The organism is Hyphomonas sp. CY54-11-8 (assembly GCF_000682735.1).
Lineage (GTDB): Bacteria > Pseudomonadota > Alphaproteobacteria > Caulobacterales > Hyphomonadaceae > Hyphomonas.
Genome location: NZ_AWFD01000034.1, coordinates 1 through 114,458 on the forward strand (window position 1 = coordinate 1; position 114,458 = coordinate 114,458).

104 protein-coding genes, 3 tRNA genes and 1 pseudogene (1 of these 108 running past the window's edge) are annotated in these 114,458 nt (G+C 60.6%); 76 read left to right on the forward strand and 32 right to left on the reverse strand.

Annotation, left to right across the window (positions count from 1 at the left end; all coding sequences use genetic code 11):
• The 3 genes and pseudogenes from HY17_RS13890 to efp all read right to left on the reverse strand — a co-directional run.
• Positions 1-508, reverse strand: a pseudogene (locus tag HY17_RS13890) (DNA polymerase Y family protein); the annotation flags it as partial.
• Complete coding sequence (locus HY17_RS13895) at positions 399-1,139, reverse strand: ImuA family protein (protein WP_051600125.1); 741 nt, start codon at positions 1,137-1,139, stop codon at positions 399-401. The gene HY17_RS13895 and the pseudogene HY17_RS13890, both read right to left, overlap by 110 nt.
• A gap of 129 nt (positions 1,140-1,268) precedes the next feature.
• Positions 1,269-1,841 (reverse strand): elongation factor P, encoded by a 573-nt coding sequence (efp, locus tag HY17_RS13900; RefSeq protein ID WP_034767662.1) that lies wholly within the window; start codon positions 1,839-1,841, stop codon positions 1,269-1,271.
• A 149-nt stretch (positions 1,842-1,990) separates the two neighbouring features.
• On the opposite strand from efp, the gene epmA reads away from it, so the two are divergent.
• Complete coding sequence (epmA, locus tag HY17_RS13905; RefSeq protein ID WP_034767665.1) at positions 1,991-3,016, forward strand: EF-P lysine aminoacylase EpmA; 1,026 nt, start codon at positions 1,991-1,993, stop codon at positions 3,014-3,016.
• Complete coding sequence (locus HY17_RS13910) at positions 3,013-4,050, forward strand: lysine-2,3-aminomutase-like protein (RefSeq protein ID WP_034767666.1); 1,038 nt, start codon at positions 3,013-3,015, stop codon at positions 4,048-4,050. Before epmA ends, HY17_RS13910 begins: the two co-directional genes overlap by 4 nt.
• A 5-nt stretch (positions 4,051-4,055) precedes the next feature.
• Here HY17_RS13910 and HY17_RS13915 read toward each other — a convergent pair whose 3' ends face one another.
• From HY17_RS13915 to HY17_RS13930, 4 genes are read right to left on the reverse strand one after another with little or no spacing between them, the layout of a single operon-like run.
• Positions 4,056-5,195, reverse strand: coding sequence for an ABC transporter permease (locus HY17_RS13915; protein ID WP_081813167.1), 1,140 nt, complete (start codon positions 5,193-5,195; stop codon positions 4,056-4,058).
• Complete coding sequence (locus HY17_RS13920) at positions 5,192-6,124, reverse strand: ABC transporter ATP-binding protein (RefSeq protein ID WP_034767667.1); 933 nt, start codon at positions 6,122-6,124, stop codon at positions 5,192-5,194. Before HY17_RS13920 ends, HY17_RS13915 begins: the two co-directional genes overlap by 4 nt.
• The gene (locus HY17_RS13925) at positions 6,124-7,077 is read right to left on the reverse strand and encodes an HlyD family secretion protein (protein ID WP_051600126.1); all 954 of its coding nucleotides are present in this window, start codon (positions 7,075-7,077) and stop codon (positions 6,124-6,126) included. Before HY17_RS13925 ends, HY17_RS13920 begins: the two co-directional genes overlap by 1 nt.
• Positions 7,074-7,700 carry a TetR/AcrR family transcriptional regulator gene (locus HY17_RS13930; protein WP_034767668.1) on the reverse strand — a complete coding sequence of 209 codons (627 nt, stop codon included), beginning with the start codon at positions 7,698-7,700 and terminating at the stop codon, positions 7,074-7,076. The genes HY17_RS13925 and HY17_RS13930 overlap by 4 nt, the downstream gene beginning before the upstream one ends.
• A 228-nt stretch (positions 7,701-7,928) precedes the next feature.
• Between HY17_RS13930 and HY17_RS13935 the strand changes: the two genes are divergently transcribed.
• The 20 genes from HY17_RS13935 to HY17_RS14030 all read left to right on the forward strand — a co-directional run bounded on the left by HY17_RS13935 (position 7,929) and on the right by HY17_RS14030 (position 29,247).
• Positions 7,929-8,282 carry a helix-turn-helix domain-containing protein gene (locus HY17_RS13935; RefSeq protein ID WP_034767677.1) on the forward strand — a complete coding sequence of 118 codons (354 nt, stop codon included), beginning with the start codon at positions 7,929-7,931 and terminating at the stop codon, positions 8,280-8,282.
• Positions 8,283-8,553: 271 nt separating this feature from the next.
• Positions 8,554-11,346: a hypothetical protein gene (locus tag HY17_RS13940; RefSeq protein ID WP_034767681.1), complete on the forward strand. Its 2,793-nt coding sequence runs from the start codon at positions 8,554-8,556 to the stop codon at positions 11,344-11,346.
• A 122-nt stretch (positions 11,347-11,468) separates the two neighbouring features.
• Positions 11,469-14,072 carry a TonB-dependent receptor domain-containing protein gene (locus tag HY17_RS13945; protein ID WP_034767682.1) on the forward strand — a complete coding sequence of 868 codons (2,604 nt, stop codon included), beginning with the start codon at positions 11,469-11,471 and terminating at the stop codon, positions 14,070-14,072.
• A 455-nt stretch (positions 14,073-14,527) separates the two neighbouring features.
• The gene (locus HY17_RS13950) at positions 14,528-15,421 is read left to right on the forward strand and encodes a type II secretion system protein N (RefSeq protein WP_034767684.1); all 894 of its coding nucleotides are present in this window, start codon (positions 14,528-14,530) and stop codon (positions 15,419-15,421) included.
• 3 nt (positions 15,422-15,424) lie between these two features.
• Positions 15,425-17,377 carry a type II secretion system secretin GspD gene (gspD, locus tag HY17_RS13955; protein ID WP_034767687.1) on the forward strand — a complete coding sequence of 651 codons (1,953 nt, stop codon included), beginning with the start codon at positions 15,425-15,427 and terminating at the stop codon, positions 17,375-17,377.
• Positions 17,374-18,861: a GspE/PulE family protein gene (locus HY17_RS13960; RefSeq protein ID WP_034767690.1), complete on the forward strand. Its 1,488-nt coding sequence runs from the start codon at positions 17,374-17,376 to the stop codon at positions 18,859-18,861. Before gspD ends, HY17_RS13960 begins: the two co-directional genes overlap by 4 nt.
• Complete coding sequence (gene gspF / locus HY17_RS13965; protein WP_034767692.1) at positions 18,861-20,069, forward strand: type II secretion system inner membrane protein GspF; 1,209 nt, start codon at positions 18,861-18,863, stop codon at positions 20,067-20,069. The genes HY17_RS13960 and gspF overlap by 1 nt, the downstream gene beginning before the upstream one ends.
• Positions 20,070-20,080: 11 nt before the next feature.
• The gene (gene gspG / locus HY17_RS13970; RefSeq protein ID WP_034767694.1) at positions 20,081-20,527 is read left to right on the forward strand and encodes a type II secretion system major pseudopilin GspG; all 447 of its coding nucleotides are present in this window, start codon (positions 20,081-20,083) and stop codon (positions 20,525-20,527) included.
• Between the two features lie 8 nt (positions 20,528-20,535).
• Positions 20,536-20,988 carry a prepilin-type N-terminal cleavage/methylation domain-containing protein gene (locus HY17_RS13975; RefSeq protein ID WP_034767696.1) on the forward strand — a complete coding sequence of 151 codons (453 nt, stop codon included), beginning with the start codon at positions 20,536-20,538 and terminating at the stop codon, positions 20,986-20,988.
• Complete coding sequence (gene gspI, locus HY17_RS19580) at positions 20,985-21,347, forward strand: type II secretion system minor pseudopilin GspI (RefSeq protein WP_051600127.1); 363 nt, start codon at positions 20,985-20,987, stop codon at positions 21,345-21,347. The genes HY17_RS13975 and gspI overlap by 4 nt, the downstream gene beginning before the upstream one ends.
• Positions 21,344-21,910 (forward strand): type II secretion system minor pseudopilin GspJ, encoded by a 567-nt coding sequence (gene gspJ / locus HY17_RS13985; RefSeq protein ID WP_034767698.1) that lies wholly within the window; start codon positions 21,344-21,346, stop codon positions 21,908-21,910. The genes gspI and gspJ overlap by 4 nt, the downstream gene beginning before the upstream one ends.
• Complete coding sequence (gene gspK, locus HY17_RS19585; protein ID WP_051600128.1) at positions 21,910-22,887, forward strand: type II secretion system minor pseudopilin GspK; 978 nt, start codon at positions 21,910-21,912, stop codon at positions 22,885-22,887. The genes gspJ and gspK overlap by 1 nt, the downstream gene beginning before the upstream one ends.
• Positions 22,887-23,990 carry a type II secretion system protein GspL gene (gspL, locus tag HY17_RS13995; protein WP_034767699.1) on the forward strand — a complete coding sequence of 368 codons (1,104 nt, stop codon included), beginning with the start codon at positions 22,887-22,889 and terminating at the stop codon, positions 23,988-23,990. Before gspK ends, gspL begins: the two co-directional genes overlap by 1 nt.
• Positions 23,987-24,460 carry a type II secretion system protein GspM gene (gene gspM, locus HY17_RS14000; RefSeq protein WP_034767700.1) on the forward strand — a complete coding sequence of 158 codons (474 nt, stop codon included), beginning with the start codon at positions 23,987-23,989 and terminating at the stop codon, positions 24,458-24,460. Before gspL ends, gspM begins: the two co-directional genes overlap by 4 nt.
• Entirely contained in the window at positions 24,460-25,200 is a 741-nt protein-coding gene (gene gspN, locus HY17_RS14005; protein WP_034767701.1) for a type II secretion system protein N, read from the forward strand. The genes gspM and gspN overlap by 1 nt, the downstream gene beginning before the upstream one ends.
• A complete protein-coding gene (locus tag HY17_RS14010) occupies positions 25,193-25,660 on the forward strand; it encodes a hypothetical protein (RefSeq protein WP_034767704.1) in 468 nt (155 codons plus the stop codon). Before gspN ends, HY17_RS14010 begins: the two co-directional genes overlap by 8 nt.
• Before the next feature lie 96 nt (positions 25,661-25,756).
• Positions 25,757-26,581, forward strand: coding sequence for a CAP domain-containing protein (locus HY17_RS14015; RefSeq protein ID WP_034767705.1), 825 nt, complete (start codon positions 25,757-25,759; stop codon positions 26,579-26,581).
• 116 nt (positions 26,582-26,697) lie between these two features.
• Entirely contained in the window at positions 26,698-27,162 is a 465-nt protein-coding gene (locus HY17_RS14020; protein ID WP_081813183.1) for an A24 family peptidase, read from the forward strand.
• A gap of 46 nt (positions 27,163-27,208) precedes the next feature.
• Positions 27,209-27,868 carry a TetR/AcrR family transcriptional regulator gene (locus HY17_RS14025; protein WP_034767707.1) on the forward strand — a complete coding sequence of 220 codons (660 nt, stop codon included), beginning with the start codon at positions 27,209-27,211 and terminating at the stop codon, positions 27,866-27,868.
• A 128-nt stretch (positions 27,869-27,996) separates the two neighbouring features.
• Positions 27,997-29,247 (forward strand): hypothetical protein, encoded by a 1,251-nt coding sequence (locus HY17_RS14030; RefSeq protein ID WP_139068950.1) that lies wholly within the window; start codon positions 27,997-27,999, stop codon positions 29,245-29,247.
• Here HY17_RS14030 and HY17_RS14035 read toward each other — a convergent pair.
• From HY17_RS14035 to HY17_RS14065, 7 genes are all read right to left on the reverse strand, one after another.
• Positions 29,241-30,743, reverse strand: a complete 1,503-nt coding sequence (locus tag HY17_RS14035) for a trypsin-like serine protease (protein ID WP_034767711.1) — start codon at positions 30,741-30,743, stop codon at positions 29,241-29,243. The genes HY17_RS14030 and HY17_RS14035 overlap by 7 nt on opposite strands.
• 8 nt (positions 30,744-30,751) lie before the next feature.
• Complete coding sequence (locus HY17_RS19590) at positions 30,752-32,269, reverse strand: trypsin-like serine protease (RefSeq protein WP_081813169.1); 1,518 nt, start codon at positions 32,267-32,269, stop codon at positions 30,752-30,754.
• A 77-nt stretch (positions 32,270-32,346) separates the two neighbouring features.
• Positions 32,347-33,402 (reverse strand): 2-oxoacid:ferredoxin oxidoreductase subunit beta, encoded by a 1,056-nt coding sequence (locus HY17_RS14045; protein WP_034767714.1) that lies wholly within the window; start codon positions 33,400-33,402, stop codon positions 32,347-32,349.
• Positions 33,399-35,210: a 2-oxoacid:acceptor oxidoreductase subunit alpha gene (locus HY17_RS14050; RefSeq protein WP_034767716.1), complete on the reverse strand. Its 1,812-nt coding sequence runs from the start codon at positions 35,208-35,210 to the stop codon at positions 33,399-33,401. Before HY17_RS14050 ends, HY17_RS14045 begins: the two co-directional genes overlap by 4 nt.
• Positions 35,207-37,000: an FAD-dependent oxidoreductase gene (locus HY17_RS14055; RefSeq protein WP_034767718.1), complete on the reverse strand. Its 1,794-nt coding sequence runs from the start codon at positions 36,998-37,000 to the stop codon at positions 35,207-35,209. The genes HY17_RS14050 and HY17_RS14055 overlap by 4 nt, the downstream gene beginning before the upstream one ends.
• 117 nt (positions 37,001-37,117) lie before the next feature.
• On the reverse strand, positions 37,118-37,897 hold the full coding sequence (locus tag HY17_RS14060) for an enoyl-CoA hydratase/isomerase family protein (RefSeq protein WP_034767720.1): 780 nt from the start codon (positions 37,895-37,897) through the stop codon (positions 37,118-37,120).
• The gene (locus HY17_RS14065; protein ID WP_034767724.1) at positions 37,894-39,060 is read right to left on the reverse strand and encodes an acyl-CoA dehydrogenase family protein; all 1,167 of its coding nucleotides are present in this window, start codon (positions 39,058-39,060) and stop codon (positions 37,894-37,896) included. The genes HY17_RS14060 and HY17_RS14065 overlap by 4 nt, the downstream gene beginning before the upstream one ends.
• 219 nt (positions 39,061-39,279) lie before the next feature.
• Between HY17_RS14065 and HY17_RS14070 the strand changes: the two genes are divergently transcribed.
• Together HY17_RS14070 and HY17_RS14075 are read left to right on the forward strand one after the other, a co-directional pair.
• The gene (locus HY17_RS14070; protein ID WP_034767726.1) at positions 39,280-39,888 is read left to right on the forward strand and encodes a helix-turn-helix domain-containing protein; all 609 of its coding nucleotides are present in this window, start codon (positions 39,280-39,282) and stop codon (positions 39,886-39,888) included.
• A gap of 59 nt (positions 39,889-39,947) precedes the next feature.
• A complete protein-coding gene (locus tag HY17_RS14075) occupies positions 39,948-40,385 on the forward strand; it encodes a nuclear transport factor 2 family protein (RefSeq protein WP_034767728.1) in 438 nt (145 codons plus the stop codon).
• A gap of 24 nt (positions 40,386-40,409) precedes the next feature.
• Here the strand turns inward: HY17_RS14075 and ychF are convergent, their stop codons facing one another.
• Positions 40,410-41,507 carry a redox-regulated ATPase YchF gene (gene ychF, locus HY17_RS14080; protein ID WP_034767731.1) on the reverse strand — a complete coding sequence of 366 codons (1,098 nt, stop codon included), beginning with the start codon at positions 41,505-41,507 and terminating at the stop codon, positions 40,410-40,412.
• A 146-nt stretch (positions 41,508-41,653) separates the two neighbouring features.
• On the opposite strand from ychF, the gene HY17_RS14085 reads away from it, so the two are divergent.
• Complete coding sequence (locus HY17_RS14085) at positions 41,654-42,616, forward strand: hypothetical protein (protein ID WP_034767732.1); 963 nt, start codon at positions 41,654-41,656, stop codon at positions 42,614-42,616.
• Between the two features lie 3 nt (positions 42,617-42,619).
• Here the strand turns inward: HY17_RS14085 and HY17_RS14090 are convergent, their stop codons facing one another.
• The 3 genes from HY17_RS14090 to HY17_RS14100 all read right to left on the reverse strand — a co-directional run bounded on the left by HY17_RS14090 (position 42,620) and on the right by HY17_RS14100 (position 45,137).
• Complete coding sequence (locus HY17_RS14090; protein ID WP_034767734.1) at positions 42,620-43,408, reverse strand: thioesterase family protein; 789 nt, start codon at positions 43,406-43,408, stop codon at positions 42,620-42,622.
• A 144-nt stretch (positions 43,409-43,552) separates the two neighbouring features.
• Entirely contained in the window at positions 43,553-43,873 is a 321-nt protein-coding gene (locus HY17_RS14095; RefSeq protein WP_034767742.1) for a 2Fe-2S iron-sulfur cluster-binding protein, read from the reverse strand.
• 16 nt (positions 43,874-43,889) lie between these two features.
• Positions 43,890-45,137: an NAD(P)/FAD-dependent oxidoreductase gene (locus tag HY17_RS14100; RefSeq protein WP_034767744.1), complete on the reverse strand. Its 1,248-nt coding sequence runs from the start codon at positions 45,135-45,137 to the stop codon at positions 43,890-43,892.
• A gap of 137 nt (positions 45,138-45,274) precedes the next feature.
• Here HY17_RS14100 and tsaE point away from each other — a divergent pair, with 137 nt between their 5' ends.
• The 6 genes from tsaE to trxA are packed head-to-tail and all read left to right on the forward strand — an operon-like array spanning position 45,275 to position 54,472.
• A complete protein-coding gene (gene tsaE / locus HY17_RS14105; RefSeq protein WP_051600161.1) occupies positions 45,275-45,721 on the forward strand; it encodes a tRNA (adenosine(37)-N6)-threonylcarbamoyltransferase complex ATPase subunit type 1 TsaE in 447 nt (148 codons plus the stop codon).
• On the forward strand, positions 45,711-46,802 hold the full coding sequence (locus HY17_RS14110; RefSeq protein ID WP_034767746.1) for an aminoglycoside phosphotransferase family protein: 1,092 nt from the start codon (positions 45,711-45,713) through the stop codon (positions 46,800-46,802). Before tsaE ends, HY17_RS14110 begins: the two co-directional genes overlap by 11 nt.
• Positions 46,803-47,528 (forward strand): nucleotidyltransferase family protein, encoded by a 726-nt coding sequence (locus HY17_RS14115; RefSeq protein ID WP_034767748.1) that lies wholly within the window; start codon positions 46,803-46,805, stop codon positions 47,526-47,528.
• Positions 47,518-50,565 carry a double-strand break repair protein AddB gene (addB, locus tag HY17_RS14120; protein WP_034767754.1) on the forward strand — a complete coding sequence of 1,016 codons (3,048 nt, stop codon included), beginning with the start codon at positions 47,518-47,520 and terminating at the stop codon, positions 50,563-50,565. The genes HY17_RS14115 and addB overlap by 11 nt, the downstream gene beginning before the upstream one ends.
• The gene (gene addA, locus HY17_RS14125) at positions 50,558-54,094 is read left to right on the forward strand and encodes a double-strand break repair helicase AddA (RefSeq protein ID WP_034767756.1); all 3,537 of its coding nucleotides are present in this window, start codon (positions 50,558-50,560) and stop codon (positions 54,092-54,094) included. The genes addB and addA overlap by 8 nt, the downstream gene beginning before the upstream one ends.
• Positions 54,095-54,151: 57 nt before the next feature.
• Positions 54,152-54,472 carry a thioredoxin gene (gene trxA, locus HY17_RS14130; protein WP_034767758.1) on the forward strand — a complete coding sequence of 107 codons (321 nt, stop codon included), beginning with the start codon at positions 54,152-54,154 and terminating at the stop codon, positions 54,470-54,472.
• Positions 54,473-54,476: 4 nt separating this feature from the next.
• Here the strand turns inward: trxA and HY17_RS14135 are convergent, their stop codons facing one another.
• Entirely contained in the window at positions 54,477-55,430 is a 954-nt protein-coding gene (locus HY17_RS14135; protein ID WP_034768037.1) for an ABC transporter ATP-binding protein, read from the reverse strand.
• A 120-nt stretch (positions 55,431-55,550) separates the two neighbouring features.
• Here HY17_RS14135 and HY17_RS14140 point away from each other — a divergent pair, with 120 nt between their 5' ends.
• From HY17_RS14140 to HY17_RS14180, 9 genes are all read left to right on the forward strand, one after another.
• Entirely contained in the window at positions 55,551-55,754 is a 204-nt protein-coding gene (locus HY17_RS14140; RefSeq protein WP_034767760.1) for a zinc-finger domain-containing protein, read from the forward strand.
• Between the two features lie 28 nt (positions 55,755-55,782).
• The gene (locus HY17_RS14145; protein ID WP_034767763.1) at positions 55,783-56,967 is read left to right on the forward strand and encodes an FAD-dependent monooxygenase; all 1,185 of its coding nucleotides are present in this window, start codon (positions 55,783-55,785) and stop codon (positions 56,965-56,967) included.
• 77 nt (positions 56,968-57,044) lie between these two features.
• The gene (locus tag HY17_RS14150; protein WP_034767765.1) at positions 57,045-58,415 is read left to right on the forward strand and encodes an L-serine ammonia-lyase; all 1,371 of its coding nucleotides are present in this window, start codon (positions 57,045-57,047) and stop codon (positions 58,413-58,415) included.
• 47 nt (positions 58,416-58,462) lie between these two features.
• Positions 58,463-59,062, forward strand: coding sequence for an exopolysaccharide biosynthesis protein (locus HY17_RS14155; RefSeq protein ID WP_034767766.1), 600 nt, complete (start codon positions 58,463-58,465; stop codon positions 59,060-59,062).
• A gap of 68 nt (positions 59,063-59,130) precedes the next feature.
• Positions 59,131-60,048, forward strand: coding sequence for an oxygenase MpaB family protein (locus HY17_RS14160; protein WP_034767768.1), 918 nt, complete (start codon positions 59,131-59,133; stop codon positions 60,046-60,048).
• Positions 60,049-60,060: 12 nt separating this feature from the next.
• Positions 60,061-61,269, forward strand: coding sequence for an acyl-CoA dehydrogenase family protein (locus tag HY17_RS14165; protein ID WP_034767770.1), 1,209 nt, complete (start codon positions 60,061-60,063; stop codon positions 61,267-61,269).
• Between the two features lie 11 nt (positions 61,270-61,280).
• Entirely contained in the window at positions 61,281-62,069 is a 789-nt protein-coding gene (locus HY17_RS14170; RefSeq protein WP_034767772.1) for a glutathione S-transferase family protein, read from the forward strand.
• A gap of 41 nt (positions 62,070-62,110) precedes the next feature.
• Positions 62,111-63,088: a nitronate monooxygenase family protein gene (locus tag HY17_RS14175; protein WP_034767774.1), complete on the forward strand. Its 978-nt coding sequence runs from the start codon at positions 62,111-62,113 to the stop codon at positions 63,086-63,088.
• 14 nt (positions 63,089-63,102) lie between these two features.
• Positions 63,103-63,960, forward strand: a complete 858-nt coding sequence (locus HY17_RS14180; protein WP_034767776.1) for an enoyl-CoA hydratase-related protein — start codon at positions 63,103-63,105, stop codon at positions 63,958-63,960.
• Between the two features lie 122 nt (positions 63,961-64,082).
• Here the strand turns inward: HY17_RS14180 and HY17_RS14185 are convergent.
• Positions 64,083-64,158: transfer RNA gene (locus HY17_RS14185), tRNA-Asn, on the reverse strand.
• Positions 64,159-64,478: 320 nt separating this feature from the next.
• Positions 64,479-64,552 (reverse strand) — tRNA-Cys (locus tag HY17_RS14190).
• A gap of 149 nt (positions 64,553-64,701) precedes the next feature.
• Here HY17_RS14190 and HY17_RS14195 point away from each other — a divergent pair.
• The 10 genes from HY17_RS14195 to hisC all read left to right on the forward strand — a co-directional run bounded on the left by HY17_RS14195 (position 64,702) and on the right by hisC (position 75,801).
• A complete protein-coding gene (locus HY17_RS14195; RefSeq protein ID WP_034767778.1) occupies positions 64,702-65,355 on the forward strand; it encodes a protein-L-isoaspartate O-methyltransferase in 654 nt (217 codons plus the stop codon).
• A 116-nt stretch (positions 65,356-65,471) separates the two neighbouring features.
• Positions 65,472-66,749, forward strand: coding sequence for a TolC family outer membrane protein (locus tag HY17_RS14200; protein WP_051600131.1), 1,278 nt, complete (start codon positions 65,472-65,474; stop codon positions 66,747-66,749).
• A gap of 104 nt (positions 66,750-66,853) precedes the next feature.
• The gene (locus HY17_RS14205) at positions 66,854-67,537 is read left to right on the forward strand and encodes a PopZ family protein (RefSeq protein WP_051600132.1); all 684 of its coding nucleotides are present in this window, start codon (positions 66,854-66,856) and stop codon (positions 67,535-67,537) included.
• Between the two features lie 82 nt (positions 67,538-67,619).
• Positions 67,620-70,340 (forward strand): valine--tRNA ligase, encoded by a 2,721-nt coding sequence (locus tag HY17_RS14210; RefSeq protein ID WP_034767780.1) that lies wholly within the window; start codon positions 67,620-67,622, stop codon positions 70,338-70,340.
• A gap of 43 nt (positions 70,341-70,383) precedes the next feature.
• Entirely contained in the window at positions 70,384-71,388 is a 1,005-nt protein-coding gene (locus HY17_RS14215) for an isoaspartyl peptidase/L-asparaginase family protein (RefSeq protein ID WP_065382938.1), read from the forward strand.
• A 21-nt stretch (positions 71,389-71,409) separates the two neighbouring features.
• Positions 71,410-71,946, forward strand: coding sequence for a GNAT family N-acetyltransferase (locus HY17_RS14220; protein ID WP_034767782.1), 537 nt, complete (start codon positions 71,410-71,412; stop codon positions 71,944-71,946).
• Between the two features lie 62 nt (positions 71,947-72,008).
• Positions 72,009-73,022: a DUF3137 domain-containing protein gene (locus HY17_RS14225; RefSeq protein ID WP_034767785.1), complete on the forward strand. Its 1,014-nt coding sequence runs from the start codon at positions 72,009-72,011 to the stop codon at positions 73,020-73,022.
• Positions 73,023-73,120: 98 nt separating this feature from the next.
• Positions 73,121-73,501 carry a hypothetical protein gene (locus tag HY17_RS14230; protein WP_034767788.1) on the forward strand — a complete coding sequence of 127 codons (381 nt, stop codon included), beginning with the start codon at positions 73,121-73,123 and terminating at the stop codon, positions 73,499-73,501.
• A 132-nt stretch (positions 73,502-73,633) separates the two neighbouring features.
• A complete protein-coding gene (locus tag HY17_RS14235; RefSeq protein WP_034767790.1) occupies positions 73,634-74,659 on the forward strand; it encodes a LacI family DNA-binding transcriptional regulator in 1,026 nt (341 codons plus the stop codon).
• A 50-nt stretch (positions 74,660-74,709) separates the two neighbouring features.
• On the forward strand, positions 74,710-75,801 hold the full coding sequence (gene hisC, locus HY17_RS14240; RefSeq protein WP_051600134.1) for a histidinol-phosphate transaminase: 1,092 nt from the start codon (positions 74,710-74,712) through the stop codon (positions 75,799-75,801).
• Here the strand turns inward: hisC and panC are convergent.
• Positions 75,785-76,663, reverse strand: a complete 879-nt coding sequence (panC, locus tag HY17_RS14245; protein ID WP_034768050.1) for a pantoate--beta-alanine ligase — start codon at positions 76,661-76,663, stop codon at positions 75,785-75,787. The two genes, hisC and panC, sit on opposite strands and share 17 nt — an antisense overlap.
• Before the next feature lie 67 nt (positions 76,664-76,730).
• Here panC and HY17_RS14250 point away from each other — a divergent pair, with 67 nt between their 5' ends.
• From HY17_RS14250 to HY17_RS14260, 3 genes are all read left to right on the forward strand, one after another.
• Positions 76,731-77,186, forward strand: a complete 456-nt coding sequence (locus tag HY17_RS14250; protein WP_034767792.1) for a hypothetical protein — start codon at positions 76,731-76,733, stop codon at positions 77,184-77,186.
• 48 nt (positions 77,187-77,234) lie between these two features.
• Positions 77,235-78,119 carry a division plane positioning ATPase MipZ gene (locus HY17_RS14255; protein ID WP_051600135.1) on the forward strand — a complete coding sequence of 295 codons (885 nt, stop codon included), beginning with the start codon at positions 77,235-77,237 and terminating at the stop codon, positions 78,117-78,119.
• 99 nt (positions 78,120-78,218) lie between these two features.
• The gene (locus HY17_RS14260; protein WP_034767793.1) at positions 78,219-79,223 is read left to right on the forward strand and encodes an amidohydrolase; all 1,005 of its coding nucleotides are present in this window, start codon (positions 78,219-78,221) and stop codon (positions 79,221-79,223) included.
• Between the two features lie 287 nt (positions 79,224-79,510).
• Here the strand turns inward: HY17_RS14260 and HY17_RS14265 are convergent, their stop codons facing one another.
• The gene (locus HY17_RS14265) at positions 79,511-79,744 is read right to left on the reverse strand and encodes a hypothetical protein (RefSeq protein ID WP_034767794.1); all 234 of its coding nucleotides are present in this window, start codon (positions 79,742-79,744) and stop codon (positions 79,511-79,513) included.
• Between the two features lie 230 nt (positions 79,745-79,974).
• On the opposite strand from HY17_RS14265, the gene HY17_RS14270 reads away from it, so the two are divergent.
• The 3 genes from HY17_RS14270 to tgt all read left to right on the forward strand — a co-directional run bounded on the left by HY17_RS14270 (position 79,975) and on the right by tgt (position 83,536).
• The gene (locus HY17_RS14270; RefSeq protein WP_034767795.1) at positions 79,975-81,405 is read left to right on the forward strand and encodes an aldehyde dehydrogenase family protein; all 1,431 of its coding nucleotides are present in this window, start codon (positions 79,975-79,977) and stop codon (positions 81,403-81,405) included.
• A gap of 163 nt (positions 81,406-81,568) precedes the next feature.
• A complete protein-coding gene (locus HY17_RS14275; RefSeq protein WP_034767796.1) occupies positions 81,569-82,327 on the forward strand; it encodes a thioesterase family protein in 759 nt (252 codons plus the stop codon).
• A 57-nt stretch (positions 82,328-82,384) separates the two neighbouring features.
• Positions 82,385-83,536, forward strand: coding sequence for a tRNA guanosine(34) transglycosylase Tgt (gene tgt / locus HY17_RS14280; protein ID WP_034767797.1), 1,152 nt, complete (start codon positions 82,385-82,387; stop codon positions 83,534-83,536).
• Here tgt and HY17_RS14285 read toward each other — a convergent pair.
• On the reverse strand, positions 83,533-84,162 hold the full coding sequence (locus HY17_RS14285) for a hypothetical protein (RefSeq protein WP_034767798.1): 630 nt from the start codon (positions 84,160-84,162) through the stop codon (positions 83,533-83,535). The two genes, tgt and HY17_RS14285, sit on opposite strands and share 4 nt — an antisense overlap.
• 98 nt (positions 84,163-84,260) lie before the next feature.
• On the opposite strand from HY17_RS14285, the gene HY17_RS14290 reads away from it, so the two are divergent.
• Positions 84,261-84,336, forward strand: a tRNA-Lys gene (locus HY17_RS14290).
• A gap of 10 nt (positions 84,337-84,346) precedes the next feature.
• Here HY17_RS14290 and HY17_RS14295 read toward each other — a convergent pair.
• Positions 84,347-86,377: a S9 family peptidase gene (locus tag HY17_RS14295; protein ID WP_034767801.1), complete on the reverse strand. Its 2,031-nt coding sequence runs from the start codon at positions 86,375-86,377 to the stop codon at positions 84,347-84,349.
• Between the two features lie 127 nt (positions 86,378-86,504).
• On the opposite strand from HY17_RS14295, the gene folP reads away from it, so the two are divergent.
• From folP to folK, 3 genes are read left to right on the forward strand one after another with little or no spacing between them, the layout of a single operon-like run.
• Complete coding sequence (gene folP / locus HY17_RS14300; RefSeq protein ID WP_051600163.1) at positions 86,505-87,341, forward strand: dihydropteroate synthase; 837 nt, start codon at positions 86,505-86,507, stop codon at positions 87,339-87,341.
• Positions 87,338-87,703 carry a dihydroneopterin aldolase gene (gene folB / locus HY17_RS14305; RefSeq protein ID WP_034767803.1) on the forward strand — a complete coding sequence of 122 codons (366 nt, stop codon included), beginning with the start codon at positions 87,338-87,340 and terminating at the stop codon, positions 87,701-87,703. The genes folP and folB overlap by 4 nt, the downstream gene beginning before the upstream one ends.
• On the forward strand, positions 87,696-88,226 hold the full coding sequence (gene folK / locus HY17_RS14310) for a 2-amino-4-hydroxy-6-hydroxymethyldihydropteridine diphosphokinase (RefSeq protein WP_051600136.1): 531 nt from the start codon (positions 87,696-87,698) through the stop codon (positions 88,224-88,226). The genes folB and folK overlap by 8 nt, the downstream gene beginning before the upstream one ends.
• A 12-nt stretch (positions 88,227-88,238) precedes the next feature.
• Here the strand turns inward: folK and HY17_RS14315 are convergent, their stop codons facing one another.
• The 3 genes from HY17_RS14315 to HY17_RS14325 are packed head-to-tail and all read right to left on the reverse strand — an operon-like array spanning position 88,239 to position 91,153.
• The gene (locus HY17_RS14315) at positions 88,239-89,657 is read right to left on the reverse strand and encodes an NAD(P)(+) transhydrogenase (Re/Si-specific) subunit beta (protein ID WP_034767805.1); all 1,419 of its coding nucleotides are present in this window, start codon (positions 89,655-89,657) and stop codon (positions 88,239-88,241) included.
• Positions 89,658-89,660: 3 nt separating this feature from the next.
• Positions 89,661-90,029 (reverse strand): proton-translocating transhydrogenase family protein, encoded by a 369-nt coding sequence (locus HY17_RS14320; protein ID WP_369802204.1) that lies wholly within the window; start codon positions 90,027-90,029, stop codon positions 89,661-89,663.
• The gene (locus HY17_RS14325) at positions 90,023-91,153 is read right to left on the reverse strand and encodes a Re/Si-specific NAD(P)(+) transhydrogenase subunit alpha (protein WP_034767807.1); all 1,131 of its coding nucleotides are present in this window, start codon (positions 91,151-91,153) and stop codon (positions 90,023-90,025) included. The genes HY17_RS14320 and HY17_RS14325 overlap by 7 nt, the downstream gene beginning before the upstream one ends.
• 60 nt (positions 91,154-91,213) lie before the next feature.
• Between HY17_RS14325 and HY17_RS14330 the strand changes: the two genes are divergently transcribed.
• The 16 genes from HY17_RS14330 (at position 91,214) to katG (ending at position 110,064) form a co-directional block, all read left to right on the forward strand.
• On the forward strand, positions 91,214-91,981 hold the full coding sequence (locus HY17_RS14330) for an SDR family NAD(P)-dependent oxidoreductase (protein ID WP_081813172.1): 768 nt from the start codon (positions 91,214-91,216) through the stop codon (positions 91,979-91,981).
• Between the two features lie 87 nt (positions 91,982-92,068).
• On the forward strand, positions 92,069-92,341 hold the full coding sequence (locus HY17_RS14335; RefSeq protein WP_034767810.1) for a hypothetical protein: 273 nt from the start codon (positions 92,069-92,071) through the stop codon (positions 92,339-92,341).
• Between the two features lie 105 nt (positions 92,342-92,446).
• A complete protein-coding gene (gene galU, locus HY17_RS14340) occupies positions 92,447-93,319 on the forward strand; it encodes a UTP--glucose-1-phosphate uridylyltransferase GalU (protein WP_034767811.1) in 873 nt (290 codons plus the stop codon).
• A gap of 39 nt (positions 93,320-93,358) precedes the next feature.
• Positions 93,359-94,348 carry a threonine/serine dehydratase gene (locus tag HY17_RS14345; RefSeq protein ID WP_034767812.1) on the forward strand — a complete coding sequence of 330 codons (990 nt, stop codon included), beginning with the start codon at positions 93,359-93,361 and terminating at the stop codon, positions 94,346-94,348.
• Between the two features lie 246 nt (positions 94,349-94,594).
• Complete coding sequence (cpaB, locus tag HY17_RS14350; protein WP_081813173.1) at positions 94,595-95,482, forward strand: Flp pilus assembly protein CpaB; 888 nt, start codon at positions 94,595-94,597, stop codon at positions 95,480-95,482.
• Positions 95,482-96,774, forward strand: coding sequence for a type II and III secretion system protein family protein (locus HY17_RS14355; RefSeq protein WP_081813174.1), 1,293 nt, complete (start codon positions 95,482-95,484; stop codon positions 96,772-96,774). The genes cpaB and HY17_RS14355 overlap by 1 nt, the downstream gene beginning before the upstream one ends.
• 10 nt (positions 96,775-96,784) lie before the next feature.
• A complete protein-coding gene (locus HY17_RS14360; protein WP_065382936.1) occupies positions 96,785-97,063 on the forward strand; it encodes a hypothetical protein in 279 nt (92 codons plus the stop codon).
• A 1-nt stretch (position 97,064) separates the two neighbouring features.
• Positions 97,065-98,261 carry a MinD/ParA family protein gene (locus tag HY17_RS14365; RefSeq protein ID WP_034767815.1) on the forward strand — a complete coding sequence of 399 codons (1,197 nt, stop codon included), beginning with the start codon at positions 97,065-97,067 and terminating at the stop codon, positions 98,259-98,261.
• Positions 98,258-99,640, forward strand: coding sequence for a CpaF family protein (locus HY17_RS14370; RefSeq protein ID WP_034767818.1), 1,383 nt, complete (start codon positions 98,258-98,260; stop codon positions 99,638-99,640). Before HY17_RS14365 ends, HY17_RS14370 begins: the two co-directional genes overlap by 4 nt.
• 9 nt (positions 99,641-99,649) lie before the next feature.
• Complete coding sequence (locus HY17_RS14375; protein WP_233348822.1) at positions 99,650-100,633, forward strand: type II secretion system F family protein; 984 nt, start codon at positions 99,650-99,652, stop codon at positions 100,631-100,633.
• A gap of 8 nt (positions 100,634-100,641) precedes the next feature.
• The gene (locus HY17_RS14380) at positions 100,642-101,574 is read left to right on the forward strand and encodes a type II secretion system F family protein (RefSeq protein ID WP_034767819.1); all 933 of its coding nucleotides are present in this window, start codon (positions 100,642-100,644) and stop codon (positions 101,572-101,574) included.
• 45 nt (positions 101,575-101,619) lie between these two features.
• A complete protein-coding gene (locus HY17_RS14385) occupies positions 101,620-102,579 on the forward strand; it encodes an acetyl-CoA carboxylase carboxyltransferase subunit alpha (RefSeq protein ID WP_034767820.1) in 960 nt (319 codons plus the stop codon).
• 64 nt (positions 102,580-102,643) lie between these two features.
• Entirely contained in the window at positions 102,644-104,395 is a 1,752-nt protein-coding gene (locus HY17_RS14390) for an amidohydrolase (RefSeq protein WP_034767821.1), read from the forward strand.
• 2 nt (positions 104,396-104,397) lie between these two features.
• Complete coding sequence (gene thiL / locus HY17_RS14395) at positions 104,398-105,333, forward strand: thiamine-phosphate kinase (RefSeq protein WP_034767823.1); 936 nt, start codon at positions 104,398-104,400, stop codon at positions 105,331-105,333.
• Positions 105,334-105,477: 144 nt separating this feature from the next.
• Positions 105,478-107,631, forward strand: a complete 2,154-nt coding sequence (locus HY17_RS14400; protein ID WP_034767826.1) for a sodium-translocating pyrophosphatase — start codon at positions 105,478-105,480, stop codon at positions 107,629-107,631.
• 264 nt (positions 107,632-107,895) lie between these two features.
• Positions 107,896-110,064: a catalase/peroxidase HPI gene (katG, locus tag HY17_RS14405; RefSeq protein ID WP_034767828.1), complete on the forward strand. Its 2,169-nt coding sequence runs from the start codon at positions 107,896-107,898 to the stop codon at positions 110,062-110,064.
• Positions 110,065-110,115: 51 nt separating this feature from the next.
• On the opposite strand, the gene rsmA is transcribed toward katG, so the two are convergent.
• From rsmA to HY17_RS14425, 4 genes are all read right to left on the reverse strand, one after another.
• The gene (rsmA, locus tag HY17_RS14410) at positions 110,116-110,952 is read right to left on the reverse strand and encodes a 16S rRNA (adenine(1518)-N(6)/adenine(1519)-N(6))-dimethyltransferase RsmA (protein WP_034767830.1); all 837 of its coding nucleotides are present in this window, start codon (positions 110,950-110,952) and stop codon (positions 110,116-110,118) included.
• Positions 110,949-111,956, reverse strand: a complete 1,008-nt coding sequence (pdxA, locus tag HY17_RS14415) for a 4-hydroxythreonine-4-phosphate dehydrogenase PdxA (protein WP_081813175.1) — start codon at positions 111,954-111,956, stop codon at positions 110,949-110,951. Before pdxA ends, rsmA begins: the two co-directional genes overlap by 4 nt.
• 38 nt (positions 111,957-111,994) lie before the next feature.
• A complete protein-coding gene (locus tag HY17_RS14420) occupies positions 111,995-113,242 on the reverse strand; it encodes a peptidylprolyl isomerase (RefSeq protein WP_034767835.1) in 1,248 nt (415 codons plus the stop codon).
• Between the two features lie 152 nt (positions 113,243-113,394).
• Positions 113,395-114,458, reverse strand: the 3' end of a protein-coding gene (locus HY17_RS14425; RefSeq protein ID WP_034767838.1) for an LPS-assembly protein LptD. The gene runs 1,126 nt beyond the window's last position; the window shows 1,064 of its 2,190 coding nt (coding positions 1,127-2,190); its start codon lies beyond the right edge, outside the window; its stop codon occupies positions 113,395-113,397.

The following is a 114,458-nucleotide window of genomic DNA, read 5'->3' on the forward strand; positions in this document are numbered from 1 at the left end:
CCTCCGCCACGGCCCGCGCCAGCGCCCAGGCCGCGCCGGGCGTGCCCGCAAAGGCGAGGCGGTGGCCATAGCCAGCCTGCGACACCCGCGCCGACAGGGCCGCGGCCATTCCGGCCTCCCCGCCGAAAAGATGGTCGCAGCCCGTCGTCTCCAGCAGCAGGCCGTCCTTTCCATCTGTGGTCACAAGAGGCGAGAAACGCACCATCCAGTCCGCAAGGGCCAGCAGGGCAGCGGCATCGCTCTCCCGGTCGATCTGCTCCGTCAGCAGGCCCGGCAGCGCGCCGCGGGCATCCTTGAGGCTCAGCCCGGCATGGATACCAGCCGCCATGGCAGGGGGATTCGCCGCCGCGACGGCCAGCCCGTAAGTGGATTTCTCATAGAGAACAAAGGGTTGCGGCTCAGCCGGCCCGGCGCTGGTGTCCGTGTCTTGTGACGAAGGACGGCGCCGGGCGCGGCGCAGCCGATCCAGCGGCCAGTCCGGAAACCATATGGAGAGATAGCGTCTCATCGTTCCACTCAAGATCAAAAGCCTGCCCCACGGCGGCAGGGGTGCTGCGGCAGCGTTCCAGGACGGCGCGGTAACGCGGCTGGCCGGGCGCGCGGGGGTCATGGCGGTTTATCGCTGAAAGCTGTGTGCCGACCCGCCAGCGGGTGGTGGCAGCCGTCGCGCCACTGCAGCTGTGCGGCAAGAGGAGCGTGACCGGCACGCCATGCTTCTCGGATGCCAGCGCGAGGCGGCGCGTGGCCGTAAAATCCGCCTCTTCCAGCTCGACCACGACATGCCGGACCGCGCCGGACATGATGCCTTCTTCCGCACTCCAGAGGGCCTCAGCGGATTTGCGGGCGACGATGCAGAGCCGCGGTTCCCGGCCGCCGGTCATCTGCTGCAGTGACGCGGCTGGGATGTGTCCGGCATCCCGGGAAACGCTCGTCTGGCAGATCCACAGGCAGGCGCCTTTCTGCGTCGGGTGCAGCATGCCAAGGACGAAGCCGGTCGCAGCGGCCCAGTGGCCATAAGCCGTCTCTGCAACCTCATGCACGCCCTGAACGCCTAGCCCGTAAGGGAAGGCGTCTGGCTGCGCCGGGGCAGCTGTGACAGGCCGGATCAGGCCTCTGGCTTTGAGGGTCGCAATGTCCATTTGTTCTTATTTTGTTCTTTTCTTGTGTGCGAGTCAATTCGGCTCACGCGCGGGCGGAAACCGGGATGCAAACGAAAAGTGCCGGCACAGGGGCCGGCACTTGCTTGATCTGAATGGAGCGCTGGTGGCTTAGTCCTTGGCGCGTTCCAGATAGGTGTTGTCTTCGGTGTTGACGATGATGCGCGTGCCAACGTCGATGTGCGGCGGCACCATCACGCGGACGCCATTGTCCAGAATAGCCGGCTTGTAGCTGCTCGATGCCGTCTGGCCTTTCACAACCGGTTCGGTTTCCGCGATCGTTGCCGTGATGCGGGCCGGCAAGGTCGCTGAGACTGGCTCGCCATTGAACATCTGCAGGTTCACTTCCATGTTTTCCTGCAGGAAAGCGGCGTTGTCGCCCAGCATCGTGCCGGAAACGTAGACTTGCTCAAACGTCTCCGGGTGCATGAACACGTGGTTGTCACCGTCCTGGTAGAGGTAGGTGTAGCCGATATCTTCGACGAAAGCCTTTTCCAATTTGTCGGTCGTCTTGTAGGTGTTGACGATCTTGATGCCGTCCGAGATGCGGCGCATTTCGATCGTGGTGGTCGGCGTACCTTTGCCTGGACGGAAGGATTCAGCCTTGAGGACGGAATAGAGCTGTCCGTCGGTATACTCGATGATGTTGCCCCGGCGGATGTTTGCTGCGATTTCGACGGCCATGATGTGTTCCCGAATTGCCCGGACCTGTGCCGGTGCTATAGAGCGCACCGTTTCAGCGCGCTTGATCGGGCTCCGCCATACCGGCACTTGCGTGTTTCGCCAAGCGCCGGTTCACATATTTTGACGTTTGCGGACATTGGGCAGGGCAGATGACTGACGGGAAATGGTGGCATCCGGCGCGGCACAGAGACCGCCGTCCCTTCCTGTTGAAACGCGGGCAGGTGCGCCGCGCGCTGGCCGACTGGTTCGCCCAGGAGGGCTTTCTGGAGGTCGAATGTGCGGCCCTGCAGGTCTCACCTGGGAATGAGACCCATCTCCACGCCTTTGAAACGGCTTTCAGGACGGACGATGGACGGGTCAGCCCGCTTTACCTGCACACGTCGCCGGAGTTTTCCTGCAAGAAGCTCCTCGCAGCGGGTGAAGAGAAAATCGTCGATTTTTCAAGGGTTTTCCGGAACCGGGAGCAGGGGGCGCTGCACTCACCCGAGTTCACGATGATCGAGTGGTACCGTACTGGCGCGCGCTTGACAGACGTGATGTGGGATGCGGTCATGCTCTGCCGGATAGCCCTAGCGGCAATAGGGCACGAGGCGCTGACCTGGCGGGGGCGGACCTGCGATCCGGGCATGACTCCGGAGTACCTTACGCTGACTGAAGCGTTCCAACGGTATGCTAGAATGGACTTAAACGGACTACTGGATGACCGGGACGGATTTCTGTGTGCCGCCCGCGATGCCGGTGTGGGCGTGCCAGACGACGCCTCATGGTCTGATATATTCTCCGCCGTGCTCGTCACCCTGATCGAGCCTGCGCTCGGCGACGAGCGCCTGACCGTGCTCCATCGCTACCCGATCTGCGAGGCGGCGCTGGCCCGTGCCTGTCCGGATGACCCGCGCTTCGCAGAGCGGTTCGAGCTATATGCCTGCGGCGTGGAACTCGCTAACGGGTTCAATGAACTGACCAATGCTGAAGAGCAGCGCGCGCGCTTCGAAGCGGACATGGATCTCAAGCAGGACCTTTATGGCGAGCGCTACCCGATAGACGAGGACTTCCTCGAGGCGCTGGACTGGATGTCGAATGCCTGCGGCGTAGCGCTCGGGTTCGACCGTCTGGTGATGCTCGCCTCCGGCGCGCGCTCGATACAGGATGTCCAGTGGACGCCGGTGGAGACATGAGCCGGCCGCTCAACACCCCTGAGGCAATTAGAGACGCCGGGCTGCTCTCTGAAGAGGCGGCGGCTGCGCTGGCGCCCGTGGCGGACCGGTACGCGATTGCCGTGACGCCTTTCCTTGTCGACCGCATCGATCGGTCCGATCCGAACGACCCGATTGCCCGCATGTTTGTGCCGCGAACGGAGGAACTCGTCCGCACCCCGGAAGAACTGGCCGACCCGATTGGCGATGCGGCGCATACACCGGTACCCGGTATTGTACACCGGTATCCGGACCGTGTGCTATTGAAGCCGGTCGCGGTGTGCCCGGTCTACTGCCGCTTCTGCTTCCGCCGTGAAATGGTGGGGCCGGGTGTTGGCGAGACGCTAAGCCCCTCTGAGTCGGGTGCCGCGCTCGACTATATCCGTACACAGCCAGGTGTGCGGGAAGTGATCCTGACGGGCGGAGACCCGTTCATGTTGTCCCCGGCGCGGGCGAAGGCTCTGACGCAAGCGATTGCTGCCATTCCTCACGTCGAAGTCATCCGCTGGCATACGCGCATGCCGGTTGCAGATCCGGCGCGCGTCACGCCCGAATTTATCGAGGCGCTTAAGGCAAGCAACAAGGCGGTTTATGTTTCGATCCATATCAATCATGTGAAAGAACTGTCGCCGGAAACGAAGGCTGCGGCTGCGCGCCTCGCCGAGGCAGGTTTCCCGCTCGTCTCCCAGTCCGTTCTGCTGCGCGGCGTGAATGACCATGTAGAGACGCTGGCTGAATTGATGCAGGCACTCGTGGCCGCGCGCATCCAGCCATACTATCTGCACCATCCGGACCTCGCACCGGGCACCGGCCATTTCCGGGTCAGCGTTGAGGAGGGGCGGGCGATTTACTCGGCGTTGAGAGACCGCGTCTCCGGGCTCGCCTTGCCGCACTATGTGATCGACATTCCGGGTGGCGTGTCTAAGGCCAATGCGGCGCCATCCGATGTGGTGGACACGCCGGATGGCCAGGCCTTGCGCGGCCGGGACGGGAAGCTTCATCCGTACAAGGGATAAGCTGGCTAATCGAGTGTCCGGCGGTATCGCAGCATGGCGACACTCACAGCCACAGCCGTAAACAGACACAAGGCGAGGATCGGGCTTTGCAGTTGGGCAAGGCTCGTGTCCTTCAGCATGACGCCCCGCACGATGCGCAGGAAATGCGTCAGCGGCAGGACTTCGCCGATAGTCTGGGCCCATTCGGGCATGCCGCGAAAGGGGAACATGAAGCCGGACAAAAGGATCGATGGTAGAAAGAAGAAGAAGGTCAGCTGCATGGCCTGCATCTGTGTGCGGGCGATGGTTGAGAAAGTAAAACCCAGCGCGAGGTTCGCCAGCACGAAGACCGATACGCCCAGGAACAGGATCCACATGCTGCCGATGAACGGAACGTCGAACAGGACCTGCGCCGCCAGCAGGATGAGGACGGTCTGCCCAGCGCCGACGGCGACATAGGGCAGGATCTTGCCGAGCATGACTTCGATCGGCTTCACCGGCATGGCGAGCAGGTTCTCGATTGTCCCTTGTTCTGACTCCCGCGTCATGGCGATGGCCGTCATCATCACCAACGTCATGGTCAGGATCACGCCCAGCAGGCCGGGCACGATATTGTAGCTGGTCTTTGCCTCTGGATTGTACATCTGGTGGACAACGAGGTCGAAAGGTGGCGGTCCGCCAGTCAGATTGGCCAGCGGGCCTTTCAGATCGTGCCGCAGCGCATCGGTGAGGATTGTCTGGGCAAACGCCACGGCGCCGGAGGCGGCGGACGGATCTGTGGCGTCGGCTTCGATCAGGATTTGTGGGTGTTCGCCCCGTACAAGTTTGCGGGTGAAACCCGCTGGTACCGAGACCACGAAGGCGACTTCGCCGCGGGCGAGCAGGTCGCCCGTTTTGCGCGGGTCGTCCGTCTGCATGACGAAGTCATAATAGTCCGACGTCCTGAGTGAATGGACCATGGTGCGCACGATTGGCGTCTGTTCTTCCACCAGAAGGGCAGCGGGCAGGTGTTTGGGATTCATGTTGATGGCGTAGCCGAACAGGATCAGCTGTATGATTGGTATACCAAACATAACCGCGAAGGTCAGGCGGTCGCGCCGGATCTGCACCGTCTCTTTCATGAACACGGCCCAGATGCGGCCGAAGGAGCGGAGCAGGCCGTTCATGCGTGCACCCGCTTGTCTTCACCCGCTTCAGCGCTGAGCGCGATGAAGGCATCTTCCAAGCTGGTGCGGACTTCGCTCCAGCTGACATCCTGTGCCTGATGCTTGTCCAGAGCGACCTGGATGGCGGCGCGGTCTTTCCCGCTGACATGAAGGGCAGACCCGAAATAGGCGACGTGTTCGACGCCGGGCTCGTCCTTGATGGCATCCGCCAGGCGCCGGACCCCTTCGCCTTCACCGCGGAAGGTCAGCAAGCCCGACCGGTCGATCACGTCCGGTACCCTGCCTTCGATGATCTTTTCGCCATGGGCAAGGTAGACGATCCGGTCGCACCGTTCGGCTTCGTCCATATAGTGAGTGGAGACGAGCACCGTCATGCCTAGCAGGGAGAGGTGGTGGATCTCGTCCCAGAAATCGCGCCGGGCCTGAGGGTCGACCCCCGCGGTCGGTTCGTCCAGCAGCAGGAGTTTCGGATCGTGCATGGTCACGGCCGCAAGGGCGAGGCGCTGCTTCCAGCCACCGGACAAGGCGCCGGACAGTTGGTGCTGGCGATGTGTCAGGCCGAGCGTCTCGAGGGTTTCGTCAACAGTCTGGTGGAGATGCGGCAGGCGGTAGAGGCGGGCGACGAATTCCAGGTTTTCCCGGATGGTCATGTCGGTCCAGAAGGAGAATTTCTGGGTCATGTATCCGGTTAGTTCCCGGATCCGCGGGGCATCGTGTTGGATATCATAGCCGAGGCATTGGCCCGTCCCTTCGGAGACGCGCAGCAAGCCGCAGATCATCCGGATTGTCGTTGTCTTGCCGGAGCCGTTCGGACCGAGGAAGCCCCAGACCTCGCCGCGCGGCATCTGGATGTCGACACCGGCCACGGCGGTCTTGCTGCCGAAGCGCTTGACCAGGCCATGAACGTCGATGGCGTAGTCACCGGACATTACCAGTTCACCTCCACCGGCAGGCCCGGATGCAGGCCGATGCCCGGCGGCACTCTGGCCTCGACCATGAAGACCAGCTTCTCGCGGGAATGGCGGGCATAAATCACAGGCGGGGCAAATTCGGCTTCATGTGCGATGAACGTTATTTCCGCGTTCACCGGCGACGGAATGCCATCAACCGTCACGGACACTGTTTCGCCGACTTTCAGTTGTGAAAGATCCGTCTCCGGAACATAGAAACGGGCTTTGAGGCCACTATCCGGCAGGATGGCGATGACCGGCGTGCCGGGATTGACGAACTCACCCGTGCGGAAAAAGACTTCCTCAATCCGGCCGCTGACGGGCGCAACAGTGCGCCGTTCATTGAGCCGGTATTCCGCGGCTGTCTTGGCGGCTTCAGCGGATTGCGTGGCGGCCTGTGCGGCTTCGCGCGTTGCGTCCCGTGCGGGCAGGGCGGCGACTTTCAGGTCCTGCTCGGCAGCATGAACGGCAGCCATGGCGGCGTCGAATTCCGCTTCGACCGTGTCGCGTTGGGATTTCGGGGCATAGCCCTGTTCGACGAGAGGCAGGATCCGGTCGCGTTCGCTCGTGGCTTTGGCGAGGCGGGCGCGGGCAGCGGACAATTGTGCCTCAAGGCGTTTCATTTCCGGCGGGCGGGCGCCGGTGCTGAGATCGTCCGCTTGCGCCATCGCCTGGCTCAGCCGGGAACTGGCCTCCGAAACGGCAGCCTCTTCCGCAGTGCTGTCGAGCCGGAACAGGAAGGTGCCGGCGTCTACACGGTCTCCCTCTTTTACGGGCTGCTCGACAATGCGCCCGGCAGCCGGGGCGGCGACATATGTCCAGTCCGCTTCGATATAGCCGAGATGGACCGGCTCGTCATTGGGCGTACAAGCGGCGAGCGAGATCAAGCAGGCGCCGGCAATGAGTGTGCGGATTTCAGCGACGTGTTTCATGACGTGGTCCCGATCCGGAGGGCTCTGAGCATGAATTGCTCATGGATTTCGAAAAGCTGGTCGAGATCGACTTCGGCTTCGGATTTCTGATTGAAGACACCTTGCCAGAGCGCGCTGAAGATCACGGGCGCCATGACCAGCCGCGCGGTGAGCTCAGGGTTCTCGATCTTAGCCTCGCCGGTCTCATCGGCTCTTCGCAGAAGTGAGGTGATCATTGACAGGACACGGTCGACCAGTTCTTCCCGGTATCCTCGCACGGTATCGGGGAACAGCTGGCTGTCTCCGACAAGAACTTTGAGCAGGCGTGGCAGTTCCGTTTCCCGGATCAGGTTCGGGGCGAACATGCGGATGCCGTGCAGGGCTTCCTTCAGGGACGCCGCTTCGTGGGTTATCCGTTCGATGATTTCCAGATTGGGGGACGCGAGCGCCTCCACGAGTCCGTGAAAGATCGACTCTTTTGACTCGAAGTAGAGATAAACAGTCCCTTTGGACAATGTGGCCCGCTTGGCGATGTCATCCATCCGCGTTGCGGCAAATCCTTTTTCGAAGAACTCATCCAGCGCAGCGGCGAGGAGAGCCTGGCGCCGCTCGTCCTTCGCTTCATCCGTCCTGGCCCTGCGCATGATCGCATCCTTAATAACTGACCAGTCAGTTAATTAGTGGCGGTGCCTGTCTCTGTCAACGCTGTTACATATTTGTAATTGCCGGATATTCTATAGCGGACCGGAATCCAGACGCGCTGAGGCACCAGCCCAGAGAGAAGGTGCGGCCGTCTTGGAACCTTCATACATCTGACACGAAACTTTCGGCATGGACTTCTATGGCTGCCGGCGTGGAGCTGGGAAAGTCAGATGCCGAGTGATGATCAATTCGTATATTCGCTGGAACTCAAGATCCTCGATCTCGAAAAGCTGGTGAAGGATCTGGAAAAGCGGATTGGGGACCTTGAAGCCAAGCAGGCGTCCGCTGCACAGATTTCCCAGCCTGACGTTCCTGAAGAAGTACTTCAGCAGATCGAGTCGGGAGAGAATGCCATCCGTGCCCTGCGCCAATACCGGCTTCTGACTCAGAAAGAATTGAGCACCCGGTGCGGCATTCGCGCGAACCATATTTCGGCGATGGAGCGTGGTATGCCTTTCGGATTGAAAACTGCCAAACGTCTGGCTGAAGCGTTGGAAGTGCCGGTCGGACTACTGACCAGATAGTGGATGTTTGCGCTTGGTCCATCGTGGGCTATCTGCGCAAAAGACCATTAGAAACAATACAGTACAATGTCACTCCTTAAGTGCCCTGTGATGGCGCTGCCTGCCGGCTGCGGCCGTTACATAAAGTTTACAAATCAGTTTCGAAAGCGTCTTGAAGCGCTGCAATAAGGCCCGTGGGAGATCGCGGGGTCGAGTCACGGATAGCCGTTCGCTCGCGTAGATCTGACCGAAACTGCGTCTGTTCTGGAGCACACAGGGGAAGATGACGACAATGAGTTTTAGGAAAACATTCAAAAGCGCGATGGCGCGGAGCGTGGCGGTTGCTGCGATCGTTCTTGCGGCAGCTTGCTCGCAAGGCAGCAGCATTTCATCGCCCGGCGCGACTGATGCGGGTACGCCTCCCGGCGGCAGCACCGGTGGAACCGGCGGCGGCACGGGATCGGGTGCAACTTGCCCGTCCGGCTTTACCGAAGGTACACCGGTCGGCGGTCTCACGACCTGTAACGTTTCGGGTGCGTACCTGACTAATGTCACGCTGACGAATGTCGACGGCATCGCTTATCGCCTGAGCGGCCGTGTTGATATCGGCACCGACGTGGGCGCCGAAGGCAACATTGCCGGTAGCCAGCCTGCGGTCATGACCATCGAGCCAGGCGTCACCATTTTCGGCGAATCCGGCTCCGACTATCTCGTTGTTAACCGCGGCTCGCAGCTTGTGGCAGACGGTACAGCTTCTCAGCCGATCATCTTCACCAGCGCGAACGACCTTGAGCGCCAGGCGGACAGCGATCCGTCGAACGACCTCGGCGGCGACGCCATTTCCGAGTGGGGCGGTCTTGTTCTTCTGGGGCAGGCGCCGATCAACCGCTGTAAGGACGCCGCGACACCGGCCACTGCCCAATGTGAAAACATCGTTGAAGGTGTGACCAATCCGGAAGCCGTTTATGGCGGTGCCGACACCACTGACAACAGCGGTGTTCTGGACTATGTGCAGGTGCGTTTCGCAGGCTATGCCATCAACACGCAAGGCAACGAGCTGAACGGTATCACCTTTGCGGGTATCGGCAGCGGCACGCGCGTCGAAAACATCCAGGTTCACAACAACTCTGATGACGGCGTCGAGTTCTTCGGCGGTAACGTCAACATCAAGAACCTGGTTCTGACCGGCAACGACGACGACTCCATCGATACGGATAACGGCTATAGCGGCCACATCCAGTATGCGGTTGTGGTTCAGCGCGCGAACGGCGGTGACAACATCACTGAGGCCTCTAGCGTCTCCTCTTCGGTCGCCCCGCAATCCAACCCGCAGATCTCCAACTTTACCTTTATCGGTAACCGGACGAATGCTTTCCGCCTCAACACAGGCACCATCGGCCGTTACATGAACGGCGTGGTGAACTACGGTCAGGAATGCTTCCGCTTTGAACCGAGCGCTGGTAACGGCGTGGCAGGTTTCCAGGCTGGCGAAGACCCGACATTCAACTCTGTCCTGTTCGATTGCGACGGCGGCCTTGCGACGGCCAACTCCGATGCGGCAGCCGCTCAAGGTGCGGTCGCGGCAGACGCGAACAATGCGATGGTCACTGATACGCTCGCATCCGTCCTGTTCCCGGGGCCGGCTGAGCTTGGCGTGACGCCGTTCGATGCATCGACTGTGTCGAGTTTCTTCGAGCCAACCTCCTACATCGGTGCCTTCGGTCCGACCGAAACCGTAACGAACAACTGGGCCGCAGGCTGGACCTTCGCCCTGTTCCCGGAACCGACTTGCCCAACCGGCACGACCGACTCCGGCTTCGACATCCAAGGCACGACGGTTTGCCGTCTGTCTGGTCAGATCTCTTCGGATATCCGCCTGACGCGCGGCAATTACTATGAGATCTCTGGCCGCGTGGACGTCGGTGTTGATACGGGCCCCGATGGAACCGCAACCGGCGGTGTCCCTGCCTCTCTCACCATCGAGTCCGGCGTGACGCTGTTCGGCAATGAGGGGGACGACTATGTCGTGGTGAACCGTGGTTCGCAGATCTTCTCGAACGGTACCGCTGCCAACCCGGTTGTCTTCACCTCCGAAGCTGACGTGACAGACAGCCAGGTCGATCCGGAAAATGCCATCGGCGAATGGGGCGGTCTTGTGATCCTCGGAAGCGCCCCGATCAACCGCTGCCGCGATGCCGCGACGCCGGGTTCGGCGCAGTGTGAAAACATCGTTGAAGGTGTGACCAGCCCGGAAGCCGTTTACGGTGGTGGTGACGCTGCTGACGACAGTGGCTCGCTGGCCTACACGCTGGTGAAGCACGCTGGTTACGCGATCAACACGCTGGGTAACGAACTGAACGGCATCACCTTCGCAGGTGTCGGCACCGGTACGGACGTGAACTACGTTCAGGTTCACAACAACTCCGACGATGGTGTCGAGTTCTTCGGTGGCGGTGTGAACATCAAGCACCTTGTCCTGACAGGCAATGACGACGACTCGATCGACACGGACAACGGCTACAATGGCCATATCCAGTATGCGATCGTGGTTCAGCGTGCTGCCGGCGGCGACAACATCACCGAAGCTTCGAGTGTTTCCTCGTCGGTGACCCCGCAGTCTAACCCGATCATCTCCAACTTCACCTTTGTTGGTAACCGGACGAATGCTTTCCGCCTCAACACAGGAACGATCGGCCATTACCTGAATGGTGTCGTTGACTACGGTCAGGAGTGCATCCGCTTCCAGGACTCCGCCGGTAACGCCGTCGCGGGCTATCAGGAAGGTGCGGATCCGAAGTTCAGCTCCGTACTGTTCGATTGTGCTGGTGGTCTGGCAACAGCGGCTGACGATGCCGCCGCCGCCCAGGGCGCCGTTGATGCCGATGCGAACAATTCGACCAACGTTGCAAACACGTTGACCTCGACGTTCATCAACGGTTCGGCCGAGGCCGCTGTGACGGCAGTCGATCCGGCCACCGTGTCTTCGTTCTTCGACTCGGTGGACTACATCGGTGCTGTCGAGAACGCCCAGGACACCTGGTGGCAGGGCTGGTCGTGCGGTCTTGAAGCCAGCGATCCTTGCTGATCGCGGCAATCCATACGGCGGGCGCTTCGGCGCCCGCCACTTATGATTTTATTGCGGCCCGAGCACGATGCGAAAGCAAACCGAAGCCGGGCCGGTGCCGCAGGTAACAAAGGTCCAGGAAGATGAAATTCCATCACATCTCAAATTCGATCCTGTCGACGACGGCGCTGGCACTCATTCTCGCAGCGCCGGCTGTCGCTCAGGAAAACACTGAAACGGAACAACCCGAGGAAGCGCGCCAGCTGGAAACTGTCGTCATCCGCGGTGAGTACATTCCCGCCCCTCAGCGCGAGACTTCGCAGGTCGCCAGTTTCCTTGGGGCAGAAGATCTCGCCCGTCAGGGTGACTCAAACGCCGCTCTGGCCCTGACGCGTCTCAGCGGTCTCAGCGTTGTGTCCGGAAAGTTCGCCTATGTCCGCGGTCTGGGCGACCGCTACTCGGCAGCGCTTCTGAACGGTTCCCCGCTACCAAGCCCGGAGCCGCTGCGCCGTACTGTTCCTCTGGACCTGTTCCCGTCGAATATTCTTGACGGGGCCGCTGTTCAGAAAACCTTCTCGGTTCAATACCCCGGCGAATTCGGCGGCGGCATGATTGACCTGAAAACGCTGCGGATGCCGCGCGACAATTTTTTGAACCTCAAGGTCGGTGGCACGTGGAACACCGCTACGACGGGTAAGGAAGGCATCTACGTAAATGGCGGCGATTACGATTGGCTCGGTTATGACGACGGCCTTCGGGATATTCCCGGTCCGCTTGCTGCAGTTCTGTCCTCCGACCAACGTCTGAGCAGCTATACCGCTGACGAAATCGAGGCCGTCGGTGAAAGCCTGGTGAATTCGCCGCTTTCCGTGATTCAGAATGGTGATCTTGGCCCGAACTTCGAAGGATCCGTCGATGGTGGCATGTCTTTCGACGCAGGCGACTTTGAAATCGGGCTGGTTGGCGTCGCCGGTTACGATCAGGAATGGCAAACAAAGGATGCGGTGCGTCAGTTCGTGCAAGGCGACGTGCTGGGGTCGGATTTCCGGACGTTCTCAACCAACCTGACGGCGACCGTCAATGCGCTGGGATCGGCGACAGCCGAATGGACCGATGGTGAAGTGCAGGGCACCCTGTTCTATGTTCACTCGACCTCCAAAGAAGCCCAGATCAACGAAGGTAAAGACTTCAACGCGCAGGGCAGCACGGGTCTGGTTCATGATGAATCGTCCGGCTGGTTCGAGCGTGGTCTGACATTTGGTCAGCTTCGTGGTGAGCACTATTTTGGTGACCTGACCTTCTCCTGGCGCGGCTCAATGGCACAATCCACGCGGGATGCGCCGTATGAGCGGTCGCTTCGCCGTTTCGTGGATGATGAAGGCAACATTCTCTATTCGGTCGCTAACAGCTACGACATTCGCTTCTCCGAACTGACGGATGACAATGTCGCTTATGGCGCTGACCTGAAATACGAGACTACGATTGATGGCACGCGCGAAGCGATCATCTCCGGCGGCTTCGATTCTTCGAGCACGGACCGTGACTACGAGTTCCTCGCATTCCGGTTCGCCGGCGGTAACTCGCTGCCGCTGGACGTCCAGATGGCCCGTCCGGACTATCTATTCTCGCCGGATAATATCGATCCTGCGCGGTTTGTGCTGCAGGAAGTGACCACGCCGAACGACTCCTACTCTGCGGGTCTCGACGTCGTGGCCGGTTACGTTCAGGCGGACCTGGAACTCTTCCCGTTCATTCGCACCACAGTTGGTGCGCGCTATGAAACGGCGGAAGAAACCGTGCGGACGTTCGACCGTTTCGGTAACCCGGGGGCTGGAGATGTAAATCTCGAAAACGATTACGTCCTTCCATCCGCGACGTTTACCTGGAACTTCGCTGACGATCTCCAACTGCGTCTCGGATACTCGCAGACAATTGCGCGTCCGCAGTTCCGTGAACTCGCCTTGTCGAACTATTTCGATCCGGAAACCGAGCGGTCCTATCGGGGCAACAGCGGCCTGGTCGACAGTGAGCTTAAGAACTATGACGCCCGCCTCGAATACTATCTTGGCCGGAACGAGTTCATTACGATCGGTGCATTCCACAAGGAAATCAAAAACCCGATCGAAGAAGTTCAGTTCTCGACGTCTACGTTCGTGTTCGAAACGACGTTCATCAACTCGCCGAAGGCTGTTCTGTCCGGTGCCGAGCTGGAATATCGTACGCGCTTCAACATGCCGATTTCCAATCCCTGGTTCGATGATCGCGACTGGCTGTTCTCGGCCAACTATACCTACACCTCTTCAGAGGTGCAGGCGGGGGAAGGTGATCAGGTTTTCGACCCGATTTCCCGTTCGTTGCGTGATGCCTCGCTGTATAATCTCGACGGATCAAAGCTTCAGGGTACGCCGGAAAATATCGCCAACATCCAGTTCGGTTGGGAAAGCAATGTCGAGCAGATGACCCTGCTTCTCGGTTGGGTGGATGATCGTATTCTGCAACGCGGGCTGGATCAGCCTGGTGCGGAATTGCCCGATATCATTGAGGATCCGGGCGTCCAGCTGGACCTTGTCTACCGTCGTGATTTCACCGTCGCGGGGCGGGAATTCACACTGGGGCTGAGCGGCCGTAACCTGCTGGATCAGGCTCATGAAGAATATCAGTCGAACGCCAATGACCTCGGCCGGACTGAATTCAACACCTATGACCGGGGCCGCAGTCTGTCGGCCAGCGTAACTCTGCGCTTCTGATCTCTTTGCCGCCGCGGTGTTCCGGCGCCGCGGCGGCTTTTTCTGACAGCTACTGAGAAAACATCGGCTTTCTCATAAATATCTGTAACTTGCGTCACAAAAGTACGAAATATCTCATGTAAACGAACGACCTGAAGGCGGTACTCCGGCGACTGGCCGGGTCTCTGCCTTGTCCGGTTTATCGCAGACTTTGAATGTCAGCGGATCTACACTCAAGGGCGCCAGGTGGCAGGATGTATGCAGGGAGAGTTTGCGTTTGGGGCATTCCCGGCACATTGCATAGGTAACCTGCAAAGCTGTCGAATGACTCTCCTGAGAGTTGTGCAGAGATCCCTTTACGGGAGTCAGGACGTTCATGTTGGTGGTTGAGCCTGTAGAATGCAGGCGCCAGATCTGCCCGGTGAGATTGGTTCGCCGTTCGGATTTTGGGTGAAAGGACGTGGAAGTTGAGTGAGATGGCTGGACTTGGTGATCGGACGGGATTGTCTGTGGCCGATTTCGGGCGTCTGCTTTTGCGGAGCGCAGGCCCCCTTATTCGCGTTGCTGAAATCTGCCTGATAGCCTTGATTGCCTTCATCTTGGCGCGCCTGGTCTGGATCGCCGTCGAGCCTGGTGGCGCTGTGATGGGTGTTCAGCCCATGGGGGATGTTTTCCGTCAAGCACCTGGTGGTGGTGATGCGCCGGCATTGTCGGGGAATATGTCGCTCCTGACGACCCTCGACCCATTCAACAGGGGCGGCGTCGTTGCCGATATTGTTCAGGAAGCCCCTGAAACGAAGCTTAATCTCGTTCTCAAAGGGGTTCGCGCTTCTGCAAATGGCACGGGTGTTGCGATGATCGTGATGCCGAACAACCGGCTGAGCATTTTTGCGCCTGGTGAAACCATTCTCGATGGAGTGGTGTTGGACCGCGTTTATGGAGATCGCGTGACATTGCGTAAGGATGGCCAGATCGAAGCGCTGCTTATGTCCAGTGGTGCAGACAGGTTGTCTGTCCTGTCTTCTCCCGGCGATATCAAACCGAACACCTCGGGTGGCGGTCAGGCGGCAAGCGATGACCTGATCAGCACAACGGCCACGGACTTCCTTGCCAATCTCGTAATCAATCCGGTTCATCGCGGATCGGATTTCGTCGGATACGAAATCGGCAGCCGGGGCGATGCTGCGCTGCTTGAGCGTTCCGGGTTGATGCCGGGCGATATTGTGCTGTCGGTGGACGGGGTGTCGGTCGGTGCCACTGCCCCCGGCGAGCTTGCGATGAAGCTTTCCTCATCCAGAAAAGTCCGTCTCAGAATTGATCGCGATGGCCGACAGGTCGACCAGATATTCACGCTGCCGGAGAACCCGTAGCTTATGAAACTCAAATCCGTTCTCTCCGCTGCGCTGCTCGCTTCGACAGCGCCAAATGCGTTTGCCCTGGCTGGCGAAAGCGGTCCTGAGCCTTCGCGTCACATCATGAACTTTGATGATGTCGAGCTGTCTGCGCTCGTTGCGGATGTGTCGACCGTCACGGGCTACACATTCATCGTGCATCCTGACGCACGGACCAAACGCGTGACAGTCTCTTCGTCAACTCCTTTGACCCGGAACCAGGTATTTGATGTCTTTCTATCCGCGCTGCGGGTGCATGGGTTCACGGCCGTCCCTGCTGGAAGGTCTACCTACCGTATCGTGCCTGAGCGCCAGGCGGTGTCTGACGCGAGCACGTCGGCAAGCGGTTCCAACACATTCATCACGGAAATCTTCGCGCTCAAGCATTCTTCCGCCCGGGATGTCGCGGCAGTGATCAAGCCGCTGATTGCGGAGCAGGGGCAGGTTGTCGCCAACAATGCGTCCAACACGCTGGTCGTCGTTGACTATGCATCAAACCTGCCGCGTCTGCGCGCCATGCTGAAGCAGATCGATTCCGATCCGTCGGTAACCCAGACGATCAGCTTGAAGAATATACCTGCTCGTGAAATGGCGTTGATTTTGACCAATCTCACAGTCCCGCCGGGTGAGAACTCCTATGGCGTGAACTTCCAGGCGGTTGCCTCAGATACGGGCAATGCCATTGTCCTGAAGGGTGATGACGCGCTGGTCAGGCGCGCGGTCGAAGTCAGTCGGGAACTCGACTCCCATGACCGGACGGAAGACACGCTTCGGGTTATTCCGCTGAACAATGCAAATGCTTCGGATCTCGTTCCTGTGCTCCAGCAAATGGCGGGCGCCATGGATGCGCGCCGCGCTGCTGGTGGAGAGCCGGATGCATCGACGACGATTGCGCATCATGAGCCGACCAATTCCCTCGTGATCAGTGCCCCTCCGGAAACCCTGGGCGCGCTCGAGCGCATTGTGAATGATCTTGACCGGCGCCGTTCACAGGTTCTGGTCGAAGCAATCATTGTCGAGATGTCAGACGATACGGCAAGAGAGCTCGGTTTGCAGTTCCTAGTGTCGGGTACAAATGACTCGACCGTGCCATTCGTTTCCACCAACTATTCCCGGTCCGCGCCCAGCATGCTGGCGCTCGCCGGCGCGCTCAGTTCTAATACGCCATTCAATACGGGAACGGCCGAAACAAACCCATTTGCGGAAGCGGCGGTGAACTCATTGCTTGGGTTGTCAGGCCTTAGCGTCGGTGTTGGCGGACAGGACGGTGATACCTTGTTTGGCGCCATCCTGACGGCCGTGGAGAACGATACCCAGTCCCGCATCCTTTCCAAGCCCTTCAATATGACGCTCGACAACGGAACTTCGTCACTCCTCGTCGGTCAGGAAGTCCCGGTTGCGACAGGCGAAGTGCTTGGCGACTCAAACTCCAATCCGTTCCGGACGGTTGAGCGCCGGGACGTTGGTGTTGGACTTGATGTTACGCCTCGGATTTCGAACGATGATACGATCCGTCTCGATATCACGCAGGAAGTGTCCAATATCGCGCAGGCAATCACGACGGGCTCCAGCACGGACCTGATCTTCAATACACGGAAGATCAGCACGAGTGTTATTGCTGACAATGGCGAGATCATCGTCCTGGGTGGTCTGGTTGAGCAAACTGAGAGCATCACGAACGAAAAAGTTCCGGTTCTGGGTGACATCCCGGTCGCGGGGCGTCTGTTCCGGTCGGAAGGCAAGGGAATGGGCCGAACCAATCTGATGGTGTTCATTCGGCCAACGATCGTGCGAAATCGTGATGATGCGCGCGCAGCGACGTCGCGTTCCTATCGCTATCTGCGCGCGCAAGAATTGTGGACCGGAGACGGTGACAGCGGTGAGTCCCTTGACCGGTTCGTCAACCAGGTGCTTGGGAGCCCGCCACCGCAATGACGACCGCGCCCGCCATCCAGCAATTCACCTATGCCTTTGCGAAGGACAAAGGGATTGTTGTCTTGCCCGGGCGGGACGTGCTGACGCTCGGCATGCGGGCAGGGGCGGACCCTCTGACGCTGCTTGAGGCCCGGCGAGCGCTTGGCTCGAGTTTCGAACTGGAGCCGCTGGATCGGGATGCTTATGAGCGCACGCTGGCAGATGTGTTTGCCGCAGACGCTTTGGCCGGGGATAGCGTCAATGCTGCAGTGGATGCGCGTGGCGGTCTGGAGAGCCTGATCGACGATTTGCCGAAAGCGGCTGACTTGCTTGATGGTCAGGACGATGCGCCCGTCATCCGCTTGATCAACGGCCTCATCCACGAGGCGATGAAGCAGCGGGCGTCCGATATTCATATCGATCCGTTCGAAGACACATTGTCCATTCGATATCGTATCGACGGCGACCTGGTAGAGGTTCTAACCCCGCCGCGGAAACTGGCCGCGCCGATTGTGTCCCGTATCAAGGTCATGTCGCGGCTGGACATTGCGGAGAAGCGCCTGCCTCAGGACGGCCGGATTTCGCTGTCCGCGGGCGGCAAGTCCATTGATGTGCGTGTCGCGACACTGCCCACGCGTTATGGCGAGCGTGTCGTTCTTCGACTGCTCGATACAAAAAATGCTCTGCTGAATCTCAGAGACCTCGGCATGGACGAGGACACTTATCAGCGTTTCACCGAAGCTCTCAGTCAGCCCAATGGTGTGATTCTGGTTACAGGGCCTGTCGGGTCCGGAAAAACCACGACGCTCTATTCCGCACTTTCGCGCCTGAATACGGGCCGCGACAATATCATGACGCTGGAAGATCCGGTCGAATACGGCCTGCCGGGCATCAGCCAGACGCAGATGGATCACAAGGTCGGCCTCAACTTTGCGGCCACCTTGCGATCGATCCTGCGTCAGGATCCCAATGTCGTCATGGTCGGTGAGATCCGGGACTCGGAAACAGCCGAAGTGGCTTTCGAATTCGCTTCAACCGGCCGGCTTGCGCTCTCTACGTTGCATACCAACTCGGCCTCCGGTGCGATTACGCGCCTTCGCGATATGGGCGTGGAAGACTATCTTCTGTCTTCAACACTGCGCGCGATCATGGCGCAGCGCCTTGTTCGGAAACTTTGTCCGGTTTGCAAGACTGCGCGAAATGCGACGCACGCCGAGTGTGAAGCGCTTGGCCTTTCTGGCGATGCTGAGCTGACGGTCTATGACCCGCAAGGCTGTATCTCCTGCGGCCAAACCGGTTTCACAGGACGTCTGGGCGTTTATGAGCTGCTCGTGGCGGATCGTAGTATCCGCAACATGCTGGGGGATGGTGCGTCTGAAGATGCGATCGATCAGGTGGCATTCGCGGACCATGACCGTCTGCTGGACAATGCGCGCCGATATGTGATCTCGGGGGAGACCAGTGTTGCGGAAGTTCTGCGCGCCTGCCGCAAAGGAGGTCAGTAATGGCCGCCTTCGAATATGTTGCACTTGATGCCGAAGGAAAACGCCGATCAGGCATAATCTCCGCAGACAGTGCGCGGTCAGCCCGCAAGGAACTGCGACTGCGTGACTTGATGGTCTTGAATGTGGACCCCGTCGCGGAAAAGCAGTCCAAGACTGTCGTTCGCCGTGGCCGGCTCAGCGACAAGCAACGCGTGCTTCTAGTCCGGCAATTGTCTGTGTTGCTCAAGTCCGGTCTGGCTGTGGAACAGGCGCTTGGTGCATGTGCAGGCAACGAAAACCCTGTCAGCGTACAAAAGGCTGTCCACACGGTTCGTGCGGATGTCGTTGAGGGCGCTCGATTGTCAGAAGCCATGGCGTTAGTGCCGGATGCGTTCCCCCCACTCGTCCGTGCTGTTACAGCGGCAGGTGAGATGTCTGGCCAATTAGGCGAGATCATGGAGCGCCTCGCGACCTATCTGGAGCGCAGCTATCAGCTGCGCCAGAAAGTCCGCGCCGCGCTGATTTATCCCGCGCTTCTGACCGTCATGGCAATGGGCATGGTCATTGCGCTCATGGTGGTCGTGGTTCCGCGGCTCGTGGAACAGTTCGATTTGTTCGACGCTCAGCTGCCGCTCCTGACGCGAATTGTGATCGGCCTATCCAATGGTGTGCGGGAATACGGATTGATCATCCTGTTAGTTCTTGCTGCGCTCGTGTTCCTGGGCGCGCGCCTCCTGCGCCAGCCCGCCATGCGGCGCAGTCTGGACAGGTTTGTTCTCCGACTGCCCTTGATTGGTTCTCAGACACGTACGGTTGCCGCTGCACGCTTCGCCCGCGTCTTCGCAACCTTGTCGGCTTCTGGTGCAACAATTCTGGAGGCGCTTGAAGGAGCAAAGGGCGCCGCCAATAACACGGTCATCGCTGATGCGACGGACTTCATCGCTGAAAGAGTTCGTGAGGGCGGATCCTTATCCAGCGCCTTGTCTGCTACGGGAGTTTTTCCGCCGATGATGGTGCATATGGTCACCAGCGGTGAAGCGGGCCGCGATGTTTCCGGCATGATGAACCGGGCCGCAGACTTTCTCGATACAGAGTTCGAAACGGGATCCGCCGCGCTGCTGGCGCTGGCAGAACCACTTATTATCGTGCTGATGGGGGGTATCGTCGGGCTGATCGTGATGTCGATCATGCTACCGATCCTCCAGCTCAACACGCTCGCCATGTCATAGGAGACACATTCATGAAACCAATCAGGAAGATTGCCAGACCCCGCCGCCCCAAGGATGCCGGCTTTTCCCTGGTGGAGCTTATGGTGGTTATCTTCATCATGGGCCTGCTTGCGACCCTGGTGATCATCAACGTCGCGCCCGTGGGCGAACAGTCACGCGTCGGCAAGGTCCGTGCGGACATCGCCGCATTTGAAAGTGCGCTCGAAATGTACAGCCTCGACATGTATTCCTATCCGAATGCGGAGGCCGGTCTTGCGGCACTCAAGAAACCGCCGGCGGGTGCGGACATCGCGACATACCGGCCGGGTGGATACGTCAAGCGGTTGCGTGATGATCCCTGGGGGAACCCATATCAATACGATGTCCCGGGACAGCGTTCGGGTGGAGCCTACGACGTCTATTCGTCCGGACCGGACGGCAAGGCGGGCACGGCGGACGATATCGGCAACTGGGAATAGGCGGTCTTTTGTACAGTATCACGCATCGGGATAGCGGCTTCTCCCTCGTGGAGATCATGGTCGCCCTGTTCATCATGGCGCTTGCGAGCGCCATGGTGGTGATGGTGATGCCATCACGGCCTGATGCTTTGGATGCTGAAGCTGATCAATTCGACAAGCTGATGACCCGCACGCTCGATCAGGCCATCAGCCGGGGGCAGGCGCAGGGCATTCGCATCGAGGAGAATGCCTACACGGTTTATACGCGTATCAATGGCCGCTGGGTGCCGGTGGAAGCATCGAGCCGTCGCGCGTCCGGAGGCGTGACCATCAGTATGCAGGGTAAATCAAACGCGAAATCAGATGAAGCACTTCCCCAGATTGTCATGGATGCTTCCGGTATCGTGTCCGGCCCCGATGTGCGTTTTTCCAAAGGTGTCCGGACCCGCGACTTCGAACTGCCGTGGCAGCCAAGCCGATGACAGATCGTGGTTTCACCCTGGCTGAAGTTCTTGTGGCGCTGGTTGTGTTTTCCATCGCTGCCATCGGACTCGCCCATCTGGTTACGGAAACAACTGCCAATGCCGGGCATACGCGAAGTTTGTCGCTGGCCCGCATTGAAGCGGACAACCGATTGGTTGAGGCCGTCTCTGACCCGGCCGTGCTCCGGGCCGGGTCTGGATCAGGAGAGAGCATCCAGCGTGGCCAGTCATTTGACTGGGTGCGGGAAATCGAGATCCGTGACGAAAACGGTCTCGCCGGAATTCGTGTGACTGTCTCAGACGCGGCGACGGGTCAGCGACTCGCAATGCGGGAAACGTTGGTACAGGTGAGACCATGAAGCACGATGCGGGTTTCACCCTTATCGAGATGCTGGTGGCTCTGGCGCTGACCTCGATGATTGCCGTTGCAGGATCAACTCTGCTGATCGGAACGGTGAGGGCATCTGACAGGCTCGGGAAAACGACAGAAAGCGTCAGCGAAATTGAACTGACCCACACGCTGATGCGGGACGATTTTGCAAACATCCGGATGCTGTACGGAGATGCTGGTCAGCCCGACTATACGTCCTCGCCGTTCGTCGCCTTTGTGCGTGACGGCTGGAGCCATCCGGTTCCAGATGACAATCGCGCGTCATTGCTGGCGGTCGAATATCAGTTCCGGGACGGTACGCTGACGCGGCGCGCCTGGCTCCGCCCAGATCCGGCCGCTGATACACCTCATGCGGATCGCGTGCTTGCCACGGGATTGTCCCGCATGACAGCGCGATATTTCGATGGCCGGGAATGGGTGCCTGAATGGAATGCGGGCGAAAAGGATATGCCAGCGGCCATTGAATTGACCTTTGAATACTCGGACACGGATGCGTTGACCGAACTCTTCCTGATCGGGGGAGGTGGCTGATGCGCAAGATCGACAAGGAGAAGGGAGCAAGCCTCCTGTCAGTCCTCGTAATCGTCATGTTGATGTCTGTGGCTGCGATTGCCGCGACCGACGCGCTTGCCCGGTCTGTCCTCATCATCAAGTCTTCTTCCGCGAGGGCGGAGATATTCTGGACGGCTCGTGGCGCCGCGGATGCGGCTGCGACTTACCTCACAAAAGCATTGGAGATGAATGAGGGTGCCCTGAACAGTGAGTCTGAATTGTTCGCTCAAACTATCACCCTTCCGGCTGGAAATGGTGTGGTCGTGGTTCAGGCGAGGGAAGCCTCCAATTGCTTCAATCTGAATGCGCTCTTCAATAGCGCGGGTGATGGTGAAGTCAGCGACGCATCGCTTCAGGCGTATGATGACTTGCTTGTCGCGGCTGAGTTTGACGACGCAGAGGCAGAATCTCTGGCCCAGAAACTGGCCGACTGGATCGATTCCGACTATTCCACCCGTACCTATGGCGCAGAAGATGGATACTACGCATCTCAGGCCGAATCTTATCGCGCCGCCAACACAAAACTGCGAAGCGTCAGCGAGCTCAAAGCCATAGCAGGATATGATCCGGAAGTTTTCGCAAGGATTGAACACCTCGTTTGCCTGCGTCCGGAACAGGAGCAATCCGTACTCAACATAAATACATTGAGCCTTGAACAGGCGCCGCTTCTTGTTGCGCTATATTCGCAAGAATTATCCCTCGATGATGCCCGAGCATTGATTGACTCCCGTCCTGCCGGCGGGTGGTTGAGCAAAGAGGGCTTTATTCAGCAGGACGCTGTCATGAAGATTGCACCAGACGCCCGAAATGACATGGTGCTCGCGCTTGCGTCGGACTATTTGTCAGCGGACATCAACATCGGGACGGGCGATCTGATCACGAATTACCAGGCACTTTACCGGCGGTCGGAAACCGGAAACGTGGCCCTGGTTTCAATGGTGCGGAGGGAATTCTAATGGCGCGCCATCTCATCGCTCTTCTTCCTGCGAATGGTCAGCCATGGCGGTTCGCGGTCATTACTGCCGGCGCGGTGACCTTGTTGTCGCCACAGGAGACAGCCGCAAGTTCTGACGAGGTGACGGTAATTGTGCCGGCAACGGAGGTAGCAATTTCCACAGTGCGCCTGGTGGGCGCCCGTAAGGCTGATTGGTTGCGGACGGCACGTTTTGCGGTCGAAGACGATATAGCCGTGCCAGTCGAGGGACTGCATGTTGCGATCGACCAGCACCGGAATTCCACCGGAAAAGGCACGGTGTGCATGGTGGCGCGACCGGTCATGGAAGACTGGATGCGCCGTCTGTCAGAGGCGGGACTGGAGGATGCCCGTCTCGTACCCGATGTCACCTTGCTCAAGGCCGGATCGGCGCCTTTGGAAATTGGTGATCGCATCCTCGTTGCTGGAGAGGACAAGCCGTTCGCGATTGATAAATCCCTACCGTCGGAGCTCGTCTCCGCGCTGATGCAGCGCGCTGGGGCAGAGCCAGAGCATGCTGACGATGCGTTGCTTGCACTCGCGCGTCGGTTTGCGGCAGGTAATGCTGGCATCGACCTGAGACAGGCTGACTTCGCACGCAAAGCCGAATTGCCGATAGACCTGAAACGTTTCCGTCTCCTGGCCGGTCTCGCTGCAGCTTGTGCCTTGGCGTGGGGCGTCTACACGTTTGCCAGCATTCGTTCCATGAACCAACTGGAAGCCGTGCTGGATCGTCAGACGCGGGCAAGCTTCACTGCCCTGTACCCGGGAGAGCCGGTGCCGTCGAACATACTTGCTGCGGTCCGCGAGCGCTCCAGTGGCACCCAAAGGCCTGCTGCAGGGTTCAGGAAAATGGCAAGTGTGCTCTATGCAGCGCTGGCAGATGAGGAAGGTGTTCGCCTCTCCAGCCTTCGCTACGATGCCGATGCAGGACAGTTGCAGGCGAAACTTGTCTACAGCGCCTTTGGCGATGACGAGACACTCAAGAATGCAATTGAGGCTGGCGGTCTGTCTGTCCGGCTTGGAGATGCGCGGGTGGAAGACGGCCGAGTCGTTGGCGACATGATACTGGAGCTGGCATCATGACGGAGTACTGGTCCACACGTTCTGTGCGTGAGCGCCTGCTGATTGTTCTTGCTGGATTGCTTGTTGCGGTCCTGCTCGCCAATCTGCTTGTCGTGCAGCCATTGCGCGCCGCGAAAGAAAGTGCGGCGGCATCGCTCGCCTTAGCCTCCAGAACACTTGATGCGGTAACCGCAGCCCGGCCGGTTGCCAATGCTGGAACGGCATCCGGGGTGTCTGCTGTTGAAGGGCAGGATCTGCGTTCAAGGCTGGTCGAACTTGCCGCTCAGCGAGGCATATCGGTTTCCCGGCTCCAAACGAGCGAACGCGGCGCCATCATAATTCAGTTCGACCAGGTGTCGGTGCAGCCCTTGTTTGCCTGGCTGGAAGCCGCCGAACGTGAACTGGGGGCTGAACCGGCTCAGGCATCTGTATTTGCTGATACGGCCGGCACAGTTCGCGCCAGTTTCGAATTCCGAGGAGGCGCGTTGTGATGCGGAAATCGTTGCTTCTCATCGTATTCGCCGGCGTTTTTGTCGTTACCTTGATCGCCAGCGCGCCCCTGTCGTTCGTCCTGAAGCGGACGGGTATCGTGGAGCAGGGCGTTTCCTGGCAGCAAGCACGCGGTACCGTGTGGCACGGTCAGGTCACGGGGCTGGCTGTGCACGGCGATGCTGTGGGCGCGGTTCAGGGTGATTTCAGTCTCATGCGAATGATCCGAGGGCAGCCGGGTCACCTTCTCCGCTGGAGCGGTCCCTCCGGACAGGGCTCCGCACTCGCAGCGCTATCGGGTGACCAAATTCTGATCCGGCAAGGACGTGCAATGGTCATGTTCGATGCGGCGCGCATCTCTTCTCTGTTTCCGGCGCAGGAAGTTTCACTGCGCCTGTCAAATATGTCGATCGAAGCGACGGCGGATGGCTGCCGGACCGCGAGCGGTAAAGTAAATACGGATGCGCTGTCCAGAATTTCTGCCGTTTACGGAGCGAACTGGCCCGATCTTGACGGAGTGCTGTCCTGCGCGGATGGAGATCTGGTCGTCTCGGTCGAGGGCCGCGCAGCAGACGGAACTCGCATCTCAGCGAGATCTTCCCTGCAGGGCAACGGCCGGTTGGAGCTTTGGGACGTGCCCGAGAATCAGACGAATGCTCTTCTGCTTGCCGGTTTCACCAACGAGGCGGGCCGGTTTGTCTACATGCAGCAATTGTCGAGCGGGGAAACGTCCAGTGAATAAGACCCTCCTTCTTTCCGGGTTCGTGTTTCTTGGCGCCTGTGCCTCGTCGGGTACTGCGCAGGTACCGGATACACCTGCGGCTGCACCTGAAGCGGCTGTGACCTCATTGCCAGCCCAGACTCTGGAGCCCGGTACGTGCGGTCTGTTCCTGTGGTCGCGTGACGAACCCCGGCACTTCGTTCTGTTCTATCCGGCGGGGGATCCCACGGCTGAAGCAATCGTCGATGGCCGCCGGCAAACGCTGAATGTCGATTCGCAGGATGGCGATGTTTTTGGACAATTTCTGACCCGGATGGCGTTTAGCAGGCCGGATGGCAATCCGGTCATGTTGACCCTGACCCCCGGAGAAGAGATCGAAGGCGGGCGCCGCGTGCCGCTGGCGCGAATGATTTATAACAATGCGGATGGATGGGAAATCATAACACCGCTTACAGGATTGACTGCTTGCCAGCCTGAGTGACATCCTGTTTTCTGTAATAACTACTACAATACACAAATAATCCATTATATTGGATCGTATTGACACATAAGCGTCACAATGCGTAATGTGACGGTTATGTTACATCGTGCCTCCAAAATTCTGTCCGTTTCGGCGCTGGCCTTTGCGGCCCTGAGCGGTCCTTCCTTCGCAGAAGCAAATTCTGCCTGCGACCTTTCCAATGGGTACGCCATCACACCGACGGCATTCCAGCAGGAGGCGAATGCCTGCCTGAAGGACATCAGCGGCGTCGAGGCTGATGCCGTGATGGCGGATCAGCTGTTCCGTCTGGCGGGCGAACAACGTGCCAGTCAGGGCGAGTCTGAGCTGCGGATGCTCAGCTCCCTGAGCGAAGCGGCCCGGCTGCACGCCTACGATATGGCGGTGCGGGGGTATGCGTCTCACGAAGACCTGGAAGGCCGCACCCACCTTGACCGGGTCCGCATGATGGAGCGCAGCGCTCTGATCGGTTCATTCGGTGCAAACATCGTCATCGTGAAAGCGGGTGCTTCTCCCGAAGATGTCCAGAAGGTCATCATGGCGGATGAGGCCAATGCTGCAAACGTGGAGCGGGATGAGTTCGACCACATGGGTGTCGCTGCTGTCGAGGCAAACGGTGTGCTCTACGTCGTGCAGCTCTTCGCTCGCGTCGATGGACAGCTCAACACGCCAGTCCCACTCGTCGCTGCGCCGCGCACAAATCTGGCTGCGAATTATAATGATCAGTTCGAACCGGTGGGCTGGTCCGTGGTCTCGGCCACTGGTGAAACCCTGATGCGCGGCATCGGCAGCAAAATGCCTGCTTCGGTGCCTGAGATTTCCGAAGGGTTCATCCAGATGGACGTGGAAAGCAATAACAGTATCTATACGCTGAGAGGCCCTGCCATCTCCTCATCGCTCTGAGGTAAGTCTCTAGACATATTCCAATTCGCCCGGGCCCTGTGCCCGGGCGTTTTCGTTTCGGAGGGATGCTTCTATGCTGCAGGCTGGATGTCGCAGCGGCAAAGGGGCAGGCGTTCATGACAACCGACATGTTGCTCTGGGGCGTGGTGCTCCTGCCGGCATTGGCGGCGCTCACCTGGATAGACATACGCACTTTGCGCTTGCCTGACGCGCTGACTCTTCCACTGATCGGTGCTGGCCTCGTCCAGTCATGGTATTTTACCGGAGACGTCTGGATTGCACTGATCGGAGCGGCAGGCGGCTATGTTTTCTTTCTGGGGATCGAAAAGGGCTACCGGGCGTTGCGCGGTCGGGATGGTCTCGGCCGCGGGGATGCGAAGCTGCTTGCGGCGGGCGGAGCGTGGTGCGGCTGGATCGGTCTTCCATGGATCGTGCTCATTGCGAGCGGCTCAGGACTTGCCTTTGCCGGGGCGCTCACACTGATGGGGCGCCGGCCTGACGGCATGATGCCTTTCGGTCCGTTTCTGGCGCTCGGGATAGGTGTGGTCTGGCTGGGACAATTCAGGTTGGTGTGGCTCTGACCCCCAACCGATTGATGTGCGGATGCTGGAGCGGTAGGAGCTGTGTATGACGGGAACGCGGACCAAAACACGACCTGACCGACGCACCGCGATCCTCGATGCGGCAGAGGAACAGTTCGCAAAGCATGGCTATGACGGCGTTACGCTGCGCGCCATCGCCAAGCATGCCGGTGTCGATGTCGCGCTGCCCAACTATTATTTCGGACCGAAACGGGACCTGTTCGATGCCGTACTGGTGCGCCGTGCCGAAATCATGAACCAGCTGCGCCTGAACCAGCTGGACGAATGCCTGCAGCAGAGCGATCAGGCGCCCACCGTAGAGGCGATCATCCGGGCCTATCTGCGTCCTCTGCTGATCGGCGACCATGTTCAGGAAGAGGGTTGGAAAAACTACTACGCCCTGATCGCCTACGTGAACAATTCTCCTGAATGGGGCGGCGTATTGATGACGCAATTCTTTGATCCGCTGGTCGATCGTTTCATGGACGCCTTCCGCCTGGCCTTGCCCGGGATGGAAGATCGCGACCTCTACTGGGCTTATCACTGCCTGTCTGGCGCCCTGACGCTAACATTTGCCCAAACCGGACGCATCGACCATCTGTCCGGTGGCCTATGCCGCTCCAGCGACCTCACAGACGCCTATGAGCACATGGTGAAGTTCACTACGGCAGGCTTTGAATCCTTCCGTCAGAAAAGCTGCACCTGACTGGAATGAGGCGGCGGAGAACACGGTTACTGTTGCCGTGGCCTTAAAACTGTTGTGAATTGAATTTTCAGGGGAAAGACGGGCGTACCCGGTCATCGGTTCGATCGGTCTTGAGTGAGGAGTCGGTCGTGGGAAAGAGACGCAGCGTTCTGGCGTTCACGGCAATGATTGGCGCCTGCACGGCGCTGACGGGGTGTCTGACTAGAAGCATCAATACAAGGCCGCCGGTGGTTTCCGACGGCATGGGCTCTGACCTTCGCATCATGCTGGACGATTCCTGCCTGCCGCCAGACACGCGCGGCCCGGGAGACCGGACACTCGGATTCGGCCAGGAACTGGCGCTGCAGGCTGGCATGCTGGCCTTCGATTCCGTCGGCGCCTGGCTCCAGCAGATGGGCGCGCCTAAGATTGACCGCAGCACCGGCGTTGTCAGCGGAAAACTATTCACCAGCCCTGACATGATGGAGTTCAATCGGGAAGTCGGCTGTGTTCATGTGATCAGGGAAGGTTTCGACCCGTCCGGGCCGTCATTTGGCAATGCGCCGCCAGAATTCCTGGCGGAATGGAACCGTCTCGGCCTTGTCTCCCGGCCATCCTTCTATGCAGAGATCCGCCTGGTGCCCGATGACGAACAGTCCGGCTATTTTAATGCCGAGTTGCTCAAGGTCGTATCGAATGAATTCGAACGGCAGGCGCGTTACGATTCTCGCGACTACCTCCTTGTGCTGGACTTTGAGCGCCCGGAGCCGCGAACCTATGTCCAATTCACACCTGAAGGCGCAGTGGAGTTTCACGACGCGTCAGGCTTTGCCCGCGGTGTTTTCAAGTTTCCCGAGCTTCAACGCGGACAGTACATCTCTGGCCCCGCCGCGGCCGCCCTTGAAACGGGCTGGATGCCGCTCGACTATTCCGGCGTCGATCGGGACTCGGGCATCTTCAACCTCTTTGTGGATGTTCTGGAGCTGAAGCGCGGCGATCCGCTGCTCTCTGATATCGGTTCGCTGCTGCGCTCCAATGCCGTGCAGGCAGCTGCCGAAGAAGAGCTCCGCAAGCAAATTGACAAGGAAGGCACGCGCCGCGACGAAGAAGAGGAACGGGCAGGTGAGCTAACCACGCAGCGTGGGCTTGAGCGCGCCCTCCGCCGTGCCGTGCTGGACCTGCGCCGTACGCTCGCCGACGAGGATACGAGCTCAGACGACCTGATCGAGGCGCGTGATGACGTCGAAGACGCCTTGTTCGACATCGAACACGTGTTCAACTGGCGTGGTCCATTGCCGTCAGACAAGATTGACGAGGCTGAAACCCTGCTCGAAGAGGCAGACGCTCGTGTCGAAGAGTTGCTGGAAGAAGAACTGGCCGACAACGAGGACGATCAGTAAGTCGCGGTCGCTGCAGCCCAATCCGATAGCCCGCCTTCGCTCGACCGCTTGGCGACTTCCGTCAGCATGCGCGTGGCGAAGTCGACCGGCTCTCGCTCCGGCTGTTCCTCTTCCGCGACGGTCCGCATCCTCGCTGGTGTCGGTAACAGGTCGCCCGCAAACGCAACGCCCTCCGGAATGACGAAGGCATAGATCCTCGCGCCGTCTTCAGCAGGTGGGATGATCATCCACGGTACTTCGGGCAAATTGATAGTCTGCCCGGCTTTGACGATGGCCCTTTCTTCCGGAGTCCTGTCGTTCGGGAAGTAGGTATTGATCCGGCCGGAATTCTCTAGCTCGAAGACTATGAGGCGGCCATCGATTTTTGGCGTCACGGAAATCTTCAGCGCCGCGTTTGCGCCTTCGCCTTCCTGTGCCACGCTCAGGTTGATGCGATCGCTAGTGGGGCTGAGCACCCGCGCCATGGCTTCCATCGTTTCCGCGGTCGCAACGAAGACCTGCTCCGGCTGGGCATCGACAAACATGGCGCCACGCGCCGTGGTCTCGATCCAGCTCCTGTAGGGTGAGACGCGCGTGTAGACGCCCTCCGATTTCGCCGCAGCGCATTCAAATCCGTAGCTCACAATGCCGACCTGATAAATCCGCTCACTGGCATCGAGCGCGACCAGTGGGCCGCCGCTATCACCCTGACAGCTGTCGACGCCGCCGAACTTCCGGCCCGCACAGATCTGCGTGCTACCGTCATAGGCAAGGTCAGCATATTGCGCGCCACACACCTCCGGCGGCTTCATGGGCAGCATGGCGTGATAGAGATAGCGCGAGCCCGCCTGGCCAGACCGGTCGCCGGCGCCGATGCGGAACGTCTCCAAACGTGCCTGCGCGCCCGAATCAGCCTGCTTGCCAAACCCCGCAACAAAGGCCCGCGCACCATTCACGTCACTGTCGGAGGCCCCGCCCGATGAAAGCCGCGCCAGCTGTCCGGTCCAGGTGCGTCCGATGCGAACCAGGGCGAGGTCGTTTTCCGATCCCTCCCAGACACCGGGTGCGACTTCCATAGTCGGCTTATAGTCCGGATGGATCATGACAGCGTCGACTTCAAACACGCTCTCATCGCCGGCGCCGAGGTCGTCGGTGCCACCGACAATTTCCAGTTTGGCCCGCGGCTTCCATTCCCACCGTCCATCGACCTGCCGGGATTCCCCCTCAAAACAGTGCGCTGCGGTCAGCACCCATCGCCGGGCAATGAAAGTGCCTCCGCAGAAATATTGCAGCCGCCCGCTCCGCGTCTCATGCCGCAAGGTTGCGATATAAGGCCACTGCGCCAGCGTGGACCGGTCTCCATTGACGATCCGGTCTGAAGCGCGGGCATCAGCATCGAGTGTGGACGTCCATGCAAGCTGTTCTGCGCTCGGCGCGTCATCCGGTGCCGTCTGGCAGGCACTGACCAGAGCCAGAAACCCAGCGGCCGAAAGGAATGGGCGGACGAAGTTCTTCATGGCGGCCTTCATTCACTGACGCTGTAAGTGAGCAAACCCATGCCCGTATTGGCGAAGGGGTCTGACGAGGGCGCATCCGACATGGCATCGCGTACTTCGAAGACGAGAATATCCGAGTAGGATTGCCAGACCGTCCGGATCGGTCCTTTCGTCCGGCTGAGGTCCGGCAATGTATCGCCGATGAGGGCCATCCTTTCCGGCAGGACGAACGCGGCCAGAGTGCTGTCGCCCGGAACGGTGGGGGGGGAAATACTGATGGAGACGCCGTCGGGCGGCAGGACAACGGACTGTTGAGGCTCCACCAGCGCCGTTTCCACTTCGCCGGCATTGCATGGGAACAAGCAACTAACCGTACCGGACGGATCCAGATCAAATACCCACAGACGGCCCTTGATCGATGGATCAATGAAAATACGAACTCGCTCGCCGGAGCGGAATTCCGAGCCGCCATCATTGATGCGGACGCTGACCTTGCCTTCTGCGGGTTTGAGCGTCCGGATGAGGTTCTCCAGTCCGGCTTTGGTCATGTAGACCGTCTTCTCCGGTTTGGCATCCACGAAGACCGCGTCGGATACGACGGACCGGACGAAGTCTTTGAAACCGGAAATGCGCGTGTAGACGGCGGGCTTTCCGCGGACACCGCAGCTTTCACCATAGCTGACGATGCCGATCTGGTAGACACGGCCAGCGAAATCCCGGGCGATTAGAGGCCCGCCGCTATCGCCCTGGCAGGAATCGATAATGCCGGTGTCATACCCGGCGCAGATCATGCCTGCGCTGTCATAGGCTTCGACCTGGTAGACATTGCTGCAGGCTTCCGGACTGCGCGTCGGGATCATCGCATTGCCAAGGATATCTGTATACGCAGCGAACGGGCCTTCGGCGGATGTGTAGCGTTCTGGCGATGCCTGACGCATGTCGGTCTTGCCGAACCCGGCGAAGTAGGCCGGCCCGAAGAAGCGGTCGACATCTGAAGCGCTGCTGGCCGACAGCCGGACGACCGGCCCGGTCCATGGCCGGTCCAGCTTCACAAGAGCGATGTCATTCACCGGAACTTTGTTCTCGCCACCACGCGTGAAATTGGGCGCGATGCGCACGTCCGCTGCATTGTAGACATTGGCCGGTGTGACCGTCTTCAGGTCTTTCGGGCCGAGCACCAGTTGGAGCGCGCCAGACCCCGGTCGTTCCCATTTTCCGGTCGCGGCATTTTTCGCAGCGCCCTCGACGCAATGCGCAGCAGTCAGCACCCATCTGGACGAGATGGCCGTCCCGCCACAATCATACGTGACCACTCCATCCCGGGTGCCGCGCAGGGCTGCGAAGTAAGGCCAGTCTTCTTTTCGGGCGGGCTGTGTATTGAAGCCCTTGGTGCCGGCTTCATCGTCCGAGATCGAAAATTCGGTCCGGGGCCAGCTTGGGTCTTCTTCCGGAAACGAATCCGGTTGTGCTGTCGCGACGCCCGTGAAGGCGACGAGTGCCAAAACGAACAGACCGCTAAGCGGTTGTAGAAAAAAGGGTTTTCGCACTTCACTCTCCCACCCTGAACGTTACAGGCGCGGTAAGTCTAACAGGCCTCGCGAAGCTTACCAGCCTGAGGGAAAGATCAGCGGAATTCCTCCTGGATCTTGCGCAGCGCTTCAGCACCCGGATTGAGTTTCGAGTAAGGAAGCGAGTGGAGCGGCGTGTCCGGCAGTTTCTTGTGCTCCGCCATCGCAGGGCGGGATTCGTCGATGTAGAGCAGGCCGGTCAGGATCTCCTGCGTCTGCTGGCTCTCAAGAAGTTTTTCCATCGCTGAAGCCCGGTTGGTCGGGTCGTAATCCTTGTCCAGCTTGCGCAGCAGGATCGATCCGCCATCGTGCAGTTCCACCGGCATGGTCTCACCCTCGTCATAGGCTGCCGTAATTTCCTCGCTCGGTGGCACGTAATCGGCGTGCACGGCCTTGTGGTAATATTGATAGGTGTGGGCGTAGGATTTGGTGGAGCCCTTGTGGTCGTTGAAGCTGACGCAGGGCGAGATGACATCGATCAGGGCGAAGCCGCGATGCGCGATGCCGGCCTTGATCAGCGAGACCAGCTGAGCCTTGTCACCGGAGAAGCTGCGCGCCACGAAAGTCGCGCCGATGGACAGTGCCATGATCGCCGGATCGATCGGCGGCAGCATGTTGGTAGCGCCTTTCTTGGCCTTGGAGCCGACATCGCTGGAGGCCGAAAACTGGCCTTTTGTCAGTCCGTATACGCCATTATTCTCCAGCATATAGATCATGTCGACATTGCGCCGGATCGCGTGGGCCATCTGGCCAAGCCCGATGGACAGGCTGTCACCGTCGCCGGACACGCCGACATAGGTGAGGTTCTTATTCACCGCGGCTGCGCCGGTGGCAAAGGACGGCATGCGCCCATGTACCGTGTTGGCGCCGTGCGCGTCCTTCAGGAAATAGGTGGTCGTCTTGGAAGAGCACCCGATGCCGGACACTTTCACCACATCTTTCGGATCGGTCGAAAGTTCATAGAAAGCGCGGGCAAGGGCGGCGGTTACGCTGTCATGTCCGCAACCGGCGCACAGAGTCGACATGGCGCCATCATAGTCGGCGCGTGTTTTTCCGAGTCCGTTGGTCGGCTCGTTCAGTCTGCGGATCTTGGGTTTGACGAAGGAGGTCATGCGATCTTCCTCACTTTCAGGGCGGTTTCCACTGCCTCAAAGACGAAACGGTAGTTCAGCGGCTCGCCGGAATAGTGCAGCACGGGCACCAGCTTCTCCTTGGCGGCGCTGGTTTCCGTGATCAACAAATTCATCAGCTGCGCGTCGCGGTTCTGCTCAACAACGAAGACTTCCTCGTGCGCTTCGACAAAAGCGGCGACATCATCGCTGAACGGGAAACCGCGAACACGCATGTAGTCGACCGGGACGCCGGCAGCTTCCAGACGGTCACGGGCTTCGGTCACGGCGGCATCCGAGCTGCCGATGGCGATCATGCCATAGCGGGCCGGTCGGTCGGCCTTTTTCACAACCGGCTCAGGCATGAAGGCAGCAGCGCGTTTCCATTTTTCGTAAAGCCGGTCGATGACTTCCTTGTATTCAGGGCCTTTTTCCGTGTAACGGCCAAGTTTTGTATGGCCGGAGCCACGCAGGAAGTAGGCGCCCTTCGGGTGTGTTCCCGGCAAAGTGCGGTAAGGAATCGTATCTCCGTCTACATCCAGATAGCGATAGAACGCGTCGATTTCCTCAAGCTGTTCTGCATCAAGAACTTTGCCGCGGTCAGGCACATAATCTTCCGGCCAGGTCAGTTCGTCGACCATCCAGTCATTCATGCCGATGTCGATATCGGACAGGAAAAAGACCGGGGTCTGGAAGCGTTCGGCAAGGTCGAGCGCCTTGGCCGAGAATTCGAAACATTCACCGGGATGGGCCGGGAAGAGAACGAGGTGGCGTGTGTCGCCGTGCGAGGCATAGGCGCAGAGCTGGATGTCGCATTGCTGTGTCCGTGTGGGCATGCCGGTGGACGGACCGACCCTTTGGATATCGCATATCACCAACGGTACTTCGGTATAGTACGCAAATCCGATGAATTCGCTCATCAGCGACACGCCGGGGCCTGAGGTCGGTGTAAAGCCGCGGGCACCTGCCCAAGCCGCGCCGATGGTGAGGCCTGCTGCTGCCAATTCATCTTCCGCCTGCAGGATACAGAAATTGTTCTGTCCGGTTTCGGGGTCGACACGGAGCTCTTCGCAATATTTCTGGAAGGCATCCATCAGCGACGTAGACGGCGTAATAGGGTACCAGGCGCCGAAGGTCGCCCCGCCGAAGACGGCGCCGATACCGGCCGCCGTGTTGCCGTCGATCATCACCTTACCCTTGGTCTTGTCCAGCGGGCTGACGCGGAAATCCAGCGGGCACTTGAAGTTCTGCTTGGCGTAATCGTGGCCGAGTGCAACGGCCTGCATGTTCAGCGGGATGAGCTTTTCCTTGCCCGCGAACATCTCGATGACCAATTGCTCAATCACGCCAAGATCAAGGTTCAACAGCGCTGCGGCAGCGCCGACATAGGCCATGTTCTTCATCAGGATGCGCGAGCGTGCGGCCTTGAACGCCTCATTGCACATGGCCGACAGCGGCGCCCCCAGGACAGTGACGTCCGGGCGGGAAAGAAGTTGCGGACGCGGCCAGGTCGAGTCATAAAGCAGGACACCGCCAGGGGCGAGTTCTGCCAGGTCATCCGCATACGTCTCAGGGTTCATCGCGATAACGAAATGGGTCTCGCCGTCGCGTCCGGCATAGCCATCACCCGTCACGCGGATCTCATACCAGGTCGGCAAACCCTGAATATTGGATGGGAAAATGTTCTTGCCCACCACGGGCACACCCATCCGGAAAATAGCCTTCATCAGCAGGCCGTTTGCACTGGCCGAGCCTGTGCCGTTCACCGTTGCGATACGCAGGGTGAAATCATTGATGCCGGGTCCGTTCATGCCACGGTCTCCACTTGGTCGTCCGCATGGGGAATTTTGATCACGCCTTCCTTCATGTCCCAGGCAGATGTGGGGCAGCGCTCGGCGCACAGGCCGCAGTGCAGGCAAACGTTTTCATCTTTGATCATCACCCGGCCGGTCAGCGGCAGGGGATTTGATACGAAGAGGGATTGCTCTTCCGGAGCTTCCGGCTGCGTGAGCGAAGCACGCAATTCCGCTTCGCTGTCGGCGTCAGGCGTGATGCTGAGGCACTCGACCGGGCAGACATCGATACATGCATCGCACTCTTCGCAGAGTGGCGCTTCGAAGACAGTCTGCACATCACAGTTCAGGCAGCGCTGGACTTCGACGGCGATCTGTTCGGCATTGAAGCCGAGCTCGACCTCGATGTTCAGGCGCTGGAACCGGTCCACAAGCGCGACATGCTCCATCTCGCGGCGTTCGGCCGCGGTGTAAGCATTCGAGTAACGCCATTCAAACATGCCCATCTTGGCAGATTGCAGCTCGACTTCACGAGGTGCCCGATCACGCAGGCCGAGGCCCTGGCAGTGCCGGTGAATCGAGATTGCCGCCTGATGACCGTGCTCCACGGCCCAGATGATGTTCTTCGGACCGAACGCGGAGTCACCGCCGAAGAAGACGCCTTTACGGGTGGACTCGAAAGTCTCCTCATCGACAACAGGCACATCCCATTTGCCGAACTCGATGCCGGCATCATTTTCGATCCATGGGAAGGCATTCTCCTGCCCGATGGCGAGGATGACATCGTCGCAGGGCAGGGTCTCTTCACCGATCACCCGCTGGCCGGTGATCTCGCCCTTGTCGTCAACATCGTACTCCATCAGCTCGAACGTCATGCCAACCAGTTTGCCATTCTCGGTGACAAAGGTTTTTGGCGAATGGTTCACGACGATCTGGATGTTCTCTTCCTCGGCATCTTCCAGTTCCCATTCGGAGGCCTTGAAGAAATTACGTGGCTTGCGCGCCATGACTTTCACATTGTCCGCCCCAAGACGAAGGGAGGTGCGGCAGCAGTCCATGGCGGTGTTGCCGACGCCGATGATCAAGACATTCTTGCCGATTTCGTCGATATGTTCGAACGCGACCGATTCCAGCCAGTCGATGCCGATGTGAATATTTTCGTCCGCCTCTTCGCGGCCGGGCAGGTGCAGGTCCTTGCCCTTCGGCGCGCCGGTGCCGACGAAGACCGCGTCCCACCCCTCATCCAGCAGTGCCTTCATGCTGGAGACTGGCGTGTTGAGCTTCAGCTCGACGCCCATGTCGAGAATGTACTGCAGCTCTTCGTTCAGCACTTTCTCGGGCAGGCGAAAGGCCGGAATGTTGGCGCGCATCAGGCCGCCGGCTTCAGGCAGTTTCTCGAAAATGGTGCACTCGTAGCCAAGCGGGGCGAGGTCGTTCGCCACCGTGAAGCTCGCCGGGCCTGCGCCAATCAGCGCGATTCTCTTGCCGTTCGTCTGATCCGGCTTCTGCGGAAGGCGGCTCGTCACATCATCACGATGGTCGGCTGCCACACGTTTCAGGCGGCAGATCGCCACCGGCTCGCCATCCACGCGAGTCCGCCGGCAGGCTGGCTCACATGGCCGGTCACAGACGCGGCCCAGGATACCCGGGAACACGTTGGAATCCCTGTTTAGCAGGTAGGCGTCGCTGTAACGCCCCTGCGCGATGAGACGGATATATGCCGGGACCGGTGTGTGTGCCGGGCAGGCCCATTGGCAATCGACGACTTTGTGAAAGTAGTCGGGATTGCTCGTGTCTGTTGGTTTCATATTTGCCCGCTTCCTCCGGAGAAAAGACTAGCGACACAGACCGGCGGCATCAATGACCTCCTGCCGGTTGCGACAACAGGTACGAGACCTGTGATGTGGGAAAAGGAACTCGGCACGTCAGCGGCCTTTGAAGTTACCCGGCCGGCGCTCTGCGACAGACCGGATGCCTTCCTGATGGTCTTCTGTTGCGCGCAGTTTCCATTGTTCTTCATGTTCGTGGGCCAGCGTATCCCGAACCGTCTCATAGAGACCGGTGCGAAGGGTTTTCCGGGTTGCCAAGACGCCCAAAGGCCCGCCCTCTGCTATTTCGGCCGCGAGCTTGTGAGCGGCAGAGCGTACGTCTGCGAGCGGAACCAGTTCATCCGCCAGGCCCATTGCGACAGCTTCTTCCCCTTTGATCCTCCGGGATGTCAGCAACATCAGCGCAGCTTTCTGCGAGCCCAGCAGGCGGGGCAGGGTCGCGCTGAGCGCAAAGCCCGGGTGGAAGGCCAGCCGTGTGAAATTGGCGACAAACCGTGCCTCTGGTGCAGCGATCCGGAAGTCAGCCGCAACCGCAAGGCCAAGGCCAGCACCGACGGCGGCCCCTTGAATTGCCGCGACGATTGGCTTTTTGGCTTCGTAGATACGCAGGGCCTGGTCATAGAATTCTCGAACCGGGTCATCACCGGATCCTCCGACGCCTCCGCCGCGTTCATCATTGGCAAGGTCCGCCCCCGCACAGAAAGCCTTGCCCTCCGAGGCGAGCACGATGGCCCGGCACTCGGGTTGTGCGTCCAGTGTCAGAAGGACCTCTCCGATCTCTCGGAGCAGACCCACATTGGCGTGATTGTTCGGCGGATTGGAGAACACGATCTCGGTCACATGACCGACTTCGCGCACGGCGATCGAGTGCGTCATGGGCGGGTATCCATAAGGTTCCGGGCGACGACCATCCGGTGCACTTCGGATGGCCCGTCATAAATACGCATGTTGCGAATACGGCCTGCAAACAGATGCAGCGGCATTTCCTTGGTCATGCCCATCGCGCCGAAACACTGCATGGCGTTGTCGATGATCTCCTGCGCCATTTCGGTGGCGTAGAACTTGATCATTGAGATCTCTGTGCGCACGTCGCGGCCCTGATCGATCTTCCACGCGCAATCATACGCCATCAGGCGAGCCGCATGGATCTTGGCGGCACCATCGGCGACCCACCACTGGATCGACTGGCGCTCAGACAATTTGTGACCGAACGTTTTCCGCTGGGGTGCATATTCCCGCATCATGTCGAGCGCACGTTGCGCCGCGCCGATACACCAGGCGGCCATCTCCATGCGGCGGGTGCCAAGTCGCACCTGCATCGGGCCAAATCCCTGGCCTTCCTCGCCCAGCAGTTTCCAGCCGGGCACGCGGCAGTCTTCCAGTGTCACTTCGTAGGTAAACTCGCCGCCCAGCATCGGGATGCGCCGCAGGACATTGAAGCCCGGCGTGTCACGGTCGACGAGAAAGGCTGACATGCCGCCGCGCGCTTTCTTCTCCTTGTCGGTGATCGCCATGAGGATCGTGAAGTCGGCTTCAGCCGCCCGGGTGATCCAGATCTTGCGGCCATTGATGATCCAGTCATCCCCGTCGCGCACAGCTCGCGTGATCATCCCAGCGGGATCGGCGCCGGCGCCGGGTTCGGAAATCCCGATGGCGGAGATGGTCTCGCCGCGGGCGTAGGGCTCCAGATAGGCTTTCTTCTGCTGCTCGTTCACCGTCGTCATAAGCATGCGAAGATTCGGTGAATCCGGCGGAAGCGTATAGGTCGCGACTGTGGAGCCGAGCGCTTCGTTGACCGCCACCAGGGCCACGTGCGGCATGCCCATGCCACCGGCATCTTCCGGCGCATCGAGGCTCCACAGGCCAAGTTCCTTTGAAACCTTGTCCAGCCTCTGGCGCTCTTCCGGTGTCAGGTAGGCGCCTTGGCCGCTGGCTTCGCGTTCGAGCACTGCGCCTTCAAGGGGCATTAGCTCATCCCGCACGAAGCGCTGGACGAGATCGGCAAGCATCCTGTGCTCTTCGTCCAGTTCAAACTTCATATTACGCTCCTCCTATCACCTTATTTTGGTGACTTTGCACGGCAGAACGCCACAAGGGAAAGAGTCGGGCAAGGCGGCAAACCTCATGACCTTGGGGAAAGGTATGCAGGTGTCAAAAACTCCCGAAGTCTGGAACCCGGCGTTATAGTGCCTTATCGGGGAGAGGTGACCGGAGTGCCTTGTGGATGCAGGGGCTTTGGGAAAAGGGGAACTTGTTTCATGGCAGGATTGAGCAGCAAGAGCGGGACGGAAGACCAGGACACTTACTGGGTTCTCCGGAAGGACCAGCTTGAATGTATGGCTTCGACCGTTAGGATGGATATTGTCGACCACCTCGTTGGAAACGGACAGATGTCGATCAAGCAACTGGCGGCATCGATGGGACGCCAGCCATCCTCGATTTATTATCATATCAATATGCTGGTGAAGGCCGAGCTGGTCGTGGAGACCGGGACCCAGATCTCAAACCGGCGGACTGAAGTGCTCTACGCCACGCGGGCTCCGCGTATGCGTTTGCAGAAGGCCCTCGCGGATCCGGGCAATCACGAAACCATAGACCGGACTGTCGGTGCGATTTGCCGGCAGGCACACCGGGATTTTGTCCAGGGACTGACGCACCCGGATGCGCAGCTCGAGGGTCCGGAGCGCAATCTCGGATTTTTCCGCCTGATCAACAGGCCAAGCGCGGAATCCCTTCGGGAAATCAATGGCTATATTGAGCGGATCGCTGAGATCCTCTGGGAAGAGCGCGATATGGACCAGCCCCTGATCGCGTTCGCCTGGACACTGACGCCGCTGCACGAAAAAGCTGTCGGTGGCGATGATTGAGCCTCCAGACTCTGTGTTCGGCAGGCATAGAAACACAACGATATTGACGGAGCGATGGCATGAGTGACCTGGACAGCCGTGGGATGATGAAAGCAATTTACGATGTGATCTCGCAGCCTTCAGGCGAGCGGGACTGGGAGAGTATCCGGCCGCTGTATCACCCCCGCGCAACCATGACCCGAACAGGCGTTGCCATCGATACGCTGCCGGCAAATCAATGCCTGACTTTCGACGAATATATCAAAACCGCCGAGGAAAACCTGGCGGGCGCCGCTTTCGAGGAATCAGAGATCGGGCACGAATGTGCGCGGCTGGGCTCTGTTGCGCAGGTACGCAGCGTTTACCAAACCATCTACCGTGTCGGCGATCGTGAAATCCATTCCCGAGGAGTGAACTTCATTACGATGGCCCGGCTTGCAGACTCTTGGCAGATCCTCAGCATCGCTTGGGACAATGAGCGCGCCGGTGTCACCATTCCCGATGAATGGCTCGATTGAGGCTGGCCGAACCGTCGGTGCCGGTCAGACATTGAAGCGGAAGTGCATCACGTCGCCGTCCTGCACGACATATTCCTTGCCTTCTGCCCGCATCTTGCCAGCTTCCTTGGCGCCGGCTTCGCCCCCGCACGCGACATAGTCGTCATATGTGATCGTCTCGGCGCGGATGAAGCCTTTCTCGAAGTCGCCATGGATGACACCGGCGGCTTTCGGCGCGGTCCAGCCCCTGCGGATGGTCCAGGCGCGGGCTTCCTTCGGGCCGACCGTGAAATAGGTCTGCAGGTCCAGCAGATCGTAACCGGCGTGGATCAGACGGGTCAGGCCGGGTTCTTCCAGCCCCAGTGTTTCCAGGAATTCGGTACGGTCCGGCTCGTCGAGCACCGCCAGTTCGGACTCGATCTGGGCTGAGATCACGACACAGCCTGCGCCTTCTTCCCTGGCGCGTTCCTCGACGCGCTTGGAATAGTCGTTGCCCGTCGCAGCGCTGGCTTCGTCCACATTGGCCACGAAAAGGATCGGCTTCGACGTCAGCAGTTGAAGCATGTTCCAGGCTTTAAGGTCATCCTTCGGCACATCGGCGCGCCGGGCAGGGCGGCCTTCCTTCAGCTCATTGAGAGCGAGGTCGATCAGCGCTACCTGTGCCTTGGCTTCCTTGTCGCCGGAATTGGCTTTCTTGATGACGTTCTGTTTGCGCTTCTCGAGGCTTTCGAGGTCCGCGAGCATCAGTTCGGTCTCGACGACTTCGAAGTCCGCGACCGGGTCGATCGTGCCGCGGACATGGGTGATGTCGTCGTTGTCGAAGCAGCGCAGCACATAGATGATGGCGTCGGTTTCGCGGATATTGGCGAGGAACTTGTTGCCGAGGCCTTCGCCCTGACTCGCACCTTCGACGAGGCCCGCGATGTCGACAAAGTTCATGCGCGCCGGAATGATTTCCTTTGAGCCGGCGACCTTGGCGAGTTCAGCCAGGCGCGGCTCCGGAACGGCCACTTCGCCCACGTTCGGCTCAATCGTGCAGAACGGATAGTTCGCCGCTTGTGCCGCGGCGGTCTGTGTCAGGGCGTTGAAAAGCGTGGATTTGCCAACATTCGGCAGGCCCACGATCCCGCATTTGAAGCCCATTCCGGCCTCCTTAAACTTAGATTTCGAGGGGGCCATAGCCCTATTCCCGCAGGAAAAACAGGCGGTTTTCTCTCCTGACAGCGGAATTGGGTGTTCAACAGGGGGGCTTTGGGTAAGGTTGGCCCACGAAATGCAAGGCAGAATGCATGGCTTATGACGTCTTTCTCGTAACTGTGCCGGAAGACTTCGACATGGCGAAACTGGTCGCCCGTCGTCTCCGCTCGCTGAAATTCACCGTTCGTTTCAATCAGAAACAAACGGAGGACGATATTTTCGACGCGAAGGATGCGCGCGATGCCGGAAAGTCCGGCAACATGCTGGTCCTGTGGTCCGAAAATTCTGTGAAGAATGACTGGGTGCGTGCGGCTGCGGCCGTCGGCAATTCCCGGGATGGGATGCTGGTGCATGCCGGCATCGACAAGACCATTCCTTACGAACCCTATCGCAAGGCCAAGCGTTTTGCGCTTGAGGGCTTCACCTCCCGCAAGATGCCGGAAGGCTTCTACAAGCTGGTTGAGGAACTCGCAGAGCGTACGGGCCGGTCTGACCTTCGTGCCTGGATGAAGCTTGGCTCAAAGGATGACGAAGGCCGGGAAGCCTGGCTCGAAGCGCATGCTGATGACCCGCTAGCAATTGCAGAGCGGCAGAAGCGCGAGAAGGCTCTCGGTATCAAGCCGGAACCCGCCAAGGAAGCTGCTGAAGCTGCGTCCAAAGCCGCGACAACGATCCGGAACGGTAATGGCCAGCATGCGGCCAGACCCACGACCGGCGTCTCCGCCGCGGTCGCGCGCGCATCTGCAAGCGCGCGTACGGCCCCAACCACAGTGGTTCAGCCCGACGAAGATCCTGTGTACGGCAACTGGACGATCGCTGCGATTGGCGCTGCCATCGCTGCAATCTTCCTGTTCAGCCTTGTTGTCCGGTCCCAGCCGGTGGAGCGCGTGGATGCCCGGATGCCGGCTATCGGCAATGCTCAGCCGGTCGTCGCAGCCTGTCCCGCCGGGACTGTGCCGCGCGAAATGGTAGAGTTCATCGAACAGGGCCCGGTCGATATCGGCATGGGTCATGGCCCGATCATCGATGACACCACGCCGCCGGAAGACGAGTAGGCCTTAGCCGAACACTGCGATGGTCTGGCGGCCGACCATCATCGGTTCGCCCTTCGAATTCCAGAGGCGCATGGCCTGGCTGGAATAGCCCTGCTGCGCGGTCTGGGCGATGTGCTGGGCCAGGAACCAGCCGTCTTCGGTGGAGATGTCGTCCGTCAGGAATTCCGCCATCCAGGTCATAGAACTGATGCGGCCGGGAGCGGTCAGCATCGACAGGGCTGCTGGCGGCGGTGAGTCTGCGATCGACAACAGGGTGACGGCATCCATCGGGGCCGTTTCGTCCCTGTGACGGAGCCAGAGGACAATCTCACCATCCTGCGCGCCGCTGATCGGTCGGCCGCCCTTGGCGAGGCGCACATTGAAGTGATGCGAGAAGGCGGGGCGGCGGCGCTCATCCGGGAAGAACTGTTTTGTCTCGTCCGGCAGCGTGACAACGGGGGCGATCATATTGGAGAAGTCGAGGCTCGATTCCCGCGCGGCCCCGAAGGCGAAGATGCACTCCGCAACGATTCCCTCCGGCCCGGTCATGCGGACGGAGATGAAGGCCGTGTTCTTGCCCTCGCGCAGGACGGTCGGTACGGAGACCAGCTCACCGGATGCCGGTCCGACAAAAGCGATCTGGGCAGACCGCAGCGGACGATCACCCGCCAGCGGCAGCGCGGCCTTCAGGCAGAGCGCTGCTGTCAGTCCGCCATAGGTGGTGCGGCCCTGCATCCAGTCTTCCGGAACGGTGACGCGAGATGACTGGTCTGCGCCAAAGGCGATGGAGGCGAGAAGATCGGTGTAATTCATGGCGGGCGTCCGTAGTTGCGGAATTGATACTTGCCTACCCGCATTCCTTTTCGGAACCAACCCGTGCCGCTAGGAGAGCGGCGGCAGAAATGAAACACCCCGGCCTGATGGACCGGGGCGCAACATTTTCAGAATGCGAAGAGCCTAGTGCTGGCTCTCCGGTGTGGTCACACGCAGGCCGTCTAGCTCGTCGGAAACGGTGATCTGGCAGGACAGGCGGGAGTTTTCCTGAACGTTCTCGGCGAAGTCGAGCATCGACTTTTCCATTTCCTGCTGCTCGCCCACTTTATCCATGAAGGCGTTGTCCACATAGACGTGGCAGGTTGCGCAGGCGCAGGCGCCGCCGCAGTCAGCATCAATGCCGGGAATGGAGTTCTTGATTGCGGCTTCCATCACGGACTCGCCGTTCTTCGCCTCGACAGTGCGTTCGGTTCCATCGTGGTCGATATAGGTAATCTTCGGCATCGGCTTTTTGGTCTCCTTAGGCTGTGGCGGCGGCCGCAGCGATGTCTTTCATTGAGATGGACGTATCCTTGAGCATATCAGGTGCAATCTTTGCGCCTGTCATGATCAATTTCTTGGACGCCAGAAATTCCGGCGGGCTGTTCACCGCGTCGACCGCGATCAGCGTGCCGTTACGCAGATAAAAGACGGCAAATTTCCGGTCATCCGGATTGCCGCGAACAACGATTTCATCGTGGCCCTGATTGAGGCCGGCGATCTGCAGTTTAAGGTCGTACTGGTCCGACCAGAACCACGGGCAGTCTTCCGGCGGGCGCGGTTTGCCGAGGATGGCAGCCGCGGCCAGCTTGCCCTGTTCGATGGCGTTGTGAACGCTTTCGAGGCGGCCGGCGTGTCCATAGTGGATGAGCGGCCGGCTGGCGCAGTCACCCGCTGCGAAGATGCGCGGATCGGACGTGCGGGCGTCGCGGTCGGTCGCGATGCCGTTATCGATGGTAAGGCCCGCATCCTTGGCGAGTTCGATATTCGGCAGGATTCCGATACCCACCAGCACTATGTCTGCAGGCAGCTTGGTCCCGTCAGCCAGGACCGCGGCGCTGACCTTTCCACCTTCGCCTTCCAGATGGTCCAGCCGGGCGCCGGTCAGGATCGTAGCGCCCTGCGAGCGGTGCTCCTTTTCGTAGAACGCGCTCATTGTCGGGCTGGTGACGCGGGCCAGCACGCGCTCCGCCATCTCAAGGACAGTCACTTCCAGCCCCATCTGGCGGGCGACCGCAGCGGCTTCGAGGCCGATATAGCCGGCGCCGATGATCACCAGCCGTCGGCCGGATACCATGTTCGGTTGGATCCGGTCGACATCGGCGAGGCCACGCAAATCGAAAACGTTTTCAAGATCTGAGCCCTTAGCAGGCAGAGGACGCGGACGGGAGCCAGTGCACAGGATCAGTGCGTCATAGTTCAGCATCGCGCCGTGTTCGAGTTCGACAATCTGCGCAGCGCGGTCGATCTTCGTGGCACGGGTGGAGAGGATCAGTTCGACTCCATTGTCTTCGTACCAGGCCGCTGGTTTGAAGAAGAGGCGCTCTTCAGCGAACTCTCCCTTCATATAGGCTTTTGACAGGGGCGGACGCTGGTAAGGCAGCGCGGGTTCGTCCCCCACAAGCACCAGCTTGCCAGTATAGCCTCCCATCCGCAGGGACTGCACGGCTTGCGCGGCAGCCTGCCCGCCGCCGATCAGGACGATCTGCGATGCGTCTGAAAGATCCAAACTGGTACCTCCCTCAAGGCCTGAATTTATTTATGACGCATGCGTCACGTTTTTAGCCTTTTATATGCAGGCCAGTTACAGTGCAAGGCGCCGTGAATCCATGGCACGAATTGGCGCAGCGCCTTTATATGCATGAGATGACAGTGATTCTTGAATGTCCAGATGAGACTGCCCTGCGTGACGTGGGGGCACGTGTTGCCCGATTGCTCCAGGCAGGGGACGTGATCGCCCTTTTTGGGGATCTTGGCGCCGGAAAAACCACATTCTCCCGCGGACTTATCGCGGACTATAGTGGGACGATGGATGTACCAAGCCCGACTTATACGCTCGTTCAGCTGTATGATTCCGGGCCTCTCCCGATCTGGCATTTCGATCTCTACCGTCTGAAATCGCCTGACGAACTGGTCGAGCTTGGCTGGGACGAGACGCCTGACGGCATTGCCCTTGTCGAGTGGCCGGACCGGGCAGGGAGCCACCTGCCGGAATGGCGCCTCGACGTGACCATCGATTTCCTTGGGGAAGGCCGGCGTGTGACACTGGAACCGCGCGGCGAAGGCTGGCAGACACGTCTCCATGGGTTTTGACGAAGCAGGCCGCGCGGCGGACATGAACGCCTTTCTGACCCGCGCAGGCTGGGATGATGCGGCGCGTTTCCCGCTCGGGCAGGATGCGTCGACCAGGCGATATATCCGCCTCGTAAGGCCGGATGGCACGCGGGCGATGCTGATGGACGCCCCGAACGTTGAAGACAGCGCCTGCCCGCCGGACGCTGATGACGCGACGCGTATCGCCATGGGCTGGAATGCCTCGACGCGCCTCGCTGCATCCCGGGTAGATGCCTTCGTCCTGATCGCGTCCTATCTGCGCCATCGCGGCTTCCGGGCACCGGAAATCATCGCGCATGACAGCGCGCACGGCTTCGCCCTGATTGAGGATTTCGGGGAGAACCTCGAAATTGCCCGCCAGATCGAGGCAGGCAACGTCGACGAGCTCACCGCTTATGTCACATCTGCGGATATCCTTGCGGACCTGCACCGCGAAGATGCTCCCAGCACTTTGTCGAACGGCGCCGACGTCTGGCCGATCCTCGATTTCGACCGGCTGGCGCTCGTCTCAAATGCTGATCTCTATGCCGACTGGCTGCGGGCCGAGCGAGGCGACGGGGCGCTGGAAGGGGCTGAACGGGAAGAATGGGAAAAGGTGCGCGACCAGCTGATCGCGCAGGCGATGGAGTTTCCAAGGACTTTCACGCTGCGGGACTTCCACGCTGAAAACCTGCTCTGGCTCGGCAATGGCGAAGTCGGCCTGCTTGACTTCCAGGACGCCGTGCGTGGTTGGGATGCCTGGGATATGGCGATGCTGACACAGGATGCCCGCCGGGCCGTTTCACCGGAGGCAGCCGAAGCAGCGATCCGCCACTATCTGGATCAGACCGGTAAATCGCGCGAAGCTTTCGACGAGCGTCTGGCCGTGATCGGCGCGCTGAATGCCCTGCGCATCGCAGGTGTCTTCTCCCGCCTCCAGCACCGCGATGGCAAGCCGCGTTATGGCCTCTTTCAGCCGCGCCAGCTGGCCATCCTCGCCCGAAATCTGTCACATCCGGCGCTTAAGGACTTGAACGCCTTCGTGCGGCGGACGACTCCATTTGTTTTCGAGGGCTTCTGAATGAGCGTACCAGTTCCGCACACCGCCATGGTGCTCGCTGCCGGTCTTGGCACGCGCATGCGGCCCATGACGGTCGACTGTCCTAAGCCGCTGATCGAAGTACGCGGCAAGGCACTGATCGACCGGATGCTGGATCCGCTGGCCGCCGCAGGCGTGAAGCGCGCTATCGTCAACGTTCACTATCTGGCAGACCAGGTGGAAGCGTACCTGAATGATCGCACCGATATCGAGATCATCATCTCGGACGAGCGCGGCGAAGTGCTTGAGACAGGCGGCGCGCTGGCCAAGGCCCGGCCGCTTCTGGGAGACGACCCGATCCTCGTTGCCAATACGGACGCGTTCTGGGAACCATCCGGCGCCGAACCGATTCAGGCCTTGGCGGAAGCATTTGACCCATCGGCTATGGATGCGCTTCTGCTGGTCGCTGACACAGGGCGCACACTGGGTTTCGGCGGGCCGGGCGATTTCTTCCGCCACGAAGATGGTGCCATGACCCGGCGCGGCGACGCATCCAGCGCGCCTTATGCCTATTGCGGCCTTCGCATGATCCGGCCTCAGCTCTACGACAACGAACCGATCGAGCGCTTCTCGGCGCTTCGTGTCTGGGCCCCGCTGATCGAGCAGAAGCGCCTGCATGGTGTCGTGCTTGACCGGTTCTGGCTTCATGTCGGCGATCCTCAGGCGCTGAAGGACGCCGAAATGTGGCTGGCCTGCCATGGCGGATAGTGACGGATTGTTCTCCGGCGCTTCCCGCGTTTACACGATTCCTCCGGGAACAGACTTCCTGCGGGCGCTGGCAAATACGCTGGCGGATGAAGCGGGGCTCAAGGACAATCCCGAAGCGCTGGCGGATGCCATTATCTATGTCCCCAACCGGCGTTCGGCGCGCGTGCTGGCACGCGTGCTCTACGACGCGAGCGGTGAAAAGCCGATCCTGCCGCCGGACATCCGCACGCTAGGCGACATTGAGGCAGACGAAGCGCCATCGGTAGATGCTGCCCGTTCCGGTCTTCCGCCTGCGATGTCTGCCGCCCGCCGTCTCGGTGCGCTGACACATCTGGTGCAGGCGTTCTACGAGAACGCTTATGGCATCACCCCTCCCGCGGCATCGGCGCTGGCTGCCGCGCAGGAGCTGAGCCGCCTGATGGAGCAGGCCGCGCTCAGTGAGCATGTGGACTGGTCCAGCTTGCCGGACCTCGCGGACTCGGCTGAACTGGCTCAGCACTGGGAACAGTCGGTCAAATTCCTGAAGATCATATCCGAGAGCTGGCCGGACTGGCTGGCCGAGAACGGCGAGAGTGATCCTTTCCTGCGCGATATCGCGGCCGCTCGGATCATGGTGAAACGCTGGGAGGAAGCCCCCCCAGCGGCGCCGGTGCTGATCGCAGGTTCGACCGGTGCGACACCTGCCGGCCGTATCCTGATGAAGGCGGCCATGAGTTTGCCGAAAGGGCTCGTCGTGCTGCCGGGCCTCGACATGCACGCTGATGAGGACGCCCGCGCGGTGATCGCCGACTCGGTCAGCCACCCCCAGCACATCCTGTTCGACACATTACGGGACCTGAATGTCTCACCCGCCGACGTCGGCATCTGGCCCGGCACTGACGGCGCCCGGAAAGCCGAAGCCCGCCGCCGCATGATCCATGAGGCACTGGCACCAGCAGAGTCGACGGCCGACTGGCGCCGAACGCTCGACACGCTGGCCGCCGCCCTCGGTACAGAGAAAGAAGACTTCGCCCTTTCGGCGTTGGACGGCTTGACCGTCATCGAAGCGCCGGACGATGCGGTTGAGGCAGAGACAGCCGCCCTGTTGTTACGCCAGGTGATGGAGCACCCGGGGGAGACGGCTGCGCTGGTGACACCCGATGCGACGCTTGCGCGGCGGGTCAGCGGCGTGCTGAAACGCTGGGGTCTGGATGTGCCGCCGTCCTCCGGCAGCCCGCTTGGCCAGACCACCGCAGGAAGCCTGATTGGCCTCTGTGCCCGCTGGGTGCTGGACCCGGCGGAGCCTGTGATACTGAGTGCGGTGCTGAAGCATCCCTTTGTGCGCGGCTTCGAAGGCGCCGATACGCTTGATCGCTATTTCCTGCGCGGGGCGCGGAATTGGCGATCTCTGTATGATCTGCTCTATTCCATCCGGACCCGGAATGAGTTGGATCCGTATGCCGGTTTCTCCGACGAGGATCAGACGATTGCCGAAAGATTGGTCGAACAGATCCTCGCGGCTTTTGAGGAGACAGGTGCAGACCTGTCCGGTCAGGCACCCATGTCGGGTCGCAAGATCGCCGAACGCATCGCAGCACTGGCCGCGCGCGTCAGCCAGACGCCATTCCCCTGGGCCGGGGAAGACGGCCGCTCCGCCACGACCATGATGGAACATGTTGCCGAGCTTGCCGATTATCTCGCGCCGATGCCTCCGCACGCCTTCTCTGAACTGATCGAGGCCGATGCTGCGCAGCGCACGGTCAGTGCCGGGGTCTCCGAACATCCGCGCCTCGCCATTTGGGGCCCGCTGGAAGCACGTCTCCAGTCTGCCAGCCACATCATCCTGGCAGGCCTGAACGAGGATGTCTGGCCGCAGCGCCCGCCGGCCGATGCCTTCCTGCCGCGCCGGTTCCGCAAGGATCTTGGAATCAGTGACCCCGAAGACCGGGTCGGCCTGTCAGCACATGACTTCGCGCAGCTTGCCTGCGCGCCGAAGGTCACGATGCTGCATTCGCTCCGCCGCAACGATGCGCCTGCCGTCGCCTCGCGCTGGGTCTGGCGGCTGAAAACGCTGGCCGAAGGTGCGCTTGGCGGTGCGGCGAAAGATGCTCTGTCGCCGGATGGAGATAATCCGCTCGAATGGGCGCTCGCTCTGCGCGACCGTGGCACGAACACGCTGGACAAGGATTTTCCGGTCGAGCCCAAGCCGCGCCGCCGCCCGGAAGGCTGGCCGCAGAGATTGTCCGTTACGCGGATCGATACGCTGCAGCGAGATCCCTATGCGATCTGGGCCGAACAGGTCCTGAAGCTCGAAACGGTCGATCCGATGAATGCCGAGCTTGGCCCAGCCCCGCGTGGCACGGCGATCCACAAGGCTTTGGAAGATTTCGAGGAAGATGGCGCCCCAAAGACAGCCATGCATCTCGTTTCACTGCTTTTGCAAAATTTGTCAGCCGCAGGGGAGCCGGACGCTGTGCTCGCAGCTCGCCGGGCCGTTCTGGGGCAGATGTCGGACTGGTATCTCGGTTGGCGGGCGGCGCGCCGGGTCGATGGCAAGCCGAAGCTGGAAGTCAAAGGCCGCCTCGATTTCGATATCAAGGGCGCACCTTTCACCCTATCCGCGATGGCCGACCGGATCGAAAGACAACCAGACGGCAGCCTGATCGTAATCGATTTCAAGACAGGCAATCCGCCCTCGGACAAGGAGATCGCCACCGAGCTCAGCCAGCAGATGCCGCTACAGGCACTGATCGCGGGCAAGGGCGGTTATGAAGGCATTCCCGCCGCCAATGTGTCCGGTCTCGAATATGTGGCGTTCAAGGCGAAACCAAATGCGCGCGTGATCGGCCAAAGCCGCGCCCTGCAGGCAACGCCGGATGAACTCGCTAAGACAGCCGAAGAGGGGCTCTTGCGCCTGATCGCCGCCTATCGCGAAGACGACTCGGCTTTCCTGTCCGCCCCGCGTGTCCAGTTCGTGAAATACGACAATGGGTACAACCGCCTCGCCCGCCGGGCCGAGTGGGCAGGCGACACGGAAGACGGGGGCGGCGATGAGTGACATCGTGACACCGCCGGATACGGAGGACTTCCGCAAGGCCGTCCAGGTGCAGGCCCGCTCGGCCGACCCGATGCATTCGACCTTCGTTATGGCCAATGCCGGTTCCGGCAAGACCAAGGTGCTGATCGACCGTGTCGCGCGTCTTCTGCTGCGGCGGCCGGATGGGCGCCTGGGCGCGAAGCCTGATTCCATCCTCTGCATCACCTACACCAAAGCTGCAGCGAGCGAGATGCTTTCGCGTCTCTTCAAGACGCTCGGCCAATGGTCGGTGATGGAAGATGACCCGCTGCGGAAGAAGCTCGCGCAGCTGCAGGGCCGTAAGATCAGCGACTACAACGCCGAAGACCTTCAGGTCGCCCGGGCCTTGTTCGCGAATGCGCTTGAGACACCGGGCGGCCTGCGCATCGAAACCATCCACGCCTTCTGCGCCCGCGTCTTGCGGCGCTTCCCGCTGGAGGCCGGCGTCTTCCCCGGCTTCACGGAAATCGAGGAAGATGAAGCCTTCGCGCTGTGGAATGAGGCACGCAGCGAAGCGGTGATGGCCGCGCAGGAGACCATGCCTGACCTGCTGGACCTTCTGGCCCTCGAAGGCGGGCATGAAGGCGCAATGCTGGCGCTCGACACGCTGCGCAGCATCGGCACGACCGTCCTGCGCTTCGCTGAGCACCATGACGGAGACCTCGACAGGATGGACGACGTCCTGCGCGACCGCTTGAAGGCGCCGGAGGCATCGGTCACCGAGTTGCTGGAGCTCGCCATGGGTGAGGCGCTTCCGGTGGCAGATATCCGTACGGTGGCTGAACTCCTGCTGACAGGCGCCAAAACCGACGTTACGACAGGCGAGAAGCTGATGGCTGTGCTCGCCGCACAGGATGCGGGCGAGCGCTGGGCAATCTACCGGTCTGTCTTCCGCACCGCGAGCGGCGACCTCCGGGCGTCCAATCCGTACACGAAAGGCATGGCTGACGCCCTTCCGATGGTCGCCAGCTTGTTCCAGATGAAGGACGGCTTCGGCGAGGAAGCGCACCGGATGTTGAAACTGGAGGACCGGCTGAATCGGGCCGCCGCCTTCGCACGCACCTCCGCCATGATCCGCGTTGGCCTTCCGGCTCTGGAGCGTTACCGCGCCCTGAAACGGGCCCGCGCCGCGCTCGACTTCGACGACCTGATCGAACACACCCGTATCCTTCTGACCGCGACGGGCATGTCCGACTGGGTGCTCTACAAGCTGGATGGTGGCCTCTCGCATCTGCTGCTCGACGAGGCGCAGGATACGAGCCCCACACAGTGGGAACTGGTCGATGCGCTGACTGGGGAGTTCGACGCCGGTCAGGGGATCGAGCGGGCGCAGGACCCGCGTACCCTGTTCGTTGTCGGCGACGAGAAACAGTCGATTTATTCCTTCCAGGGCGCCGATCCATCTCAGCTGCTCAAGCAGTACCACCAGTTCCTGTCCCGCAATTCGGACCTTTTGAAAGAGACAATGGAAATGTCCTTCCGGTCAGGGCCGGAAGTGCTGGAATATGTCGACACGGTCTGGAACGAAGCGCCGCCCATTCCGAATGCACCGGCGGAGATGTCAGCAGAAGAAAGCAATCTCGTCCATCACGTTTCCTGGCGGTCGGACCAACACGGCTCCATTGAACTCTGGCCCATCCCACCGAAGGAAGAAGAGACCGACGAAGACGCATGGGCGCGTCCGGTCAACGCCATGCGGTCGTCCTCGCCAAAGGCACGTCTGGCCACCGATGTGGCCAAAGCCGTTCGGGCGATGATCGACGCGGGCAAAAGCGTCTGGGCCGATACGGGGGAGGGCTGGGTACAGCGCCCGGTCCGGCCGGAAGATATTCTGATCCTCGTGCGCGGGCGTACAGGTGGTCTCTTTGATGCGATGATCGGTGCCCTGAAGGCGCAGGGACTGCCTGTGGCTGGCGCCGACCGGCTGAAGTTGGGCGATCATATCGGTGTGCAGGACTGCCTGAACCTGATGCGCTTTGCTGCGCTCCCGGAGCGGGACCTGACGCTGGCTGAAATCCTGCGCGGACCGTTCCTCGGCCTCGTGGATGATGACCGCTACCTGTTCGATCTGGCGAGCGGCCGCCGGCGAGGCGAAACGCTCTGGCAGCGCGTGCAGGCCAGCACCAATGCTGACGTGCAGGTCGCAGCAGGCTTCCTGAAAGGCCTGATCACCAACGCGCATCTGCCGCCATTCGACTTCCTTACCGCTGTGCTGGACGTTCCGCAGGCAGATGGACAGACAGGCTGGGAAAAGCTGAATGCCCGCCTTGGTCATCCGGCGCGCGATCCGGTCGAGGCGCTGGTCGCCGAAGCCATCGCTTTCGACTCGACCGAGCCCGCCTCGCTGCAATGCTTCATCGCGCGCATGGAGGCGGGAGAGGTGGAGATCAAGCGGGATCTTGCTGCGCCGGAGCGGGAAATCCGCGTCATGACCGTCCACGGCGCCAAGGGCCTGCAGGCGCCGGTCGTCATCCTGCCGGATACAACCAGCGCGCCGAAGCCTTCCGGCGGCAGCATCCATGAGATCGACGGCGTGCCCGTCTGGTCGCCGCGCAAGGACGGAGAACTGGCGGAAGTGACGGCCGCCCGCGCACTGGCCGATGCGCGCGCCGAGGAAGAACACCGCCGCTTACTGTACGTGGCGCTGACCCGGGCACAGGACCGGCTCATCATTGCGGGCCATTGGTATGGCGGCCAGAAGGGCGGCGGCTATCACGACCGGTCCTGGTACTCGCTCTGCTTGAATGCGATGGACAAGCTCGTCCCGGCCGAGGGTGAGGCGCGCGATGAAATCCGGTGGTTCGGCGTGGCGCCGAAGACGGTGCCAAAGGGAGGTCAGAGGGACGAAGCGAAAGCAGGGTATCCGGATTGGGCGCTGAAGCAGGTGGAAGACACGCCCGTTGCCGCCCGCCGAAAATTCAGTGCGCCGACCAGCCTGCTCGGCCGGGATATGCCAGTCATGGCGCCGTTTGGGGAAGGGCGTGAGGCCCGCCTGAAGCGCGGCCGCCTGATCCACGCCCTGCTGCAATACCTGCCGGATGTTCCGGAAGCTGACCGCGAGGCAGTGGGGCGTCATTTCCTTGCTCGGGATGCCTCGCTGGAGGAAGGCGAGCGCCAAGAGATGCTATCCGCCGCGCTTTGCGTGCTGCAGGATCCAGCCATGGCCGGCGTCTTCGCCCCCGGCGGACGAGCCGAAGCGGCGATCATCGGCAGCTCGAAAAAGCATCTGCCGGAAGGCGTGGTGATCAATGGCCGGGTCGACCGGCTGGTGGTCTCCGACAAGGAAGTCCTCATCGTCGATTTCAAGACGGACCAGCCCGCGCCGGATACGCCGGAAGGCGTAGGGGAGAGCTATATGCTGCAGATGGCGGCTTATTGGGCGGTGCTGCGAGAGGCCTGGCCGGACCGAACGGTGCGGGCCGCGCTCTGTTGGACAGACGGGCCAAAACTCATGCCGCTGCCGGAAGACATGCTTTTAGCCGCGCTAAAGCGTGCTGGCAGCGAGGTTTGACTTGTGCCGGGAGTCCCTATTTAGCAGTCTGTTGAACTGAATTATGAGGAGCTCGCCATGGCCGCGATTGATGTAACAGACGACGAGTTTGATGGTGTCATTGCCAATTCTGATGTCCCCGTCGTTGTGGATTTCTGGGCCGAATGGTGCGGTCCGTGCAAGCAGATGTCTCCGCATCTGGAGGCCGTCGCCGAGGAAATGGCCGGCAAGGTCAAAGTCGCCAAGATCAATGTCGACGAAAACCCGATGACCGGCTCGAAATACGGCGTGCGCGGTATGCCGACGCTGATGATCTTCAAGGATGGCAAGGTGGCTGCCACGCATCTCGGTGCGATGAGCAAGCAGGCCATCGCCGAATGGATCAAACAGTCGGCCTGATCCGTCAGGCTGGCTCGCTGGTCAGCGCCAGGAATACGTCTTCAAGGTCGGGGGTCTCGGTGACGAGGTCCCCGATTCCGATTCCGGCCTGGCGAACCTGTTCCAGCAGGCGGCCGATTCCGGTCTCGCTGGTCCGGAACGTGATTTCCAGCTCGCCCGACTCGCGGAGTTTCGCATCCAGCGCAGACAAGGCGTCTGGCACGTTCGTCAGCGGTTCTCTCGGGCTTATCACTAGCGTCTTGTAGTCGAGGCGCGACAGAAGCTGAGATGTGGGCTCGCAGGCGACGATTTCGCCATGGTTCACAATGGCGATGGAATCGCAGAGCTCCTCGGCTTCTTCGAGATAGTGAGTTGTCAGAATGATCGTTGTGCCGCGCTCATGCAGTTCGCGAACATAGGTCCACATCGAGCGGCGCAGTTCCACGTCCACGCCGGCCGTCGGCTCGTCGAGGATCAGGACAGGCGGATTGTGGACGAGGGCCTTGGCGACCATCAGGCGCCGTTTCATGCCGCCGGACAGCTGTCGCACATAGGCGTCTTTCTTGTCGTCGAGGCCAACGGCGGCAAGGATTTCATCTGTCAGGCGCTCACCTTTCGGGACACCGTAAAAGCCGGCCATCAGCTCCAGCATTTCAAACGGGGTGAAGAAAGGGTCTGCGACGATTTCCTGGTTCACAACGCCAATGGCGGCGCGGCTCTGGCGGGGGTGCTGGTCGATGTCCAGGCCCCAGATGCGCGCCGTGCCAGAGGTCTTGTTTACCAGGCCCGCCAGAATGTTGATGAAGGTCGACTTGCCCGCCCCGTTCGGCCCCAGCAGGCCGAAGATGGATCCGCGCGGAATTTTCAGGCTGATTCCCTTCAGGGCATGCTTTTCCGGCATCCGGCCGGAGGCGGCGTACACTTTCTGGAGGTTATCGACTTCGATTGCATATTCCGGGGCGGAGTTTTGGTCAGTCATCCAGTCCTTCTTTCCCTGCGGCATGGCGGTGCTTGCGCGGCACTCTGGTGCGCTCTAGGTAGGGCCGTAAGACCCGGTGAACAAGCCGGTGCCAACTTACAGGACTGAATAGGCGGCCCAATGCCCTCCAAGCGCGATGTATTCGACCCACCGGAAGTCGTGATGGTCACAAGTCACAAGGTCTCCTGCAATGGCGGCGGCGGCGCGCTCGGTCATCCGCGCGTCTGGTACGAGATGGGCGATGAGGACTTTGTCGAGTGCAAATACTGCGACCGCCGCTTCGTCCTGATTGGCGGCAAGGAAGATCCCGGCCGGGGTCGCTGATTCTCCCTGAACACGGAGCCGGCTGATCATGCACGTTCTTGTCGTCGGTGGTGGAATCGGGGGGCTGACAGCCGCCCTTGCGCTTGAGAAGCGGGGCCACACCGTCACGGTCACGGAACAGTCCGGCGTGATCAGCGAAGTCGGCGCAGGCCTGCAGCTCAGCCCCAATGCCATGAAAGTGCTGAACGCCCTGGGCGTCGGCGCACGGGTGATGACGGATGCGTTCCGACCGCAGGCCGCAGAAATGCGCTGGGGGCGCAGTGGCGCAAAAATCTTTTCGATCCCGCTGCGCAAGGCCGCTACGAACCGTTGGGGCGCCGAATATATTCACGTTCACCGGGCTGACCTGATCGAAGCCCTGCGCGCGGAACTGGTTGCGCGGGCGCCGGAAGCGCTGATCCTCGGGCAGCGGCTGGAGCGCTACGAGAACCGGGGCAACAAGGTTGCTGCCTATTTCACCGGCGGCGCTGTCATTGAAGCGGACCTGCTTGTTGGTGCTGACGGCATCCATTCGGCTGTGCGTGACCAGATGCTGGGGCCGGACAAGCCGGAATTCACCGGCTGTGTCGCCTGGCGGGCCACGGCGCCTGTAACCGCGCTCGGCGATCATGCCCCGCCGCCGACAGCAAGCGTCTGGGCCGGCCCGCGGCGGCATGCGGTGACCTATTTGCTGCGCCGGGGCAGTCTCGCCAACTTCGTCGGCGTGGTGGAACACAAGACGCCCGGCGACGAATCCTGGACCGCGAAGGGCGCAAAGGAACAGGCGCTGGAGGATTTCAAACGCTGGCACCCCTCCGTCACGGCGATCATTGAAGCCGCTGACTCCATGAACCGCTGGGCCCTTTATGGGCGCAAGCCACTGCCCAAGTGGAGCGATGGCCGGGTCACTTTGCTGGGAGATGCCTGCCACCCGATGTTGCCCTTCCTGGCACAGGGTGCGGCGATGGCCATCGAAGATGCCTGGGCACTCGCCGCATGCCTTGCGGCTGAAGACGATGTTTCGGCTGCCCTCGCGGCCTATGAGGCCCGGCGCAAGCCGCGTGTCACTCGGGTTCAGGAAGGGGCGCGCGCCAATTCCAAGCTCTATCACCGCGGAAATCCGATCACGCGGCTCGGCTCGTATGTCCCGATGGCCATGGCGGCTCGCGCCGCGCCCGAGTTTGTCCGGTCGCGCCTCGACTGGATCTACTCTTACGACGAAACCTCTCTTTAGATTTTCAACGGTTATCCTTGCCCCGGAAGTGACCTGAAGGCAGGAAGGTCGACCCTGCGCAATCGAACCGGTGAAAAATGCTTTCCATTCTAGACCTTTTCCGCGTCGGAATTGGCCCTTCCAGCTCCCACACGGTCGGCCCGATCCGGATCGCGAACCGGTTTCTGGCAAACCTTGCCGAAGGAATCGGGTCTGTCGCGCGGATCGAAGTCGAACTGCAGGGCTCCCTCGCGCTGACTGGGGCAGGGCATGCGACGCCCAAAGCGGTCATGCTGGGCCTGTTGGGCTTCGAACCGGAAACGCTGGACCCTGACGCCGCCGACCGGGATGTCGCCGCGCTGGAAACCGCCCGCGAGTTGCCTCTGCCGGATGGGCGCACCATCGCCTTCAATCCCAAGACAGACATTGTGTTTGCCTACGACGTTCTGCCGGCGCTCCATCCGAACGGCATGCGCTTGCGCGCTTTCGCGAGCGGCGGCGACGTCCTGACGGACGATACCTGGTACTCCACCGGCGGCGGCTTCATCGCGACCGAACGCCAGTTGCAGCGGCCGGTGGAGGACGACATTCTTCCGGTCGGTCCTTCCGTACCGCATCCCTTCGGTTCGGCAGCGGAGCTGCTGGCGCTCTGCGTCGATCACCAGTCGGACATCGCCGGCATCATTCTCAGCAACGAAGACGCGATGCGCGCGCGCGCCGATACCGACGCCGCCCTCGACCGCATCGCGGATGTCATGCTCTCCTGCGTCGCACGAGGGCTTGCGCGGGAAGGCACTCTGCCGGGCGGGCTGAATGTGCGCCGCCGGGCGCCGGGCTTATGGAAGAAACTGCAGGATGCTCCGCAATCGAACGAACGCGAGCAACTCTTCGATTGGCTGAATGTCTATGCCATGGCGGTGAATGAGGAGAATGCGAGCGGCGGGCAGGTTGTCACTGCGCCGACCAATGGTGCCGCCGGGATCATCCCGGCTGTCATCCGTCACTATTGCGCCGACGCAGAGGATAAGAGCGAGCGCCTTCACCGCTTTCTGCTCACAGCAGGGGGGATCGGCCTGCTCTACAAACAGCGGGCGTCGATCTCTGGCGCAGAGATGGGATGCCAGGGCGAAGTGGGCGTTGCGTGTTCCATGGCTGCGGCAGGGCTGGCCGCTGTCTGGGGCGCGAACCCTCAACAGGTTTGCAACGCGGCAGAGATCGCGATGGAGCATAATCTGGGCCTGACATGTGATCCGGTCGGCGGCCTCGTCCAGATCCCCTGTATCGAGCGCAACGCCATCGGCGCCGTGAAGGCTGCCAATGCCGCGCGCCTGGCGTTACACTCCGTAGATCAGGCGCGCGTATCGCTTGATCAGGTGATCGAGACCATGCGCCAGACCGGCATGGACATGTCCTCCAAATACAAGGAAACATCACAGGGCGGTCTCGCCGTGAACGTAATCGAATGTTGAGCGTTCTGTCCTAGAGTAGATTGCATCGAAATCTCCGGGAGCGGCGCATGGCCACCGTCAATAATCTGTCCTCGCTGCTGCACAGCCTGGAAGCCAATACCGAAGGTGATACGGTCACCGTGCGCGCCATGCTGAATGCTGTGGGGCGGCGCTCCTACGGGCCGATTCTATTGTTGCTGGGCTTTCTTGCGCTCAGCCCGCTTACCATTATCCCGGGCGCGACCTGGCTGGTCGGCATCATCACGCTCCTGATTGCGGGCCAGATCCTGATCGGGCGGCCGTTTCCATGGGTTCCGTCGCGTTTCCTGAAAATCGAATTCCCGCGTGAGGCGCTGTTGCAGGGCATCAAACTGGCTGACCCTTATGTCTGTCAGGTCGACCGTTTCCTGAAACCACGGCTCGCTTTCCTGACCTCTCCATTGTTTGCGCCTTTCGTCGCGCTGATTTGCATCGCGGCCGCCATCCTGACGATTCCATTGGGATTGGTACCGTTCGGGCCGGTGCTGCCGGGGCTTACCGTGTTCCTCTTTGGCCTTGCATTGACGGCGCGCGATGGCTTCGTCCTGATCCTCGCTGCGCTGGGGTTGGCCGGGGCGTGCTGGTTACTTTTCCGCCTTTGGGCGCGGATTTCCGGCGCGTTCGCTTGACGCCGGGTACGGCCTTTTTGACTTGAGATGGCTGGGTTACGCTTGCGCAAACGTAAGGCGAGGAACCCATGTCAGAGATCAAATCCTATCTCGGCTGGAAGGTGGATTACCTGAATCCGTCCGGTGAGCCGGCTTTTGCCGGGCCGGACTCCGTTTCCTGGCAGGTCTTCAAGAATCCGGTCGCGCTCGCCATCGGCGGCGTGGCGGCGGTGCTGCTGGAGTTCGCAGACGCGCGCATCCGCTCCGGCGTCTGGGATCATTCCGTTTTCAAGACCGATCCGATCGGCCGGTCGAAGCGCACAGGGGTTGCGGCCATGGTCGGCGTCTATGGTCCGCAAAATGCGGCCCGCCGCGTCATTCAGGGCGTAACCAACATGCACGCCCGTGTCGAAGGGCAGACACCATCCGGAGAGTCTTACAAGGCTCTCGATGTCGAACTGCTCGACTGGGTCAGCGCCACGGCCAGCTTCGGCTTCCTGACGGCCTATGACCGCTTCGTGAAGCCGGTTTCCGATGCCGACAAGAAGCGCTTCTTCGAGGAGGGCGTACCGGTGGCGCGGCTCTACGGTGTGCAGAACCCGATCCGTTCCCTGGAAGACTTCGACGCGATGATGCAGACGCTGCTGCCGCGCTTTGAGCCGCATCCGATCAATACAGAATTCCTGGACATCATGTGCTCTGGCCGCGCGGCGCCGGGCGTACCCAAAGGCCTGCAGAGCGCGCTTGTCCATGCCGCCGTGGCAATCCTGCCGCCAGCCGTCCGTGAACGGTTGGAACTCGGCCCCGAATACGACCTTCACTGGAAAGGCGAAATGACGGTGAAGCTGATGGCGAAGACCGCCGAGCGGATCCCCGACCCGTCTTCTCCCGCCGCCCATGCCAGCGAACGCCTCGGCTTGCCGCGATCGTTCCTGTGGAAAAGCGATGCCGAGCGCGCCCGCCTCCTTGAGGCCGCCGCGCACCAGGCGTCTGTCCCAGCAGAATAGGTTGAGTAACTGATGGATCTTGCCTTCAAGCCCGATGAGGAAGCCTTCCGAGAAGAAGTGCGGGATTTCCTTGCTGACAATCTGACTGAAGACCTCCGCCGCTATGCCTCGCGCATGACCAGCGTCTATGCCGAGAAGGAGATCGGCCTCGCCTGGCAGAAAATCCTTGTCGAACAGGGTTGGGCAGCGCCGTCCTGGCCGGTGGAATATGGCGGCTGCGACTGGAACCTCGCGCAACACTACATCTTCGATATCGAAATGGCGCATGCTGGCGCGCCGCCACTGTCTCCGATGGGGATCGGCATGTGCGGCCCGGCCCTGATCGGCCATGGGTCGAAGGCGCAGAAGGATTACTATTTGCCCCGCATCCTGTCGGGTGAGGATTTCTGGTGCCAGGGCTATTCGGAACCGCACGCCGGCTCAGACCTTGCTGCGCTGACCATGTCTGCGGTCGAGGACGGTGACGACTTCATTTGCAATGGCCAGAAGATCTGGACCACGCACGGCCACGTCGCCAACATGTGTTTCTGCCTTGTGCGGACGGATTCTTCCGGCAAGCTGCAACAGGGCATCACCTTCATCCTGATCGATATGAACTCACCTGGTGTGTGCGTCGACCCCATCGTCATGACGTCCGGCGAGCATATCCAGAACTCGCTCTTCTTCACCGATGTCCGTGTGCCGAAGAAAAATGTCATCGGCGAAGTCAATAATGGCTGGACGGTCGCGAAATACCTTCTCGAATTCGAGCGGGGTGGGAACGCCTATGGCCCGCGCCTGATCGCCCGGCTGGAGGCGCTGCGCCGCCACGCGGCAGAGCAGGGCCTGCTGACACCGGATTTCGCCCGCAAGATCAGCCTCGCAGAAGCAGACGCCACCGCGCTCGAAGCGGCGGAAATGCAGCTGATGGCAGAGCTTGCAGGTGGCGGCACGCCGGGGCTCAAGGGCTCGATGATGAAGATCCGCGGCACGGAACTTAGCCAGCACATTACCGAACTCGCCATCGAACTGGCGGGTCTCTACGTGCAGCCCTTCCAGCCGCACCATACCAGCCCGGGTGGGCCGGTGACGACTGCGCCGCCATCGAATGCACCGCTGGTCGGGCCGGAGAGCGCCGTGACCGCGTCCGCGAAATATTTCAACGACCGGGCAGGTTCGATCTATGCCGGCTCCAATGAGATCCAGCGCAACATTCTCGCCAAGGGGCAGCTGCGCCTGTAGGACCGGACCAGATGATCACACTCTACGAACACCCGCTCTCTCCCTATGCCCAGAAGGTGAAGATCGCCCTGCGCGAAAAGGGCGTGCCGTTCGAAGTGGCGATGCCAGCGGGCATCGGGGCAGGCTCGACCGAAGGTGCGTTTGCAGAGGCTGCGCCGCGGCGGGAGGTGCCGGCCTTGATCGACGGGGATGTCTCCCTGTTCGATTCCACGATCATCCTCGAATACATCGAGGACAAATGGCCGGAGCCGTCGCTTTTTCCGGCTGACCCGGCCGCGCGGGCCAAGTGCCGGATCATCGAAGACGTGATGGACACACATTTCGAGGCGATCAGCTGGGGCCTCGGCGAGCTGCACCACTTCAAGCGCGGCGACGAAGCGACCCGCGCGAAGATCGAGCAGAACGCCGCCCGCCAGATCGCCGGCTTCATGGCGTGGCTGTCCGGCCAGCTCGGCGAGGCAGACTGGTTCAGTGGGAACGAGTTCGGCTGGGCAGACCTCAGCGTCGCACCCTATCTCAACGGCATTGCCGGCTTCGGATACGCGCCTGAGGCTGGCACGCCGCTCGGCGCCTGGCTGGCCCGGGTGAATGAACGCGACAGCGTTCGCGAAGCCGCAGAGCAGGCCCGCGCCTCGATCACGGGCATGCAGGCCGTCAGCGCGGCGGTGGAGGCCGGATTGTTCCGCCGCCACTATCGCGACCACAGGCTCGAATGGATGATCCGCTCGGGCGGTATGGAGATTGTCCGCGACGGAATTGAACACAATACGATCCGCTTTACGGACCACTGGGATAACTGAGCATCAACATGGCCGCCGGGTGCGGCCCAAGGAGGAACACAATGGCAATCAAGACACGCTTCACCGAGGAGTTCGGGATCGAACATCCGATCGCGCAGGGCGGCATGCAATGGGTCGGCTATGCCGAAATGGTCGCGCCGGTCGCGAATGCAGGCGGCCTCGGTTTCCTGACGGCGCTGACACAGCCGACGCCGGAAGACCTGGCGAAGGAAATCGCCCGCACCAAGGAAATGACGGACAAGCCGTTCGGCGTGAACCTGACCATCCTGCCGGCCATCAAGCCTCCGCCGTATGCGGAATACCGTGACGCCATCATCCAGGGTGGCGTGAAGATTGTCGAAACCGCCGGCTACAAGCCGCAGGAGCACATCGACCACTTCAAGCAGCACGGCATCAAGATCATTCACAAATGTACCGCTGTCCGCCACGCGCTGTCGGCTGAGCGGATGGGTGCTGACGCCATCTCCATCGACGGCTTCGAATGTGCCGGCCACCCGGGCGAAGACGACATTCCGGGCCTGATCCTGATCCCGGCCGCGGCCGACAAGGTGAAAGTGCCGATGCTGGCTTCCGGTGGCTTCGGCGATGGCCGCGGGCTCGCGGCGGCGCTGGCGCTCGGTGCCGATGGCATCAATATGGGTACGCGTTTCTGTGTCACGAAAGAGGCCCCGATCAACGAGGCGTTCAAGCGCCAGATGGTCGAGAATGACGAGCGCGCCACGAACCTCATCTTCCGCACGCTGCACAACACGGCGCGCGTGATGAAGAACGCGGTCTCCGACGAAGTGGTCGCGATCGAACGCAAGGGCGGGGCGAAATTCGAGGACGTCCAGCACCTCGTCGCCGGTGTCCGCGGCCGCAAGGCGATGGATGAGGGCGACACGGATGGCGGCATCTGGTCGGCTGGCATGATCCAGGGCCTGATCCACGACATCCCGAGCGTCGAGGAACTGATCGACCGGATCGTCGCAGACGCCGAGAAGATCATCAAAGGCCGTCTCGAATCGATGATCAAATAAGCGGAGAGGGTCATATGGCTTACGAGCAGGTGCTTCTTGAGAAGGATGGCCCTGCGGCCATCATTACCCTCAACCGTCCGGAAAAGCTGAATGCGTTCACGAACCAGCTTGGCCGGGAACTCGCCGATGCAATCCGCGCCTGTGATGCAGATGATGACGTCCGCGGCATCATCATCACGGGCGCGGGCCGGCACTTCTGCGCAGGCGCAGACATTTCCGATGGTGCGGATGCCTTCGACACAAAGAGCGGAACAGGCGCGAAGAATTTCGGGACAACGGAGCCCGGCAAGGACCGGGACGGGGCAGGTTTTATCGGGGTGATGTATGCCTGTCAGAAGCCGCTGATCGCGGCGTTCAATGGCGCGGCGGTTGGCGTCGGCATCACGATGGTGCTGCCGACCGATATCAAGATCGCGTCGGAAAAGGCGAAGTTCGGATTCGTCTTCGCCCAGCGCGGCTTGCCGCCGGAAGCGGGCAGTGCATGGTTCCTGCCGCAGCTGGTCGGCCTGCCTCAGGCGCTGCGCTGGTGCATGACAGGCAGGGTTTTCGAGGCGCAGGAGGCTCTGGAAGGCGGCCTGATCAGCGAAATCCACCCGCCGGAAGAACTGTTGCCCGCGGCCAAGCGAATCGTTGCCGAGATTGCACAGAACACGGCGCCAGTCTCCGTCGCGCTCGTGCGACAGCTGCTCTGGAGATTCGGTCCGGAGGCCGCTCCGTTCGATTTGCTGAAAGTCGATGGCCAGTTCGCTCTGACGCTCGGATCATCGCCCGACGTGAAAGAGGGCGTCACGGCTTTCCTGGAGAAGCGCCCGCCGGCGTTTCCCGGCAAGGTCTCCTCCGACATGCCGGAAGGATATCCGTGGTGGAAGTAGCAGAAACACAGATGAGCAGGCGCTGAAGGGCGCCTGTTCATGGTGTTTACATGGTGTATTCACAGTCTTCTTCTCGGTGCTGGGGCGCCGGAAAGTGTTGGATAAGAAGTGTGGGGAAGAGGTGGCTCCGCGAGTAGGACTCGAACCTACGACCGGGCGATTAACAGTCGCCTGCTCTACCAACTGAGCTATCGCGGAACAGCCGGAGAGGGGCTATTACCAGACCGCTCCACTGGTTCAAGCCCTCTGATGCTGAGAACAACATAATTCTTTCAGATCGCAGCTGAAAAACGCACAAAAAAAGGGCGGGAGACGTGTCTCCCGCCGAGGCGTTGGGTGATGGTGGGTGTCTCCAAGAGAAGACAGGGTTAACAATCTGCGGAATTGGTTAACACGATCTAAACGACTTGCCGAAAACTCGCATTTCTGCGTCAAGGATCGGAATTTTCTCCCGGCGCACGGAAGTGCCTGCGGAAAAACCGCATGAAAACAGGGGATTCTGTCGATTGAGGAAGGTCTGGAGGCCCCGGCCGGAATCGAACCGGCGTACACGGATTTGCAATCCGCTGCGTCACCACTCCGCCACAGGGCCATGCCGGAAGCAGGCCTCCTAGCAACCTTCCGCGCGGCGTGCAATCTGCCGTTTTCATGCCTGTGCGCGTTTATCGCTGATTGCATGTCCGATGCTGCATGCTAAAGGGCTCCCAAGAGGAACATACGCACCCCGAAAGGCGAGAGCCCATGAACTTCGAAGCCGCCCGTGAAATCATGGTCGACAGCCAGATCCGCCCGAACGACGTGTCGGATCCGGAATTCGTCCACGCTTTCCTGAACACGCCGCGAGAGGCTTTCGTCCCGGCCACCCGTAAACCGGTCGCTTACTCCGAACTCGAGATCGAAACCTCGGAGGGCCGCGCCCTCTGGACCCCGCGTGACACGGCGAAACTGCTGAAGGCGGCGGGTATCAAGCCCACGGATATCGTCCTCGTGATCGGGGCCGGTGCAGGCTACGAAACGGCCCTGATAAGCCACCTGTCCGAAACGGTGATTGCGCTGGAAGAAACGTCCGAACTGGTCGACGCCATGTCTGACCGCTTCGCCTCGCTGGGCTTCGACCGCGCCGTTGCCGTCGAGGGCAAACTGGAAGAGGGGCTCCAGGATCAGGGTCCCTTCGACGTGATCTACGTTTGCGGCATGGTCGAAACAGTGCCGCAGGCCTGGAAGGACCAACTGGCTGAAGCCGGCCGCCTGGCAGTGGTGGAGTTCGAACAGGATGGGGTCGGCCGCGGTCGCGTCTACACCAAGGCAGGTGATACCGTGTCGTCACGCTACGCTTTCGACGCCTTCCCGCCGAAATTTGCACAGTTCGACCGCAAAAAGGCATTTGTGTTCTGATTTTCGGGGCGCTCGGCGCTATCGTTAACTCCCCGGAAAAGTGAACACTGTTCTCTGTAGCTGCTTGGCCTGTATAAAGGCGTGTAATTTTAATTACGGCATCTGAGGAGCCTCCCATGACCTTGAAGTTTCGTATCCTTGCGGGCAGCGCGCTTGCCGGCCTGCTGGTGACCGGCCATGCGTCGGCCGAGACGTTGGAGGATGCGGTCTCCTCGGCAATCCTCTCCAACCCCCAGCTGGAATCGCAGCGCGTTGAATCGGACATTGCGCGGGAAACGCTAGAGCAGGCCCGGTCAGGCGGCCGCACCACCGTGACGATCGGTGGATCGGCTGGGTACCAGTATACGGACACCAACTCTCCCTTCAGTGTCAGCAACGGCAATTCAGGCGCGTTCTCCTCGCAAGTCCAGGCGACCAAGCCGATCTATACCGGCGGACGCATCTCCGCCGGCATTCGTCAGGCCAAGGCCGGAATCAGCGCGGCAGATGCACAATATGATGCCGCTCAGCAGGACCTGATCCTGCAGGTTATCACGGCCTACATGGATGTTCGCCGAGACCGCGAGACGGTTTCTATCCGCGAGAACAATGTCGAAGTGTCGGCGGAACAGCTGCGTGCGGCCGAAGACCGTTTCGAAGTCGGCGTGGTGACGCGGACGGACGTGTCGCTTGCCCGCGCCAATTTTGAAGGCACACGCGCGTCGCTCGCAGGCGCCGAATCTGCCCTCGAGACGAGTCTTGCGAATTACTCTTTCCTGACCGGGCTCACGCCCGGTGACCTGGCGCCGCCGCCGCCGGTTCCACCGCTGCCGCAGTCTCTGGAAGAAGCGACCCGGCTGGGACTGGACGCCAATCCGGACATGATCGCCGCCCGCCATTCGGAACGCGCCGCCATGGAAGCGATTGAAGCCGCCAAGGCGCAGGGGCGCCCGAGCGTAAACCTCGTTGGCACCGCACAGACCCAGTACTCGACGTTCGAATCACGGAATGTGCAGCAATCGTCGGTTTCCGGCGTCGTGCAGGGATCGATCCCGATCGTTACCGGCGGACTGGTGAAGAGCCAGACTAAGGCCGCGCGGCTTCGCCGGGACCAGGCCCGCCGTCAGATCGATGCGCTGGATCGCTCCATCCGGGCTCAGGTCGCGTCCGCATGGTATGGCTATGACGCGACTCTGCGGGCTATCGAGGCGTCCAAGCGCCAGGTGGATGCAGCCGAAATCGCCTATGACGGCGCCAAGGAAGAGCTGTCCGTTGGTGTCCGTACGACGCTGGATGTCCTGAATCAGGAACAGCAACTGTTCGAGGCCCGCCTTGCGCTCGTTCAGGCTGAACGGGATGCCTATGTTGCTGCGCACCAGCTGCTTCGGGCGACTGGCCAGCTGACGCAACCATAGCTACCGGTCCTGAAAGAGGTTAACATTGTCAGGTCTTTGTTAACCCAATCGCCTTAGCGATCGTAAACAGAATCGACGACGTGAAAGCATATCAGGGGGCTCTGATGGCCAACGAAGCACATAAGGAACCGACGATGGAGGAAATCCTCGCGTCGATCCGTAAAATCATCTCTGACGACGCGGCGGCGCCTGCGTCGGCCCCTCAGCCGGAGCCTGAAATCGCCAATGACGAGGATGACGATGTCAGCCTCGAAGAGGTGATGTTCGACGAAGACATCCGCGAGGAATCCTTCGAAGCGGAAGCTGCGCCGGAAGAGGCGGTTGAGCTGGAGATGGAAGCATTCGAAATCGAGGACTTCGCCGAAGAAGAGGCGCCTGCCGCGGCGCCGGAACCAGCCCAGAGCTTCGAATCCCTGCTTAGCGCATCGCGTTCGGCTGAATATGACCCTGAGCCGGAGCCCGAGCCCGTTCCAGAGCCTGTTGCGGTTGCGCCAGCTCCCGTCGAACCCAAACCGGCACCTGCGCCTGCGCCTGTGGAGAAAACAATGTCTGCATCGCCCGCTTACGACAATTCCTCGCTGACCGACGATTCGACCGCGAACGCCGCTGCCGGCGCGCTCGGCAAGCTGATCTCCAAGATGGATCTTGGCGGCAACAACACGCTTGAAGCGCTCGTCCGTGAGATGCTGCGTCCGATGATCAAGGAGTGGCTCGACGCCAACCTTGCATCGATCGTCGAACAGAAAGTCGAGGCAGAGGTAGAGCGGATCTCCCGCATGGCGCGCTAGCCTCTCCCGCCAAATTGTTTATAGGGAAGGGCGCGCCGCCACCGGCGCGCCTTTTTCTTTTATCTGGAATACGCCCGAAACGATGCTCGACCAAAGATTTGACCCCGCTGAAGCCGAACCCCGCCTGTATGAGGCGTGGGAGAACAAAGGCTGCTTCGAACCCTCCGGTGACACATCTGCGCAGGCCTATTCCATCGTCATTCCACCGCCAAACGTGACCGGCGTGCTTCACATGGGTCACGCGCTGAACAACACACTTCAGGACATCCTGATCCGGTTCGAGCGCATGCGGGGCAAGAACGTCCTCTGGCAGCCGGGCACGGACCATGCGGGCATCGCCACACAGATGGTGGTCGAGCGCCAACTCGCGCAGGAAGGCAATATGAGCCGCCGCGAAATGGGCCGCGAAGCCTTCGTCAACCGGGTCTGGGCCTGGAAAGCCGAATCCGGCGGGGCCATCGTGAACCAGCTGAAACGCCTCGGCGCCTCCTGCGACTGGAGCCGTGAGCGCTTCACCATGGATGAAGGGCTCTCGAAGGCTGTCACCAAGGTCTTTGTCGATCTCTACAACAAGGGCCTGATCTATCGCGACAAGCGGCTCGTGAACTGGGATCCGCACTTCCAGACGGCGATCTCGGACCTCGAAGTCGATCAGCGCGAAGTGAACGGCCATTACTGGCACCTGTGCTATCCGCTGGCAGATGGTGTCACATACGAGCACCCGGTCAAGGACGAGGACGGCAACGTCACCGGCACCGAGACGCGCGACTATATCGTTGTCGCCACTTCGCGTCCGGAAACCATGCTGGGCGATACCGGCGTTGCAGTGCACCCTGATGATCAGCGCTATGCCGGCCTCGTCGGCAAGTTCGTGGAGCTGCCGATTGTCGGCCGCCGTGTGCCGATTGTTGCGGACGAATATGCCAACCCGGAAAAAGGCTCAGGCGCGGTGAAGATCACCCCGGCGCATGACTTCAATGACTTCGAAGTCGGCAAGCGTGCCGGCCACACGCCGCTGAACATACTGACAGCAGTCGCTGCAATCGTTGACGGAGACGAAGCTGATGCGGCGGGCATTCCGGCAGCCTATCGCGGGCTCGACAGGTTCGATGCCCGCAAGAAAGTCGTCGAGGATTTCGAAGCCGCCGGCCTGCTGCAGGAAATCGAGAACCTTAAGATCGAGCAGCCTTTCGGCGACCGCTCCAATGTCGTCATCGAGCCGTGGATGACGGACCAGTGGTATGTCGACGCCAAGACGCTGGCGCAGCCCGCCATTGCGGCTGTGCGCGACGGCAAGACGAAGTTCGTGCCGGAGAACTGGGAGAAGACCTATTACAACTGGATGGAAAACATCCAGCCCTGGTGCGTCTCCCGTCAGCTCTGGTGGGGGCACCGGATTCCGGCCTGGTACTCCGAAGAAGGCGAAATCTTCGTCGCCGCGTCCGCCGAGGAAGCGCAAGCCATGGCTGGCGCGGGCGTCGATTTGAAACAGGAAGAAGACGTCCTCGACACCTGGTTCTCCTCAGCCCTCTGGCCGTTCTCAACGCAGGGCTGGCCGGACCAGACGGACGATCTCAAAACCTTCTTCCCGACAGCAACGCTCGTTACGGCCTTCGACATCATCTTCTTCTGGGTCGCCCGGATGATGATGATGAGCCTCGAATTCATGGGCGAAGTTCCGTTCAAGGACGTCTATATCCATGCCCTCGTCCTCGACGAGAAAGGGCAGAAGATGTCGAAGTCCAAAGGGAACGTCATGGACCCGCTGGAACTGGTCGACGAGTATGGCGCCGACGCGTTGCGCTTCACCATGGGCCGCATGGCCGGACAGGGCCGTAACATCCGCCTTTCCAAGCAGGCGGTCGAAGGGAACCGGAACTTCTCGACGAAGCTCTGGAACGCCGCTCGTTTCGCCGAGATGAATGAGTGTGGCGCCCCGGGGGAGATCGACTTCAACGAAATCCAGAGCCCGGTGAATCGCTGGATCCTCGGCGAACTTACCCAGTGTGTGGCGGACGTCGGCAAAGGCATCGAGGACTACCGCTTCGACGATGGTGCAGGCGCGATCTACCGCTTTGTCTGGAACACGTTCTGCGACTGGTATCTCGAACTGATCAAGCCGCTGCTCGGCGGAATGGATGATGCCGCCAAATCCGAAACGCGTATGGTTTGCGGCTATGTGCTCGACGAGACGCTGAAGCTGCTGCACCCGTTCATGCCGTTCGTGACGGAAGAGCTGTGGGATCGCCGCGCGCCGGGCCGCGTCGCCGACCAGGGCTTCCTGATGGGGCAGCAGTGGCCGGCGTTCACCGGCTTCCATGATGATGCGGCCGCAGAGGAAGTGGACTGGGTCATCGGCCTGATAACGGAGCTGCGCTCGCTGCGTAATGATCTCGGCGTGCCGGCTGGGGCAAAGATCCCACTCGCGCTGGTCAAGGCGGGGGCGGAGATCGAAGACCGCGCCATGCGGCATGAAGATGTCCTCAAACGTCTTGCGCGCCTCGAAGACATCGCTTTCACCGATGCGACGCCGGAAGGCGCCGTGACTGCCGTGTTCGGCGAGACCGTCGCTGCGCTTCAGATTGCCGACTTCGTGGACATCGCCGAAGCCCGCAAACGGCTCGACAAGGAACTCGGCCAGATAGAGAAGGACATCACGTCCACCGAGAAGAAGCTTTCCAACGAGAATTTCGTTGCCCGCGCGCCGGAAGAGATCGTGGAAGAGAACCGCCAACGTCTCGTCGATTGGGCAGCGCGGCGCGAAAAGCTGGCTGCGGCACGAAAGGGGCTTGAAGGTCTCTGACCTTCAGGTCCAACCTGCTGTCAGATGGACAGGAGGCTTTCCCATGATTTTTCGGCCGCTTCTCGCGGCAGCCGCGATTTTCCTCGCGGGCTGCCAGGTTTCGCCTGTGAACGCTGAGCCGCCGGAAGCGCCACAATGGCGTCTCGCGATTCATGGCGGGGCTGGCGTTATCACGCGCGGTTCCATGACGCCGGAGCAGGAAGCGCTTTACAAGGCAGGCCTGCAGGAAGCGCTGGAAGCAGGGGCCGAAGTCCTGCGCAATGGCGGCAGCGCACTCGACGCGGCGCAGGCGGCAGTTATCCCGATGGAGAACAACGAGATCTTCAATGCGGGCAAGGGCGCGGTCTTCACCGCTGCCGGTACGCACGAGCTGGATGCCTCCATCATGGAAGGCAGCACGCGCAATGCCGGTGCCGTGGCGGGTGTGACGATTGTGAAGAATCCGATCCTCGCAGCGCGGGCCGTCATGGACAATTCCGAACATGTGATGTTCGCCGGCCCCGGCGCCGATGCGTTTGCTGAAGCGCAGGGGCTGGAAACGGTTCCGAACACTTATTTCGACACCGAGCGGCGCCGCAAATCGCTGGAACGCGTACTGGAGACGATGTCCCGTACTGCGGCCGACAAGCATGGTACGGTTGGCGCCGTTGCCATCGACGCGGATGGCAACATTGCTGCTGCGACGACAACCGGCGGCATGACGGCCAAAACTGCCGGACGTGTCGGCGACTCGCCGCTGATCGGCGCCGCGACTTATGCCGAGAATGGTGTCTGCGGCGTCTCCGCGACAGGGCATGGCGAATATTTCATCCGTGTCGGTGTCGCCAAGACGATCTGCGACCGGGTGAAGCTGGCCGGAGAAAGTGTCGGCGAGGCAGCGCAGGTCGCGCTGGATGAGGTAGCTGCCCTCGGAGGAGATGGCGGTGTCGTGCTGGTGGATGGCCAGGGTGATGTCGATTTCGTCTTCAACAGCGAAGGCATGTATCGCGGATGGATCGACGCTGACGAATCCTGGGTTGCGATCTATGGCGACGAAGCAGACGAGTAAGTGCAGTTCCGGAGGTCTTCCATGGCATCTGACACTTCGCAGAGCCTGACAGTTCGCGACGCGGTGGTGGACGACGTCGCCGCGCTGACGGCGCTTGCGCGCAAGACGTTCACGGACAAGTTTGGCCATCTCTATAATCCGGGCGACCTGGCCGCGTTTCTGGAAGAATCGCACAATCCGGATCTCTACCGGGACTGGATCGCTGATCCGGATGTGCTGGTCCGGGTCTGCGAAACCGGCGATGGGGTGATGAAGGCCTACCTGCTTTGCAGTCCGCTCAGCCTGCCGGCGCCGGAGCCTCAGCCAGGCGCCCTGGAGCTCAAGCGGGTCTATGTCGATAACTCGTTGCAGGGCCGGGGCATCGGTTCAGGCTTCATCGATGAAGCGCTTGCCTGGGCGCGCAGCCGGAACGCACCGGAAATTTATCTCAGCGTCTATTCTGACAATCTCGATGCCCAGCGTCTCTATGCCCGTCTCGGCTGGGAGAAGGTGGCGGAATTCCTGTTCCCGGTGGGTGAGCACCGCGATCTTGAATTCCTTCTGCGGCTGAAACTCTGAGCGCCTTGGCGGGGCAGCCGAACCGGTTTTAAGTGGCGCGTTCAATTTCGCGGGACAATTGCATGACAGAGAAGCCTGAGATCGATCCGGCGATCCTGGAGGCCATGGATGGTCTGCGGGATGAGTTCGCCGACTTTGCCGGGATATACCAGAATGAAATCCGGCCCGCGCTGCAGGCGCGCGAGCATGACCGCGAACAGGCCGTCAGCAAGGCACGAAAGTATCGCTATATCGGTATCGCACTCGGTCTCGCGATCGCTCTGGTCGGATTTATCGGTTTCAAATCCGTGTTTGGTCCTTTCCTGGGCGTGCTGATCGGGTTCGGTCTGGTGACGTGGGGAGGACAGGATCTCAAGCGTTTCAGCAATGAGGCCAAGGAGCTGCTCGTCCAGCCAGTGGTGCGCCAGCTGGGTCTCGCTTTCCAACCCGAGCCGGGCGAGGTCGCGTCAATTTATGAGCACAACAAAGTCGGCATCGTGCCCAGTTGGGACCGCGCGAGTTATGAAGACCGGCTGACGGGGACGCGCGACAATGTCGAGTTTGAACTCTTCGAGGCGCATCTGGAAGAAAAACGCCGGTCGACCGATTCCAAGGGCCGGACCACGACGCGATGGGTCACCGTCTTCAAAGGCCAGTGCCTGCGCTTCCATTTCGACAAGACGTTCTACGGCCGGACGCTGGTCACCCGGGACGCGGGCTTCTTCAACAGGTTCGGCGGCGGCAAGGGCATGCAGCGCGCGTCGCTGGAGGACCCGGAATTCGAAAAGATCTTTGAGGTCTACACGACAGATCAGGTGGAATCCCGCTATCTGCTGACACCAGACCTGATGCAGGAGCTGGTGAACCTCGAAAAGGCATTCCATGGCGGGAAGCTGAAATGCTGCTTCTATGGCGGAGAACTCTACATCACGCTGCAGGGCGGCAATCTGTTTGAGCCCGGCAGCATGTTTACGCCACTGGACAGTCCGAACCGGTTGCGGGAGCTGCTGGAGGACTTTGCGGCGGTGTTCCACATCATCGATGTCACCAACAAGAACCGCCGCCGCAGAGATGAACAGCGATCGCCAGAGGCATGATCGCGCCAGCAATCTGGGCAATTTCAGGGCAGTAACGTTCAGTAAGGCTTCAGATGACAAAGGTCATGGTGCAGGCAATTGGTGAGAGAGGACTTTCCATGAACCGACTGATGATTGCTGTCATTTTTGCTCTTGCTGCGCCCGTTGCTGCGGCGGATGCGGCGTCATCGGCCAAGGAACTTGCCCGGTGCCAGGCGATGTCGGCCACGTTCAAGCCGAAGCAGGAAGAAATCGCGAAGCTGAAAGACGCGCGCGACGCACAGGCAGAAGTCGTGGAGACGAAAGGTGAAGCCTGGGACGACGTGGAAGTCATGCGTAATGCATCGAAGAAACATGCGAAGACCGCTGATGCAGCAAAAGCAGACTATGAAGCGGCGAAAGCGGACCTGCTGCGCATGGAGCTTGGACTTCAGGAAGCGGTGAAGGCCCTGAACGCCGACTTCGAAGCCTACAATCAGACCTGCGCGACCGAAGGCTGATCGTCCGTCTCTGTGAAAAGTTTGCGTGGCACGGGAAATCTGACTTGCTGACAGGGTAATGCCCATTGGACAGGATGGGTTTCGTGCTTAATCCTGTCAGCAGTTCAAAACCAGAATTGCCAAAAGCAAAACATGCCCCGTAGACAAGCTGGCGCCCGGCCAGCGACAATCATAGATGTGGCCCGGGAGGCGGGGGTCTCCTTCAAGACGGTCAGCCGCGTGCTGAACGGCGAAAGCAATGTGCGCGACCAGACCCGGGAACGCGTCATGAGCGCGGTGAAGACGCTGGACTACCACACCAATCACAATGCCCGGAATCTTCGCACGCGGCAAAGCCGGATCATCTGTCTGCTCCATGCAAACCCCTCCCGAAACTATATCGGGGATGTGCATCTGGGCGCGCTCCAGCGGTGTCAGTCGGAGGGCTACAGCCTGATTACCGAGGATTGTTCTGCGCCCTCTGGTGGGGTTCTGGCCTTGCAGTCCGGAAACAGGTTGGCGGGTGCGATCCTGACGCCGCCGCTTTCCGACAACCCGGACCTGATCCAACAATTGCGAGATCACGGCGTGCCTTTCGTCCGGATCGCGCCATCTGCGTCGGTTGAACCTGGCCGCGATGTGGCAATCGACGACCGGGCTGCGGCCTGTGATATGACGCAATATCTGATCGGTCTTGGTCACCGCCGGATCGGCTTCATTCGCGGGGCACCGGCGCACGACCAGACAGGGCTCCGCTTCGAAGGCTATAAGGATGCGCTGGAGGAAGCTGGGATTCCTTTCGATCCGGATCTGGTGACGGAAGGGGATTTCACGTTCGATTCCGGCACCGCAGCAGCGGATCGGTTGCTGGATCTGCCGGAGCAGCCAACAGCGATCTTTGCGTCCAATGACGACATGGCCGCCGGAGTGATCGCGGCCGGTTACCGCCGGCGGATTGAGATCCCTCGAGATCTTTCGGTTGCGGGGTTTGACGATACGCCGCTGGCCTCGACGATCAGTCCCTCCCTGACCACGATTTACCAGCCAAGCCGGGAGCAGGCCTTCGAGGCTGTCGGTCTTCTCCTGGAAGAGATCGCAGCGCCTAGTGAGATACCACAACGCCAATTGCTGGATTATCGAATGGTACCGCGGGCATCGACGGCGCCGCCTCGTAAGTGAGTGACGCAATTTCTGTTTCCAGCCTTCCGGCCCTGTTGTAAGTCGCCTGCATGACCAGTATCCGCCCCCTTCCGCATATCGAAAAGACCAGGCCTTATGTGCCCGGCGGCAAGCTGCACGGGACGAAAGACCGTGTCGTCATGCTGGCGTCGAACGAGAATCCATTCGGCCCTAGCCCGAAGGCAATCGAAGCGATGCAGGACGTCGCCCGCCAGGTTCATGTCTATCCGGATCCCGATTACGGCGCGCTTCGCCAGGCGATTGCCGACGCCAAGGGTATCAAGGATGTCTCCCGCGTCGCGGTGTCAGCCGGATCGGATGAGATCATCCACCTGTTGACGCAGGCCTATGCTGGCCCCGGCGACGAAATTCTGTTCACGGAACATGCCTTCTCCATGTATCAGGTCTCCGCGCTGGGTCACGGTGCGACGCCAGTCACGGTTCCGGAGACAGACTTCACGGCAGGCTTCAATGCGCTTCTGGGCGGCGTGACCGAGCGGACGCGGATCCTGTTCCTGGCCAATCCGAACAATCCGACTGGCACGATGATGCAGGTCGAGGAACTGGCGTGTCTTCAGGACGCGCTGCCGCCGCATGTCTTGTTCGTAATCGATGGCGCTTATGCCGAATATGTCGGTGAGGAATACGAAGCCGAGATCCGTGACCTGGTCGACCGGCGCAGCAATACGGTGATGATCCGGACCTTCTCCAAGATCTATGGCCTGGCTGCATTGCGTCTTGGCTGGGGATATTTCCCGGCGGAGATTGCCGAGACGTTCCAGAGGATCCGTCCGCCGTTCAATATCAACGCGTTCGCCGTGGCTGCGGGGATTGCCAGTATCGGCGATTTCGAATTCATCGAGAAAAGCCGCCAGCACAATTCCGAATGGCGTGCGATCTGTATCGAGCGGCTGAATGCAATGGGCCTGCCGACGCCCGAAGCGTGCGCCAACTTCGTCATTCCGGATTTCGGATCTGGAGAACGGGCGGCGGCCGCAAATGAATTCCTGAAGCAGAACAATGTTCTGGTCAGGGCTGTTGGCGGTTATGGCATGCCAAGCCGGCTTCGGATCTCGATCGGGTCTGCGGAGGACAATGAGACCGTGCTCGGCTTGCTCGAAAACTTCACCGCGTCACGCTGATATTGTCGATCAGGCGCGTGCGGCCCATCCAGGCGGCGCCGAGCAACCGGGCGACAGATCCAGCGGGCAGGGGCGTATCCGGCAGATCCTGCAGTGTGTCCGGATCGACCAGCGACACGTAGTCGATTTTGCCAAAACCAGACCGGGCCAGCAGATCCCGCGCCTCGTTGAGTGCGACCGAAGCCGATTCGCCCGTTGCCAGCCTGACGGATGCCCGGTGAAGCGCCGCCTGCATGGCGCCAGCGTTCCGGCGTTCCTCGGGTTTCAGGTAAAGATTCCGGGATGACTGGGCGAGGCCATCGGCATCCCGCGCGGTCGAAGCCCCAATGATTTCAATGGGAAAGCCGAGGTCCCGCACCATGCGGCGGATGATTTGCAGCTGCTGGTAATCCTTTTCGCCGAACACGGCGACGTCCGGCTGCACGTGAAGAAACAGGCGCGCGACGACCGTGGAGACGCCGTAGAAGAAATGCGGCCTGTAGATTCCATCCAGCAGGTCGGACATCTCCTCAACCCGTACATTCGTGACGGAGCCTTCAGGATACATCTCTTCCACGGTTGGCAGGTAGGCAAGATCGCAGCCCACCGAAGCGAGCTTTGCCAGGTCGGCGTTTTCGTCCCTCGGATAGGTGTCGAAGTCCTCGCCCGGAGCAAACTGAGTCGGGTTCACGAAAATGCTCGCGACGATTCGCGTGGCTTTTTCCCTCGCTTTTTCAATGAGTGACAAATGTCCGCCGTGCAGTGCGCCCATTGTGGGGACAAAACCCACCCGCTCACCAGCCTGCTTCCAGGCCGTAACCTGTTGCAGTAGCTCGCGTCTCGCACGGACAGTGGGGGTAAGGTGACCTGTCTTCGAATTCACTTTCAATTCGTCCCGGCTCCGGATTGTGTAAACGCGTTGTTAACCTGTTCGGAGGAATTTTAAAGCCATGACACAGCGCATCCTTTCTTCCCTGAAATCTTTCGTGCTGACGGCGGCGTTCCGCATGTCCGCCAGCGAGTCGCGTCTTCCCGGCGAGGGCGCTCCGGAGCCGCGTACGCGGCACTTCAACCCGGAGATGGACATCGACGAATGGATGTTCGACCGCGACGGAAACCCCGTCACGGAGTCGGCAACGCTGTATGCCCGCGAAACGGCTCGTGTCTCCGGCGCCCTGTCCGGCCTGCGCTCCCTGCTGACGCAGATCGCCATGCACGCCCCGCAAACCGAGGAGCTTCCTGCAGAAGCTGCCTTCGGCCCGATCATGTCCGACGACCTTCTGTTCGACGGCGAGCCGATGCCTGCGCAGTTCGGAATCCTGGCAGACGATGATGACCTGTTCGACGAGATGCCCACACGCCGTACGGCTTGGAGCGACTCGCAAGACATGCCACGTGTCGCCTGAGCCCTTTCGCTGATTTAACCTGACTGACTGAACCTGGAGCTTTCTGACATGCCTGATGGATTCGCGCCTACCGCACTCGTGGGTGGCCCGGACCTGTCGGTCCCCCAGAAGGATGCCCGCGTCATTGTCGTAGGCAACGAGAAGGGCGGGGCCGGCAAGTCGACGGTCTCGATGCACCTTTGTGTATCCCTGATGCGGATGGGCAAGGCCGTCGGCGTGATCGACCTTGATGTGCGCCAACGGTCGCTGACCCGTTATCTCGAAAACCGCCTGCGCTGGATGCAGTCTACCGGCTCGCGTCTCCCGATGCCGGAAATCGTGCGCGTGGATGCGTCGACAGAGCGGGACCTCGACCGGGCCGAAGCGGAAGAAACGCACCGGCTGGTCTCCAGTCTCCAGCGCCTGAAGAAGACCTGCGATTTCATCATCATCGACTCGCCCGGCGGTGACACCTTCCTGTCCCGGTCGGCGCACATGCACGCCGATACGCTGATAACGCCGCTGAACGACAGTTTCGTGGACTTCGACCTTCTGGGTGATGTGAACCCGCAGACGCTGGAAGTGATCCGGCCTAGCTTCTATTCCGAAATGGTCTGGTCCTGCCGGAAGAAGAAAGCTCAGACGTCGCGCCGTCCGATCGACTGGATCGTGATGCGTAACCGCATGTCGCCACTCGCCGCGCGGAACAAGGAACGCGTCGGCGAAGCGCTCGATAATCTTTCCAAACGGATCGGCTTCCGCCTCGCGCCGGGCCTCTCCGAGCGTGTCATCTACCGCGAGCTGTTCCCGGCCGGCCTGACCCTGCTGGACCTGACGGAAAAAGGCTCCAATGTCTCCTTCACGATGAGCCACGTTGCGGCCCGTCAGGAGATGCGCGACCTGATCATCATCCTGCAGCTGCCGGAACTGACCGGCGCGGAAATCACTTTCTGATCCAGCGCCCAACTGACGCGAGGTGAGGCCAGCCGGGTGCTGGCCTTCTTTGTTTTTCGGCGTCACTCTGTCTCCCAAAAGATAACGGGAGGACGGCACATGGTTTTCAACAATACCGATTGGGTCTGGCAGGTTCGGGAAGATGTCCTTGAGCCGGAACGTGAGATCGTCGATCCGCACCACCATCTCTGGCCAAGCAAGGATATGGGCTACCAGGTGCCGGATCTTCTGGCTGATCTGACCAGTGGCCATAATGTGGTTCAGACCGTCTTCATGGAATGCGGCGCGGCCTATCGAAAGGATGGGCCGGATTATCTGAAACCGATTGGTGAGACCGTCTTTGTGACTGACTCTGCGGCCGAGATGAAAGCGAAGGGCGGGCCTTACATTGCCGCGCTCGTGGCGCATGCTGATCTGCGTTTGCCACTGGAGCAGCTGGATGAAGTCCTGGACGGCCATGTCGAGGCTTCGAAAGGCCTGTTCCGCGGTATTCGCCATGCGGGCTCGCGTGATGTGAGCGGGGCGACGCTCCGGATTCCCGGTCATGCACCGCCGCGCCTTTATGCCGAGGCGGATTTCCGGCGTGGAGTGCAGCATCTGGGGGAGCGCGGTTTCACCTATGACACCTGGCACTACCACCACCAGAACCGGGACTATCTGGATCTTGCCAAGGCCTGCCCCGACACGACGATGATCCTCGACCATTTCGGCACGCCGATTGGCGTGGGGCCTTTTGAAGGCAAGCGGGACGAAATCTTTGAGACCTGGAAAGACGATATGGCGGCAATTGCCGAATGCCCGAACGTCCATGCCAAAATTGGTGGCCTCGCCATGCCGGACAATGGCTTCGGCTGGGACAAGCGCGACATTCCTCCGACCTCGGATGAGGTCGTGGTGCAGCATGAGCGCTGGTACGATCACATGATCAAATGTTTCGGTCCGGAGCGCTGCATGTTCGAGAGCAACTTCCCGGTCGACCGCTGGTCGCTGAACTATGTTGTCTACTGGAACGCCATGAAGAAGATCGCGGCGAAATATCCGGAGGAGGCGAAGGCGGCGATGTTCGCAGGCACGGCCCGTAAGGTCTATTCAGTCGAGGCGTAGGCTCCGCCCAGCACGTTTGCCCGGCATGGCGGCTGCCATCCGGTGTGGGAAACTGAATTCGGAAGAGGACTCGGCCAGGGCGGACCACGCACGCGCAACCAATGATCATGCCGGACTAAGCCATGACTATGGATGACCAAGCCGGACTTATCCGGATCATGACGGACTACGCCGGAACAAGCGCACACGCAGGTGGGCCCATCGCTGCGAAGGGCAGGATGTTCCCATGCCGCAAGGCGCGGGGCTTCATATGTGTAGAGAGTATCGGGCGGCGGGGCATCGGACGCTTAGGTAAGCTCGATATTGCCAAAACAATCGACCGGCATCAGCGCATCCCGCCCGGTGCGCATGTGCCAGCGGGCAACACGCAGCAGGTTCCAGACCAGCCATGGCCAGAAGATCGGCCAGACATGGTTGAAGAAGCGCTGGAGATCAGGATGCATGGGCTTGAAGATAGGTGCCGCCCGAACCTGTAGGATTGAATACCATCCCACCGTGTCTTCCCGGAAGGCGCGCAGCATTGATCCGGGGGCCGATCCTGTCGCGGCAACACTGAAAATGCGTCCCGACGATTTGCTCCGTAAATTCCGGAATGGCAGGCAAGGGACGGGGATGGGCCCCCGGCTATCCCCAATTCCGGTTGACGCCGCGACAGGCCCGGACCGATTCGAATTCGCTCTGTTCGGGCGGGCTGATTCTGCTAGGGTTCGCGGTGAGGAAACACCAAAAACAGGACAGAGAGGCCAGCGCCATGAGTGCCGACATGAATTTCACCATGACAATCAACGGGAAAGCCGTCGCCGGGACCGAAAAATTCGGTGTCGAGAACCCGGCACTTGGCGAAGTCTTCGCCGAAGCCCCGAATTGCACGCAGGCGGAGCTGGACGAAGCCGTCGCCGCTGCCCGCGCCGCGCTGCCAGCCTGGCGCAAGACGCCGATCGAGAAGCGCAAGGAAGTCATGCTCGCGATTGCCGGTGTGATTGCGCAGAACGGTGAGGAACTGGCGCGCCTGTTGACCAGGGAACAGGGCAAGCCGTTCGAGCAGGCAATGGGCGATGTTCTTGGCGGCGCGCACTGGTTCGCCGAGACAGCCAAGATGGATATTCCGGAAATCGTCTCGCAGGACGATGACGAGCGCTACACCGTCACCCGCTATGAGCCGATTGGCGTTGTGGCGGCCATTGTGCCGTGGAACTTCCCGATCATCCTGGCCGCATTCAAACTGGCGCCCGCTCTGCTGGCCGGCAACACGGTCGTGCTGAAGCCCGCGCCGACCACGCCGCTGACCACGCTGCGCCTCGCTGAACTGATCCGTGACGTGGTTCCGGCCGGTGTGCTGAACGTCGTGTCCGGGGATGACCGTCTCGGACCGTGGCTGACCGGCCATTCCGGCATCGACAAGATCAGCTTCACCGGATCGACCCAGACAGGCCGCAAGGTCATGGAGGGCGCCTCCAAGGAGCTGAAGAAGGTCACGCTGGAACTCGGCGGCAACGATGCAGCCATCGTGATGCCGGATGTGAATGTCGAAGCCATTGCACAGGAACTGTTCTGGGCGGCGTTCCAGAACACCGGACAGATCTGTATCGCAACCAAGCGCATGTATGTGCACAAGGACATCTATGAGCCGCTGAAGACGGCGCTGGTGGAATATGCCAAGACCGTGAAAGTGGGCGATGGCTCGCAGCAGGGCACGCAGATCGGCCCGATCCAGAACAAAGCCCAGTACCAGCGCGTGCTGGACCTGATTCAGGATTCAAAGGACAAGGGCTACAAGTTCCTGATTGGCGGTGAAGCCTCGGAGGCGCCCGGTTATTTCGTGCCGGTCACCATCCTCGACAATCCGCCGGAAGAAGCGCGCATCGTGCAGGAGGAACAGTTCGGTCCGGTCCTGCCGCTGATGTCGTTCGAAAATCTTGATGAAGTCGTCAGCCGTGCGAATGACACGATCTACGGCCTCGGCGCCTCTGTCTGGAGCGCCGACATCGCCAAGGCACAGGAAATCGCGGACCAGTTGGAAACCGGTACGGTCTGGATCAATGAAACCCAGCACCTGTCGCCGCATGCCTCGTTTGGCGGCGCCAAACAGTCGGGCATCGGCAGCGAAGGCGCCGAGCATGGCCTGCTGGAATTCTGCCAGGCCAAGACGACGAACATCCGCCGGAACGCTGCCTTCGTCTGAGACGGCAGTTCGGAAGCTTTACGGCGAATGTTATTGAATAGAGAGGCGAGCGCGTGAAGGCGGGCTCGCCTCTGCTTTGCGGCCCCTGAAAATGAGTTGACCGCCGTCACGTCAGGTGCGGTTGCGGTGATGCGGTTCGGGCCGGATTTGGAAGGAAGAAGTATTGGAACCCTATTTTTACCGGAAAGAGGATTCCGTCATCGCGACGGAGAATGGTGCAGGCCCCTGGGATCCGCGCATGCTGCATGGCGGAGCGCCGTCGGCCCTGATCGCCAGCATTGTCGAAGACCTGCCCAGCGAAGTGCCGATGTCGGTGACGCGCCTGACAATCGACCTGCAACGGCCGGTGCCGGTCGGGCCGCTGGACATCGATGTCAACATCACGCGCGAAGGCCGGAACATTCAGACCTCGGAAATCATTCTCTCGGCAAACGGCAAACAGGTAGTGCGCGCCGCGGCGCTCAAAATCCGCAAGGCCGATCTGGACCTGCCGGCTGAAGTGGCGATGCCGAATGGTGCTAGCCAGATACCGGAGACACCGCTGGAGTTCCCGCTCTCCGTGGGATTCAACACGGCGGTGGAAATGCGCACGGAAGACCCGAACGCGACATCTCGCAAAGCGGTCTGGTTCCACATCAAACGGCCATTCCTGGACACGCGGGCGACGACGCCAATTATGCGGGCGGCGGCGACGGGCGATTATTGCAACGGCTTCGGCTCATCCCTGAACTTTGAGGAGTGGACCTATATCAACGCGGACCTGACCCTTCATTTCGTGCGCGAGCCTGTGGGGGAATGGATCAAGCTGGAGGCCAATTCCTGGATCAGTCCGGATGGGCGCGGGCTCGGCTTCGGGGAATTGTCGGACCAGCATGGCCCTTTCGGCCGGGCCGTCCAGTCGCTGGTGATTGCCAAGCGCTGAGCCGGGTGCGTGCAAGGCGGGCTTTGCCGGGGTGGAAAGCTCGCCTATACGCGCGCCATGACGACCTTTCCGTTTGAGATCAAGGCCCGCGAGGGCAAGGCGCGCACAGGGCTGCTGAAGACGCCGCGGGGCGATATCCGTACGCCGGCCTTCATGCCTGTCGGCACCGCCGGTACGGTGAAAGCGCTCTATATGAACCAGGTGAAAGAAGCCGGGGCCGACATTATCCTCGGCAACACCTATCACCTGATGCTGCGCCCCGGTGCCGAGCGGGTGCATCGTCTCGGCGGCCTGCACAAATTTGCCCATTGGGACGGCCCGATGCTGACCGACAGCGGCGGCTTCCAGGTGTGGAGCCTTGCCCAGCTGCGCAAGATGGATGCCGACGGGGTCACTTTTCAGAGCCATATCGACGGCTCCACCCACCGGCTGACGCCTGCGCGCAGCATCGAGATCCAGGCGGATCTTCTCGGCGCAGATATTTCGATGCAGCTGGATGAGTGCACCGATTATCCGTGCACGCATGAGGCAGCGGAAGAGAGCCTTGAGCTGTCCCTGCGCTGGGGCGAGCGGAGCCTTGAAGCATTCGGGGAACGGGACACGCAAACCCTGTTCGGCATCATCCAGGGCTCGAACTTCGCTGACCTGCGCGAGCGGTCGGCGAAGGGTGTCGTCTCTCAGGGCTTTGGTGGCATCGCGCTGGGCGGCCTCGCCGTGGGTGAGGGACACGCACAGATGTGCGAAACGATCGACATGACGGTGCCGCACCTGCCGGACGCCGTGCCGCGCTATGTGATGGGTGTCGGCAAGCCGATTGACCTTATCGAGAGCGTGGCGCGGGGAATCGACATGTTCGACTGTGTGTTGCCGACGCGCTCTGGCCGCCATGGTCAGGCCTGGACTTGGGCCGGGCCGATCAATGTGAAGAACGCCAAGTTTGCCGAAGATCTCTCACCGCTGGACGAGACCGTCGATTGCCCGGCCAGCCGAGACTATCCGAAGGCCTATTACCACCACTTGTTCCGGGCGGGGGAGTATCTAGGACCAATGCTGCTCAGCTGGCACAACACGGCTTTCTTCCAGGCGCTGATGCAGGAGATCCGCGCCGCCATTGCCGAGGGCCGGTTTGAAGCGCTGAGAACCCGCCTGCAGACGGCCTGGGCCTCGACCAAGTCCAGACCCCGGGCCGAAGAGGGCGCCGAGGGCTAGTCCGGCGTGTCGCCTTTGAAGACGGTCTTGTCGGGTTCCGGCACGATCGGGTTCGGCCGGGCAGGCGGCGGACAGTCACGGGCGAGGCCGATCCCTTTCAGATACGCCCGCCGCTGGGCGCCGAGCTTGTAGGCCCGGTTGTACTTCTTCTGATAGGCATAGGCGCCCGTTGCGCGGCGGACGAGGCTGCGGAAGGGAATCAGGCTGCTGGCGGTGGATGAGATCGTGTCGAGCGCCGCATCGGAGGCTTCGTCGGCCAGTTTTTCCGTGCGCAGGCGTTCGTCAGGATTTTCCGTGTCCCAGTCCGGCCCGAGCGCCGCGTCCAGTTCCGCCAGGGTCAGCGTGATTTCCAAACAGCTGATGTCCTCGGGCACGTCATACGGGCTTTCGATGTCCTTCAGGATGGGCGGAATCGGATCCCGCTTCAGGTTCAGGTCCTCCAGTGGAGACATGGCGGCATCGGGAAGGCCGTCCTTGGTTTGGGTGTAGGCGCTGCCGGCCGCCGTTTCGGTGTTCTTGACCACACCGTCGGAGCCGGCTGCGTTTTCCCCAGGGGCAGGTTCCGGGCTGCTGGCGCAGGCGGCGGCCAGCATGACGACGGGCAGGAGCAGGATGGAATATCTCATGATTTCAGTTTGAGCGGATAAATGTGGCGACTTGTGACGATTGGGTGCAGGCGGGTGTTGACCAGTCCCGAACCCTTCTCTAAATGGGCCGCTCTGGCGTGCCCTTAGCTCAGCTGGTAGAGCAACTGACTTTTAATCAGTAGGTCACAGGTTCGAACCCTGTAGGGCACACCATTTTATCCTCTCACTCTCCCTTCACATGGTTATCGTACCAGCCAACATAGCGCTGGTAACGGTCGGCGACAAAGCTGGGTCGCCCGATAGAGTGATCTTCGCCCGGATACACCACAAGCCCCGTTTCGATGCCGCGCTTGCGAAGGGCCTGGTACATTTCCTCTGAATTGAGAATCGGCACGTTCCAGTCGGCCCCTCCGCCGATGAACAGGCTGGGCGTCGTCACATTGCCGATTTGGAAGAAGGGTGAAATCCGGTGCCATTCGGACTGGTTTTCCCATGGCAGGCCGAGTTCCATCACCCATTCGCGCTGATAGATGTCGTGACCATAGTTTGCCGTGTAGTTCGCCTCACTGGCGCCGCTGACAGCGCCTTTGAACCGGCCAGTCTTGGTGATCACATAGTTGGTGAGAATGCCGCCATAGGACCAGCCACCGACGCCGAGACGGTCTTCATCCGCCAGTCCCATCTCCACAGCCTTGTCGACGCCGGCCATGATGTCGATGAAATCCCGGTTGCCCCAGTCGGCCCAGATCGCTGACGCATAGTCCTGACCGCGCCCGCTGGAACCGCGCGGATTGACCATGACCGTCGTATAGCCATTGGCGGCGTAGAACTGGGCGAAGGGATCAAAGCTGTAATCGAACTGCGACACAGGGCCACCATGGATGCGCAGGATGGCAGGCGGCACGGAGCCTTCAGCCATACCGATTGCCGGGTAGATGAATTCCTGCACCGTATCGCCGTCGGGATTGGTGAAATCCACAAATTGCGGCTCCGACAGGGTGACCTGGTCCAGCAGGTCTGCATTCGTGTACGTGACCTGGCTGAGCTTGCCGCGCCGGTCCTGCCAGAACACGTCACCCGGCACGGTGGGGGTCGAGATGACGGCGGCCATCGTGCCTTTGGGGCCTTCTTCGAAACTGCTGACCGCGAGGGCGCCGTCGATGACTTTCTGGATCGATTTCTTCCGCAGGTCATAGGCCGATACGGGCTGCGTGCCGGAATCTTCGCTCAGGAAAAAGATGGAGCGCCCGTCCGCAGAGAAAGTGGGTGCGTAGACGTTCCGGTCCAGCGCCTCGGTCAGAACCTGCTCCTTGCCGCCCTCAGCGGGCACGGTGGCCAGGTGGATGGTGGCGTACCAGATCAATTCCGGCTGGGTCTGGGCCGTATAGGCGACGGTCTGGCCGTCAGGGCTCCAGTCCGGAGACGAATCTGTCCCCGGGTTGAAGGTCAGCTGCCGGGGATCGGACGGGGCGGCTGCAGTATCCGCAGACACCACGAAGATGTCGGAATTGGCGTTCGCGTCAGGCTCTTCCGTGTGATTGCTGGTATAGGCGATTTCCATGCCATCAGGGCTCCAGTCCGGCTCGCTGTCATCCTGCTGTCCGAATGTGAGTTGGACCGGGGCTTCGTCCCGTCCCGCGATCACATAGATATGGGTATAGGTGCGGCCCAGATAGCCGACGCCATCTTCTTTGAATTGCAGGCGGTCGATGACGTAAGGGTGCTCCTTCGGCGTTTCGCCATTGGCTTTTGCTTCCCGGTCCGCCTTGTCGTTTTCGCTTTCGTCCGTGATCAGCAGGGCCATGCGCTGACCATCCGGCGCCCATTCGAAGCCGTCGACGCCTTGCGTGACGTCTGTATAGGCCATGGCCTCGCCGCCGCGCATGTCCAGCGTCCAGACCTGCGTGGTCGCATCTTCGTCGAGATCGTCACGGGCGGCCAGGAAGGCGAGCTGGGTTCCATCAGGGCTCCATTGCGGATCGCTGGCGCTGTAGGTCTCGCCTGTCATTGGCAGGACGGTGCCGTCCTCCACCGAAGCCATCCAGACCTGGGTAAAGGATTTGTCCTTGTCCATGTCATTGCGTTTGACCGTGTAGGCTGCCCATTTGCCGTCCGGGCTGAGATCGACGGAGGAGACATCCCGGATCGCGAGCAGGTCGTCGACCGTGATTGCGCGCATTTCCTGTGCGGCGCCGGGGCTGGCAGCCAGCGCAAGAAGGGCACAGAGGCTGAGGGATGACTTCAGATATTTCATGGGAACGCTCCTCGAAGAGAACGGAAAGCTTACTCTCTTCCTGAGGCGCGGCAATGGCGCGCTGAAACCCCAGTTTGCCGCACCGGTCAGGGCTGTTATATGCGCGCTTTCACCGCGAGGAGTCGGTATGGACAGCGCTGTCCGCAAGACAATCAGGGAAGAGCTGCTGCACCGGCTGTCCGGCGGGCGGGTGATGCTGATGGGCATCCTGAACGTCACCCCCGATTCCTTTTCGGATGGCGGCGAACATTTCGGCCTGACCAATGCCATCCAGCATGCCGAACAGATGCGCATTGATGGGGCCGACATCATCGACATCGGCGGCGAGTCGACCCGGCCGGGCGCTGAGAACGTAGATGCCGCAGAAGAGTGGCGCCGTGTGTCCGGAACGATTGCGTCGCTGTCGGCCTCAGGCGCACTGCCTCTGTCCATCGATACCTACAAGGCGTCAGTCGCCCGCCAGGCAGCAAAAGCCGGTGCCGTGATCATCAATGACGTCTGGGGCATGACACGTGATCCTGACATGGCTTCAGCCGTGTCCGAGACGGATAGTCTTGTCGTGGTGACGTACAATCGAGGCAAGGCGGACGGCGCGATCAATCTGCGAGACGATATGGCCGTCTTTTTCGAGGAAAGCTTTGCAGAGGCGGATGCGCACGGCATTCCACGCGAGCACCTCATTCTCGATCCGGGAGTCGGATTTGGAAAAACCTACGAACAGAATTTTGGTGTTCTGGCCAATCTGGATGTGCTCGCTGAAACCGGGCGACCGGTTCTGGTCGGCGTTTCACGCAAATCCTTCATCGGGCGCCTGACGGGCAATCCCGTGGGTGACCGGTTGATCGGCACGCTTACGGCCAATCTGGACAGCGTCTTCCGCGGCGCGTCTATCCTGCGCGTGCACGATGTTGCCGCACACCGCGAAGCCCTCAACATGCTGGAAGCAATCGAGAAAGCAAAATGACCGACCGCGTATTCGTCACCAATCTCTGCCTTCACGGCTTCCACGGAGTCCACAAGGCCGAGAAGTCCCTCGGGCAGAAATTCTATATCGACATGGAATGCGAGCTGAAACCGCAGGCGGCGCGCAATGACGACATGTCCGAGACAGTCAATTATGGCGAGCTGTGCGACCTGGCAGAGCGGCTGTCGGGGGAGACGGTCTTCAACCTGATCGAAACGTTCGCTGAACGGATCGCGCTGGCCGTGCTGGAAGACCAGCCGCTGGTGGAGCGGATTACGGTCACTGTCCGGAAACCTTCGGCGCCGATCCGGCACTTCGTGGATCACGTCGGCGTGGTTATCACCCGTAGCCGTAATGGCTGAGGCGTATCTGGAACTCGGAACCAATCTGGGCGATCGGGAAGACTATCTGGCTCGGGCGCTCGCTCTGCTGGAGGGGACGGAAGGGATTCGTCTTGTCCAGATCTCTCGCGTCTATTGTTCCAAGGCCTGGGGTGTCCTGGAGCAACCGGATTTTCTCAATGTCTGTCTACAGATAGATACAATGCTCCAGCCTCTCGACCTGCTGGCGGTGTGTAAGGACATTGAGAATGCATTGGGCCGGCAGGTGCGCGAACGGTGGGGGCCGCGGGAAATCGATATCGATATTCTGATGATGCAGGGCGTCGACATTGACACGCCAACCCTGACGATTCCACATCCGCGTCTGGCGCAGCGCCGTTTCGTGCTGGACCCTCTGTCGGATATCGCGCCGCGCTGGGAGTTCGATGGTGTGCCGGTCTCGCTGCTGGCGGAGACCCTTCGCGCGGACGAACCGGACCAGGTGTGCTTCCCAGACGAAAAAGCCACGCAGCGCCTGGCGGAACTGCGTGGCTCTTCAAAGTGATGTCAGGGCGCCTTAGAGCGACTTGACGATGTCTTCCACCATTTTCTTGGCGTCTGCGAGCAACATCATCGTGTTGTCGTTGAAGAAGAGCGGGTTATCGACGCCGGCATAGCCGGAGCCCATGGAGCGTTTCACGAACAGCACCGTGCGGGCGTTCTCGACGTCCAGAACCGGCATGCCGTAAATGGGTGACGTCTTGTCCGTCTTGGCCGACGGGTTGGTCACATCGTTTGCGCCGATGACGAAGGCGACATCCGCAGTCGAGAATTCGGAGTTGATGTCCTCCAGCTCGAACACTTCGTCATAGGGTACCTGCGCCTCGGCCAGTAGCACGTTCATGTGCCCCGGCATACGGCCGGCGACCGGGTGGATGGCGTACTTCACTTCGACGCCTTCCTCCTTCAGCAGCTCCGCCATTTCCTTCAGCGCGTGCTGGGCCTGCGCCACAGCCATGCCGTAGCCGGGCACGATGATGACCTTGGACGCGTTCTTCATGATGAAGGCCGCATCGTCAGCAGAGCCTTTCTTGAACGGACGGTCGACAGCCGGGCCGCCAGCGCCTGCTGCGGAGTCGTCTGCGCCGAAGCCGCCGAGGATCACCGAGATGAAGCTCCGGTTCATGCCCTTGCACATGATGTAGGAAAGGATCGCACCCGAAGAGCCGACGAGGGCACCCGTAATGATCAGGGCGAAATTGCCGAGTGTGAAACCGAGGGCGGCAGCCGCCCAACCCGAATAGGAGTTCAGCATGGACACGACGACCGGCATATCGGCGCCGCCGATCGGAATGATCAGCGTGATGCCGAGGATCAGCGCCAGGACCGTGAGGCCCCAGAACGCCCAGGGTGCTTGGCCGTTCACGGCAATCAGGTAGCCCAGAAGGCCGACGACACCGGCAGCAAGCACGATGTTGAGCAGGTGACGGGCAGGCAACATGATCGGCGCGCCGCTCATGTTGCCGTTTAGTTTCGCAAAGGCGATGACCGAACCGGTAAATGTCAGGGCACCGATGGCGGAGCCGAGGCCGAGTTCGATCAGGGAGGCGCCCTTGATGCCGACATCACCGGCGATGCCGAACTGGACGGGCGAGTAGAAGGCGGCTGCGGCCACGAGCACGGCGGCCATGCCGACGAGGCTGTGGAAGGCAGCCACCAGCTGCGGCATCGCCGTCATCGGAATGCGGCGGGCGATGATTGCGCCGATGATGCCTCCGACGGCAACGCCTGCGAGGATCAGGCCCCATGTGGTGACGTCGAGGTCACCCCAGAGCAGGGCAAGCGTCGTCGCCACGGCGATGGCCATGCCGATCATGCCGTTGCGGTTGCCCGCGCGGCTGGTGGCTGGACTGGAAAGCCCACGAAGCGCCAGAATGAAGAGGATGCCGGCGATCAGATAGAGCAGCGGCGCCCAGGTAGAGTGAAAGGAGTCCATGAATTAGTCCCCCTTCTTCTTGTACATGGCGAGCATGCGCTGGGTAACGAGGAAGCCGCCGAAGATGTTCACGCTGGCGAGCGCGACGGCGACCGTGCCGAGAACCTTGGAGACCCAGTTGTCCGAGTTCAGGCCGACCGTGGCGGCCGCAACAAGCGCACCGACAACGATCACGGAGGAGATGGCGTTGGTCACGGCCATCAGCGGCGTGTGCAGGGCCGGGGTGACGCTCCACACAACATAATAGCCGACGAAACAGGCCAGCGCGAAGATGGCGGCCAGGAAGACAGTGGAATCGATGCCACCGCCATCGGCAAAGGCGGGCAGCGCAAAGCTGGCCGCGACGAGGGTCAGGAGTGCGCGTTTCATGATTGGATCCTTTCGTTCACCGTTTCGCCGCCCCGGGTCAGGAGCATGGCGACGACGACTTCGTCATCGGTGTCGAGATTGAGGCTGCCGTCTTCGGCCGTCACGAGCGGCAGGAAGGCGAGCAGGTTCTTGGAGTAGAGCGAGGACGAGTCTGCGGGCAGGCGCGCAGGCAGGTTTGAGAACCCGGCCACTTTGACGCCGCCGACATCGACGATCTCATCCGGCTTCGAGAGCGGGCAGTTGCCGCCCTGCGCGACCGCCATGTCGACGATCACCGAACCCGGCTTCATGCTCTTCACCATTTCCTCGGTGATCAGGACCGGCGCGGGACGGCCTGGAATGAGGGCCGTTGTGACGACGATGTCCTGCTTGGCGATGTGGCTGGCTGTCAGTTCGGCCTGCTTGGCTTGGTATTCAGGTGACATCTGTTTGGCGTAGCCGCCAGCGGTCTCTGCTGCCTTGAACTCATCATCCTCGACCGCGATGAATTTGGCGCCCAGCGAGGCGACCTGTTCCTTGGCGGCGGGACGCACGTCTGTTGCGGTAACCACCCCGCCGAGGCGGCGGGCGGTGGCGATGGCCTGGAGACCAGCGACGCCAGCTCCCATGATGAAGGTCTTGGCCGGGGCGACCGTGCCGGCAGCGGTCATCATCATCGGCATGGCGCGTCCAAAGATCTGCGCGCCTTCAATTACGGCACGATAGCCGGCGAGGTTGGACTGGGACGAAAGCGCGTCCATGCTCTGTGCGCGAGTGATGCGCGGGGTGAATTCCATGGACAGGGCCGCGATCTTTTTCGCGTTGAGTCCGGCGATGACCTTTGGGTCCATCGCGAACGGCTCCATGAGGGCGATCAGGGCCGCCCCGTCCGGTAGGGCCGCGATCTCGCCTTCCTCCGGTCCGCGGACCTTGAAGACGATATCTGCCCCCTGGACGGTCGCGGCGGCATCCTTCGCAATGGATGCCCCGGCCTCCTCATAGGCAGAGTCCAGAAACCCGGCAGTCTTGCCGGCATCGGACTCAATTGTAACCGAGTGGCCTGAAGCCACTAACTTCTTGACCGTTTCTGGTGTAGCCGCCACACGGGTCTCACCAGAACGTCGTTCCCTCAGCACTGATATTTTCATGACGGTAGGAGTAGCGACAGAATCTTGCGTTGTGCAAGTGCGAAATGAGGAGTTTGGGGCATGGATTTGTTTAGTCTTACTGACAGGACAGCTTTGGTGACCGGCGCGTCGAGCGGTTTGGGACGCCATTTTGCAAAGGTTCTGTCAAAGGCTGGAGCGGATGTTGTGTTGGCAGCGCGCCGCATGGATCGCCTGGAAGCACTGGCCCATGAGATCAGCAAGTCCGGTGGCCGCGCCCTGCCGGTAGAGATGGATGTGACTTCCGATGACAGCGTCAGCGGCGTCTTCGCCGAGGTGAAGGAAGCGCTTGGCCGGCCCTGTGACATTATCGTGAGCAATTCCGGCATGTCGCGCGACACCTGGTTCCGGGACCAGAGTGAGGACGACTGGAACGCGGTCATCGACACGAATCTGAATGGTGTCTGGCGCGTCGGCAAACACGCGACGAACGCCATGATCGAGGCAGGCGTACCCGGCTCGATCATCAACATCGCCTCCATCACCGGCCTTCAGCCCCAGATGATGACGACGGCCTACTGTGTTTCCAAGGCGGGCGTTGAGCATCTGACGAAGCAGATGGCACTGGAAAATGCCCGGTACGGGATCCGCGTGAATGCAATTTCGCCCGGCTACTACAAGACCGACATCAATTCGGAATATCTCGACTCCGATGCGGGTGACAAAATGCGCAAACGGATCGCGATGAAACGCTTTGGCGAGCATAGCGAGCTGGATGGCGCGCTGCTGCTGTTGTCGTCTCAGGCAGGCAGCTACATGACCGGTTCGAATATCGTTGTGGATGGAGGCCACCTGCTGCTGCCGCTGTAGCGCAGAAATACCGGCACTTTTTACCGGCGTTAGCCAAGCCTTAGTGACTGGAGTGGCAGAAGGGACGGCAATCTGCAGGAGTTTGCCGTGTCCGCCCTCAAGGTCCCGAAACATCAACCACCGGAAACCGATGCGGAGCATGGGGGGAACCCCGCGCCGTCGGCGGACGAGGCGCACGGCTGGCAGTTCGGCGACCTGAAAGCCCATGGGGCCGGTTCGCCAGCCCGCCGGCTGCAATCGCACCTGGCTGAGCGCCTGCATCGCGCGGAGGGGCTGCCGATCCGCGGGGCTCTGGCCACGCTGGCGGTTCTCTGTCTGTCCCTGTCTATTGCAGGCCTGTACCTGATCATAAACGCCTGAACCGTTGCGCCTAAGGCACTGGCTTGTGACGCTGGGTGACCTTGGCAGGCATTTTGCTTATCAAATGGCGCAGTATTCACCTGACACACGAGAAATGGATTTGATATGCGCGTAAAAAAGGCAGTCCTGCCGGTCGCCGGGTTTGGCACACGTGTGCTGCCGGCAACCAAAGCAATCCCAAAGGAAATGCTTCCGGTCGTCGATCGCCCCGCGATTCAATATGTGGTCGATGAAGCGCTTGAGGCGGGGATTGAGCACATTGTTTTTGTCACCGGGCGCAATAAAGGCGCCATCGAAGACTATTTCGATCATTCCTACGAACTGGAAGACGCCCTCGTCGCCAAGAAGAAGGACGCCATCCTGAAGCAGGTCGAACAGAGCCGCCTGCCGGCCGGCGGCGCAAGCTTTACACGCCAGCAGAAGCCGCTGGGCCTCGGCCACGCCGTCTGGTGCGCGCGAGACATCATTGGCAATGAGCCCTTTGCTGTGCTGCTGCCGGACGTCATCGTGAAGGGTCAGCCCTCCTGTCTCGCGCAGATGGTCGAAGCCTACGATAAAGTCGGCGGCAATATCATTGCTGTGGACCCGGTACCGGAAGAGCGTGTTTCCTCGTACGGCGTCATTGCGCCTGTCGAGCGTGACGGCCGCCTGATCCGCATGTCCGGCATGGTCGAGAAGCCGCCGGTCGAGTCGGCACCATCGAATCTTGCGATCACCGGCCGCTATATCCTGCAACCGGAGATCTTCGATCTTCTGGAGAACCAGGGCAAAGGCGCCGGCGGAGAAATCCAGTTGACCGACTCCATGGCGACGCTGATGGAGAGCCAGGCCTTCTACGCCTATGAGTTCGAAGGCGCGCCATATGACTGTGGTTCCAAGGCTGGCTACTTCGAAGCCGTCCTCGCCCACGCGCTGGATCATGAAGAAACGTCAGATGCCGCGCGCGAACTGGTGAAGAAATTCGCCGCAGGTCTCTAATCTGATTTTCCCGGACGCCATAGCGCGCTATGGAGCGCCATGGCGTCCGATTCCCTTCCGACTTATTCCGATGTGACCGCAGCTGCGCAACGGCTGAAAGGCCTTGTCCGCAACACGCCAGTCTTGCGGCATGACGCGCTCGATGCGCTGGCAGGCGCGCGGATCTTCGTGAAAGCGGAATGCCTTCAGGAAACGGGCAGCTTCAAGATACGCGGCGCAACGAACCGCCTGTTGCAGATCCAGGAAGACCGGCGCGCTGCCGGTGTCGTCGCATTTTCCTCCGGCAATCATGCGCAGGGTGTTGCGCGGGCAGCGCGCTTGCTCGGCATGCCGGCATTGATCGTGATGCCATCGGATGCGCCTGCGGTGAAAGTCGAAGGCGTGGAAGCCGATGGCGGCGAAGTCCGGTTCTATGACCGTGACACAGAAAACCGCGAAGAGATTGCTGAGCAGATCGCCGCCGAGCGCGGGGCCGTACTGGTGCCGAGTTTCGAAGACCCGCACATCATCAGCGGTCAGGGGACAGCGGGCCTCGAATTCGCGGCTCAGATGGAAGATGCGGGTCAGCGGCTCGATCATCTTATTACACCGGCGGGCGGTGGGGGACTTGCTTCCGGAATCGCTCTGGCCCTTGAAGGCGCCGTGCCGGACGCACGGGTCTGGGTCGCGGAACCAGCAGGGCACGACGACTGGACGCGTTCCCTCGCAAGCGGGCACATCGAGCAGAATGCGCCGGGCACCCGGTCGATCTGCGACGCAATCCTGACGCGTGCGCCAGGCGAGATGACGTTTGCCATAGGTCAAAGGCTTTTCGCGGGCGGTCTGGTGATCAGTGATGCGCAGGCGAAAGAGGCGATGCGCGCAGCGTTCCGATACCTTCGAGTGGTGGCCGAACCGGGCGGTGCGGCGGCGCTGGCCGCGGCATTGGCATGCCTGCCTGAAGAAATAAAGGGCAAGTCAGTTGGCGTGGTTGTCAGTGGCGGCAATGTCGATGCGGCTGAATATGCCAGGATCCTAACGGGCGCCTAAGCCAACAAACTGATACGCCAACGGATTGAATGACCGGTCACCTTTTGCGTGATCGCGTACCTCTGTGCCTTGATGCGTAAAACTCCAATTCTATGGTTTGCGCCAGGTTAATTCACCTTGTTTCTTGGTTAACGCGCCGTTCCGGCAGATTCCGAGATTTTTCTGCACGTCTTCAAGAGACCTTACCGTCTACGTCGTAACCATGACACACGGAGCATCGCGCCAGAAAGGCGCTGTGAGGGAGCAATGAAGACAACACCCTTAATCAGTCTGGGCTTATCTGTCGTGCTGGGCGCTGGCGCTGTCCTTCTGGGTCGCTACTACATGTCGGACGCGCGCACCCGAGCAGAAGCACAGACCGCCGCCGCAGCCGTTTCGATGGCAGGCGTCATGGTTGCGGCACGGACAATCGAAACCGGAGAGTTGCTGGATTCCTCCATGCTGAAGCGCGTGGAGTGGCCCGAAAACATCGTACCGGAAGGAACGCTGAGCGACTCGGATGCGCTTCCGGAAAAGGCCTATTCCCGCGGGCTGATCGTCGAAGGCGAGCCTGTGAACCTGAGCAAGCTCGACACGAGCGGCGCAACGCTGACGCTGGCCGGTTCCATCAAGCCCGGCATGCGCGCAGTTTCGATTGTCGTGCGTAGCGATACGGGCGTCTCGGGCTTTGTGCTACCGGGAGACAGGGTGGACGTGAACGAGTTCATTCCGCGAGAAGATCGCGGCAATTCCTATGCGCGCGGCGATGAAGACATGCGCATATCAGGTGACCTGATTGCGCGTCCCGTGCTCAAGAATGTGTCGGTCCTTGCGATTGACCAGACGTTCGAGCCGAACCTGGAAGGCGCCTTGCCTTCGAACACGGTGACGCTGGAAGTGACGCCTGAAGGCGCGCTCGCCCTTGGTGCCGCCAGCCAGCGCGGCGCGCTCGGCCTTGCCCTGATCGGGCGGGATGAAGAAGCGGAGCTGATCGTCGCAACGCAGCAGGAAGCGAAAAAACCAGCCGTCGTTCGGACGGTTGTGCGCCGCAGGACGCCCTCCACGACGCAGGTGCGCGTCATCAATGGTAATCAGGAGACGGAGGTTTCTGCACCGGTCAGCCCGGTCGATCCTCCGAAGAAGGTGACGGACTGATGGGACGTTTTAATCGGATGATGCTGGCCGGATGCCTGGCCATGATGTTCACGACGCTGCAAGCCGCAGCGTGGACGCAGCGCACGGCCGCCCCCACAGACGAAATGCTGGTTGTCGAAAAGGGGCGTTCGGCCGTCGTGGAGGCGAATGCACCTTTTACGACCCTGGTTGTCGCGGATCCTGAAATCGCAGAAGCGATGGCGACCTCGAACCAATCCTTCTTCCTGCGCGGCAAACAGCCGGGATCCACCACTGTTCTGATCTATGGCGCCAGCGGGAAGATCGCAGAACTGATCAATGTGGAGGTCGAGCTCGGCCTGGATGAACTGCGGACGGATTTCTCAAACTTGCTGCCGGGTGAAGACATTCAGGTCTATCCCGTGCACGACGGCATTTTCCTGGACGGCAAGGTGACAACTGCGGCGGCGGCTGAAATGGCGCTGCAGGTTGCAGAGCGGTATGTGCCGGGCGGCGTTGCGAACGGTCTGTCCATCGGCCAGAGCCAGCAGGTTCTGCTTGAGGTGCGCTTCCTTGAAGCCAGCCGCAGTGCAGTGAAAGAAATTGGTTTCGGCAACTCGATTGATGCTAACGATGTCGTTTCATCGACGGATTCCAGCACGGTTTCCGGCCTGGCAGAGAAGACGGTCGCGCTTTTCACCAATATCGGAAACGAAAACATCGATGTCCGACTGCGGGCGCTCGAAGAGAAGGGCGTGATCCGCACGCTAGCCGAACCGAATCTTGTTGCCCTGTCGGGTGACACGGCGAGTTTCCTGGCAGGCGGCGAGTTCCCGATCCCCGTCGGTCAGCGCGATGGTGAGATCACTGTTGAATTCAAGAAATTCGGTGTCGGGCTGGATTTCACACCGACCGTGCTCGGCGATGGCCTGGTCAATCTGCGTGTGCGTCCGGAAGTCTCGGCACTGGATCGCAACAACGGCATCCGGGCAACCAATATCGAAATTCCCGGTATCTCGGTGCGCCGTGCCGACACGACGATCGAGCTGCGGGACGGGCAGGCTTTTGCCGTCGCGGGCCTCTTGCAGAACGATTATTCGAATGATGTCCGCCAGACGCCGTGGCTCAGCAACGTGCCTGTGCTGGGGGCGCTGTTCTCGTCCAAGCGTTATCAGCGCAATGAGAGCGAACTCGTCATCATCGTGACTCCACGTCTCGTTCAGCCTGCGGCGCATCCGGACATGCTGGCCTCTCCACTGGACGCTTTCGGGGAGCCGTCGGAATCCGAATTCTTCCTCATGGATAAAACAGCCATCCCGCCGGATGGGTATTGAGATGATGGGAATGACCAAGATGAAAAAGTTCAAATACGGCCTTCCAATCCTGTTGCTGGGTATTCTGCCCGCCTGCGCATCGCATGATTATCGCGACCAGTATCTGCTCGGTGGCGCGAATGCAGCCAATATTGCTGAGCAGTCCATTCGCGACGTTACTGTGCCGAACTCCGAAGCCAACCAGTCATCATCCGGCGTGCGTGCAGCCAATGCCGTCCGGGCCCTGAATGAAGGCAAGCGCAAGGAATTGCCGCCTTCGGGAACGAGCGGCGGCGGGGAGACTTCGTAACATGACACAGCCGGTACCAGCGAACACGCCCAAAGGGGGCGCGGACCGCATCGTTCCTCACCTGGCCGCCCTCGTTAGCGATACGCGTCTTGGCGCATTGCAGCCGCATTGCGTGGAACTGGCTGACCTCAGCCAGGTGTCTGCTTCCGAAGCGGCCATGAAATTCGGTGGTGGCGTCATCCTGTTGGAACAGGGCGTGCCTGGATGGGACGAACTGCTTCTTAAGCTGGCCGTCGACCGGCCGTCCACAGCGGTGATCGTCCTGTCCGACCAGATCCCTGGAAACATGGTGCGGGCACTCATGAAGCTGGATGCTTCTGACGTCCTGCCCATTTCTTCCGGTCCGGAAGATATCACCGAGGCCGTTGAGAAGTTTCGCGCCACGACCGGTGGCGGCGTTGGCGGATCCAGCGTTTGCTGGGCCTTCCGGGGCGCCGTAGGTGGTGCGGGCGTCACGACGATTGCAATCGAGAGTGCGTTCGAACTGGCTCGCCGGTTTGGTCCAGGACGCGTCTGCCTCGTTGACCTCAATGTGGCCGACGGCATGACAACCTCCTTTCTCGAGGCTGTACCCAAACTGGATCTGTCGGCGTTGTCTGCTGCCCCTGAGCGTCTGGACCCGCGTTTGCTTGCGGCCTGGTGCTGCCAGCACGAAAGCGGCGTTTCGATTGTCGCGGCACCGCGCAATCCCGACGGCGATGCGCTTGCGACAGAACCGGCGATCCTGCGCCTGCTGGATGTGGCCTGCGGCATGTTCGAATTCACCATCGTCGATATGCCCCGTCACATGATGCCGTGGACCAAGTCTGTGCTGAGCGCCGTGGATGAGGCCATCGTGATCAGTGAGCTGACAGTGCCGAGTCTCCATGCCGCTGCTGACATGGCCCGCGAAACGGATGTGCTGCGTAGTGACCGGGCGCCGGCCAAGCTGGTGCTGAATCGGATGTTCCAGAAGAAGCGCCTGCGCGCCGAATTTGCGCTCGACAAGGCGGAGGGCGCCATCGACCGGAAAATCGACTCAACGATCACGTCGGATTGGGATGCTGCGCGCACGGCCGTCAACCTGGGCCGGCCGATTGCCGAAGTTGTCCAGAAAAGTCCGCTCGTCAGCGACATTGGTAAGCTGGTGCAAATGATGCTGCCTGAAGAAGCGCAGGCGGCCATGCCAGTTGATAGGAAGCGGAGGCGCCGCGGATGAGCCGTTTCGGATTTTCTACGCCAGCTCCTGCCGCGCCTGAACCAGAAGCGGCGGCATCCACGCCGGTTCCGCCGCCAGCGCCACCGCGCGCCAAGCCGGAAACGGGCGGTTTCGACCAGCTGGAAGCAAAGCTCAAGGTTCACGCCAAACTGATCGACGAGCTGGATTTGTCGAAGCTTGAAAAGCTGGATGACGAGACCCTGCGTCGTCGGGTGCGCGGCATTATCGCGGACATCATCCGCAAGGAAGACATGGCCTTGTCCGCGGCGGAAGAGGCCAGTTTCGCCGACGCCGTCATGGACGAGATGACCGGCCTTGGGCCGATTGAGCCCCTGCTCAAGGACGACTCCATCGCCGATATTCTGATCAATGGCTGCGATCAAGTTTATGTCGAGCGTCACGGCAAACTGCAGGTCGCGCCCGTGCGCTTTGCCGACAATGATCACCTGCTGCGGATCGTTCAGCGTATCGTGTCGGCTGTGGGCCGGCGCGTGGACGAAAGCCAGCCGCTGGTCGATGCACGTCTCGCTGACGGCAGCCGTGTGAACGCCGCGGTCATGCCGATCGCCATCGACGGCCCTCTTGTCTCGATCCGGAAATTCTCGAAATCGCCGCTGACCATCGACAAGCTGGTCGAGTTCGGTGCCATTCCGCGCCCGGTGGCAGACTTCATCCTCGGCGCCGTAAAGTGCCGCGCCTCAACCGTGATTTCCGGTGGTACGGGTTCCGGCAAGACGACCCTGCTCAACGCGCTGTCGTCCGCGATCAGTCCAGACGAACGGATGATCACCATTGAGGATGCCGCGGAACTTCAGCTGCAGCAGCCGCACGTTGCCCGAATGGAAACGCGTCCGCCGAACATCGAAGGCAAGGGTGAAATCCGTCAGCGGGAGCTTGTGAAGAACGCCCTGCGCATGCGTCCGGACCGTGTCATTCTGGGGGAGGTGCGTGGTGAGGAAGCGTTCGACATGCTCCAGGCCATGAACACCGGCCACGAAGGATCCATGGCAACCATTCACGCCAACAATCCCCGGGACGCACTGACGCGTCTTGAGCAGATGGTGATGATCGGGGGGATGAAGATCTCCGAACATGCCATCCGTGGTCAGATCGCTTCGGCTGTGAACTTCATCGTTCAGGCATCTCGTCTTTCGGATGGATCACGCCGTGTGATGTCTATTGCCGAAGTCACCGGCATGGAAGGATCGGTGGTGCAGCTTCAGGAAATCTTCCAGTTCGTCCGCACCGGCACCACGGATGAAGGCAAGGTGGAAGGGCACTTCGCTGCCACCGGTCTGCGACCGAAATTCCTGGACGAGATGGAACGCCGCGGCGTGCACATGCCCCCCGGCATGTTTGATCCGTCCACACGTTTCTAGGAGACTGTTTTGTTCGGCCTGCCGGATATTTCCAATATCAGCCTGACGTTCATGATCCCGCTGATCATGGCGGTCGGTGCTGTATTCCTAGCGCTGCAGGCCGTCATGAGTCTGTTCTCGACGGCACAGACGCAGCGGATCGTGAACCAGCGCCTGCAATTCAAGGAACGCTTCGAAAGCACGAACGAGGCAATGATCGAACTGCGCAAGAGCCGTGGCCTGGACGAGTTCGGTAACTTTGCGATGCCGATGCAGTGGTTCAACCAGCTGGTCGTGCGTTCAGGGCTGCCGTATCAGCCTGCTCGCTGGTTTGCGATGTCCGGCGGCGCCGGCCTGGTAGCGGGTTTTGTCTATTTGAAAATGGTCGGCGGTATCCTCACCTCCGGTGGCATTGTCGTCGCCATTTTCGCGCTGGCGCCAATCATTGCGTTGAAAATGGTCGCTGGAAAGCGTATGAAGAAGCTCGCCCAGCAGCTTCCCGATGCGATGCAGATCGCTTGTCGCAGTCTTGAGGCCGGACATCCCGTTGCGACCGCGATCGCTCTGGTGGCCCGTGAAATGCCGGACCCGATCGGGACAGAATTTGGCATGGCTGCTGACGAAGTATCCTATGGTATGTCCCTGACCAACGCCGTTCAGCGCATGGCTGAACGGGCAGGTGACCCGGACATTGAACTCTTCGCGGCAACGGTCCGGCTTCAGGAGAAGACAGGCGGCAACCTGACCGAACTCCTCAAGGCCCTGGCGTCTACCATCCGTGAACGGCAGACCATGCGCCTCAAGGTCCGCGCGGCTTCGTCTGAGGGTCGGACGTCTGCCATGATCCTGACCGCTGCGCCGTTCATGGTGATGGCCGCCATCCATCTGTTGCGTCCGGAATTCTACAGCGATGTCATCGGGAAACCGCTGATCCGATACTCATTTGCCGGCCTGTTCACCTGGATGTTCATCGGAAACATGGTCATGCGCAAAATGATCAATTTCAAGATGTGAGGGCTGTCATGTTGGATGGTGTCGCGCTCTCTGAAATCTGGTTGCCGGCGATCATGCTGGCGGTTGCCATCGCCGTTGCGGTGCCGGGACTGTTGTCTGTCTGGCGGAACGCAAAAGCCAAGGAAGAGGTCGAACGCCGACTGGAGCGGCGTGGAACCCGGTTCATGGAGCCGCACAAGCATGTCAGCCCGGTCGACAATCTGGTGCTTCAGGTATCCAACAAGGTCGCGCCGACCGACGAAGAGAAAGTCAGCGAAGTGCGGGCTCGTCTTGCACTTGCGGGCCTGACTCATTCCAGCGCCGTCGGCCAGTACTATCTCGCGCGTCTCATTTGCGTGATCGTGCCTCAGGTCGGTTTGTTGTTTGCGCTGCCATATCTGGGCAATCTTCCGCCAACGATTCCGTTGTTCGGCAGCGTCGCGCTGCTCATCATCGGACTGGTCGGCCCATCTTTCTATGTCGATCATCTGATTTCTGCTCGGCAGAGCCAGTGTTCGCTGGGCTTTCCGGACATGATGGACCTGATGGTGGCCTGTGTGGAAGCGGGGCTCAGTCTCGACGCCTCCGTGCAGCGCGTGGGCGAAGAGCTCGAGATGCGCCATCCCATCATTGCCGGGCACATGAAAACCCTGTCGCTGGAGCTTCGTGCGGGTAAATCACGTAAAAAAGCCTGGCGCTCCTTCGCCGATCGGATGAACCTTGAAGAAGCCGGGTCGCTGGCAACGATGCTGCGTCAGGCGGAGGAAATGGGCACGAGTCTGGGGGCCACATTGCGGATCTTCTCGGCAGATATGCGCCAGCGGCGTATCCTGATGGCGGAAGAAAAAGCCATGGCATTGCCAGCAAAACTGACTTTGCCTTTGATTTTGTTTGTTTTTCCGGTCCTTTTGGGTGTTCTGATCCTGCCGGCGATTGCAAAAATGCAAGGTGTTCTGTTCTGATCTCGGCACTAGGCGAGTCAGTCTGCGATTGCTACTTTGCACGCCATGAAAGTTTCATATCTCGAATTCGAAAAGCCGCTGGCGGAACTGGAATCCAAGATCGCCGAGCTTGAAACGCTGTCGGGCCGCAAGGACGGGCCGTCGCTTTCGGACGAGCTGACAAAGCTCAAGGCGAAATCCCAGAAGCTTCTGAAGGACACCTACTCGGATCTAAGTGCCTGGCAAAAGACTCAGGTGGCGCGTCATCCGGACCGTCCGCACTTCAGTGACTTTGTCGAGAATGTCTTCGAGGACTTCGAAGAATTGGCTGGCGACCGGGTTTACGGCAACGACGAAGCCGTGATTGGCGGCCTCGCCCGGTTCAAGGGACGTCCGGTTGTGATCATGGGTCACGAAAAGGGCCGTACGACCGAAAAGCGACTGAAGCATAATTTTGGCATGGCCCACCCAGAGGGGTACCGGAAAGCCGTGCGCCTCATGGACCTCGCAGAGAAATTCAATCTCCCTGTCCTCAGCTTCCCCGATACTTCGGGTGCCTATCCCGGCAAGGGCGGAGAGGAACGCGGCCAGGCGGAAGCCATCGCGCGCGGCACACAGCGTGGCCTGACGCTTGGCGTTCCGTTTGTCACGCTGATCATCGGTGAAGGCATGTCCGGAGGAGCGATCGGCATCGCGGCTGCCAACAAGGTGCTGATGATGGAGCACGCCATCTATTCGGTAATTTCGCCGGAAGGTTGCGCCTCCATTCTCTACCGCGATGCTGCCAAGGCGAAGGATGCGGCAGATGCGATGAAGATCACCGCGCCAGACCTGCTGCGGACCAGGGTGATCGACGATGTGGTCAAAGAGCCTGTCGGCGGCGCGCATCGCGATCCGCAACGTGCCATGGCCACGGCGTCCAAGGCGCTTGAGAAGGCGCTGAAGGATCTGGACGGCCTGTCCCCGGCAGAATTGCGCCGCCAGCGGGCGGAACGCTTCTACGCCATCGGCCGCGAAGGCCTCTGATCGCGCTTGCATTGCTCTACAGGTCGCGCCACGCTCCTCTGCAAATGACAGGGAGGAGGGCCCCATGAAACGGATTGTTCTGGCCGCGAGCATCGCAGTCGCGTCCTGTGCCGCACCTTCGTCTCCGGATCCGGCCGCAGGCGAAGGGGTTGTCATCTATCCCGCCAAGGCTGTGGTTACGATGGCAGGCGAGGACGTAGTGGCCGAAGCGGTTGCGGTATCCGGCGACCGCGTTGTTTCCACGGGAACTCTGGCCCGCCTGACTGCTGCGATGCCAGCTGCGGCGATCGACCCTGAATTTGCGGATGAAGTCATCGTACCAGGTCTGATCGACCCGCATGTGCATGTCGTGCTGGGCGCCCTTCAGTACAATTTGCCTATTACGCCGCCCTGGCCCATGGCGACTCCCCACGGAATGAAATCGGGTTTGCCGAACCGGGAAGCATTTCTGGGTGGGTTGACCGCCATCGTCGAAGCGGCGGAACCGGACTCAACGGTGGTCGCATATGGCTACCACAATCTGGTGCACGGAGACCTGACGAAGGCGGACCTTGATGCGATCACATCGGATCAGCCGTTGATTGTATGGCACTACTCATCACACGATTTCTATCTGAACAGCGCGGCTATTGAGGCAGCTGGATTTACTCCCGCGCTGGCGCAGTCATTCCACGGTGTCGACCTTGATGAGAATGGCGAGCTGACCGGCCGGATCTATGAGGATGCGGCCCTGTTGGTCATCCAGGCGTTTGCGGGCGTCATCCTCGCGCCGGAGAATGTTACCGCAGGCTTCCAGGGGTTCTCCTCCATGCTGCGCGATGCGGGTGTCACAACGACCGCCGAAATGGCCTATGGCCTGTTCGGGTGGGAGATGGAGGATGCGAATATTCGCGCCAATTGGGGCGATGCGCAGGCGGCGGGGTACCATCTCTATCTATTGCCAGAGTACCGCGCACTGGAGCGGACCTATGGTGACGGCAAGGTACAGGCCGTTCTCGACATGGTCAGCGGCGAACAACCGACACCGGCCCCGGTTCTGCCACGGGTGAAATTCTTTACTGATGGCGCATTTTACAGCCAGACGATGCGGCTTTCTCCGCCGGGCTACCTTTCCGGTCAATCGAAGGGATCGGAAGGCCTGTGGGTGGCAGGTCCGGACGGAATCGTCCCGGCGATCCAGCCTTACTGGGATGCCGGTCTTGGTGTGAATATCCATTCCAATGGCGATGCGGCACAGGGCGCCACGCTCAAAGCGCTGGAAACGCTCAGGAATGGTGACGACGGTCCCGGCAACAGCTTCGTCATCGAACATGGCGGCCTGTTTTCGCCAGAGCAGGTAGAGGCCGCCGGACGGCTGAATGCGCAGCTCTCAGCCGCCAGCCACTACGTATTCTACATGGCCCATGAGTATGCCGGACCTCTTGGTGAGGTCCGGGCGCAATGGATATCCCCGTTGGGGGCGCTGACGGCTGCCGGCGTGCCAGTGGCTGTCCACAGTGATGCGCCGCTGGCCCCGCCCTATCCGCTGCGCGCGGCAGGCGTGCACATGACGCGGGCAACACGGGAAGGCACCGTCTACGAGGCAGACATGGCGCTCAGTGCGCACGAAGCGCTGGAGGCAATCACGCTGGATGCGGCCCGTGTCCTCGGTCTGGAAGCGGAAATTGGGTCGATTGAACCGGGCAAGCGCGCTGATTTCACCATACTCGGTGCAAACCCGCTGGACACGGCAGGATCTGACTGGGACGCCATCCCCGTGTGGGGCGTGGTGCTGGACGGGGTAAAGCATCCATTGGCAGAACAGGCGACCGAATAGGCGTGGGTGAGCGCGACTGGATCTCCCGATATTTCGTACCGCTGGTCTCGGCGCTGGGGGCCGATGCGCTGCGGGACGATGTGGCGGAGCTGTCGGTGTCTGACGGCCGCATCGTCGCAACCGTCGATGCGTTGGTCGAAGGTGTACATTTCTTTCCGGACGATCCGATTGGTAGCGTGGCCCGAAAACTCGTGCGCGCGAATGTGTCTGACATCATTGCCAAAGGCGCACAGCCGGTCGAGGCGCTGCTGACGCTTGGATGGCCGAAAAGCCGTTCGGAAGGGCAGTTGGCGCGATTCGCTGAAGCACTTGGTGGTGAACTGGCCGATTGGGGCGCACAGCTCGTCGGTGGCGATACGACCGCGAGTCCACACGGCTTGTTCTTGTCACTTACGCTGACCGGACGGTGCGGTCCGGACGGGGCCATCCGGCGCAATGGAGCGAAGGCCGGGGATTCCCTTTGGGTGACCGGTCAGATCGGAGCGGCATGCCTGGGCTACAAGGCGCTTCGAGAAGGGCGTGCTGACGACCCATACATTGCTGCTTACCGGGAGCCTGCGCTGGCATCCTTGCGGATCATCGACCTTCTGCGCAATTGCGCCAGCGGATCTATGGATGTCTCCGACGGACTATTGGGTGATGCGAGGATGCTTGCTGCCGCTTCCGGTCTTTCGGTGACGGTTGATCTGGATCTGGTGCCGTTCGCCGGAGGTGCGTACGGCCTTGAAGAGCAACTGGCGCTCGCTTCCTGGGGCGACGATTATCAGGTTCTGTTCGCTGCCCCTCAGTCGGCCAGCCATCAGATAGAGTTTTCCGCTCCGGAAATGTCGCTGCAGGTCACCAAAATCGGTACTTTCGCCTCCGGGAGCGGTTTGCAGGCGATCTCCAATGGTTCGCCCGTTAACCTACCGGAAACTCTCGGCTTCGAGCATGGCTGAACCGGGTCTTGCCTGACTCGCTCGAAACGTGAGGCATCTTGCACGCAACGTCAGGGGGTGGCAGCAAAGTACCCATAATAAGGAAAGCTCAGGAAGAAACCGGGAAAAACCGGTTCGTTTTGGCTAGGGAAGGAAACAAGGTTCATGTGGTATTATCTCGCTCTCGCAGCGGGCGTAATCTCGGTTTTGTACGGGTTCATTCAGGCTCGTTCGATCCAGTCCGCCCCCGCGGGTGACGCGCGAATGCGCGAAATCGCTGCGGCTATCCAGGAAGGCGCCAACGCCTATCTCGGCCGCCAGTATCGTACCATCGCAATTGTCGGTGTTGTGGTTGTTGTCCTGTTGGGACTGGCATTCCAGAGCTGGCAGCAGCCGCTTGGCTTCATTGTCGGCGCGGTCCTGTCAGGTGCCGCAGGCTTCGTCGGCATGAAAGTGTCGGTGCAGGCCAACGTCCGCACAACGGAGGCCGCAAAATCAGGTCTTAATGCCGGACTCAAGATGGCCTTCAAGTCGGGTGCCGTTACCGGCATGCTCGTGGTCGGTCTCGCGCTGCTCGGTATTGTTCTCTATTACGGCTTCCTGACCATGGTCATGGGCCTCAGCCTGACTGAAGAGGACCAGAAGCGAGAAATCATCGATTCCCTCGTTGCTCTTGGTTTCGGCGCCTCCCTTATCTCGATCTTCGCGCGTCTTGGCGGCGGTATCTTCACCAAAGGTGCGGACGTCGGCGGAGACATGGTGGGCAAGGTGGAAGCCGGCATCCCGGAAGACGATCCGCGCAACGCTGCGACGATCGCTGATAACGTCGGCGACAATGTCGGCGACTGTGCCGGCATGGCAGCTGACCTGTTCGAGACCTATGCCGTGACCCTGGTGGCTACGATGGTTCTGGGAGCGATCTATTTCTCTGATGCCAGCTATCTGGGTGACCTGATGCTGCTTCCGCTGGCCATCGGCGGCGTGTGTATCATCACGTCGATCATAGGTACTTATTTCGTCAATCTCGGCCCTGGAAAAACCGATGTGATGGGCGCTCTCTACAAGGGCCTGATCGTCACGGGTGTCTTGTCGATCGGTGCGTTGGCGCTGGTGATCAGCCAGGTTCTGCCCGCCGGGTTCGGCGTTCTTGACGGTGCTGCTACCGCCCTCGGCCTGTCTGGAGAGATCACAGGGATGGACCTGTTCCTTTGCGGCCTTCTGGGGCTCGTTGTGACGGGCCTTATCGTGGTCATCACGGCTTACTACACCGAGACGAAGTACCGCCCCGTGCGGTCGATCGCCAAGGCGTCGGAGTCCGGTCACGGCACCAATGTGATCCAGGGGCTCGCCGTGTCGCTCGAGTCGACGGCGCTGCCGGCCCTGACCATCATTGCTGGGATCATCGCCACCTATAACCTCGCCGGCCTCTATGGTGTGGCCATCGCGACGACCACGATGCTTGCGCTGGCGGGCATGATCGTTGCGCTCGATGCATTCGGCCCGGTAACGGACAATGCCGGTGGTATCGCTGAAATGTCGGAGCTTCCCTCGGAAGTGCGTGACACGACGGATGCCCTCGACGCTGTGGGCAACACGACGAAAGCCGTTACCAAGGGCTACGCCATCGGATCTGCAGGCCTCGGCGCGCTGGTCCTGTTTGCCGCCTATTCGGAGGATCTGAGATACTTCACAGAACGCGCCACAGAAGGCTCCTTCTTTGATGGTGTTGTCGTCAACTTCTCGATCGCCAATCCGTATGTCGTGGTCGGTCTTCTGTTCGGCGGTCTGCTGCCATTCCTGTTCGGCGGCATGTCGATGATGGCTGTGGGCCGGGCCGCGCAGGCCGTGGTGGAGGAAGTCCGCCGCCAGTTCCGCGAAATGCCGGGTATCATGAAAGGCGAAGTGAAGCCGGACTATGGCCGCGCCGTCGACCTGCTGACCCAGGCAGCGATCAAGGAAATGATCGTGCCTTCGCTCCTTCCGGTGTTGTCACCGGTGGTCCTGTTTGGTGTGATCCTCGTGATTGCTGGCAAGGGCGCAGCCTTCGCAGCTGTCGGTGCCATGCTGCTAGGTGTGATCGTGACCGGCCTGTTCGTTGCCATCTCCATGACATCGGGCGGCGGTGCTTGGGACAATGCCAAGAAATACATCGAAGACGGCAATCATGGCGGCAAGGGCTCTGAAGCCCACAAGGCTGCTGTGACGGGCGATACAGTCGGTGATCCCTACAAGGACACCGCCGGTCCGGCTGTGAACCCGATGATCAAGATCACGAATATCGTGGCCCTGTTGCTGTTGGCGGTCCTCGCCGGCATGTAGGGAAAATGAATTTTTCTTTGAAGGCCCCGGGGCAGACGCTCCGGGGCCTTTGTTTTTGTTGCAAAAAATAAACTATAGGTAAAAACTATAGCAACCTGTCAAGCAATCAATTGGTCCTATTCTCCTGTCAGGCGTAGGGTAACTCTGCGCGATGTCCCTTCGTGGTGTCTCACTGCAAAGGAGGCGTCGCCCAAGTATTTGCGGTGTGCCCGGCATGCCGAGTTTCAGATTTGACAAAGCGCTTGAACAACAAGGGAGAAAACAATGGATGGCAATGACATGGGCGGTGGCAAATGCCCCGTAATGCACGGGAGCATGACTGCGGTGGGCCGCACGGTAATGGATTGGTGGCCGAAAGCGCTAAACCTCGACATCCTTCACCAGCACGACACGAAAACGAACCCGCTCGGGCCTGATTTCGACTACAGCAAGGAAGTCAAGAAACTCGACTTCGACGCCGTCAAGAAAGACGTCACCGACCTGATGACCAACAGCCAGGACTGGTGGCCGGCGGACTATGGCCACTATGGCGGCCTCATGATCCGTCTTGCCTGGCACTCTGCAGGTTCTTACCGGCTTGCGGACGGGCGCGGCGGCGGTGGCGGCGGCAACATCCGTTTCGCGCCGCTGAACTCTTGGCCGGACAATGGCAACCTTGACAAGGCCCGCCGCCTGCTGTGGCCAGTCAAGAAGAAGTACGGCAACAAGCTCTCCTGGGCCGACCTGATCCTTCTCTCGGGGACGATCGCTTATGAGTCCATGGGACTGAAGACATATGGTTTTGCTTTTGGCCGTCCGGATATCTGGCATCCCGAAATCGATACCTACTGGGGTGCCGAGAAAGAGTGGCTGGGCCGCGACCGCTATGACGACAACACCAAGGCGGATTCGCTCCAAAACCCTCTGGCTGCCGTTCAGATGGGACTTATCTACGTCAACCCGGAAGGTGTGCAGGGCACGCTCGACCCGGCGAAGACGGCGCTTGAAGTGCGCGAGACCTTTGCCCGTATGGCGATGGACGACGAGGAAACCGCGGCACTCACCTGCGGTGGCCATACCGTCGGCAAGGCACATGGCAATGGCGACGCGAGCGTGCTGAGCCCGGCGCCGGAAGGCGGCAAGATTGAGGACCAGGGCTTCGGCTGGCTGAACCCGAACATGCAGGGCAAGGCAGACCTCGCTGTCACCTCTGGTGTCGAAGGCGCGTGGACAACCAACCCAACCAAGTGGGACATGGGATACTTCAAGCTGCTGTTCGGCTATGAGTGGGAGAAGACCAAGTCGCCCGCCGGCGCGAACCAGTGGCAGCCAATCGGTATCAAGGAAGAAGATATGCCGGTCGACGCCTCCGATCCGTCGGTGCGTCGCATGCCGGTGATGACCGATGCCGATATGGCGATGAAAGTCGACCCGATCTACAACGCGATCTGCCAGAAGTTCATGGCCGATCCGGACTATTTCTCTGACACCTTTGCCCGCGCCTGGTTCAAACTAACGCACCGCGATATGGGCCCGAAAGCGCGCTGGGTTGGCCCGGACGTGCCGAAGGAGGATCTGATCTGGCAGGATCCGGTTCCGGCCGGCAACACCAAGTACGATGTGGCTGCCGTGAAGGCGAAGATTTCCTCAAGCGGCCTCTCCGTCAGTGATCTGGTGGCGACGGCATGGGACAGCGCCCGGACGTACCGTGGGTCCGACATGCGTGGTGGTGCCAATGGTGCCCGCATCCGGCTCGCACCGCAGAAGGACTGGGAAGGCAACGAGCCGGTTCGCCTCGGCAAGGTGCTGGACGTGTTGGAAGGCATCGCGAAGGAGACGGGCGCAAGCGTGGCTGACGTGATCGTGCTCGCCGGCAATGTTGGTGTCGAGATGGCCGCGAAGGCGGCTGGCATCGAGGTGACGGTTCCGTTCGCTCCTGGCCGCGGCGACGCGACCGACGCACAGACGGATGCCGATTCCTTCGACGTCCTCGAGCCGCTGGCCGATGGCTTCCGCAACTGGATGAAGCAGGACTATGCCGTGACTGCGGAAGAGCTGCTGCTCGACCGGGCGCAGCTGATGGGCCTCACCGGGCCTGAGATGACGGTGCTTCTTGGCGGTATGCGCGTGATCGGCACCAACCATGGCGGCACGAAACACGGCGTATTCACGGACAAGGTCGGTGCACTGACGAACGACTTCTTCGTCAACCTGACTGACATGTCGTACAAGTGGGTACCGAAAGGCTCCAACCTCTACGACATCGTCGACCGCAAGAGCGGCAAGACCGTGTTCACCGCGACGCGTGCGGACCTCGTGTTCGGTTCGAACTCGATCCTGCGGGCCTATGCGGAAGTCTACGCCCAGGACGACAACAAGGAGAAGTTCGTGCAGGACTTCGTTGCCGCCTGGACGAAGGTGATGAACGCTGACCGCTTCGACCTAATGAACTAGGCCAATACGGACTGAACACTTGCGGCGCTCCGGGAAGCCGGGGCGCCGTTTCTATTTGACCAGTGATGCCGCCATGAGGCGGAACTCTTCCTGAGTGAGGGTCTCTGCGCGGGCCGTCGGATCAATACCGAGTTCTTTCAGCCACTCATCTGCCTTGAGCCCATGCTTCTTTGCGAATGGCTTCAGGGCCGCCCGCAGCATCTTCCTGCGCTGACCGAAAGCCGCACCTGCGACCTGTTCCAGCTTGTCCAGGTGCGGGAAGCGTTCGCTTTCCGGCAGTGGCACAAGGACGGCGACAGCACTGTCCACCTTTGGCGGCGGCTTGAAGGCGCCCGGTGGCAGGGTGAAAGCAATGTGCGGTTTGGTGACTGCGTGGGCAAGCACGGCAAGGCGTCCATAATGCTCCGTTCCCGGATCGGCACAGATACGCTGCGCAACTTCCTTCTGGAACATCAGCGCCATCTCACCGCGCCAGGTGCCAGCTTTCAGCCAATCGATGAGCAGGACGGTGCCGACATTGTAGGGAAGGTTGGCAACAATCATTGCGGGCGTTTCTGCATCCAGTTCCTGCAGAACATTTTCCCATTTTACCTTCCGGGCGTCCTTCTCGATGACTGTCAGGCGACCTTCCTGCGTTTCAGGCCATTCCTGCAGGGCGGAAGCAAAACGTGGGTCTGTTTCGACGGCGATCAGCTTTGCTGCCCCTTCCTTCAGGATAGCGCGCGTCAGTCCGCCCGGACCAGGACCAACCTCTATCACTGTGCGCCCTTCAAGCGGGCCGGCCGCCGTCGCCGCCCGGTGCAGGATACTTGGATCGAACAGGAAGTGCTGGCCCAGCGCCTTGCGCGCCGGGGCCTGTGTCAGTTCAGGATCGTTCTGTTCGCTCATTTGCCTATTCTGTTTCTTGCCACCATTGCCGCGGACCGGATGGCGGCGATCAGGCTGTCCGGCCGAGCCGTGCCCGCCGCTGCCGCGTCATAGCCTGTTCCATGGTCCGGGCTGGTGCGGACAATTGGAAGGCCGAGAGTCATGTTTACGCCGCCCCAGAAGTCCAGCGTCTTCACCGGGATCAGGCCCTGATCGTGTGTCATGGCGATCACGGCGTCATAAGCGCCGGAGAGGGCTTCGGCGAATACGGTGTCTCCCGGCCTTGCGTCCGAAATGTCAATGTTCCGGGACCGGAGCGTTGCCGCGGCCGGATTGATGATTTCGATTTCTTCCCGCCCGATCGCGCCAGCTTCACCAGCATGAGGGTTGAGGCCGGTGAATGCGATGCGGGGCTTCTCAATTCCAAAGTCAGTCTTCAGTGCAGCGTGTACGATCGTACCCAATTCCACCAGGTTTTCGTGAGTCAGGCTGCCCGGCACGCTGGCGAGGGATTGGTGAATGGTCGCCAGGGCAACTCTGAGCCCCCCACCGGTGAGCATCATTACGGGACGCAGTGGTTCGCCGCCCTCCGGACGGCAGAGTTCCGCAACGAATTCCGTGTGCCCTGGATGACGAAAGCCCGCGCCATAGAGCAGGGCCTTATTGATCGGATTGGTGACCAGACCGGCCGCTTTGCCTGCACGAACATGGGCAACGCCGGTTTCGATCGCCGAGACAATGGCTGGGGCAACAGATGGATCCGGTTTGCCAGGTGTGATCGCCGGCAAGTCGCCCACGGAAAGGACAGGCAGGGCAGTCCCGAATGTTGCGACGGCCTCTTCCGGTGACGAGATCGCCTGAACTGCGCAGCGTTCGCGATACAGTGCAGGCGCGCCGATCACGTAAAACGCCAGGGATGGATCATCTTTCAAGGCGCCCCAGGCAGCAGCCGTTATCATCGGGCCGACACCGGCGGGGTCACCCATCGACAGGACCAGAGGAAGAAGGGGAATTGGTTCGCTCACGCGCGGGATGTCGCGCCAAACGGGCTCGCGCGCAAGTCTTAGCGATAGATAATCGTTGCGTCGCGGCGCAGGTTCCGCAGTTCGCGCTCTGAAATCATGTTCAGTTCACGACCCTTGAGGCTGCTCTTGAGGTCATCCCGCGAAGGCAGCGCCTCTGCACCTTCTTCGCGGCGGCAGACATACATGGTGCCAAGTCCGCCGCTGACAGCGAAGATATCGGTTGGCTTGCCGATCTCGGCGCTTTCAACCATGGACTTCCCTTCGGGCCCCAGTTCTTCGATGTTGATGTCCTCAAGCGGTTGGGCACGCAGACCCTGCGTCGTGTTGGCAACGCTCTGAACGTCGTCACAGGATTGGATGCGTTCCATGGCGGCTTTCAGGTTCTCGTCCGTCGAATCCTGCGTGATCAGGCGGATCAGGTCGACTTTTGTGGTCGCTTCAGCGGGTTCACGCTTGTTCTGAATAAACAGAATATAGACGCCATTATCGACGACGATCGGACCCAATACTCCGGGGCCATCCGCTTCTTCGATGGCAGGAACGAGTTCCGGAGACAGATCTGAGGTGGAGACCCAGCCCATATCGCCGCCCGTGGCCGCTGTAGGGGCGGATGACAGCCTTTGTGCAGCGACGCGGAAGTCTGCGCCGGCTTTCAACTGTTCCAGGATTGACCGCGCCGCTTCTTCCGCCTGGACCCGGGTTTCAGGATCCGGTGCGAAAAGGAATATCTCCGAGATGCGGTATTGGGTTTTCTTGGCGGCCGCGCGGAGTTGTTCGATCTGATCGTCCACCTGATTGTCAGAAATACGGATGCGGGAGCCGTAGAGGCCGCTCATCACCCGGTTCCAGGCGATTTCTGCGCGCATCTGCTCTTCAAGGCTCGATGGATCAATCCCGGCTGCGAGCAATTGCGATTTCAGGTCCGAGCCCGTGAGACCGGACTGAGCCGCCATGCCTTCAACGGCGCCGTCGATTTCATCCTTGCTGATTTCCAGATCGAACTCGGCGGCTTTGTCGAGTTGAAGGTGTTCATCAATCAGCTGTTCAAGTGCCTGACCGGTGATCTGCTGAACCTGTTCCTGAGTCGGCTGCTGGCCTCCAAGGCTGAGGAGCAGCATGCGAGCCCGGTCGCGAACATCAGTGAAGGAGATCGGCTGATCGTTGACGACAGCGGCAACGCCTTCCAGCGTCAGGCTGCCATCGCTTGGGGCAGCGTCCTGCGCACTTGCGGTTCCGGCGAAGGGAAGGGCCAGAAATACAGCGGCGGCGACGAGTTTGCGAACCATCAGTGGTCTCCAATTCATGCCTGCGGGTTAGCAGGCAGGTATTCAACTTGACCATACAAATCCTGCTGTATGGCGCAACGCGGGCCCGCAGTCCGCCCTGATAACTTACGGATATTTAGGGTTCGCGGCGATTTCAGGGCGGCTGCAACGAATCAATCGAAATCGCTTGAGCCGAACTGACCGAGTGTTTTAAGCGAGAAGCGGATCTGGATATTCTCCGACGGTCCTTGCGTCCGGTCCTGCAGCTCGGTTCGGCTGTAGATCAATTCGAGACGGGAGCAATCGTCTTCATAGGCGATGCCGTAGTCTCTCCGGACGTTCAGATTATCAGAAATATCCCGCAACTGGCCGAACAGGAGCGAGTAGCGGTCGGTTACGCGGAATTCGCCGGTGAGATAGATGCCTTCTTCTTCACCCCGGCTCGGGTTCAGCCGCTCGCTCAGCTTGTAGTACTGGCCTGTCGCCCGCCAGCGCTTCATTTGAGAGGTCAGCCGGGTATCGATCCGATTCAGCTTCATGCCATCGTCGTCCAGCCGAACCCGTGTGTCGATTCGCAAGGCACGCCCAAAATCGGCGGTTGCGGCGGCCATCCAGTCGGATGTCGTGCCATCAAGGTTAGAGGCGGTATTGAACGATGTATCTGTCCGGGACCGCCAGCGGCGGCCAAAGGTTGCTGACAGATCTGGCCCATCTTTCCAAACAGCTCTGGCGGTCAGGCCGGCAGACACCTTGCCGTCGCCTTCATAGAGATCGTAGCCGGCAACGCTGTTTGCATCGAACAACACGGTCTCATCCATTTCGAAGAGCAAGGCGTCTTCATTCGGAATAACCGGGTCGTTCGAATTGGAAGTGCCCCAGGAAGCCATGATTTCCGGTTCAAGCATGATGTCGAAGTTTTTACCGGGCCGGATCAGGGGATAAGCGATACGTGTACCGGCATTGCCAACCAGACGGGTTGCGTTGTCGTCGCCGGCGGAAGCCGCGTCGAGCTGGTAGTAATCACCGCGCAGTTCGGCGAACGGCTCGAATGTGAATCCCCCAGGCAGGATCTTGTAGGCTGACCAGTCGGTGCCGACACTTACGCGCTGGCTGTCAGACCCCACATCGCGGCGCAGGATAGCGGTTGAGGCGTTTACACTGGCAAATCCGTAGTCACCGAGATCCCAGTATTTCTCGCTGAACATCAGCGGGGTAACTGTGGGAAGACTGCCGTCCG

What these genes read in the sequence shown, in the direction of transcription:
- HY17_RS13895 (WP_051600125.1), bottom strand. Translation starts at nt 1,139, where the DNA reads ATGGACATTGCGACCCTCAAAGCCAGAGGCCTGATCCGGCCTGTCACA.
- efp (WP_034767662.1), bottom strand. Translation starts at nt 1,841, where the DNA reads ATGGCCGTCGAAATCGCAGCAAACATCCGCCGGGGCAACATCATCGAG.
- epmA (WP_034767665.1), top strand. Translation starts at nt 1,991, where the DNA reads ATGACTGACGGGAAATGGTGGCATCCGGCGCGGCACAGAGACCGCCGT.
- HY17_RS13910 (WP_034767666.1), top strand. Translation starts at nt 3,013, where the DNA reads ATGAGCCGGCCGCTCAACACCCCTGAGGCAATTAGAGACGCCGGGCTG.
- HY17_RS13915 (WP_081813167.1), bottom strand. Translation starts at nt 5,195, where the DNA reads ATGAACGGCCTGCTCCGCTCCTTCGGCCGCATCTGGGCCGTGTTCATG.
- HY17_RS13920 (WP_034767667.1), bottom strand. Translation starts at nt 6,124, where the DNA reads ATGTCCGGTGACTACGCCATCGACGTTCATGGCCTGGTCAAGCGCTTC.
- HY17_RS13925 (WP_051600126.1), bottom strand. Translation starts at nt 7,077, where the DNA reads ATGAAACACGTCGCTGAAATCCGCACACTCATTGCCGGCGCCTGCTTG.
- HY17_RS13930 (WP_034767668.1), bottom strand. Translation starts at nt 7,700, where the DNA reads ATGCGCAGGGCCAGGACGGATGAAGCGAAGGACGAGCGGCGCCAGGCT.
- HY17_RS13935 (WP_034767677.1), top strand. Translation starts at nt 7,929, where the DNA reads ATGCCGAGTGATGATCAATTCGTATATTCGCTGGAACTCAAGATCCTC.
- HY17_RS13940 (WP_034767681.1), top strand. Translation starts at nt 8,554, where the DNA reads ATGAGTTTTAGGAAAACATTCAAAAGCGCGATGGCGCGGAGCGTGGCG.
- HY17_RS13945 (WP_034767682.1), top strand. Translation starts at nt 11,469, where the DNA reads ATGAAATTCCATCACATCTCAAATTCGATCCTGTCGACGACGGCGCTG.
- HY17_RS13950 (WP_034767684.1), top strand. Translation starts at nt 14,528, where the DNA reads ATGGCTGGACTTGGTGATCGGACGGGATTGTCTGTGGCCGATTTCGGG.
- gspD (WP_034767687.1), top strand. Translation starts at nt 15,425, where the DNA reads ATGAAACTCAAATCCGTTCTCTCCGCTGCGCTGCTCGCTTCGACAGCG.
- HY17_RS13960 (WP_034767690.1), top strand. Translation starts at nt 17,374, where the DNA reads ATGACGACCGCGCCCGCCATCCAGCAATTCACCTATGCCTTTGCGAAG.
- gspF (WP_034767692.1), top strand. Translation starts at nt 18,861, where the DNA reads ATGGCCGCCTTCGAATATGTTGCACTTGATGCCGAAGGAAAACGCCGA.
- gspG (WP_034767694.1), top strand. Translation starts at nt 20,081, where the DNA reads ATGAAACCAATCAGGAAGATTGCCAGACCCCGCCGCCCCAAGGATGCC.
- gspI (WP_051600127.1), top strand. Translation starts at nt 20,985, where the DNA reads ATGACAGATCGTGGTTTCACCCTGGCTGAAGTTCTTGTGGCGCTGGTT.
- gspJ (WP_034767698.1), top strand. Translation starts at nt 21,344, where the DNA reads ATGAAGCACGATGCGGGTTTCACCCTTATCGAGATGCTGGTGGCTCTG.
- gspK (WP_051600128.1), top strand. Translation starts at nt 21,910, where the DNA reads ATGCGCAAGATCGACAAGGAGAAGGGAGCAAGCCTCCTGTCAGTCCTC.
- gspL (WP_034767699.1), top strand. Translation starts at nt 22,887, where the DNA reads ATGGCGCGCCATCTCATCGCTCTTCTTCCTGCGAATGGTCAGCCATGG.
- gspM (WP_034767700.1), top strand. Translation starts at nt 23,987, where the DNA reads ATGACGGAGTACTGGTCCACACGTTCTGTGCGTGAGCGCCTGCTGATT.
- gspN (WP_034767701.1), top strand. Translation starts at nt 24,460, where the DNA reads ATGCGGAAATCGTTGCTTCTCATCGTATTCGCCGGCGTTTTTGTCGTT.
- HY17_RS14015 (WP_034767705.1), top strand. Translation starts at nt 25,757, where the DNA reads ATGTTACATCGTGCCTCCAAAATTCTGTCCGTTTCGGCGCTGGCCTTT.
- HY17_RS14020 (WP_081813183.1), top strand. Translation starts at nt 26,698, where the DNA reads ATGACAACCGACATGTTGCTCTGGGGCGTGGTGCTCCTGCCGGCATTG.
- HY17_RS14025 (WP_034767707.1), top strand. Translation starts at nt 27,209, where the DNA reads ATGACGGGAACGCGGACCAAAACACGACCTGACCGACGCACCGCGATC.
- HY17_RS14035 (WP_034767711.1), bottom strand. Translation starts at nt 30,743, where the DNA reads ATGAAGAACTTCGTCCGCCCATTCCTTTCGGCCGCTGGGTTTCTGGCT.
- HY17_RS14045 (WP_034767714.1), bottom strand. Translation starts at nt 33,402, where the DNA reads ATGACCTCCTTCGTCAAACCCAAGATCCGCAGACTGAACGAGCCGACC.
- HY17_RS14050 (WP_034767716.1), bottom strand. Translation starts at nt 35,210, where the DNA reads ATGAACGGACCCGGCATCAATGATTTCACCCTGCGTATCGCAACGGTG.
- HY17_RS14055 (WP_034767718.1), bottom strand. Translation starts at nt 37,000, where the DNA reads ATGAAACCAACAGACACGAGCAATCCCGACTACTTTCACAAAGTCGTC.
- HY17_RS14060 (WP_034767720.1), bottom strand. Translation starts at nt 37,897, where the DNA reads ATGACGCACTCGATCGCCGTGCGCGAAGTCGGTCATGTGACCGAGATC.
- HY17_RS14065 (WP_034767724.1), bottom strand. Translation starts at nt 39,060, where the DNA reads ATGAAGTTTGAACTGGACGAAGAGCACAGGATGCTTGCCGATCTCGTC.
- HY17_RS14070 (WP_034767726.1), top strand. Translation starts at nt 39,280, where the DNA reads ATGGCAGGATTGAGCAGCAAGAGCGGGACGGAAGACCAGGACACTTAC.
- HY17_RS14075 (WP_034767728.1), top strand. Translation starts at nt 39,948, where the DNA reads ATGAGTGACCTGGACAGCCGTGGGATGATGAAAGCAATTTACGATGTG.
- ychF (WP_034767731.1), bottom strand. Translation starts at nt 41,507, where the DNA reads ATGGGCTTCAAATGCGGGATCGTGGGCCTGCCGAATGTTGGCAAATCC.
- HY17_RS14085 (WP_034767732.1), top strand. Translation starts at nt 41,654, where the DNA reads ATGGCTTATGACGTCTTTCTCGTAACTGTGCCGGAAGACTTCGACATG.
- HY17_RS14090 (WP_034767734.1), bottom strand. Translation starts at nt 43,408, where the DNA reads ATGAATTACACCGATCTTCTCGCCTCCATCGCCTTTGGCGCAGACCAG.
- HY17_RS14095 (WP_034767742.1), bottom strand. Translation starts at nt 43,873, where the DNA reads ATGCCGAAGATTACCTATATCGACCACGATGGAACCGAACGCACTGTC.
- tsaE (WP_051600161.1), top strand. Translation starts at nt 45,275, where the DNA reads ATGACAGTGATTCTTGAATGTCCAGATGAGACTGCCCTGCGTGACGTG.
- HY17_RS14110 (WP_034767746.1), top strand. Translation starts at nt 45,711, where the DNA reads ATGGGTTTTGACGAAGCAGGCCGCGCGGCGGACATGAACGCCTTTCTG.
- HY17_RS14115 (WP_034767748.1), top strand. Translation starts at nt 46,803, where the DNA reads ATGAGCGTACCAGTTCCGCACACCGCCATGGTGCTCGCTGCCGGTCTT.
- addB (WP_034767754.1), top strand. Translation starts at nt 47,518, where the DNA reads ATGGCGGATAGTGACGGATTGTTCTCCGGCGCTTCCCGCGTTTACACG.
- addA (WP_034767756.1), top strand. Translation starts at nt 50,558, where the DNA reads ATGAGTGACATCGTGACACCGCCGGATACGGAGGACTTCCGCAAGGCC.
- trxA (WP_034767758.1), top strand. Translation starts at nt 54,152, where the DNA reads ATGGCCGCGATTGATGTAACAGACGACGAGTTTGATGGTGTCATTGCC.
- HY17_RS14135 (WP_034768037.1), bottom strand. Translation starts at nt 55,430, where the DNA reads ATGACTGACCAAAACTCCGCCCCGGAATATGCAATCGAAGTCGATAAC.
- HY17_RS14140 (WP_034767760.1), top strand. Translation starts at nt 55,551, where the DNA reads ATGCCCTCCAAGCGCGATGTATTCGACCCACCGGAAGTCGTGATGGTC.
- HY17_RS14145 (WP_034767763.1), top strand. Translation starts at nt 55,783, where the DNA reads ATGCACGTTCTTGTCGTCGGTGGTGGAATCGGGGGGCTGACAGCCGCC.
- HY17_RS14150 (WP_034767765.1), top strand. Translation starts at nt 57,045, where the DNA reads ATGCTTTCCATTCTAGACCTTTTCCGCGTCGGAATTGGCCCTTCCAGC.
- HY17_RS14155 (WP_034767766.1), top strand. Translation starts at nt 58,463, where the DNA reads ATGGCCACCGTCAATAATCTGTCCTCGCTGCTGCACAGCCTGGAAGCC.
- HY17_RS14160 (WP_034767768.1), top strand. Translation starts at nt 59,131, where the DNA reads ATGTCAGAGATCAAATCCTATCTCGGCTGGAAGGTGGATTACCTGAAT.
- HY17_RS14165 (WP_034767770.1), top strand. Translation starts at nt 60,061, where the DNA reads ATGGATCTTGCCTTCAAGCCCGATGAGGAAGCCTTCCGAGAAGAAGTG.
- HY17_RS14170 (WP_034767772.1), top strand. Translation starts at nt 61,281, where the DNA reads ATGATCACACTCTACGAACACCCGCTCTCTCCCTATGCCCAGAAGGTG.
- HY17_RS14175 (WP_034767774.1), top strand. Translation starts at nt 62,111, where the DNA reads ATGGCAATCAAGACACGCTTCACCGAGGAGTTCGGGATCGAACATCCG.
- HY17_RS14180 (WP_034767776.1), top strand. Translation starts at nt 63,103, where the DNA reads ATGGCTTACGAGCAGGTGCTTCTTGAGAAGGATGGCCCTGCGGCCATC.
- HY17_RS14195 (WP_034767778.1), top strand. Translation starts at nt 64,702, where the DNA reads ATGAACTTCGAAGCCGCCCGTGAAATCATGGTCGACAGCCAGATCCGC.
- HY17_RS14200 (WP_051600131.1), top strand. Translation starts at nt 65,472, where the DNA reads ATGACCTTGAAGTTTCGTATCCTTGCGGGCAGCGCGCTTGCCGGCCTG.
- HY17_RS14205 (WP_051600132.1), top strand. Translation starts at nt 66,854, where the DNA reads ATGGCCAACGAAGCACATAAGGAACCGACGATGGAGGAAATCCTCGCG.
- HY17_RS14210 (WP_034767780.1), top strand. Translation starts at nt 67,620, where the DNA reads ATGCTCGACCAAAGATTTGACCCCGCTGAAGCCGAACCCCGCCTGTAT.
- HY17_RS14215 (WP_065382938.1), top strand. Translation starts at nt 70,384, where the DNA reads ATGATTTTTCGGCCGCTTCTCGCGGCAGCCGCGATTTTCCTCGCGGGC.
- HY17_RS14220 (WP_034767782.1), top strand. Translation starts at nt 71,410, where the DNA reads ATGGCATCTGACACTTCGCAGAGCCTGACAGTTCGCGACGCGGTGGTG.
- HY17_RS14225 (WP_034767785.1), top strand. Translation starts at nt 72,009, where the DNA reads ATGACAGAGAAGCCTGAGATCGATCCGGCGATCCTGGAGGCCATGGAT.
- HY17_RS14230 (WP_034767788.1), top strand. Translation starts at nt 73,121, where the DNA reads ATGAACCGACTGATGATTGCTGTCATTTTTGCTCTTGCTGCGCCCGTT.
- HY17_RS14235 (WP_034767790.1), top strand. Translation starts at nt 73,634, where the DNA reads ATGCCCCGTAGACAAGCTGGCGCCCGGCCAGCGACAATCATAGATGTG.
- hisC (WP_051600134.1), top strand. Translation starts at nt 74,710, where the DNA reads ATGACCAGTATCCGCCCCCTTCCGCATATCGAAAAGACCAGGCCTTAT.
- HY17_RS14250 (WP_034767792.1), top strand. Translation starts at nt 76,731, where the DNA reads ATGACACAGCGCATCCTTTCTTCCCTGAAATCTTTCGTGCTGACGGCG.
- HY17_RS14255 (WP_051600135.1), top strand. Translation starts at nt 77,235, where the DNA reads ATGCCTGATGGATTCGCGCCTACCGCACTCGTGGGTGGCCCGGACCTG.
- HY17_RS14260 (WP_034767793.1), top strand. Translation starts at nt 78,219, where the DNA reads ATGGTTTTCAACAATACCGATTGGGTCTGGCAGGTTCGGGAAGATGTC.
- HY17_RS14265 (WP_034767794.1), bottom strand. Translation starts at nt 79,744, where the DNA reads ATGCTGCGCGCCTTCCGGGAAGACACGGTGGGATGGTATTCAATCCTA.
- HY17_RS14270 (WP_034767795.1), top strand. Translation starts at nt 79,975, where the DNA reads ATGAGTGCCGACATGAATTTCACCATGACAATCAACGGGAAAGCCGTC.
- tgt (WP_034767797.1), top strand. Translation starts at nt 82,385, where the DNA reads ATGACGACCTTTCCGTTTGAGATCAAGGCCCGCGAGGGCAAGGCGCGC.
- HY17_RS14285 (WP_034767798.1), bottom strand. Translation starts at nt 84,162, where the DNA reads ATGAGATATTCCATCCTGCTCCTGCCCGTCGTCATGCTGGCCGCCGCC.
- HY17_RS14295 (WP_034767801.1), bottom strand. Translation starts at nt 86,377, where the DNA reads ATGAAATATCTGAAGTCATCCCTCAGCCTCTGTGCCCTTCTTGCGCTG.
- folP (WP_051600163.1), top strand. Translation starts at nt 86,505, where the DNA reads ATGGACAGCGCTGTCCGCAAGACAATCAGGGAAGAGCTGCTGCACCGG.
- folB (WP_034767803.1), top strand. Translation starts at nt 87,338, where the DNA reads ATGACCGACCGCGTATTCGTCACCAATCTCTGCCTTCACGGCTTCCAC.
- folK (WP_051600136.1), top strand. Translation starts at nt 87,696, where the DNA reads ATGGCTGAGGCGTATCTGGAACTCGGAACCAATCTGGGCGATCGGGAA.
- HY17_RS14315 (WP_034767805.1), bottom strand. Translation starts at nt 89,657, where the DNA reads ATGGACTCCTTTCACTCTACCTGGGCGCCGCTGCTCTATCTGATCGCC.
- HY17_RS14325 (WP_034767807.1), bottom strand. Translation starts at nt 91,153, where the DNA reads ATGAAAATATCAGTGCTGAGGGAACGACGTTCTGGTGAGACCCGTGTG.
- HY17_RS14330 (WP_081813172.1), top strand. Translation starts at nt 91,214, where the DNA reads ATGGATTTGTTTAGTCTTACTGACAGGACAGCTTTGGTGACCGGCGCG.
- galU (WP_034767811.1), top strand. Translation starts at nt 92,447, where the DNA reads ATGCGCGTAAAAAAGGCAGTCCTGCCGGTCGCCGGGTTTGGCACACGT.
- HY17_RS14345 (WP_034767812.1), top strand. Translation starts at nt 93,359, where the DNA reads ATGGCGTCCGATTCCCTTCCGACTTATTCCGATGTGACCGCAGCTGCG.
- cpaB (WP_081813173.1), top strand. Translation starts at nt 94,595, where the DNA reads ATGAAGACAACACCCTTAATCAGTCTGGGCTTATCTGTCGTGCTGGGC.
- HY17_RS14355 (WP_081813174.1), top strand. Translation starts at nt 95,482, where the DNA reads ATGGGACGTTTTAATCGGATGATGCTGGCCGGATGCCTGGCCATGATG.
- HY17_RS14360 (WP_065382936.1), top strand. Translation starts at nt 96,785, where the DNA reads ATGACCAAGATGAAAAAGTTCAAATACGGCCTTCCAATCCTGTTGCTG.
- HY17_RS14365 (WP_034767815.1), top strand. Translation starts at nt 97,065, where the DNA reads ATGACACAGCCGGTACCAGCGAACACGCCCAAAGGGGGCGCGGACCGC.
- HY17_RS14370 (WP_034767818.1), top strand. Translation starts at nt 98,258, where the DNA reads ATGAGCCGTTTCGGATTTTCTACGCCAGCTCCTGCCGCGCCTGAACCA.
- HY17_RS14380 (WP_034767819.1), top strand. Translation starts at nt 100,642, where the DNA reads ATGTTGGATGGTGTCGCGCTCTCTGAAATCTGGTTGCCGGCGATCATG.
- HY17_RS14385 (WP_034767820.1), top strand. Translation starts at nt 101,620, where the DNA reads ATGAAAGTTTCATATCTCGAATTCGAAAAGCCGCTGGCGGAACTGGAA.
- HY17_RS14390 (WP_034767821.1), top strand. Translation starts at nt 102,644, where the DNA reads ATGAAACGGATTGTTCTGGCCGCGAGCATCGCAGTCGCGTCCTGTGCC.
- HY17_RS14400 (WP_034767826.1), top strand. Translation starts at nt 105,478, where the DNA reads ATGTGGTATTATCTCGCTCTCGCAGCGGGCGTAATCTCGGTTTTGTAC.
- katG (WP_034767828.1), top strand. Translation starts at nt 107,896, where the DNA reads ATGGATGGCAATGACATGGGCGGTGGCAAATGCCCCGTAATGCACGGG.
- rsmA (WP_034767830.1), bottom strand. Translation starts at nt 110,952, where the DNA reads ATGAGCGAACAGAACGATCCTGAACTGACACAGGCCCCGGCGCGCAAG.
- HY17_RS14420 (WP_034767835.1), bottom strand. Translation starts at nt 113,242, where the DNA reads ATGGTTCGCAAACTCGTCGCCGCCGCTGTATTTCTGGCCCTTCCCTTC.